Origin of the sequence: Leisingera sp. JC1 (genome assembly GCF_001679925.1) — a bacterium.
Taxonomy (GTDB): domain Bacteria; phylum Pseudomonadota; class Alphaproteobacteria; order Rhodobacterales; family Rhodobacteraceae; genus Leisingera.
The window spans coordinates 167312-276947 of sequence record NZ_LYUZ01000001.1; the positions used below are offsets into that span (position 1 = coordinate 167312).

Sequence of the window (109636 nt, forward strand, 5' to 3'; positions counted from 1 at the left end):
AGCGGTGTTCCCACGCTGCCGCCGCCTGCGCTCACAAGCACTTCGCCTGCGCCTGCCTGATCAGGGTGAGAGCCGGCAGCGGTAGGGGCGACATACCCCGTGTAACGCAGCTTGGGTGCCAGTAAATCAGAGACCGGCCAGCTGGCGTTGAGCCGGGTGGCTGCGGGATCGGAGTGAACCAGCACGGCGTCAAAGTACTTAGCGATCACCGCGTCGGCCTTTTCTGCTTTCTCCGGTTTGGAAGGAGGGGCGAGGATGTCGCGGATGGAGGACAGGACCACAGGCCGCAGAGGCAATGTTCTGGCAGTTTCAAGCAGAGCCAGAAATTCCTTCCGTAGGGAACGGCGGCCGAATGGGTAAAGCTCAGTAATCAACACATCAGGTTGCAAATTACGCAGTGCAGCGCAAATGGCTGTCTGGCGTCGTGCAAAATATGCCTCATCAGAAGGCGTACTGTTTTCTGCCAGGAGGCGAGTGAAGTTTACCCCGTCGGAGCGCAACGGAGGCAGCTGAAGCAAATCAATCCCGTTGGTGTTGAGCTGCGGTGCCGGGAAACCGCCAGAAACGACTTGCACCCTGTGGCCTGCTTTGATGAAAGCCCGGGCCAACGTGAGAGCCCTGGACAAGTGGCCAGTACCCAGCAGATGCGTGACGGCAATCAGAACTTTCATGAGCCCCCCTTGCGGAGCAGCCGAACCGGGTCCGGCCAGGGACGAAGGCCTCGACCATCAACCTCGACTACAAACAGACGGTTCCGTTTTATGCGGAATGGTGCGGGGCCTTCGAAACCCCAACCGTGCGCCCGCGCCAGGATCATCCGCATGATACCGATATGGCAAACAGCAACAGAATCCTGTTTCAGCGCATAAAGCCAAGGTTCAATACGGGACCAGACTTCCGCCGGGCTCTCCCCGCCTGGCGGACGGTAATTCCAGCCCCATTCTTCAATATCGCGAAAGCCGCTGCCCGGAACAGCTTTCAGATCCAAACCGCGGAGCCCTTCCCAATCTCCCCAGTTCATTTCGATGAGTTCAGATGCTGTTCTTGGCTTGTGTCCGGTGATGAGCAGGGCGGTTTCCGCTGCACGCGTCAGCGGACTGGACCAAAGCTCTGCCTGCCGCCAATCCTCTGGCAGGGTGTAGCTGCTCAGCTCTGCCCGGGCTGCATTGTCCAGGGGTATGTCACTGCGGCCTTGGATGCGGCCGGCACGGTTCCAGGCAGTATGCCCGTGGCGCAATAGAGCAAGCCGGATCATGCGGAGAGGTCCATCATCGGCAAAACAGTCTTCCAAAAAATCCGGGCGGCGGAGGGAGCAAGGTGATTGGTTGAAACATAGTGGCGGGCATCCTTGGCAGTTTCTGCACGCAGCTCAGGGTTTGCAAGCAGCCGGGCGGTAAAGAATGCGAGTGCCTGGGCGCCTGCTTCCGGCGCCGGGTATGCCTTGGGCAGCAATACATCCCGCACTCCGGGGCGGTCCTGAGCCGCAACTGGCAGCCCATGGGCCTGGGCTTCCAGATAAACCATGCCAAAGGCTTCATTCACTCCGGGCCACAGAAACAAGCTGGCATTTGTATAGGCCGCCGCCAATTCCGCGCGAGTGAGTTGGCCCAGAAAGCGGACCCTCTCCGCAAAGGGGGCCATCAAAGCCTCGACCTCAGCCCGAGCCGGGCCGTCGCCTGCGATATTCAGGCGCCATTCCCCGGGCAGGTAGGCGAGCGTTTCTGCTATGATGCTATATGAAGCCAGTTTGTCGCCCTGGCGCATCATGCCTGCTGCCAGGATGGGGCCGTTCAGGGAAGAGAGAACCGGCAGCCCGTCACGCGGAAGGAAGGGCGGCAGGCAAGTGATGATCTGGCACCCGTGCCGGTCACGATCCAGCGCAAACCGGTCCTGTTCTGTGAAATGGAAAATTGCATCTGCAGCATCAGCGGCCGCATGGGCCGCCTTGGCGAATTCGGCCCAGGGGCCGGTCAAGCGCTTTTGGGCGCGGGTGGATTCGATCTGCACATAGGGGATGCCACGGGCTCGTGCCACAGCGGGGCCAATCAGGTCCGGGGCCTTGTAGTAGTTGTGATACGTGACCCAGAGGTCCGCTTTAGGCATTTCTGCAATCAAACGGCGGATCTCGCCGTCCGCTTTGGCGCGCAGGTCGGATTGCTGCTCTCTGTCGCCGTGCTTGTCATAGATCCTAAGATCCGAAGCAAGCTGCACCTCTGCGCGGCTGGACTTGAATAGCGCTATAAGGTTGCGTGCTATCTCGCGGTCGCCGGAAGGTACAGGGTGGTGCGGCGGTTTCATCGGCGCGTAGAAGATAACCCGCTTTCCGGCTCCCGGCAGCATTGAGTTCAGCCGTTCTTCAGCATGGAATTCAGCCGTTTCGAAAGTTGGGCAATTCCAGGATCCATCCCGAAATCGCTGCGCAAACGGACCAAAGCGGACTGGGCCATTTCTGACAGTTTCTGAGGGTGCCGGGCAGCAGAGAGCAGACTCTCCGCCAGCTCCTCAGGGCTGTCTTCGCTCAAAAGTCCATGAATTCCGTGGTCTATGAACTCCGGGATCGCTGAGACAGGGGTCGACAGGATCGGCAAAGCTTGAGAGGCCGCCTCCATCAGCACATTCGGCAGCCCGTCCCGATCACCATCGGCTGCCACCCGGCTAGGCAGCACTAACAGGTCTGATGAGCGCATTGCCTCAATCACCTCCGGCTGGTCGCAGGCACCGCGCCAGGTGATGCGATCCGCTATGCCTGCATCTTCTGCCATACCTTGCAAAAGGTCACCCAGCCCGCCACCGCCGATGTGAGTCCAGTGCCAGTCAAGTCCTGCAGGCAGCAAAGCCAGTGCTGATATCAGGCGGTCGAACCCCTTCTTTTCGACCAAGCGGCCGACAGACATGAAGCGAACAGGGTCGTGAGGCAGGCGCGGCCGGCGTTCAGGCGGCGCAGGAAAACGGGTCAGGTCCAGCCCGTGATAGACCAGATCAACACGTTCTGGTGTATCCGCCATTTCCTGAAGATGCTTGGCACCAAAGCCAGTGCACGTGGCACCAAATGCTGCGCCGTAATGGGCAGCGGAGAGCTTCTCCTGAATTTCCCACTCGGGTGAGGTCCAGATGTCCTTGGCGTGGGCGGAAAAGCTCCACGGCAGCCCCCGCATGATTGCTGCATAACGAGCCACAGATGACGGAGTGTGCAGGAAATGCGCGTAGAGGCCCAGAATCTCGCCCGGCATTTCTGCCGCCAGAACACAAGCCTGGCCGAAGCGGCGTATTCGGTTCTGTGTCGCGTCACGGCGCAAGTCAGCGCGCCAAATGCGGTAGGCCTCGCCGTATCCAGGAAATTGCTGAGCAATTTCGCGCGCGCGCCAGACCCGGACCGGTTCTTCATGCAGATACTCAGGCAGGTAATTTACTCGCGCCCTCAGCTGTGAATGCAACGGATGACGCTTGACGTCCGTAGGGTGGCGCAACGACCAGATCTCAAAGGTATGGCCAGCGGCCTCGAGGGCAACCAGTTCCTGAGCGATGAAGGTTTCGGACAGGCGCGGCCAGCCCTTTACCACTACCGCAAGGGGCGGGCGGGCAGTGTTCATTCAGCGGCCTCTTTGTGTGTGTCCTGAAGCAGCGCGGTGACGCGCCGGGTCACATAGTCGAGACCGTCCAGCAGCCCCTCGGAACCAGCGGCTGAGGGCGGGGGCTGGGTTGCCAGTGCACGGATCGCCTTGGCCAGTGCTGGCGCGGTCCAGCCATCCCGAACCTCATCCAACATGGTTGTCAGACCGATCTCTTCAGCCCGGCTGGCGCGTATCCACTGCTCCAGCCGAGGGGTGGTGCGAGGCACGATAACGGCAGGCTTGTCAAAAGAAAGAACCTCGCAAAACGTGTTGTAACCGCCCATGCAGACCACTCCCTGAGCGCCGGCAAACAAAGTCTCAATCTGAGATTCGAAGCCGACGGCGGTGACGCGGCCATTCAGCTGTGCAACCCGCTCCTCAAAATCCTGACGGGTTTCGCCGGACAGAAAGGGGCCATAGACCAGTACCGCACGCGGGGAGAGGCTCGGGTCGGCTTCATATGCCGACAGCACAAGATCCACCATCATCTCGCCATCGCCACCACCGCCGGGGGTAACCAGCAGATACGGCTGCTCGGGCGGTTCTCCAACCTGGCCAAGATCGCGGCGCAGGTAGCCGGTCCAATGCATGCGGGCTTGCATCTCTGCAGTGAAGGGCAGTCCTGCGGTCGGGTCATACACGGACCGGGGGCCATAGACCCAGATCTCATCGTAGAAATCACGGGTGGCCTCGACCGCGTGCTTGCGTTCCCATTCCGCGGCCAGCACCTCCGGCTCATCAAGCACATCCCGCAAGCCCAGCACCATCCTGCAGCGGCCGCGGGATTTCAGAAGGTCCAGCGCTGGCATCAGCTCGCCGCGAAATCCGGTGGGTTCCTTGTCGGCGACGAGCACGTCAGGATCGTATTGCTCGACGGTGGAGCGGATCAGGGCCGCGCGCAGCTCGGCGGTTTCCTCGATGCTCATGCCCATGGTGCGCGACGCGTAGGATCCGTCAGAACGCTTGATCACACCAGGCAGCCGCACATGGTCGACGCGGGACGGGAATGAGAACCTGCCTGCTACCGGAGACCCGGTAAGGATCAGCGCCGAAGCTTCGGGGTTTGCGGCCGTTATTGCTCCGGCCAGCGCGCGTGAACGCCGCAGATGACCCAGCCCGAAAGTGTCGTGGCTGTAGAACATGATCCGGGGACCACGCTTTCCCGCGTCCGAATTGGGTTGGGTGAAGCCCGCGTCTGTCATTTGACTACCTTAAGGGAGTTCTGGGCTGCTTCCATCAAAGGGTATGCCTCGGCGGCTGAGGAGGCACGCCAGCTCATGCTGCTGGCCGTCTCCGGGCGCGTGCTTTCATGCTCGGCCATCTTTCGCCTCAGTTTGCGCGTCCTATGTCCATTTGCGGCAGGGCGCGGTCAGTATTTGCTTTAGCCGCCTGAGGTCCTTGCAGATTGCCGGCCGGGACCGCGGCATTGTGGTGCTAAGCCCGATGGGCAGATATTTGAATTTGTATAGCCCGGAGCCGGGGTGCATGCAATCATGCGGCATTGTTGCAAGGCGCACGGTAATTTGCGCGCGCGCCATTTGCGCAACGCTCCGGCAGATGGTTAATTTGACACGAGTTTCCATAAGGATAGCCGGTCATGCAGCTTTTTTTCTTTCGGTTTTTGCTCTGTCTGCTGCTGGCGGGCGGGCTGACAGCTCACACCAGCGCGCAAGAAAGTGACGCTGGGAGTGCAGAGGCACTGTCCCGAGCAATTGAGCAAGCGGCCGAAAGCGGTGTGAACGTACTGGTTGTTGACAGCAGCGGGAGGTTGCTGAATGTGCCGCCTGAAGGCGGGCAGCCGACTGATCATTCTGCATCGGGAGCGATGGAGCAGCCGTCGGCCTTGATGAAGGCGCAGTCCAAAGTTGCAGCGTTCCGGGCAGAACTGAACAGCCGGCTGGAAGCACTGCCCTATTCAGTCTTTGAAATGCAATACATCCTGCGCCAGACCAGCCCTGACGGGCGCATTATGACTTATGTGGAAGTGCTGGGCTGGAGTGTGCTGTTCCTTCTGATCGGACGTTGGCTGTCGGTGGAGATATACGGCAAGCGGTTTGCCAAGAAGTTCGTGGTCTCACGGATCCGTGAAACTCCGGAAGGGTATCAGGAAAAGATGCCGTTTCTTGTTTTCCGTTTCCTCATGGGACTTGGGGCCACGGTTTTTGCAATGATCTTTGCGGCGCTGACCTCGTATCTGATATTTGGCGCTTCAGGTGATCCGTCCGTCGAGTTTACCGTTACAGCGATATACACAGCATATTTCCTCGCACGCACCGTGTCGGACTTGTGGCGAATGGTTTTGTCGCCATTTCTGGCGCAGTACCGTATCCCGGTGTTTTCCGACCGGGATGCCAAGCGGCTTTATATTTGGGCCTCTTTGCTGGCAACCTACGACATTTCGTCAACACTGTTTGCAACCTGGGTTGGCGATTTCGGTCTTAATTACAACGTTTATGCACTGGTCTACGGCGTTCTGGCATTGGTGGCGACGCTGGGTAATTTGCTGATGGTGCTGGTCAATGGCAGTGCCATTTCCAATGCCATCCGCGCTGGCCGCCTGCCGGAGGACTGCTCATGGCTGGTGCGAATTCTGGCATTGGCCTGGGCTCCAGTACTGATGACTTACATGGTCTTCGGCTGGCTAAAGCTGGCGTTTGACCTCGTTCTTGAGCATGAAGTCTCCATACCGCTGATGGCTGGCAGTTATTTCGTTCTGACTACGATCCTGGTGGTTTATGGGGCGATCAACTATGTCATCGAAAGGTACTTCCGCCGCAGCCTTGCCTTTCAATCCGCAGCAGCGCCATCAGCTGAGGAAAGTGCCGCGCCGGTCGCAGGCGGAGATTCTTCTAAGAATGGAAATGCACAGGCGGGCGATGCGGCTGCGGAGTTGGAAGACGAAGCGGAATTCCCCCTGAAGCCAAAGCATCCAATCGCCACTTACGAAGACCTCGCTCGCAGAGTTGCAGGCATTCTCGCCTTTGTTGTTGGGGCTTATTCGCTGGTAATTGTCTGGAACCCGGACGCCAGCTGGCTCAGGACCACTGCTGCAGAGCGGGTGGTGGATGTGACTGTCATCCTGTTTATCGGCTACATCGTCTATCATCTTTTCCGGATTTGGATCGACAGCAAGATTGACGAGGAAGTGGGCGATGTTCCGGAGGCTGAGCTGGGCGATGAAGGCGGAGCTGGCGGCGCCAGCCGGCTGGCGACCCTGCTGCCCCTGTTCCGCGGCGCAATTCTGGCGGTGGTTCTGGTGTCGATTGTTCTGATCCTGCTCTTGGAGCTGGGGATCAATGTCAGTCCGCTGTTCGCTGGCGCCGGCGTAGTAGGCTTGGCTGTGGGCTTTGGCTCGCAGACACTTGTACGGGATATTTTTTCCGGCGCATTCTTCTTGATCGACGACGCTTTCCGGAAGGGTGAGTATATCGACATCGGGGACGTGAAGGGCACAGTCGAAAAGATATCTGTCCGCTCCTTTCAGCTGCGCCATCACTTGGGCGCGCTGCACACCATTCCTTTTGGGGAGATCAAAGTCCTGACCAACTATTCCCGGGATTGGGTGATGATGAAGCTGCCCCTGCGAGTGACCTACGACACCGACGTGGAAAAGGTCAGGAAGCTGATCAAGAAACTTGGGCAAAAACTGATGGACGACCCCGTTGTTGGCCATACCTTCATACAGCCTCTTAAGTCGCAGGGGGTGATCGAGATGCAGGACTCTGCAATGATCATCCGGGTGAAGTTCATGACCAAGCCGGGGGACCAGTGGATTGTACGCAAACGGGTTTACCAGGAGATCCGTGAATTGTTTGCAATTGAAGGCGTCAAGTTTGCGCATCGTGAAGTGACGGTACGCCTTGCCCCGGATCAGGCGGATGAGGTGACACCAAAACAAAAAGAGGCTGCTCTGGGGGCCGTTCAGGCCGCTATAGACGAAGACTTGCTTGAGGACATGGGAGGTTCCGGCGGCGATGACCGTTGACTCTCTTCTCCAGTTTGCGGCTGCATGCTCGCCTCATACCAAGTTCAGCTTCTTTGGCGTGATTTTTAAGTCCAGGCAGGGGAAGCACTGCCGCAGCTGGTTGCGGCCGTCTCCCAGCGCATAGCAATACCGCTCAAGCGGAGCGGTGCTGCAAGCCGGCGGCCAGGCCCCCAGCTGGTTGCTTCGATATCCGGTGCGTAGTCGCTGTCAACGGGTCCGGTGATTTCCGGACCTTCGGCAGATTTTTCCATCCCGGCCAGCAGTTCCGCCGTGCGCGCCAGCGATAGGCGGGCCTGTGGAACTGCCTCACCTTGTGCTGCTGCGGTTAATGCCGAAAGGACTGCGGCGGCCATTAGGTATCCCGTTGCATGATCGAGCGCTTGCACTGGCAATGGGTGCGGCTTTTCCGTTCCAGCCCAGTCCCGGCCTGCGTCTGCAATTCCTGCGCTCATCTGCACCAGGCTGTCGAACCCGCGCCGCGCGGCCCAGGGGCCTGTCCAGCCATAGGCGTTCAACTGCACCTCGACGGTGTTTGGCGCAAACTGCCTGCGGGTCTCTGCGCCGTATCCTAGTCCATCCAAGGCTCCGGGCCGGTAGCCGTGCACCAGTACATCGGCCTGGGTGAGCAAGGCTTCAAAGACCTGCCTGTCGCTACTCTTGGTCAGATTGAGTGCTGCCATGCTCTTGCCCAGAGAGATGTCAGTAATCACACCGGGTTCGTCCCAGCCAGGCGGGTCGATGCGCAGTACATCGGCCCCGAAACCAGCTAGCGTTCGGGTCGAGACTGGGCCTGCAAGAACACGGGTCAGATCCAGCACCCGCAATCCCGCCAGAGGCCGTGCTACCGTTGCTTCCACCCTGTCCCGCAGCTTGACAGGAGCGGGGCTTGTCCAGTGGATCAAGGGTTCTTTTGCCACTGAACGGCCCTGAGGGTGCATCTTCCAGTCAGCACGGCTGCGCATGGCGGCAGCTACTCCGCCACTCGCCGCAATTTCGCTTTCGAGCCCGTCTGCCTTCCAGTGATTTACCGCATCAGCTACAGCTTCCCTAGTTCCAGGACAACCGATCACACGCAGCGCAGCCTTACGGTGATGCGGCAAGTTGGTGTGCAGGCGGATCCAGCCTTCCTTAGCTTCGTATACGCCTGCTATGTCATCCCACAGGTCCGGGAGCTCCCAGCCCTCGGGCCGGAAGCTGTAACCGAACCAGAGTGAGGCAAGCCGCTGATCCACAGTAATTTCTGGCGCAGAAGGGGTCAGGTTCATCGCTTCGACCAGCCTTGCCAATTCCTGACCCACAGCGCCGATCGAAGCATTGGCCAGTTCGGTGACTGCGAAGGCGCTGTGTAAATGGCCGTTGCCGGTCAGATGGTATCGATCAGTATCCGGCAGGGCGGTGAGAAGGGTCATTGCTGATAGGGGTCGAGACTGTCGCGCAGCCCGTCTCCAAGGAAATTGAAGGCAAGCACAACGATGACAATCGGCAACATCGGTATGGCCAGCCAAGGGTATATTTCCACTGACGTGAGGTTTTGTGCGTCGTTCAGCATCACGCCCCAGCTAACAGCTGGTGCACGCAGGCCAAGGCCGAGAAATGACAACGCAGTTTCACCAAGGATCATCGCCGGGATCGACAGGGTGGCTGATGCTATCAGATGCGACATGAAGTTCGGCAGCAGATGCTTGCGGATCACCCGCCCGGAGGAGGCCCCCATCATTTCCGCGGCACGGACATATTCTTCTTCCCGCAAGGACAAGAATTTGGCGCGCACGGAACGGGCAAGACCGGGCCAGTCGAGAATGCCAAGAATGATTGATATGATGAAAAACACCGCAACAGGCGACCAGTTTGACGGCACCGCAGCAGACAGGGCGAGCCATAAGGGCAGTTCCGGCAGTGAACGCAAGATCTCAATCACCCGGTTCACCGTCCAATCGACGCGGCCGCCGAAATAGCCAGCGACGCTGCCGAAAAAGATACCAAGCACAAAAGAGACCGTGATCCCGATCAGGCCAACCGTCAGCGACAGCTGTGCGCCGTAGGACACGCGGCTGAAGATGTCCCGGCCCAGGCGGTCGGACCCCATGATGAAGATCGTCGCTTCTTCGCTGGCGCAGAACAGGTGTCGGTTGCTTTCGATGAAGCCAGCCAGATTGTAGGTGCTGCCTTCGCAGAAAAACTTGAGCTTGAGCGGCCGCGAGGTATCCGGTTTGAACTCCCACTGAAAGGTTTCCAGGTTCGCTTCCGATGTCATTGGATAAACGAATGGACCGACAAACTCACCCTCGTGAAACAGTTTGATGGATTGCGGGGGTGAGTAGAGATGTTCCGAAAAACGCTGGTTGGGGCCATAAGGGGCGATGAAGCCGGCGAACGGTATCAGGAAATAGGCAATGAAAAGGAAGATGCCGGAAATCAAACCTAGCTTATGGGTCTTGAACTTGCGCCAGACCAGCAGCCAGTTGGGGGCGTCGAGGTCCTTGCGTTCCAGCTCCAGCAGAGAGGCCTGCGGGTCGAAAGGTTCATCATCGACATATCGTCCGTCGGGCAGATGAGTCATGCGTCGCGCCCCTCATAGCGGATTCTGGGGTCAAGAAGCACCAGCAGCACATCTGAGATCATGGTGCCGATCAGGGTAAGCAGGGCTACGAACATCAGCACGAACCCCGAGAGGAACATGTCCTGAGTCTTGAGCGCCGTCAGCAGGGTCGGGCCAATTGTTTGCAGGCCTAGCACCACCGAAACCAGGACTGAGCCGGAAATCATCGAGGGCAGAAGATTGCCGATATCTGCAACAAAGGGGTTGAAGGCTACACGCAGCGGGTACTTTGCGAGCATCCGGGAAGGTGCCATGCCTTTGGCAATAGCTGTTTCAACATAGGGCTTGCCCAGTTCGTCCAGCATATTGGCGCGCAGACGCTGCATCATGGCAGAGGCGCCGGCGGTCCCGATCACAAAGGTTGGCACAATCAGGTGAACCAGAATGGATTTCACCTTGTCCCAGTTCATTGGCGTCCCCTCGAATTCAGGTGCCATCAGCCCGCCGATCGGCAAGTCAAACCAGCGGTGGCCGTAGTAGAACAGTATCAGTGCCAACAGAAAGTTTGGGGTGGCAAGGCCGAGATAGCCGACAAAGGCGGTGGTATAATCGACCCAGCTGCGCGCGCGGGCAGCAGCCAGGACACCCAGGGGCAGGGCGACTGCATAGACAAAGACTACAGCAGCAAGGTTCACCAGTACGGTCAGCCACAAGCTGTCACCGACAATATCGGCCACGGGGCTGTCAAATTCGAACGACCAGCCGAAATTTCCTTGGATCATGCCAGAAAATCCGTGCGGTCCCGGCATGAAGCCCATCCAGATCATGTACTGCTGCCACAGCGGCTTATCGAGCGCATATTCCTTTCGCAGGAATTCGGCCTTGGCCACCCCCGCGGACTGCCCGGTTGCCTGCAGTTCGGCAATCTGGTTCGACAGGTAATCTCCGGGCGGCAGGTTGATAATCACAAAGATCAGCACTGAAACCACCAGAAGTGTCATCAGCATAGTGCCAAAACGGTAGATGGCGTATCGCAGTATCTCCATCAGTCCAGGCCATCCTCGAAAAAGAACTCATCCGGCCGGTAGACGCCGAAATGCGCACCGGGATCCCAGGCCCAAATTGCCTGTTCAGGCACATTGCGCAGCCGTTTGCTGACGACCACGGGTTGCGGTGCCGCTGCAACCACGCCGATGGCATAGACCTGTTCGGCGTGGATTTTCAGCATGGCGTGCCAGGCTGCGAGGCGCTCATCCTTTGTCGTGGCCATGTCCCAGTCCTGCAAAAGGGAGAGCAATTGCTGGGCCGGTTCCATGTCAGGCGGCTCGCCCGCGCTGCCGCCGGTCTGATAATACTGACCCCATTTCGGCCAGGACAGAAAGACCTGATCAGTCGGCGCCAAGTATACGGGGGATGTATAGGTCTGGGGCAGGCCGTTGTCCCAGCCGAACCAAGCAGATGCCATTGAACTTCCTGAGAACACACGGTTTCTGAGAATGTCGCGGTCCAGAGGCCGCATAATCAATTTGACCCCGACATCGCGCCAGTCATCGGCGATGATCTGCAGGGCGTTTTCCACTTCCTGCCGTTCACCGGCGGTCTCCACGATCAGTTCCATCAGGCGGCCGTCAGGCAAATAGCGGATGCCATAGCCGTCCTTTTCCGTAAGCCCGGCTTCGTCCAGCAATTGGTTGGCGCGCTCTGGGTCAAACTGTGCCCATGCATCCCTAAAAGCGGGATCAAAGAGCTCGCTTTGCTCCAAAACGGTCATCGCGCCGGGTTTGGCAAGGTTGAAATAAAGCGCCCTGTTGATTGCGCGCCGGTTGATTGCCAGCGATAGCGCTCGCCGCACCCGCACATCGCGCAGAATGTTCCGCCACACCGGGTCCTTGGTGTTCAAGTTCGGGTAGATGGCGATTTGCGAGGCCGCACCGTTGCCCCAAAGATAGGTTTTGTACCCGGAGTTGTCCTTTTCCCCCTTGCGCAGGATAGGAATATCGCGGAAGTCCAGCCCGCGGGCCTGTAAATCGGCTTCCCCCGCATTTGATTTGGCAGCCACCAGACCTGCAGTCACGATCTCCATCTCGACGGTATCAATATAGGGAAGCTGGACACCCCGGCTGTCGATCCGGTGATAGTAAGGGTTGCGAACAAATTGGTGGCGGATCTTCTTGCCGGGCGAGGCGTTGATCCATGGCTGCAGCGTCGGAAGCTCGTGATTGTCGAACTTGTACATATTGTCGTACTTGTTGTGCAGCGCAGCCCAGCTTTTCACGCGGGCATAGTCGACTTCTTCCTCCAGAATTTCAGGATCGGCATAGTCCGCATGAAACTGTTTCAGGTACTTGGCCGGGCGGTAGATAAAGGGCGGGCGCGCCTGGGCCAGCATGTGCAAGAAGCTGGGGTTCGGATCATCCCATTCATATATCACGGTGGTTTCGTCAGGGAAGCTGACCCTGGGCAGCTTACCCATCACCCGCAGGAAATCCGGCGGGCCAGCAGGACTCAGCAGTTCGTTGTTGGCGACGTCGTGCCACCAGTAGCGGAAATCGTCCGATGTGAAGGCGTCGCCATTGGACCAGCGGTGCCCGGGCCGCAGTTTCAGCGTGTAGCGGCGGTTACCCTCGTTTTCATACCCCAGAAGGATATCCGGCTTTAACTGGTACTTCTCATCATAGCCTGCCAGCCGCGCGTATCCATAGACCACCATCTGCCGGATGTCCTTGGAGCGGGTGACCATCGTATTGAGGGTGCCGCCCTGGATGCCAAAGTCGCGGCCCTTGGTTGCCAGATCGACCACCAGCGGCACCTCGGGCAGGCGTTTCTCAGCAGGGGGCAGGTACCCTGCCTCAACTTCTGACTTCCAGAAATTGCTTTCTTGAACTGTGATGTCTGCAAGAGCCCCCAAAGGCGCAAGGCAGAAGGCTGCGGCCAGCAGAGGTTTCAGGGCATCAAGCATGGCAGCGCACCTTGTGGCCAGGTTCCAGATGTTTCAACCCGACCAGTGGTGGAGCATCGGTACCGTTGAACCTGAACGCCTCAGGCCAGCGCTCAGGGGCGCCGGCACCTTGGGCCACCAGTTTCAGGTCGATTGGCCGGTCGATGTCAGGCTCCGGCTGGGCAGCGATCAAAGCCCTGGTATAGGGATGCTGCGGATTGTAGAACAATGTTTCCGGCGGTGCCTGCTCGACGATCAGCCCGCGCCGCATCACCGCCACTTCATCTGCAATCCGGGCCACCACGGCCAGGTCGTGGCTGATGAACAGGTAGGACAGGTTGTGCTGGTCGCGGATCTCCTCCAGCAGCCGCAGGATTTGTTCCTGAACCGAGACATCCAGCGCTGAAGTCGGTTCATCGCAGACAATAAGAGCAGGTTCCAGCATGAGAGCACGCGCGATTGACAGGCGCTGGCGCTGACCGCCGGAAAAGGCGTGGGGATAGCGTTTCAGCATGTCAGGCGACAGGCCCACGAGGCGCAGCATTTCCGCAGCCTTGTCACGCCGTTCGGTGCGGGTGCCGATGCGATGGATGTCCAGAGGTTCCATCAGCGTGTCCTGAATGCGCATTCGGGGAGAAAGTGACGAGTACGGATCCTGAAACACCATCTGAGCTTGTTTCTGAAAGGACGTACGTGTTTCCCGGTCCATGTCATGCACTGCGACTGGGGGGTGGCTGGGATCAGGCCGGAACAACACCTCGCCACCTGGATCAGGCGGCTCTGCCCCCAATGCAATTCGGGCTGCTGTTGTTTTGCCTGAGCCGCTCTCTCCCACAATTGCCAGCGTCTCGCCGCGGGTCACCCGCAAGTCGATTTCCCGGCAGGCATGGATCAGGGTCGGGGCCTGCCAGCCTTTGCCTGCCCGCAGAGTGTAAGTTTTGGAGACATTTTTCATCTCCAGGATCAAGTCATCGCGCGAAGGCGGGATCGCGACAACTTCCGCATCCGGAATCTCCGGTGCGGCGTCGAACAATGCCTTAGTGTAGGGGTGTGCCGGCGCGCGCAGCATCGGTTCGGCAGGCCCTGCTTCCATGACCCTGCCTTTGTGCATCACCACCACTTGCTCGGCCATGTTGGCAACCACGCCAAGATCATGAGTGACCAGAATCATCGCCATGCCGGTTTCGCGCTGCAGGTCCTTCATCAGCCCCAGCACCTGGGCCTGTGTGGTTACATCCAGTGCCGTGGTCGGCTCGTCCGCAATCAGGAGGTCAGGCTTCGCAACCATTGCCATGGCAATCATCGCCCGCTGGCGCATTCCCCCTGAAAGCTCGAACGGGTAGGAGCGGTAGGTGCGTTCTGGTTCAGGAAACCCGACCCGTTCAAAACACTCCAGGACCACATTGCGTGCTTCACGTTCAGATTTGCGCCCGTGCAGCCACAGGACTTCGGATACTTGATTTCCGATCCGGTGCAGCGGTGACAGGGACCGCATCGGCTCCTGAAATATCATAGAGACCGTATTGCCGCGCACGTCGCGCATCAAGCGTTCGTCAAGCGTGGCAAGGTCCAGCTTCTTGCCCCGGGTCTCCAGAACTATCCGTCCAGAACGCAGCTGAGCCACCTTTGGCAGAATGCGCAGAACCGCTCGGCAGGAAATCGTCTTGCCCGAGCCGCTTTCCCCAACCAAGGCAAGTGTTTCGCCGGGCTGGACGGCAAAGCTGACGTCCTTGACAACGGAGTCTCCTTTGCCAAACCCGATGCTGAGGTTTTCGACAGACAGCAGCGGACGCATTCAGAATTGCCCGCCCAGCTGGTTCAAGGCGCTCATGAGATTGTGTTTTCCCCTGTTTTTTTCAACACCTTCGCGCGCCGAAGGCCTTTTAGTCAAACCCCATTTGGCCAGTTACCGGATTTGCAAGAGGTAATTGTCTAAGCTAGTGAGGCTGTTGCGAACCCGGAATTGCTTTGCAATGAGTATGTAGGCCGGCTGAAAAGGAGGCTGGAGGACTGCGCCAGCGTTCAGTTGCGAGTGACCATGACCTCGTGCAGGCGTCCGCCTGCGGCTAGAAGTTTCCGAAAACCGGATCAGCAGAAGAGTGTGTCGCTAAGGCCACTCAAACCTTATAGCAATTCGGCACAGACATGAGTGCTGTGTTGGTGCTGGCTGCAGGCCCGGCGTAGGCTAACGCAAAAGCAAATTATCTGAAAGGCCGCTCATGGCGCAAAAACCTGTCCTGCACCGGGATGACCCTGAGGCTGAGCCATTGATCGGCAACATCAAGGTCACCCGCAACGACTGGCTTAACGTTGCTATGGACGTGCTTATCTCTGACGGGGTTGAGCAGGTTAAAGTGCTGGCGCTGGCTGAGCGGATGCAGGTTTCCAGGTCGTCGTTCTACTGGTACTTCAAGTCGCGCCAGGATCTGCTGGACGCGCTCCTGAAAACCTGGGAACAGACGAACACAGCGGGCATGGTGCGCCAGGCGGAAGCGCCGGCCAAGACTATCACAGGTGCCGTGTTGAACGTCTTCCACTGCATCACCAACCCCAACCTATTCAACACTGCCCTGGATTTTGCGGTGCGGGACTGGTCGCGCCGCTCTGGCAAGGTGCGCAGCCTGCTGGACCGCTCTGACCGGCGCCGGGTTGAGGCTCTGACTGCGATGTTTGCGCGCTATGGATACCCCGAGCGGGAGGCCATGACCCGCGCCAAAGTGCTGTATTACATGCAGCTGGGCTATGACATGGCGGACCCGAATGAAAGCCACGCCCACCGGCTGGAAGTCACGCCCGAGTACCTCAAGGTGTTCACCGGGCGCGAGCCGCTGGCTGAGGAGATCGAGGCCTTTACCGCGTTCACGCGCCAGCACTGGGACATCTGATACCCCAGTGCCGGTTTGTGAAGGCCTGTTTTACAGGCTGAGCAGCGCTTCATCCGCCGTATTCCGGACTGTCCTGGCGGCTTCCAGGCGCACTGGCCCGTAACCGCGGATTTCCATCGGCGCTTGCAGGATATCTATGCAGGTTTCATGGGTGCCGGGAGCGTAGCGCTGGGCAACCTTGTTGAGCGCGGCTTCGTACCACGTCAGGAGATCCCGGTGCAGGCGGGCTTCCTCGTGGTAACCAAACACGTTGAAGGCGGTGCCGCGCAGGCGGCGTGCTTTGACCAGCAGGTTCAGAGCCGGGCGCAGCCAAGGGCCAAACGAGCGTTTCAGCGGCCGGCCGCGGCTGTCCTTTCTACGGCTCAGCACCGGCGGAGCGAGGTGGTATTTTACCGTGAAATCACCCTCGAATTCGTCCTCGATCTGGTGGCGGAATTTTTCACTGGTCAGCAGCCGGGCAACCTCGAATTCGTCCTTGTAGGCCATCAGCTTGAACAGCGACCGGGCCGCTGCAGCAGTGAGCTGCTCCTGTGCGTCAGCAGGCAGGGCGTCGCGGAACCGTGCCAGCGTTTCATGATACCGCGATGCATATTCGGAATCCTGGTATCCGGTCAGGAAAGTTGCTCGCCGCTGAACCAGCTCATGCAATGTTTCGCCCTCGTCGGGAGTTTCCTTGTAAATGTCCTCGACCAGCCTCGGGTCTGCTGCCATGGCGCGGCCGATGGCAAAGGCAAGCCGGTTCTTTTCGATCGCAACACCGTTCAGTACGACCGCTTGGTCCAATGCACCGGCGCTGACCGGCACAAGCCCCTTTTGCCATGCAAAGCCCAGCATCATGACATTAGCAAGGACCGCGTCGCCCAGCATCGTTTCCGCGGCCTCGTTGGCGTTGAAGCCGGACAGGTTGGCCGGTCCAACAGCGTCAGCGATGGTCCGTTCGCGCACCCCGGCCATCAAGTCGGCATCGCGGCGCAGAACCAGATCGCCGGTGGGCATCTCCGCCCGGTTCAGCACCACCTTGGTGCCGGGGCGGTAGTGAACCGATGCCTTGGGCGCTGAGCTGACGACAACATCGCAGCCGATGACAGCATCCGCGCCGCCCTGGTCGATCCGCACCTGGTTCAGCGTTTCCGGGGCGTTGGACAGCCGGATGTAGCTCAGCACGGTGCCGAATTTCTGGGCGAAGCCGGTGAAGTCCAGCACGCTAGACCCCTTGCCCTCCAGGTGCGCTGCCATGGTGATCAGCGCACCTACTGTTACAACGCCGGTGCCGCCCACCCCGGTTACGAGCAGATCAAACGGTTCTGCCAGGGAGGGAAGGTCCGGGGCGGGCAGCTGGGCTGCCAGTTCGGCGGCGTCCAGACCGGCAGGCTTCTTCTTGCGCCGGGTTGCCCCCTCGACAGTGACGAAGCTGGGGCAGAAGCCGTTGAGGCAGGAGAAGTCCTTGTTGCAGGTGGAGAGGTTGATCTTGCGTTTGCGACCGAACGGCGTTTCCTTCGGCTCCACGCTCAGACAGTTGGATTCAATCGAGCAATCGCCGCAGCCCTCGCAGACCAGATCATTGATGAAGGCAAACCGCTTAGGGTCCTCCATCTTGCCGCGCTTGCGGCGGCGGCGTTTTTCGGTGGCGCAGGTCTGCTCGTAGATCAGCACAGTGACGCCGGGGATCTCGCGCAGTTCACGCTGGATCGTGTCCAGTTCTGCACGGTCATGGAATGTTGTGCCGCTCGGGAAGTCGCCATGGCTAAACTTGCCGATGTTGTCCGAAATCAGGGCAATACGCTGCACGCCTTCGGCGCGGCAGGTCTGTGCGATGCCATGGACTGAGACCGGTCCGTCCACCGGCTGGCCGCCGGTCATTGCCACCGCGTCGTTATACAAGATCTTGTATGTAATGTTGGTGCCAGCCGCGACCGCCTGGCGGATGGCCAGCGAACCCGAGTGATACCAGGTGCCTTCGCCGAGGTTCTGAAACACATGCTTGTTTCCATTGAACTGAGACGCCACGGTCCACGGCACGCCTTCACCGCCCATCTGGGCATAGCCTGCGGTTTCGCGGTCCATCCAGCTTGCCATCACATGGCAGCCAATGCCCGAGAAAGCCTTGGATCCTTCCGGCAACTTGGTCGAGGTGTTGTGCGGGCAGCCGGAACAGAAGTAGGGGGTGCGGGTGGCTCCGGGCACGTTCAGCACTTTCGGCGGTTCAGCAGTCAGCGCAGCGGCTTTGGCCGGCAGGTTCTCTTCCGGGAAAAACTTGTCCAGCCGGTCCGCCACTATCGGTGCCAGAAGCAGCGGGCTCAGTTCACCGGTCCAGGGGATCAGCGGCTCGCCCTGGCTGTCGTATTTGCCAACCATCTTCTCTGGCTTGCTGCCGGGCCAGTCATAGAAGTTCTCTTTGAACTGGCTTTCGATGATGCCGCGTTTTTCTTCGACAACCAGCACTTCCTGCTTGCCCTTCACGAATTTCAGCGCATCGGTGCGGTCCAGCGGCCAGACCATGCCGACCTTGTAGATGTCGATGCCCAGACGGCGGCAGGCGGCCTCGTCAAGCCCTAGCAGCCGCAGCGCTTCCATCAGGTCCAGATGGCCTTTGCCGGTGGAGACAAAGCCGAAACGGGCGTCCTTGATGTCATAGATCCGCTTGTCGATCGGGTTTGCCTCGGCAAAGGCACGCACCGCGTCCAGCTTGGCGTGGATGCGGGTTTCGATCTCGGGCGAGGGCAGGTCGGCGCGGCGGATATGCAGCCCTCCGGGATATTCCGGCAGTTCCGGGTAAATGAACTCGCGGTCTGGCTGCAGTTCCACCGAGCGCGCGCTCTCCACAGTTTCCGACACCGCCTTGAAGCCGACCCAGGTGCCTGAGTAGCGGGACAGGGCAAAGCCGTATTCGCCGAAGGTCAGGTATTCGGACACATCCGCCGGGTTCAGAACCGGCATAAACCAGGACATGAAAGCCACGTCTGACTGGTGCGGCATCGAGGAGCTGACACAGCCGTGGTCGTCGCCGGCAACAACCAGCACGCCGCCCTTGGCTGACGACCCATAGGCGTTGCCATGTTTCAGCGCATCGCCGGAGCGGTCAACCCCCGGCCCTTTGCCGTACCACATGGAAAATACGCCCTCGACCTCGCAATGTGGGTCCAGGATGGCCTGCTGCGCGCCCAGAACGGCGGTTGCACCCAAGTCTTCATTCACGGCGGGCATGAACTTGATGCGGTTTTCCTGCATCCGCTCCTTGGCGCGCCAGAATTCCAAATCGACCCCGCCCAGCGGCGAGCCACGGTAGCCGGAGACAAAGCCCGCGGTATCCAGCCCTGCGTCCCGGTCGCGGCGGGCTTGATCCAGCATCACCCGGGCCAGCGCCTGGGTCCCGGTCAGGAAGACCCGGCCCTTGGTCATGTCGTATCGGTCGTCCAGTTTATAGCTGCGAAAGTCGTGGCTCAGCTTGGTCATCGCGGCGGAATCCTTGCGCGGAAGTATGGTTTTCGGAAAAGTAATCCACAAAGCCTGAAAAGATTTGCCCGATTAGCTGGTTTTCCGGTGATTTGTGGTTAAGTTTCCCGTTAATCAGCTCTGAAACGGGGGAAGTGACCGGAAAATGGATCTAAGCGACCGCGACCGCCGTATCTTGACGCTGCTTCAGGAGGATTCCCGCATATCCAACGCCGATCTCGCAGAGGCCGTAGGCATGTCGCCGTCCGCCCTTTGGCGCCGGGTCAGGGCTTTCGAGGATGCGGGCATTATTGAACGCTATGGTGCGGTGGTGAATGCGCCAGCAATGGGCCTCGGCTTCCAGGCAATCGTGCATGTCCATCTGACCCGCCATGACCCGGACAAACTGGTGGAATTCATTCGCGCCGTTGAAACAAACCCATTGGTGCAGGAGTGCTATGCCACAACCGGTCAGGCGGATTATCATCTGCGGGTGCTGGCTCCAGACTTGGATGTCTACAACCGCTTTCTTGAAACTTTCCTCTTCCGGCTGCCTGCGGTCGCCAGTGCGCAAACCAATGTAGTTCTGCGCACAATCAAACGGGATATGCCTGTGGTGCCCTGACCGGGCCGTCTTTAACACGGCCTTGCTTGCAACAGAGCCAGAGTACTTACCTGTGATTTCTTGGGGATTTCTTTCCCGGCAGCGTTCCGGGGGGGCTGTTTCAGGATTCGCAGCTCAAGTGGCTGCGTACTTCACCCAGGCCCAAGCCATGGCGATATAGGTCAACTGGTGCAGCGCCTGATCCGATCCCATTGCCTGCCAGAACATTGGCTGCTGAGGGTTAAGTTTGTTGCGTTCGGAAAAGCGGGCTTTGCCGAAATCGATGTGGAAATGCACCACCCACTCCAAAACCGCGAGCACGAAGATAAAGCTCAGCGGAGCACCGAACAGCAGAAAAATTACTGCTGAACCGGCGATATGGACACCTGCATGCTGCGCACGCCCCATGTGCAAATAAGCGCAGCGGCCAGACAGCATCTTCGGGGTCTGCAGGAAAAAGTCGGCAAACAGGTGTTTGACCTGCAAGGCGCAGAGAAGCAGCAGCACGGATCCGACATATTCCGGCAAACCAATAAGTCTCCTGAAAGTATACTTGGCTGGCACCTTACGGATTTTTTGCCGTCTGGCAAATGTTGCAACTGCGGGGTGCCGCAACGGGATTAGGCTGGTTTCTGCCCATTGCCTGCGCCAGCCAAACCGCGCTACCCATAGAGCAGCCTTGCCTGATGCCGCCAATTACGGAGCTTTCCCATAGAGCGCTCTCTGTTCCGCTTCATCTGGAAATACTCGAAACGCGACCAGCTGGTGCTGCTTGTCGTGACCGCGTGCCTGTTTCCGTTGCTCTACCTGACGCTTGAGCTGCCAAAACGGATCATCAACGACGCGATTGGTGCCGAAAGCTCGACCATCACGGTGCTGGGCCAGAGTTTTGATCAGCTTACATTCCTCTGGATTCTCTGCGGTGCCTTTCTGGTATCGGTGCTGTGCCACGGTTTGCTGAAGATGCGGATCAACACCATGAAGGGGGTGCTGGCGGAACGGATGCTGCGCCGCTTCAGGTATCAGCTGATCGCCCGTGTCTTGCGCTTCCCGCAGCCTTATTTCGAGCGCGTAAGCCAAGGTGAGCTGGTGTCGATGGTCACGTCAGAGTCTGAGCCGATGGGCGGGCTGATGGGGGACGCTGTCAGTCAACCGGTGCTGCAAGCCGGGCAGATGCTGACCATCCTGTTTTTTCTGTTCTTGCAGAACTTCTGGTTCGGAATGGCGGCAATTGCATTGATACCGCTGCAGGGATGGCTGATTCCGATGCTGCAGAGGCAGATCAACCTCCTGAACAAGAAACGCATCAAACAGGTGCGGTCGCTGGCTACCGAAATCGGTGAAAGCGCGGCCGGTGCTTCGACACTCAGGATAAACGGCGGCTGGCGATACAGGATGGCGATCATCACGGCCCGGCTCGGGCGGCTTTACGATATCCGCTTCCAGATCTACCAGAAAAAATTCTTTATGAAGTTTCTCAATAACTTCATTACCCAGCTGACCCCGTTCTTCTTCTACGCGGTCGGCGGTTACCTGGTTTTGCAGGGCAAGGTTTCGCTCGGGGCGCTGGTTGCCGCGCTGGCCGCGTACAAGGATCTTGCTTCCCCGTGGAAGGAGCTTCTGGCCTATTACAACCAGACCCAGGACATGAGCTTGCGCTGGGACGTGATCCTGGAACGCTTTGCCCCGCAGGGCATGGTGAACGAAGAGCTGCTCACGGGAGAGCCAGACGAACTGCAGCACCTGTCCGGAGATGTGGTGCTTGATTCCGTCACCGTGCGCGACACTGATGGCAACCTGGTGCTGGAGGAATTGAGTGCGACTTTCCCTGCCGGTCAGGTGGTCGGGATCGCGGCTCCGTCCGAAGAAGACCGCAGAGCGCTGGCAGAACTTCTGACGCGGGAAATTCTGCCGACCTCTGGAACTGTGACCGTGGCAGAGAAGGATCTGAGCGGGCTGCATCAGGCTGTGGTGGCAGCTCGCATAGGCTATGCCACGTCGCGGCCGGTTCTGTTTCAGGGGTCCTTTGGCGACAATGTGATGATGCCGATGCGGATGCGCCCCCAGGGCGAGCCGCGAAACCAGCAGGAACTGGAGATTGCCATCCAGGCGGGGAACAGCCCGGATCCATTCGATGCGCCTTGGCTGGATCCCAAGCTGGCCGGGTTTTCCAGCGAGGCAGAACTGAGGGGTTGGTGGCTGAAAGTAGTGGAGGGCATCGGCTCGGATACAGCCCTGTTCCGGCGCGGCATTGAGCAGCGGTTTGAAGAAGCTGCACACACGGAACTGGCACAGCAGCTGGTCAGGTTGCGCCCATCGGTTCGTGAGGCGATCGAAAGCGCCGGGCTGGACGTGCATGTGCATTTCCTGGACCCAGAGAGCTACAATCCGGCCCTGCCTGTTGCTGAAAACCTGCTGTTCGCGGCCTCTCACGAGCAACTGACCGGTGAAATGCTGCATCAGCAAAGAGATTTTCTGGATCAGCTGAAGCAGCTGGGCCTTGATGAAAGCCTGGTCGCATTGACCCGCGACGTAGTTGAAATGCTGCGGCAGATCTTCGGCGTGGACGGAACCGGCCACCCGCTTTTCCGAAAGCTTGGTCTGGATGTTGCTGCTTATGAGACCGCGCTGACGCTGGTCGACCGTTCCGGCTCTGCTGAGGCATCTTCGCTTAGCCGGGAAGAGCTGGCGCAGCTGCTGATTGTGCCTTTCACCATCTCAGCTGAACAGATCGGGCCGGCGTTTGAAGATAATATGAAGGAGCGAATCCTCGGTTTCCGCCGCAGTCACGGAGACGGCCTGCTGAAGTCCTTGGGCACAGGCTTTGTGCCCTTTCAGCAGAACGCAATTACACCCAGTCTCACGGTTCTTGAGAATGCGCTGTTCGGTAAGATCTCCGATGCAGCCGGCGCCAAGGGCGACGAAGTGCGGAAACTGGTTTCGGACCTGATGGTTCGTGAAGGTTTGCGTGATCAGGTGGTGGAGCTGATCTTCGACATGCCTATAGCCGTTGGTGGGCAAGGGTTGGCAGCCAGTTTTGCAGAACCTCTTGCCTTCTGCCGAGCTACGATCAAGCGCCCCGACATCCTGATCCTAGACTCCGCGATGGCGAGTTATGATCTGGAAACCCGCGTTGCAGTGCACAAGAACCTGCGCAAGCTTCTGCCAGGCACGACGCTGATCTATCTGGCCCCCGGGTTTCAGAGCCCGGACGTCTTTGATGTCTATTTTGAGTTGCGCCAAGGCAGGCTGGTCAGTGATGAGGCTCAGGCCGAGGCTGCCGAAGACGGCGCGGCCAGCCAGGACCTGGCGCGCAAGCTTCGTGCTCTCGAACAGACAGAGCTTTTCTCCGGCTTGAACCGCCGGCAGTTGCGCCTCTTGGCTTTTGGTGCGCGCTGGTACGATGCCAAGGCGGGCGAAGTGGTTTTCCTCAAGGACGATGAGGCCTCAGACGGTGCTTACATGATTCTGTCGGGGGAGGCGGATCTTCTGCTGCCGCAGGAAGGGAGTGAAGACCGGTTGATTGCGCAAGTCGGGCCAGGCCGGCTGGTCGGGGAACTGGGACTGATCCGCCAGGAACCGCGTGCACTCAGCATGGTTGCTGCCAGCGATTTGCGGTGCCTGCGGATCGGTGAAGAGGAGTTCCTAGCAGTTGTCGAAAACGACGCTTCGACGGCCTTCAAGCTTCTGCAGGTGGTGGCTGGTTATGTGTCCAACTGATCCGGTGACCTTACGGGAGAAAGTGAAATGAAACTGCTTCGATACCGCTTGGGCTCAGAGGTGCTCCCGGGTCTGTTGGACAGTTCGGGTGCGATCCGGGACTTGTCCGCCCATGTGCCGGATATTGCAGGAGAGGCTCTAAGCGAAAGCGCGCTGGCCCGGTTGGCCGCCCTGGACCCCATGACTTTGCCCCTGGTGGCGGGAAAACCAGACCTCGCCCCCTGTGTCGGACAGCCTGGAAAGTTTCTCGGCATCGGCTTGAACTACACTGATCATGCCGAAGAAATGGGGATGGCTCTTCCAGAGCACCCGATCCTGTTCCTCAAGGCAACATCGTCGATATGCGGGCCGGACGATGACGTTGTCCTGCCCCGCGGCTCTGTCGCAACTGACTGGGAGGTTGAGCTGGGCGTGGTAATCGGCACCAAGGCGAAATACGTGACCGAGGCTGAAGCGCTCGACCATGTCGCAGGTTATTGCGTGATCAACGACGTGTCGGAAAGAGACTTTCAGACCAAACTGACAGGGCAATGGACCAAGGGTAAAAGCTGCGACACTTTCGGGCCGGCCGGGCCTTGGCTTGTGACAAGGGATGAAGTGCCGGATCCGCAAAACCTTTGGCTGACCTGTGATGTGAATGGCACTCGGCGGCAGACGGGCAATACCAGTAGAATGGTGTTTTCAGTTGCGCAGATCATTTCACATCTGAGCCAGCTGATGACGCTGTACCCCGGTGACGTGATTGCAACCGGAACCCCGCCGGGGGTCGGAATGGGGGCCAAGCCTGAACCGGTTTATCTAGAGGCCGGCGATGTGATGCGCCTGGAAATTGAAGGTCTTGGGGTGCAGACACAGGAAGTCAGGGCAGAAGACGTATAGCCAAGTGTGCGGCTGTTCCCGCCCGCTTCCTTGCGGCAGAAACGTCAAAGGCGGACAGCCTCTGCCGGCGGTAATAGTGTGGTGCAAACCAGGCCCTCATGATGGAACTGTTCTTCAATCCCCTGTCCTGCAGGGCGTCAGTACGACAGGGGCGGGGGCTCTCACCCGCCATCGCAGAACTGTTTGTGCAATAGAGCAATTATCTCTTCCGTGTTGCCGTTGTTCAGAGAATAGAACACGGCTTTGCCATCGCGCCGGGCTACCACGAGCCCATCCTCCCGCAGCCGGGCCAGCATTTGGCTCACCGCTGCTTGGCGCAGGTCCAAAAGTTTTTCCAGTTCGCTGACTGATTTTTCCCCGGCGCTCAGATGGCAAAGGATCATAAGCCTGCCTTCATGCGCGAGAGTTTTCAGGAAAGCTGTTGCGGCTGCAGCACTTTGCTGCATGGTGGCTTCCGGCGGGTTGCCGTCACTCTTTGACGGTGGCACTGCTTCATTTCCTGCTGTTTTCTCACAACTTGCCTTCCAATGGCGACGGGGTCATCCGGCAGTTGAGTTTTACTCCGGTATCGGCGGAGAGCCACCGGTGAAGGGCCGGCCATGAGCGTAGTCGCGCCTGCAAAAGCCAAATCCAATGTGAACGGCAAAGTGGCCATTGGCAGGTGGCGAATAAACGCACACAGTGCGGCCGAGGATTTCTAAGACCTTCCTCGCACCAACTCAGTGTGCTGTACTGCTCCGGTCGAAAACGATGACGTTTCGCTTGGCGCTTCCTGACTTGGTGTCAGCGATGGCCTCGTTGATCTGCTCCAGAGACCAGCGCCCTGAGATCAGCTCATCCAGCTTCAGGCGCCCCTGCTGATACAAATCCACGATCCAGGGAATGTCCCGCTGGATCACGGTGTCGCCCATTTTGGAGCCGGTCAGACCCTGGCCTAGGGCAGCCAGAACAACTGGTTCGTATGCGGCCTTTGCACCCGAATGCGGCATGCCAATCAGGACAGCCTTGCCTCCGCGTGCCAAATAGCGCAGCGCCTGATCATAGGCAGGAATGGCGCCAACTGTAACCAGGACAGCATCAGCGCCGCGTCCGCCAAGTGCCTCCTGGGCGGCTTTCCAGGGTTTCGCATCAGTTGCGAGAACCCCGTGGGTGGCGCCAAACACCTTGGCGATCTCCAGTTTCTCTGGGCTCATGTCAATGGCGACGATGCGGCGGGCGCCAGCAATCCGGGACCCCTGAATGGCATTGAGGCCTATACCGCCCGCGCCGATGACCACCACGTCCTGGCCTGCACGCAGCCGGGCCGCGTTGACTGCCGCCCCCACACCGGTGATCACCCCGCACGAGATCAGCGCCGCCGCGTCCTTGCCGATTTCTGCGGGGATCTTCACGATCTGACGCTGGTCCACCACCACTTTCTCGGCAAAGGCGCCGCAAGCCATCGCTTGGTCCAGCGGTTCGCCGCTGGCCGTCTTCAACGGACCGTTGACTGTGTCATAGGGCGTTTCGCAAATCACCGGCCTGCCGCTCGCGCATGACGGGCAGGTGCCGCAGCTGCGGATCAATGTGACCACTACGGAATCGCCAGCGCTGAAACCTTGCACGCCTGTGCCGACCCCGGTGATCACCCCGGCGGCCTCGTGGCCGTAAACCGCAGGCAGATGCCCGCCCCAGGCGCCTTCGGCAAAGGAAATGTCGCTGTGGCAGATTGCAACCGCGTCCAGCGTGACCTCGACTTCACCCGTGCCGGGCGGCGCCAGCTGCACGTCCTCGATGACCAGCGGGGTGCCGAATTCATGGCAGACAGCGGCTTTGATGGTTTGCATGATTGTTCTCCCCGTTTGCAGTCAGGGTGACGCGCCGGGGTTTTTGCATCAAGCGGGAATGCGCAGGGCGGGACGCGTTGTAACGTCACGGAAGTCGCCCTGCACGCTGCCAGACGCGACCCTGTCAGGGATTGCGCAGGCTGTCCGTTTTCTTGCTGAACTGAAGGGCCTCCCATGGCGCATGGCCCATCTGCCTGGCGAGGTCGAACAAGGCATCCGTATCCAGATCCGGATAGTCCCGCGCCACTAAATCCCGCAGCGGGGTTTGCGAGGCCTGAGCCTCCTGGCACAAGGTTTTGACGGCCGCCTGGGCATCGGGCCGCGGCATTTGCGCAGCCAGGGCAAAACTCAGCGCTTCGGCGTGAATCAGGCCCAGCCCGGCCGACACCGCAGCCGCCATGGCCTCAGTGCGCGGCGAAATGCCCGCGCACAGCTCCTTGCCTGTTTTCGCGGCTGCTGCCGCACCCAGAACGATCTGCGGCAGGCACATCCATTCGGTGAACCAGGCCGCCCCATCACGCTGATGCTGCTGCAGTGAGGCGCCCTGAAGGACAGAGAACAAGCCGCTGCCCTGCCGGGCCAGCGCCGCCAGCACCGAGGGAGACACCGGGTTCTGCTTTTGCGGCATGGTGGAAGAGGCGCCGGCTCCGCCGAGCGAAATCTCTTGGACCCCGCTTTGCGCCAGTGCAGTGCAGTCTTCGCCGATTTTGCCGAAGGCAAGGCTCACGCGGAGCAGCCAGTCCGCGATGCGCAGCACCGGTGTACGATCTGTGTGCCAGCTGCGCCCCGGATCCTGCAAGGCCAGCCCACTTGCCATGGCGGCGCGTACCTCTGCGGCCTGCGGTCCCAGCGCGCTGGATGTGCCCGCCGCACCGGACAGCGACACCATCAGGCAGGATTTCCGCAATCCGGGCAGCTCTTTCAGCAGGTTCAGCAGCGGGGTGCCCCAAGCCGCGGCCACTGCGCCGAAGCTGGTAGGGGTTGCGTGCTGGCCGTAGGTGCGGGCGGCCATCGGCAGCTCTGCATGCGCCTTGGCGAGTTCGCCAAGCGATAGGATTGCGGCCTTCACGTCCGCCTCGACCAGCGCCAGCGCCTGACGCAGCCGGAGCATAAGCGCGCTGTCCATGATGTCCTGCGAGGTAGCCCCCCAATGCACATACTGAGCATGTTCGGGCGCCTTCATTTCCTCGCGGAAGGCCGCCACCAGCCCCGGAACCGGAACACCGTTCTGCTCCGCGGGCCGTTTCAGAACACCCGGGTCGACAGCTATCTCGACCACAGCACGCCCGATCGCGGCGGCACTATCCTGCGGGATCACACCTGCTTCGCCTTGCGCCTTGGCCAGCGCGCCCTCCACCAGCAGCATGGCGCGCACTTCGGCGCTGTCCGAGAACAGGCGGCTGGCCTCGCCGCTGCTGAATAGGCCGCCATAAATTTGGCTGTCAAAGACAGAACCTGCCATCAGAAGTCCTTTGCAATCTGCCCCATCAGCTCTGCCAGACCTTCCGGGTCGGCGAAGAAGGGCGAATGGGATGTGTTCATATCATGTGCCCGCCCTGGCGGCAGGCGGGCCGCCATCTGAGCCTGGTATTCCGGCGGAATGACCCGGTCTTCGGTGCAGCGGATGTAGGCCTTGGGAACGCCCTCGAACCGTTCGCTCAGATGGACCGGCGTGTCCTGCGGCAGGATTGGCTGTGCACAGAGGTTTTCCATGGCAAAGCGCACCGCTTCGGCCGGGCAGTCGTGATAGAACAGGTCCGGCGTGGTCTCCGGTGCTAGGCTGTAGGCAGTGCCTGCCTCGTTCTTCCGGGTTGCGCCTTCCAGGGTCTGCCGGGGCCCTGCCTTGCGCATGCCGATAAGGGACATGCCGCTGACCGGCAGATAGGCGCAAACGTAGATCAGCCCGCGCAATCGCTCTGGATGCGCCTCTGCGGCTGCAGAAATGGGAAAACCGCCCCAGGAATGCCCGACGATCAAGGTGTCTGCGGTGGAAGCCGCGGCAACTGCTTCCGCAGTTTCGGCCAGTGTGACCGCCGCAGGATCACGCCCGTCGGCATGGCCGGGCAGGCTGATGGTGCGGACCGAGTGGCCGCGGGCCTCCAGCGCCGGGATCACATCGCGCCAGCACCATGGACCGTGGCAGGAACCGTGAACAAGAAGAAATTCAGCCAATGTGCCCGGTCTCCCTCAGGAAGTCCGTCACCCGTTCTGCGTATTCCTCCGGCTGCTCGACACAGGGAATGTGGCCTGCACGCCGGATCAGATGGAACTGGCTGCCGGGGATCAGGTCCACCGTCTCGCGCACCAGGTCAGGCGGGGTGGAGCCGTCCTCGGACCCCGCAATGCCCAGGCAAGGCAGCCGCAGCCCGCTGGTGGGCGTATAGAAATCGGTGCCCGCAATTGCCGCGCAGCAGCCTGCGTAACCATCGCGCGACTGCTGCACCAGCATGTTGCGCCAAAGCTGCAGCTCCGGCGTGGTGCGGAAGCCGCGGGCAAACCAGCGCTCCATCACCGCGTCAGCCAGTGCCTCAATGCCGTCGCTTTGAACGGTCCTGACCCGCTCTTTCCACATCTCGGCGGTGCCGATCTTGGCGGCGGTGTTCGACAGCACCAGCGCGCGGACTTGGTCCAACCGCTTAACCGCCAGCCCCTGCGCGATCATGCCGCCGATCGACAGGCCCACGAACATGCAGTCGCGTACCTCCAGATGGTCCAGCAGCCGCTCCGCATCCCGCACCAGCGCGCCCATCGAATAGGGGGCAGGCGGGCAAGAGGACAGCCCGTGACCGCGTTTGTCATAGCGGATGATGCGCAGGCCTGCGGGAAGCCTTTCCACCACGGCATCCCAAACCCTCAGGTCGGTGCCAAGCGAATTTGCAAAGACAATTGGTGCGCCGCCTGGGTCACCGTCAACGCGGTAGTGAAGCTGGACATCGCCCAGGTCTGCGATCTGCATTGGTACCTCTTTTCTGCTCCGCTGCAGTCTACCTGCGCCAGGGCAGGGAGGTAAAGCAATCGGCTTAACTCAACTGTGCAGTTCCATATGCGCCATGATCTGCCCATGGTCCGAGGCCAGCTTGTTGTAAGGCGCCTCCGGGTGGCTTCCATCGGTCAAATGGTCGTTGAATACGCTGTAATAGTGCATCTTGCCCACTGCTTCATGCCAATCCGGGTCGAAATGGCGGGACATGTAGATCTGGTCGATGCTCTCATGCACACCGCCAAAGGCCGTGGTGTAGACCACATCTCGCAAGGATTTTCTCAGGAACATTTTTTCAGCTGAACGCAGCCGCACCCGGTCGATGGCCTCGCGGATTTGCGTGTCCTCGGCCTCGCTGTAGCGGTCGCCCGGGTGCTGTGCATCATGGCGCAGCATCCAGGCGTAGTTCCTGAACGGCACCTCACCGGAGATGATCTCGCTGCTGACCGCATGTTCGCCGTCGTTGAAATCTCCCAGCACCATCACAGGGCGGCCCTGTTCCAGCTCATCCAGCACCGCACGGCGCAGCACCCATGCTTCGCCCATTCGCCTGAGCGCTGCGCGCAAGGCCCCCATCGCGCGGCCTGCCGCGTCATAAGCCGTCAGTACGGTCTCGGGCGGGTAGGGGGCGCCTTGGGGTTTGATGTATTCACCCAGTTTCGACTTAAGATGACAGTTAAAGACGCTGATCACCTGATCGCCAACAGGCACCCGCACCTTAAGGATCGGGCGGGACAGGCGGCGCAGGGTATAGAACCCCGCGTCTTCCTCCTCGCCCAGGCAGGCCATCGGAATATCCAGTGGCTGCGCGAGATCCTGGATCACCTCTGGCTCGCCCTCGAAACCAAAACGCGACAGCACCGCCAGTCCGGGCCGCCGTTTGCCCGGTTCGCCCGTGTCATTGAGGTTCGGGGCAAAGGCCAATTCCGCTTCGGAGTAAGAGCCATAAGCCAGCTTCCGGAAAATTGCCTTGCGGTGATAGCGTTTGGTTGTGTCCGGAATACTGGCCGCATTCGCCTCTTCCCCGCGGCGGTCCGTCTCCGCAATCACCTGCCGCAGCGGCGCTTCCTCAAAAACTTCCTGAAACCCGACGATGTCGGCATTCAGCGTCAGCAGCTGGTCGGCCATCCAATCGGCCTTCCAAGCGTATTCTTCCGGCGTATAGCTTTGAAAGCGGTAATATTCCCGCTCCGGGCCGATCAGGTTTTTGACGTTGAACGAGGCGATGGTGAAACGTGTCATGACGTGTCCCCCTGGCTGCCGCGCGGACAATCACGCGGCCAGGCCTCAAGCATAGCGCGAGAGGGCCTCCCGGAACAGCTCTGCATCCACATTGCCGCCGGTCGCAACTGCAATCACAGTATCGCCTTCGATTTGATCCGCGTGGAACAGGGCCGCCGCCAAGGAAGCCGCGCCTCCGGGTTCCAGCACGATCTTCAGGCGCAGGAAAGCAAGCGCCATGGCCTGCAGCGCTTCGTCCTCAGTGACCACAATTCCCGGCCCGCACAGGCGGCTGAGGATGGGGAAAGTGATCTCGCCTGGTTGCGGCGTAAGGATCGCGTCGCAAATTGAGCCGGACAAACTGGGGTTCTGCCGGATTTCACCTGCCGCCAGCGACCGGGTCACATCGTCGAACCCCTCCGGTTCCACCGGACGCACGCGCAGTCCTGGTGCGCGGGCTTCCAATGCCAGGGTAATGCCGGATGACAGCCCGCCGCCGCCGCAGTTGACCAGCACATCCGCTTTGGCGATGCCCGCAGTTGTTGCTTGCTCTGCAATTTCCAGCCCGCAGGTGCCCTGGCCGGCAATCACCAGCGGTTCGTCATAGGGCTTGATCAGCGTCAGCCCGCGCTCCTCGGCGTATTTTGCGCCCACTGCCTCGCGGCTTTCACCGCCCGCACGGTCATACAGTACCACTTCGGCACCCAGATCACGGGTGTTTTGGATTTTAAGTTGCGGCGCATCTGCCGGCATCACGATCACCGCAGGCGCGCTGTGCGCCTTGGCCGCAGCCGCCACGCCCTGCGCGTGGTTGCCGCTGGAAAATGCAATCACCCCGCGCTTGCGGTCTTGTTCCGGCAGCGCCGAAACCGCCGACCAGCCGCCGCGGAACTTGAAGGACCCGGTGTGCTGCAGGCATTCCGCCTTCACCAGCAGGTGCCGTCCGGCAATCTCGTCCAGGAACGGCGAGGAAAGCAGCGGGGTTATGCGGGCATGGCCCTTCAGCCGTTCCGCCGCGGCTTCGATCATTGCAATTGAGGTCATTCGATTTGATCCAGAACTGATTGAATAAGGGCGAGCGCTTCCGGTTCGTCCAGAAAGGGCACATGGCCCCGGTTGGCAACTTCGACTGCTTGCAGGGCCGTCAGTCGGCGCTGCATCTTCCCGAAGGTCTCAGCGCTCAGGATATCGGAGTTCGCACCGCGGATTATGCCGCAGGGCAGGCCGTCCAGTGCCAGGAAAAGCGGCCACAGGTCCGGCGGAGGGCCTGCCTTGGCCTGCGCCAGCAGCGAGTCGCGCAGACGCGAGTCATAGCGCAGGGAAAGACCGTCTGGGGATTGATCGTAGAACGTTTCAACCTCTTCGCGCCATCTGCTTGCCGGGACGTCCGGAAAAGCAGGTGCCATTAGTGTTTCCAGCGTTTCGGCTGCTTGGTCCCATGTCTTAGCTGCCGGGCGCCGTCCTACATATTCCATGATCCGGGCAATGCCTCCGGGCGGAATTTCCGGGCCGACGTCATTCAAAGTAACCGCCGACAGCCTGTCTTTGGCCATTGCCGCCAGCATCATTGCCACCAGCCCGCCGCGCGAGGTGCCGAGGATGGCAACCTGGGGCAGTCTCAGGTGATCCAACAGCTCCAGCACATCCTGCGCCTCGCGCAGAACGTTGTAGTTCATGCAGTCAGGGTCATGATCCGACTGCCCGCGCCCGCGCGCGTCCAGGGTAATCATCCGGTAGCGCGCGGCATGCGGTGCAAAATAGCGGAAGTCCTGGCTGTCGCGGGTAAGGCCCGCCAAACAGAGCAGAGGCAAACCCTTTCCGGTGTCGGTGAAGTACAGTCGCAGCCCATCGGTTGTTTCGAAGAATGGCATGAAGGAACTCAGCCCTTTGCGAGGTCAGGAATCGTGGTCAAATCTGCCATGATGTGCGCAGGTTTCCAGGGCAGCCGGTCCACGGGGTCTCCCGCCCTGTTTACCCAGGCAGTCACGAAACCATAGCCCGAGGCCCCAGCCGCGTCCCAGCCATTGGAAGAGACGAACAGCACCTCGTTTCTGGCGCAGCCAAACCTCTGCCCGACCAGATCGTAAACCCGGGCGTCCGGCTTGAAGATGCCAACGCTTTCCACTGACAGCACATCGTCGAGCACCCCGCCCAGCCCGGCTGATTGCACCGCTCCATCCAGCATCGCCGGAGATCCGTTCGACAGGATCGCGGTGTTCATGCCCGCATCTTTCAGCGCTTGCAGCATCGCGGGCACTTCCGGATAGGCCTGCAGTTCCCAGTACAGATCCAGCAGCCTCTGGCGCAGCGCCGTATCTCCGCGCAGCCCGGCGGCTTCCATCGCCCAATCGAGCCCGTCCTGGGTCACGTCCCAGAAATCTGCATGAGCATTGGTGATGGCGCGCAGCCAGGTGTACTGCAGCTGTTTCTGCCGCCAGTGATTGGCCAGATCCGCCCAGTTGTCCTGAAGGTGCGGAAACTCAGCTTCACCGGCAGCCTGCCGTGCCGCCGCGGCGACATCGAACAGGGTTCCGTAGGCATCAAAAATACACGTGGTGATTGGCATGGTTTTCTCCCCTGCGGCGAGCCTTGCATGATGTGGCAGGAGGGGCAAAGCAGGAAATTGTACCCATACGGGTTTACATCACGTCCGCGGGCGCTAGGCTGCGCCCCTTTATCAACCCGCAACCGATTGGAGATCTCATGACCGGGGTAAAGAACGGCGACACCGTGCGCATCCACTATACTGGCAAGCTGACGGACGGCACCGTTTTCGACAGTTCCGAAGGGCGCGACCCGCTGGAGTTCACCGTGGGCGCGGGCCATGTGATTGCAGGCATGGATGCAGGTCTTGAAGGCATGAACGCCGGTGACAAGAAGACACTCGAAATCCCATGCACCGAAGCTTACGGGCCGATCAACCCTGCTGCGCGCCAGGAAATCCCGCGTGAGGGCATCCCGGCAGACATTCCGCTGGACCTTGGTACTCAATTGCAGATGCAAAGCCCCGATGGCCAGGTGCTGCCGGTGACGGTGGTGGAAGTCAGCGACGACACCGTAACGCTGGATGCCAACCACTTCCTGGCGGGCAAGGACCTGGTGTTCGATATTGAGCTGGTTTCGGTGAACTGAACCTGGGTCGTCCTTCAAGGCAGCGTTCTTACACTCAAAGGCGGGCTGCTGGATGACCAGAGAACGGACGGTGGCTGTAAAAGCTGGCTGGCACTGAAAAAACAAAGGCGCCCTTACGGGCGCCTTTTCTATTGGTCACGCGGATAGGAGTTTCAAAGGTGATCCGGCTGCGGCATTCCCAGGATGTGGAACCCGCCATCGACCCGGATGATCTCGCCGGTGGTGCAGGCGCCGGCATCCGATGCCAGGTAAACAGCCGTACCGCCGACTGCTTCCAGCGTCGCGTTGTCACGCAGCGGTGCGTTCTGGGCGGTGTGCTTGAAGGTCTTGCGGGCACCGCCGATGGCAGCCCCGGCCAGGGTCTTCATCGGGCCAGGAGAGATCGCGTTCACACGGATGCCTTCCGGGCCCAGGTCGTTGGCCAGGTAGCGGGTCGCCGATTCCAGCGCTGCCTTGGCCACTCCCATCACGTTGTAGTTCGGCACCACCTGGTTCGAACCCTGGTAGGTCAGGGTCAACAGGGTGCCGCCGTTGTCCTTCATCAGCGGGTAGGTGCGGCGCGCCACCTCGATGAAGGAATAGGCGGAAATATCCAGCGAGTTCTTGAAGTTCGCCCGGCTCGTATCCAGGAAACGGCCGGTCAGTTCGTTCTTGTCCGAATAGGCAATTGCATGGACCACGAAGTCGATCGCGGGCCAGCGGCCTGCCAGCTGCTCAAACGCCGCGTCCAGCGAGGCATCGTCAGTCACATCCACATCGACCATGAAGTCAGAGCCGACGCTCTGCGCCAGTGGCTCCAGCCGTTTGCCAAAGGCTTCGCCCTGGTAGGTGAAGGCCAGCTCGGCCCCAGCCTCCGCCATGGCCTTTGCAATGCCCCAGGCGATGGAACGGTCATTGGCCACGCCCATAATCAGGCCGCGTTTGCCTGTCAGCAGTCCCGCCATCGTCTTTTATCCTTTGTACTTGCTTAGAACCATCGAACCGTTGGTGCCGCCAAAGCCGAAGCTGTTAGTCATCACCGAGTCGAGGCCGGCGTTTTCCACCAGGCTGGTGGCAATCTCGCCCGGCTGGATGCCTTCGGCGAGGGTGTCGACATTGATCGACGGCGTAATGAAATCGTTGTCCAGCATCAGGAGGCAGAAGATCGCCTCCAACGCACCGGCCGCACCCTGGGCGTGACCGGTCATCGACTTGGTCGAAGAGATCGGCGGCACTCTGCCCTCGCCAAAGACACGGCGGGCGGCTTCGACTTCGCCAACATCGCCAACCGGAGTCGAGGTGCCGTGCGCGTTGATGTAATCCACCTTGCGGCCTTCCGGCAGGGTCGACAGCGCCAGGCGCATCGCCCGCTCGCCGCCTTCGCCGGACGGCGCCACCATGTCGTGGCCGTCAGAGGTTGCCGCAAAGCCAGTCACCTCAGCATAGATCTTGGCGCCGCGGGCCAGTGCATGCTCCAGGTCTTCCAGAACCACAATGCCGCCGCCGCCGGAGATCACAAACCCGTCGCGGTCCTGATCAAAGGCGCGGGAGGCTTTTTCCGGGTCGTCGTTTTTCTTTGAGGACATCGCACCCATGGCGTCGAACAGGCAACTGAGTGTCCAGTCCAGTTCCTCGCCGCCGCCGGCAAACATCACGTCCTGCTTGCCCATCATGATCTGTTCAGCGGCATTGCCGATGCAGTGCAAGGAGGTCGAGCAGGCCGAGGTGATCGAATAGTTGATGCCCTTGATCTTGAACGCGGTCGCCAGGTTGGCGGAGATGGTCGAGGACATGCACTTCGGCACTGCAAACGGACCGATCCGCTTGGTTGCGCCGGACTTCAGCACGGTCTGATGCGCGGTCAGCATGGCAGAGGTCGACGGGCCGCCGGAGCCAGCCACCAGGCCAGTGCGCTCGTTGACCACCTGATCTTCGGACAAGCCCGCATCGGCAATCGCCTGGCTCATCGCAATATGCGCGTAGGCCGCACCGGGGCCCATGAACCGCAGGGTGCGCTTGTCCACATGCTCAGCCACGTCAATCTTCAGTGTGCCGGCCACCTGGCTGCGGAAGCCGTGCTCAGCCATTTCCGAGCTGGCAACGATGCCGGATTTTCCGGCCTTCAAAGAAGCGGTGACCTCTTCGGCATTGTTCCCGATGGAGGAGACAATCCCCAAACCGGTGACGACGACGCGGCGCATGTGCGTACTCCTGTTTCTGTGACTTATGTCCTGCCAGAAAGCGTATCAGCTTTCGGACAGGGCCACTTTCATATCTTTGACCTGATAGATCACTTCGCCGTCCGCTTCGACGATGCCGTCGGCGACACCCATGGTCAGGCGGCGGGTTTGCACGGCCTTGGTGAAGTTCACACGGTAGGTCAGCATCTTGCGGTCCGGACGGACCATGCCGGTAAGCTTCACTTCGCCTACACCCAGCGCATAGCCGCGGCCCTGCCAGCCGCGCCAGCCCAGGTTGAAGCCGGTCAGCTGCCACAGGCCATCCAGGCCCAGGCAGCCGGGCATGATCGGGTTGCCGGGGAAGTGGCAGTCAAAGAACCACAGGTTCGGGGTGATGTCGAATTCGGCAATCACATGGCCCTTGCCGTGCTCGCCGCCGTCACCGGAAATCTCGGTGATGCGGTCCATCATCAGCATCGGCGGCGCCGGCAATTGGGCGTTGCCGGGACCGAACAGCTCTCCCCGCGCGCATTTCAGCAAATCGTCCTTGTCAAAGCTGCTGGGGTAATCGGCCATTCGGGCGCATCTCCTGCCTGAGGTTCGTGTATATATATCTGGATCCCTGTAACACCCGGCCAAAGGGTCCTGCAAGGGTACCCCGCGTCACTTCCTGCACAGATTGTGCCGCAGGCGCATCGAAGGCGGCCTGCCAGCTGCGAATGAATTTCATTTGAAAACCCCCGGGTGTTGCTCCTATATATACGGTCAGCAACGCGAAGCAGGACCTGCTCATGACGCCGAACAGCGAAGAAGTGGCCACACGCTGGCTGACAGATGCCGGGCTGAGACCGACCCGGCAGCGGGTTGCGCTCGCCGAATTGCTGGTGGGCGACGGCAAGCACCGCCATATCACCGCCGAGAGCCTGTTCGAGTCGGCTAAGAAAAACGGCGCTGCTGTGTCTTTGGCTACCGTCTACAATACCCTGCGCGCCTTCTGCGATGCCGGCGTCCTGCAGGAAATCCCGCTGGACGGCTCCAAAAGCTATTTCGACACCAATACTCACGACCACCCCCATTTCTTCTGGGAGGATGAGGGCCGCGTCAGCGATGCCCCCGCGCAGGAACTTGTGATTCACAAGCTGCCGGAAGCGCCTGAGGGGATGGAGATCGCCTCAGTCGACGTGGTGATCCGTCTGCGCAAGGTCTGACCCGGCGGCGCCCAGTTCCCTTTGCAAGATGCGATAGGCCTGATGGGCTGCAGAGGCCTCTGGCAGCTCTGCATGTGCGGCCAGAATCACCGGCTCTTCAGCTCCCTCATCGGTGACCCGTACTGCGCACAAGGGTTTGCCATCATAACTCATGCTGCCAGGCGGCAGACTGTAGCTGATCCCGGCGCCTTCGCCATTGGCCGCGAGGCTGCGCAACAGCTCCAGCGAATCCGCCCGGTGCGCAATCCGCGGCACCAGTCCATGCGTTTTGAACAGCCCCAGCATATGCTGCACCGACAGGCCCTCCTGCGACAGAACCAGCGGGTGCCCTGCCAGCTCTGCAAGAGAAATACCGTCGCGTGCCGCCAGCGGATGGTCCGGCGGCACCAGCGCATGCGGTGACAGCCGCTGCAATTCCGCCCGGCTGAAACCCGCGTCCAGCCCCAGGTCATAGGTGATCGCCAGATCCGCCTCACCGTCGGACAGGGCAGTAATCAGCGGCTCAAAGCCGCAGGCCCGGTGACTGATTTCCACCTCTGGCATGGCAAGACGCAGCGCCTTCAGGGCAGGTGCCAGCAAGAAAGGGGCAAGATCGGAAAAGCAGACCAGCAGCAGACGCTGTTGCCCGGCGCTTGCTCCCTTGGGATCTTCCAGCAGGGCTGCCTGCTCCAGCAGCGCTTGGGCTTTTTCTGCAAACAGCCTGCCCTGCGGCGTCATCGCCAGCGCCGCCCCGCGGCGGCGCAGGAACAGAGGATGGCCCAGATGCTCCTCGATCCGGCTCAGCGCCGCGGAAAGCGCAGGCTGGCTGACATGCACGGCCTCCGCCGCGGCGGACAGGCTGCCATGGCGGGCCACGGCGCAGATGTATTCGTAGTGGCGCAGAGTTAAATATAACATGGATCGAAGGGTATCTTAGAAAGATATTATTTGAAACTATGCCTGTGCCGCGGCAGGAATGGCGCATCAGAATTGCATCATTCAGCAGCGGAGACAGCAATGGTCCACCCTCTCATCACCCCGGAGCATGTCGAACAATTTCAGCGTGATGGCGTTGTGCTGATCCGCGGACTGTTCGCGGAACAGGTTGACCTGCTGCGCGCAGGCGTCGCTGCAAATATGGAAAACCCCGGGCCTTATGCCTCGAACAACGAAAAGGCGGGCCAGACCGGGCGGTTCTTTGACGACTACTGCAACTGGACCCGCATTCCTGAATTTCAGCAGGCCATCGAACAGTCGCCGGTGGCCGAAGTTGCTGCCGATCTGATGAAATCTACCTCGGTGCAGATGTTCCATGACCATGTGCTGGTCAAGGAACCGGGCACCTCGATGCCGACCCCCTGGCATCAGGATGGCCCTTACTACTTCGTTGAGGGCAGCCAGACAATCAGCTTCTGGTCGCCGCTGGATGAGGTAAAGGACGCGACCCTGCGCTGTGTGGCCGGTTCGCACAAATGGGAGAAGGAAGTGCTGCCGACCCGCTGGGTGTCAGAAGAGGATTTTTTCCCGGATGAGGGCCAGTATATGCCGGTCCCGGATCCGGATGCCGAAGGCATGACCGTGCTGGAATACCCGATGCAGCCCGGTGACGCAGTGGCCTTCAACTACAAGATCCTGCACGGCGCTCGCGGCAATACCTCCACGTCGCGCCGCCGCGCATTCTCGCTGAGGCTGGTGGGCGACGATGCCCGCTATGTGGAGCGCCCGGGCCGCACCTCGCCGCCGTTCCCGGGCCACGAGATGCAGCCAGGCCAGCGCCTGCGCGAGGATTGGTTCCCGATCCTGCTGCAGCGGTAAGGGGAGGGGGCGTTGCCCCCTCAGGCCTTTGGCCTTCACCCCCAGAGTATTTTAAGAAAGTTGATAAACTCGCCGGGGTTACTTTTTCAGATCGCGGCGGATGCCCATGTTCTCGGCGTTCGAAAATGAACAGGTCTTGCAGATGCCGAACTGCTTGAGAAAGCCGCGCTTTCGGGCGCGGGCGGCCTCGTCAGAGCGGTAAGCGGCCAGGAAGCCGTCCTGTCCGACGTTCGGCAGCTGGATCACCTGGTCATAGTCGATGCAGCACAGGCCCAGATCCCCGTTCCAGAACACCACCGACTGGAACAGCGGCACTGTGCACATGGCATGGCTGGTGTGGCGCGGGTGGCGGCGCAACTCCTTCTGGCGCGGCAGGAAGTGGGCAAATTCGCGTTTCTGGTCGGCAGAGGTGTAAGAGCCGATCGAGAAGGTCTTGAACCGGACCCGGTCAAAACCGGCCACCTTGGCCCAGGCCTCCATTTCGTCCATCTGGGGTTCGGAGTAGCTGGTCAGCAACGTCTGCAGCACGGTAACCGGAGATTTGGAGCCGATCTGTTTTTTGATGTTCAGGAATTCCTCAATGCTGGCTTTGACGTCATCAAAGTCGGAATTGACCCGGTAGGTCTCCTGCGCTTCCTTGGAAAACCCGTCCATGCAGAGATTGACGCGCGCCAGTCCGGAACGGATCAGCCGCTCGCTCATTTCCGGAGTAAGCCGGGTGGCGTTGGTCGACAGGTAAGTGTCATGGCCGTTTTCATGCGCATAGGCGATGAAATCGGGCAAATCCTTGTGCAGCGTCGGCTCACCCGAAAAACTGAAATAAATGGCAGGTTTTTCCCGCTGGTCCTTGAAATCGTCGATGATCTTGCGGAACACATGCGGCTTCATCATGCCGCGCTTGCGCTTCATCGCAAAGGTCACCGGGCAGACCGGGCAGCGCAGGTTGCAGCTGTTGGTTGCATCGATGATGATGATCTTGGGCGGACGCCGGAAATAGGCCAGGGGCAGGAACCGGGCCAGGAAATGCAGTGCCCGCTCGTGCAGCCCGGGGGGATTGTCCGGCAGGTCTGGCTGCGCAGAAACCGGCTTGAGGTCCGGGGCGGGAGTGAGGTCTTGCATCTGGCCGTCTCCGAATTGTGCGTGCGGGATCAACCTTAATGGCCGTGGCCCGCGTGGCAAGTGCCTGACTGGTAACGCTGCGTGAGCAAATCGTGTGTCCCGGAGGCAATCGGAGCGGTGGCCCGAGCGCGCCGGTGGGTTACCAGCGGCACGCCTCAGGCAAAACAGGCCGGACGACGGCTTACCCCCCCGGAAAAACCGTCATCCGGCCCCGCGTTATCCAAGGGCTGAAAAAGCCCCGGAACGCAGTGTCAGTATGATATTAAACGGGCGGCTTTCCCTTCATTGCGCGCGCAACCATCGCGACAACGAAGAGGATCAGGAAAATGACGAACAGGATCTTTGCAATGCCGGCAGAGGCGCCCGCGATGCCACCGAACCCGAGCAGCGCTGCGACCAATGCGATCACCAGAAATGTAAGTGCCCAACCAAGCATGTCGTTTCTCCTTTTCAACGGGGCTGCCGGAAGCAGCGGTCAGAATATCAACCCGCAGACACCGGTTTTGTTCCCAGACCGTTCGTCCGGGGGGATCAGATGCCCCATGATCATTCGCGTTGAAACGGGCCTGGAGAGCACCGGCCACCGAAGCATCTGGGATTGCCTTTCCATTTCCCCCTCGGCTGTACTGCCCAACAGGACCAGCCTTCCGCCGCGGCTGCGAACGGTCTGGTCAATCTTCAAGCGGGCTACCATTTCGGAGCCGCACTCCATGAAAGCCACTGCGATTCTGCGATAGCGCGACAGGACCGGCAGCGCCGCTTCCTGGCCCTTGTGCACGCTGATCTCTGCAACAGGATCAAAGTCCAGAATGGCGTCGCAGATATCGCAGGTGACCAGATAATTTCCGGACGCAATCAGGTAGACATGCGCGCATTCGCGGTTCTGCCGCTCCATAGCTTCGCTCCCCCTAAGGCTTGCGATTTTGGAACTTTTGGGCCTCACGCGCATTAAACTGTGACATAGAGCCGAAGGGGAACGACGATGTCTGCGACCGCCTGCCAGAACTGCCCGCTGCGCAAACGTGCCATTTTCACACCAATGTCGCGCGAGGAGGTCACCTTCACTCAATCCTTCAAAACCGGTGAAATGGTGGTGGATGCAGGCACAACCATCCTGCTGGAAGGGTCAAACAGCCCGCAGCTCTTTACTGTCCTCAAGGGCATGGGCACGCGCTACAAAACCTTGGAAAACGGTCGGCGGCAGGTGATCAATTTTTTGTTCCCGGGCGATTTTGCCGGTTTGCAGGCAGGACTGATGGGCGAGATGAAGCATTCCGTCGAAGCCACCACCAGCATGACGCTCTGCGTGTTCCGCCGCTCGGCGCTGTTTGAACTTTTTCAGCTCCATCCAGAACGCGCGTATGACCTGACGTGGATTGCCGCGGTAGAGGAGCACTTCCTTGGCGAGACCATTGCCTCGCTAGGCCAGCGCGATGCACGGCAGCGCATCTCCTGGGCGCTGGTACGGATCTACGAACGGCTGAAGGCCGTCGGGATGGAGATCAAGAATGCGGTGCCGCTTCCCTTCCGCCAGCAGGACCTTGCGGATGCGCTGGGGCTGTCCCTGGTGCACACAAACAAGATGCTGAAAACCCTGCGCGATGCCAAGCTGGCGGAATGGCAGAACGGGATGCTGAAGATCAGAAATATCCCAGCGCTCGCCGAAATGGCGCTGATCGAGGAATCCGCCCCTGATATCCGGCCGCTCATCTGACGAGGCTGCAAACGGTCTGCCTGCTGGCCATTATGATTGAGCAAGTGCATTGCCCGGCGCCCTGCAGGGCCGCCGCAACGATTTTCAGAAAATGTGCGCCCCGCGGAATGGAACAATTCTAATGGCCGCGGGTTGGGTAGGTGAAACCCGCAACAGAAAGGAGATGGCATGCTTTACTGGGCAATTGTCTTCCTGGCCGTTGCAATCATCGCCGGCGTCTTCGGATTTAGCGGCATTGCCACGGCCTCTGCAGGGATCGCACAGATCCTGTTCTACATCTTTCTGCTCCTCTTTGCGGCAGCCTTGATCGTCCGGCTGCTTCGCGGCGCTTCCCGCTGAAGGCCAAGGCGTGTGGTGTTTCGATAGACGCCGGCCTTCTGCCGCTGACCGGGCGGAACAATCAGTACCCGCCTGCGTTTCCACTAACGTGAATACCTTGCAACAGGAAAAGGAGTTTCCCATGACTGGCGCACTAACTGCCGTTCCAAGCCCCGACAAAGTTGAAACCGGTGTCAGGGACACCGGCGCAATCGCTGATGGCTTGGCGGATGTGCTTGCAGACACCTACCGGCTGGTTTTCAAGACCCATGCCTGCCACTGGAATGTGGAAGGTCCGGCCTTTTTTTCGATGCACAAGCTGACCGAAGAGCAATATGAGAACATGTTCACCGCGGCCGATGACCTGGCTGAGCGCATCCGTGCCCTGGGGCATCTGGCGCCATCGCGCATGGATGAAGTGCTGAACCGCTCCAAGATCGAGGATCCCAGCGGAGAGCTCAGCGCCGGTGAAATGGCACAGGATCTGGCAGCAAGCCATGAGCGGATCGCCCAGCGCATGCACGCGCTTGCAGAGCTGGCAGGCCGCCGCCGCGATATCGTGACAGAGGACCTGGCAACTGCGCGGTCTGCCTTTCATGAGCAGGCCGCCTGGATGCTGCGGGCAATCGCCAAGTCGTAGTCTTGAATTTTTCGCTGCCCTGCCTGCGCATTCTGGTCAGGGCATGTCAAAGCCCCCAGCCGAAACCGCGGCTGGGGGCTTTTTTGTCGGTGTCAAATTTCTTGGCAACAAAAAAACCGGACCGCGGTGGCGGTCCGGGTATTTGCGAGGAAACTAAAGAGCAGTCTTCAGACCTTCAGTGTTTCCGTCGAAGAGAAGAACATCGCCTGACTGACGGCCGAGCGGACTTGTTCCTCCGTGTAAGGCTTGGAAATCAGAAAGGCCGGTTCAGGGCCTTCCCCTGTCAGCAGCCGTTCGGGGTAGGCGGTGATGAAAATAACCGGGCGGTCGCCGTGTTTTCCCAGAATGCCGTTCACGGCGTCAATGCCGCTGGAATTGTCGGCCAGCTGGATATCTGAGAGCACAAGATCGGAGGGGGCGCTGGATGCAAGCTCCATTGCCTGAGCCTCTGTACGGGCGATACCGGTGACACTGTGGCCCATACCCGAGACAATCGCTTCCAGGTCCATTGCAATAACGGCCTCGTCCTCGATGATCATCACCCGCCCGGCGGTTGCGCGCGACATTTCCTCGTAAGCGATTGAAATCAGATCGGATGCCTCATCTTCACTGACCCCCATGATAACGCCGGTGCTGGCCGCGCTGAATTCCTCGATTGTATGCAGCAGCAATGCTTCACGGGTGTTCGGCGTAAGCTGGCGCAGGTGCCTTTGCGCCTTGGCAGCAAGCCCGGTGTCGGCCTCATCTTCGCCTGCCGGTGCCCCGGTAGTAGACCAGATTGCATGGAAGACCCGGAACAGGGCTGCCTTGGGTGACAGGCTGCTGTCATACTCGGCTTCCCCCGCCAGAATCGCCTCCAGCGCCGCCAGGGCATATTTGTCGCCGCTGCTCTGGCTGCCGGTCAGCGCGCGCGCATAGCGGCGCAGATAGGGCAGGTTGGCGCCAATCTGGCTGGCGATCAGTTCTCCCGATTGAGCGGTCATTGTGCGACGTTCCTTTTTTTTACAATATATATGGAACTATACGCACCGCCGCGCGTTTGGTTCCAGAAACTGCGCAAAAAATTGATGGATCGCATGACACAGCCACAACGTGCCCGGCCCCGGAATGAGCAGGCCGACCGCGAAATCGACGAAAACCTCAAGCGGGCGTTCGAACAGGTCGCCAGTGAACCGGTGCCGGATCGCTTTACTGACCTGCTGAAGCAGCTGAAGGAAAAAGAGACTCTGGAAAAGGTGAAGCAGTCAGAGGAGAGCACCTCGAATGACTGAGACACAGCCTGATCCCAGGGACGACCTGGTCAACCATCTGGGCGCCCTGCGCGCCTTTGCCATCAGTCTGACCCGCAACAGTGCCACTGCCGATGACCTGGTGCAGGACACGCTGGTCAAGGCCTGGACCAACATCGAGAAATTCGAAGCAGGCTCCAATATGCGCGCCTGGCTCTTCACGATCCTGCGCAACACCTTTTACTCGCTGCGCCGCAAGCGCAAGCGTGAGGTCGAGGACGCCGACGGGGCACTGTCCGGCAGCCTGGCGCAAAAACCCGATCACGACGGGCGGCTTCACTTGCGCGACTTTCAGGCGGCTTTTGCCAAGCTGAACGATGAACAGCGCGAGGCCCTGGTGCTGGTCGGCGCAGGCGGGTTTTCCTACGATGAGGCCGCCGAAATGTGCGGTGTCAAAACCGGCACCATCAAAAGCCGTGTGAACCGCGCCCGTGCCCGTCTGGCTGAGCTGATGGATCTGGACGAAGATGGTCAGATTGAGCTGACCGACACCGTTACAGCGGGGATTGTCGCGCAGCAGAGCGCCGCATGATTTCAATGCCGCGGTTGCAGGCAGGGGGGCTTCTGGTCCGGCTCGCAGCGCTGATGACTTTTGCGCTGCTGCCGCTGGGCATGATCGCTCTCTATCAGACCAATGCTGTTGTCGATGAGGCCACCCGGCTGTCGCATGCGTCACTGCTCGACCAGACCGAACGGGCGGCATCCAAGGAACGCGAGCTGCTGCAGCGTGCTGGCGGCGCTACAGAAGGGGTCGCGGCGGCTATACTTCCGGTTCTGGACGACCGCCGCGCCTGCAGCAGTCTTCTGCAAGCTTTCACGGAAGGCCCGAACCCGTTCACCTTCGCGGCTTTCATCACACCGGATGGCCGGATGATTTGCGCATCTGATGGTAAGTCACGGGACGTGTCTGACCGGTGGATGTACTTGAAAGCCCGGCAGACGTCGCAGTTGTCCTTTGCTTTGGGCCGGGACCTGTTGGGGGAAGGCGGCTCGTTCCTGCTGGCCACCAGCCCGGTGCAGCGCGACGGCATTTTGCTGGGCTATGTGTCCATTGCCATCCCGCACAAGGTCGCTGCAGCCGGTTCCGGCAAAAATTGGTCCGACCGGGGTATTCAGTATGTGACGATTGACGCGCAGGGCGAGATCCTTTCCTCCAGCGTGCCGGAGGCGGAGGCAGTGCAAGTGCTGCCCGTTTCGGTGCCGCGGCGGGACCTGCTGGTGCACACCGGGGAGACCTTTTTTGAGGATGACCGTTCGGGCAACGAACGGTTCTTTGCTGTCAGTGAAATTCTTCCCGGCCAGGTTTCGGTGGTCGGCAGCTGGCCGGTGGAAAACGCCATGACCGCAGCCAGAAACCCGGCCTCCCTGATGACGATCGCATTTCCGGTCCTGATGTGGCTCGCAGGCATTTCTGTGGCCATTCTCGGCCTGCAGCAAATGGTTATCCGCCACCTCAGCGCGCTGCGCCGGGCCATGCGCCGCTATGCTCTGGGGGAGCGTGAAGCCCCCAGGCTGGAACTCCTCAACCCGCCGCGGGAGTTCGAGGAGGCGGAACAGTCCTTCAACAGGATGGTCGCTATCCTGAGCGAGGCAGAACGGCGGCGCGAGCTGGACCTCGAAGAAAAGACGATCCTGCTGCGCGAGGTGCACCACCGGGTCAAGAATAATCTTCAGCTGGTCGCCTCGATCATGAACATGCAGGGCCGCACCGCACAGACGCCAGAGGCCCGACGCATGCTGTCGCAGCTGCAGCGCCGGGTCCGGGGGCTGGCCACCATACACCGCAGCCTGAACACCAACCCGGATATCACAACCGTTGACAGCCGCGATCTGATCCAGGAACTGATCTCGGAAATCGGATCGATGAACGCCGGAACGGGGCAGGAGATTGTGATTGAAACCGACCTCGCGACCGTTCCGCTGAGCCAGGACCAGGGCGTCACGCTTTCGATGCTGGTGTCCGAGGCGATGACCAACGCAGTCAAGTATCTGGGCGTGCCTGATGGCGGACGCCCGCGGATTGATGTCCGCCTGCATGAAACGGCGCCGGATTGGCTGGAGCTTGAAATCACAAACACCAAGGGGCAGCCGCTGGCCGAGGAGGATGAAGTCCTTCAGGGCACCGGGATTGGCGCGCGGCTGATGATGGCTTTTGCGGCACAGCTTGACGGCATTGCAAGTACCGGCGAGACAGAGACGGCCTATACCTACCGGCTTGGCTTTCCCGTTGCCGCCGGAGCGGAGCCGCCAGCCGCAAAAGACAAAGAACAGGATCATGACGCAGAAGAACCCGCAGCATGATGACGTCAGCTGCCCTGAATTTTCAGTTCTGGTCACGGCTGAACAGGCCTGGCCGGCTTTTGAGCGTGCGGTGCTGGAGGCCAAGAATGAAATCAGCGCGAGCTTCCGGCTGTTCGATTTCACCACCAAGCTGCTGAGCGAGGACGCCAGGAAGACAGGAGAAACCTGGGCAGAACTGATCTCGGACGCCCTGCGTCGCGGCGTCCGCGTCCGCCTGATGGTCAGCGACTTTGACCCGGTAATGGCGGCTCCGCTGCATGCGGCTGCGCAAAACACCCTTGCCCAGGCCAGGGAGATCGCCAGCGGGCTTGCGCCGGAAGCGGCCGCGCGCCTGTCGGTGACCGCGGCGCTGCATCCGGCGCGGGCAGGCTTGCTGCCGCGGCTGGCTTTTTCGCCTTTCGTGATCCGCAAGCTTCGCAAGCTGCCGCGGCGTCTCAGGCCTTCCGCCGCGAACCGCAGTCTGCCGCAGCTCTATCCTGTCTCTCATCATCAGAAGGTTGCTGTGATCGACCGCCAGGTTCTCTACATCGGCGGGCTGGATCAGAACCACCGCCGTTGGGACACCACAGCCCACGACCAGCCTGCGTTCAAAACATGGGCGGATGTGCAATTGCTGTTGCGTGGCCCCGAAGCAGAGGAAGCCGCTGATCATCTCGACAGCTTTCTGGATGACATTGCCGGGCGCAGACTGCCGCCTGCACGCAAGCACATCCGCCGAACCTTGTCGGTTCCGCGCCGTGCAGGCTTCTGGGCGCTATCGCCAAAGACGGTTCTGCGAGAAATCGAAGAAGACCACTTGGCCGCGTTTGCTGCTGCCCGCCGCCTGATTTATCTGGAAACCCAGTTCCTGCGTTCCAGTGTCATTGCCCGCGGGCTGGCAGATGCCGCCCGCCGCAATCCGGAATTGTCGCTGATCCTCATTCTTCCCGGTCTGCCGGAAGATGTTGCCTTCGACGGCAATCAGGAACTTGATGCCCGCTACGGCATGGCTCTGCAGGCTGAGGCGCTTGAGACGGTGAGCTCAGCCTTCGGGTCCCGCGCCTGTATCGCCAGCCCGGTGCAGCGCCGGATGGCTGCGCGGGATGCGCCTTCGACCCTGGCGGGCTCGCCGCTGATTTACGTGCACAGCAAGGCGCTTATCACTGACCGGGATTTTGCCCTGGTGGGGTCGGCCAATCTCAACGGGCGCTCTATGCGCTGGGATACCGAGGCTGCATTGCGGATCACCCGGCAGGACCGGATCGGGCAGCTCTGGCAGGCGCTGTCCCGGCACTGGTGGCAGGAAGACCTGCCGGAGGAGGCACTGGATCCGTCCAGCGCCGCCGCCTGGTGGACGCAGGAAATCCGCCGCAACCAGGTGCGCCGCCCCGAGGCCCGGCGCGGGTTGCTGGTGCCGCATGAGCCGGACAGGATGGCGGAGCTGCAGCAGCCTTTGCCGGGTGCGACCGAGGACATTGTCTGACCCTGATCGCCTGTTTTGCGGCTGCCGGAGAGCCTGCCCCCTCAAAAGCAAAAAAGGCCCGGTGCAGGTCTGCACCGGGCCTTTGGGACGGAAGGGATTTCTGCAAGATTTTATTGGGCCTCCTGCGATTCCTCGGTGATTTCATTGCCAAGGTTCGACACATCCCTGCCGAAGCCTTCCGCTGTCTCGCAGGCCGCCAGGCCTGCCAGTGCCAGCAAAGCTATCAGGATACGCATGCCGGCCTCCTTATTGCAGTTTGGAGGCCACATTGCCGGCAAAGGCGTCAATGACGGCATTGTAGAACAGGTCGCTGTCAACGGTCACGGCCGCAGGGTCAGTGCCTTCGGGGTAATAGGCGTTCAGCTGGTCGGCGGACACGGTCAGGTCATAGCGCAGATCCTTGGAGGCGTCGGCCATATCGATGTCCACATCGCCCTTCAGCACCCATTCGCCGACACCCAGTGCCTGCTCGAAATTGCTGGCAAGGGCCACCGAGTCGATCTCCACATGGATTTCTGCCGTGTCCTCAGCGCCGGCTTCCGCGATCTGGCCCACCAGCTTCTCGGCCAGCGCGGTTTCCAGGTCGGTCTCGAGGCTGGTCCAGGCTTTTGCAGCCGGATAGTTCTCAACCGCGCTCAGATCGGCGGTCACGTCGATTTCGGAAACCATGGAGCCAGCAGTAGCGGCGGTAGCCATGGCAGCAACAAGAGCAGTGGTGCGGATCAGATGTTTCATCGTCGATGTTCCTTTCCAGTTGTGTCCCTCTTGGGGATGCACCGAGAGAACGCACCGGGCAGACGAATGGTTCCTGCAAAAAACCGGCAGGCGGTCCGGCTCCACTTGCATAGGCGGATTTCCGCGGAAATCAGGCGCTTGGAACTTCAGACCGGCAGTCGCGTTGCCCCTGTAAACCGGAGCAGCCAGGGAAAGGGGCAAAATGACATCAGCGAAACAGCCTGTTGAACATGTGCTGAAGGAAACCAGCATCCTTGCGCGCAGAAACCGCGGCGGCATCACCGTCCGCCGGTTTGCAGAGGAACTGGGGCAGAGCTCGCTTCCGGCGGTGCTGGCCGTCCCGGCCATGGCTGTGGTTACACCGCTCAGCGGAGTGCCGCTGTTCTCCTCTGCCTGCGGTGCCCTGATCTGCCTGATCTCGGCACAAATGCTGATGGGACGGCAGCACCTGTGGATCCCCGGCTGGCTGGGCCGCCGCAGGATCAAGGCTGATACCGTGCGCAAGGGGGCGGCGGCATTACGCGGAAGCGTGCGCTGGCTGGACCGGCATTCCGGCAAGCGGCTGCCGGTACTGACCCGCCAGCCCTTTCTTATGGTCATCCAGGCCGTATGCCTGATCTGCGGTGCCCTGATGCCTCTGCTGGAAATTGTCCCGTTTTCCTCGTCGGTGCTGGGCGGCATCGTCAGCCTCCTGGCCGTGGCCATGCTGACCCGCGACGGGCTGATTGCTTTGCTCACGCTTTCCGCGCTATTTGCCGCAGCCGCCGCGTTCGCGGCGGGACTTGTTTGATTGCCATGCGCTGCAGCCGGACGCCAAAAGACCGGGCTCCATCGGGAACCCGGTCTTGCAGGCCGCTTGGCAGTGACATTCCCCGGGACGCCGGTACGAGGCAGGAAACCGGAACCAGGGAAGACAAACAAACGGCAGTGATCATGGCGGCCAGCAGGCCGCCACGAATTCCAGATCTTATCCCGGCTGGTAGTCAGGCAGGGATTCCAGTTGCTCGCGTGTCAAATGGGTAATGACACGCACATCGCTTGCTGTTTGCACGATCTCGATATCCCCCATCGAAAGCTCAACCGGCTTTTCGCCGATACCCAGAAACCCGCCCACATCGATGATCACCGCTTCGACGCCACCGTTGGTGTTCACCACAACCTGCGAGAGCTCGCCGATATGCTCGTCCTTGGCGTCATAGGCCGGGGCTCCGGTCAGCTCAGACGCAGTGACCTCATTCATGCCCAGTGGCTCCATCGCAGGCCCGTCTGCGTCGGGGATCAGGGCCGAAAGGCCGCCCTCCGAAGCAGTGCCGCCGCCGAGCGGGCTGCTTGCAGCTTCAGTACCTGTTTGCAGCGGCGCAAACTCCGCCTTGGCTTCGCCCATCGCGCTGCTTTCGGCAGCGGCGCCGGCTGCCGGCGTCTCAACCTGGGCACCAACCCCTGCATTGCCGGAAACGCCGCTGCCGGTGCCGGCAAAACCGGGAACCGCAGCAGCGGTGATCAGTGAAGCCGAAAGCATAAGGTATTTCATAAGTTGATCTCCTGGGTGTTCCGCACTTCAGCGCGTGCAATACAGCCACCCAACCCGCGCCAACCGGAAAGGTTCCCGGAAAACCGGAATTTTTCCAAAAATACTGCAGGCATGAACCGCGCAGGAAACCGCTCCACCACTGCCTTTCCGGTCTCTGCGGCAACTTGCCTCTGGCAGCACAGCAGGCACCGGCATAGGTGGCGGAGTGCCGCTCCCGGGCGCAAAATCGGGCCGGAAAACATGATTGTGTGATGCGCTTTTTGATCCACGTCAAAGTTCTGGCACTTTGCTTCTGTGACAAGGGCGGCAGCACTGCCACAAAACGGAGAGAGTCCGTGAGCGATTCCAACCCGGCCCCCAGCCTGTATGCCGCCAGAGAGCCGATCTTCCCGCGGCGCGTGTCCGGCAAGTTCCGCAACCTGAAATGGTACATCATGGCGGTGACGCTGGGGATCTACTATCTGACTCCCTGGATCCGCTGGGACCGGGGGTCCTCACTGCCGGACCAGGCGGTGCTTCTGGACCTGGCCAACCGCCGGTTTTATTTCTTCTGGATTGAAATCTGGCCGCATGAATTTTACTTCGTGGCGGGCCTATTGATTATGGCCGGGCTTGGACTTTTYCTGTTCACCTCGGCGCTGGGCCGGGTCTGGTGCGGTTACGCCTGCCCGCAGACGGTCTGGACCGACCTGTTCATCCTGGTGGAGCGATGGATCGAGGGCGACCGCAACGCCCGCCTGCGCCTGCACCGGCAGAAGAAAATGGATTTCCGCAAGGCACGCCTGCGGGTGACTAAATGGGTGGCCTGGTTCCTGATCGGACTCGCCACTGGCGGCGCCTGGGTCTTCTATTTCGCCGATGCGCCGACGCTGGCCTATGACCTGGTGACGCTGAACGCGCACCCCATCGCTTATTCCACCATGCTGATCCTGACCGCGACCACCTTCCTGTTTGGCGGCTTCGCGCGCGAGCAGATCTGCATTTACGCCTGCCCCTGGCCGCGCATCCAGGCGGCAATGATGGACGAGGACACGCTGACAGTTGGCTACCGTGACTGGCGGGGTGAACCGCGCGGCAAGCTGAAGAAGGGACAGGTGGCCGAAGGGCAGGGCGACTGCATTGATTGCATGGCCTGCGTCAACGTCTGCCCGATGGGTATCGACATCCGCGACGGCCAGCAAATGGAGTGCATCACCTGTGCGCTTTGTATCGACGCCTGCGATGATGTGATGGCCAAAATCGGTAAGCCGCGCGGCCTGATCGACTATATGGCGCTGTCGGACGAAACGCTGGAGCGCAGCGGCCAGCCGCCCAAGAATATCTGGAAGCACATCCTGCGCCCGCGCACCATCATGTATACCAGCCTGTGGTCGCTGGTGGGGGTAGGGCTTCTGTTTGCCCTCTTCATCCGCTCCGATATCGAGCTGACCGTCGCACCGGAACGCAACCCGACCTTTGTGACGCTGTCGGACGGCTCGATCCGCAACACCTATGACGTGCGCCTGCGCAACAAGCATGGCGAGGACCGGGTGTTCAAACTGTCGATCAAGGGCGACCCGGCGATGCGTCTGCAACTGGAAGGCACGGTCTATCATTCGGTGAATGTGCCAGCTGATACAGCGCTGCTGCAGCGGGTCTATATTGTCTCCGCCAAGGGCTCTGCACCTTCGCAGGCCTCCAGCACTCCGGTTCGCATCTGGGTCGAGGATCTGATAAACGGGGAACGGGCCCATAAGGACACCAGCTTTAACGGCAAGGGGAACTGAGCCATGGCCAAGCGCGAACGCGAATTTACCGGCAAACACGCCATCCTGCTGTTCGGCGGTGCCTTTGCAGTGATTATCGGGGTGAACATCATTCTGGCGGTCAACGCGGTGAAAACCTTTCCGGGGCTGGAGGTGAAGAACTCCTATGTCGCCAGCCAGGAATTCGACCAGCGCCGGTCTGCACAGGAGGCACTGGGCTGGTCGGTCTATGCGTCCTCGCAGGGCGATCAGGTCAAGCTGGAGATCACCGACGCTGGCGGTACTCCGGTGGAGGTTGCCAAACTTAGCGCAACACTGGGCCGGGCAACCCATGTGCAGGATGACCAGAAACCGGAGTTCACCTTTGACGGCCAGGCCTATGTGGCACCGGCTGATCTGGGCCCGGGCAACTGGAACATCCGGATGGTGGCAAGGGCCAAGGATGGCACCGAATTCACCCAGCGGGTGATCCTGCATGTGAAAGGCTGACCGCGATGACCGCGCAGCTCCGCCCCTCGCTGGCCGCCTGTCCCGCCTGTGTTGCAGCCCCGCATGACGGGGCAGAGCAGGCGCCAACCGAGGCACGGCTGGCACTGTCCCTGCCGGGCATCCACTGCCAGGCCTGCATTTCGACGGTGGAGCGGGAGCTGAACGCCCACCCGGGCATCCATTCAGCACGGGTGAACCTGACCCTGAAACGGGCACTGATCGAGGCGGAGCCGGACGTGCGCGCGGCGGACCTGATCCCGGTGCTGGAAAAGGCCGGCTTTGAGGCGCATGAACTGGATCTCGCGGTGCTGGCGTCCACCCAGAACGACAAGGCCGGGCGGGATCTTCTGATGCGGCTGGCGGTGGCCTTCTTCGCGTCGATGAACGTGATGCTGCTGTCGATCTCGGTCTGGTCCGGGGCGTCTGACGCGACGCGGGACATGTTCCACTGGATTTCTGCTGCAATCACATTCCCTGCCATCATCTTCTCGGCCCAGCCCTTCTTTGCCAATGCCTGGAGCGCCCTGCGCGTCAAGCGGCTGAACATGGATGTGCCGATTGTGCTGGCGCTGGTGCTCGCGCTTGTCACATCCCTATGGGAGACCTTCCTCTCGGGCGAGCACGCCTATTTCGACGCGGCGCTCACGCTCACGTTTTTCCTGCTGGCGGGCCGCTACCTGGACTACCGGACCCGCGCAGTTGCGCGCTCGGCAGCAGAGGAGTTGGCGGCGCTGGAAGTGCCCCGTGCCATCCGGCTGCTGGACGGCGACGAATTCGAGGTGCCGGTTGCGGATCTGGCCATCGGCGACCTGATCCTGGTGCGCCCGGGCGGGCGGATGCCGGTAGATGGTGAAATCGTTTCCGGCCAGTCGGAGCTCGACCGCTCCTTGCTGACCGGGGAAACCCTGCCGGTCTTCGCGGAACCCGGCCTCGCGGTTTCCGCAGGTGAAGTGAACCTGACCGGCCCGCTGACCATCCGCGCAACCGCAGTGGGCGAGGATACTTCGCTGCACCGGATGGCCGATCTGGTCGCCATCGCGGAATCCGGCCGGTCCCGCTACACTTCACTCGCCGACAGTGCCGCGAAACTCTACGCGCCCGGCGTGCATATCCTCTCGGCGCTCGCCTTTGCCGGCTGGTATCTCTACACCTTCGACGTCCGCACGGCGCTGAACATTGCCGCCGCAGTGCTGATCATCACCTGCCCCTGTGCGCTGGGCCTTGCGGTGCCTGCGGTAACCACCGCGGCCTCGGGCCGTCTGTTCAAAAAGGGCATGCTGATCAAACACGCCACCGCGCTGGAGCGGCTGGCAGAGGTGGATACCGTGGTCTTTGACAAGACCGGCACGCTGACCGCCGGCACCCCGGAAGTCACCAACCTGGGCGACCATGCCCGGGCGGACCTTGAGATTGCCCTGGCACTGGCCGAAGGCTCCTCGCATCCGCTGTCGGTGGCGCTGTCCCGCGCCGCGCGGGCGGCCGGGATCAAGCCCGCCAGTGTACAGGACATCACCGAGGTGCCCGGCTATGGCGCCGAAGGCCTGTTCCGCGGCACCCGTGTCCGGCTGGGCCGTGCGGCCTGGGTCGGGGCCGCGCAGGGCAGCCAGACGGCCGCCTGGCTCGATACCGGGGCAGGGGCGGCAAAACCGTTCCTGTTCACCGACGCCCTGCGTCCCGGCGCGGCGGAAGCGGTGGCGGCGCTGAAGGCGGCCGGCAAGGATGTGCTGCTGATCTCCGGCGACACCACCGGCGCGGTGGAGGATCTGGCCGGGCGGCTGAACATTTCCAAATGGGTGGCTGAAGCGCTGCCTGCGGAAAAGTCCGCCCGCGTTCAGTTGCTCTCCGATCAGGGTAAGAAGGTGCTGATGGTCGGTGACGGCCTCAACGACACCGCAGCACTGGCGGCGGCGCATGTCTCCATCTCTCCGGCCTCAGCCCTGGACGCGGCGCGTGTCGCCTCCGACATCGTGCTGCTGGGCCAGGATCTTGAGCCCATAGCCGAGGCCTGCGGCGTGGCGCAAAAGGCCMCCCGCCGCATCCGCGAGAACTTCCGCATTGCCACGCTCTACAACGTGATTGCCGTGCCGCTGGCGATCGCCGGACTGGCAACACCCTTGATTGCAGCGCTGGCGATGTCTACTTCCTCCATAACCGTTTCCCTCAACGCGCTGCGCCTGCGCTGAGCCCGCGCCCGCAATACTGGTACAAAACTTATGAGTGTCCTTGCCTACCTGATCCCGATTTCCCTGATCCTCGGTTCAGTAGGGCTGGCCGCTTTCTTCTACACGGTGCGCAGCAACCAGTATGACGATCCCGAAGGCGACGCCCGCCGTATCCTGAATGACGAGTGGGACGACAAGCCCAAGCCCTGACGGGTTCTGCAACCAATCCCTCCCGCCCCCCGGAGGTGCCCTGGCTGGAGCCAGAACACCTTTACCACGCCCAACGGGAGTATGGGTTTTCGAATGAAAAGCCTGACGACGGGCGGGAGAGCCCGCTGGAAAGAGACGGCAGGGCAAGAAAAAAGACGCCTCCGGGGGCGCCTTTTCTGATTTGAGGTGTCACCGCACTCAGGACGGGCCGATCGGTGCGCAGGTCACGTTGCGGGCATTCAGCCGGCGGCAGGCCAGTTCTGCCTGCTCCTGGCTCATGCCCAGGAAATTGGCCTCGAACCCGCGGCGGGTCTTGGCCACTTTACGCAGGGTGCCGTCCAGTGTTTCCAGCTCCGACAGTGCCGTGCGCAACAGCACCTTCTCGGCCTGGTAGCGGCTGGTATAGAGCCCCACATTGACCCCCCAGTAGCGCCCGCCGGAAGTGGACAGGCGGGTCACGACAACGGGCTCCGGCTCAGGKGCGGCTCCGGTCAGGCTGGCGGGGCGGGCCACAGGGCGCAGTCCGGTAAAGGGCACCTTCTGCACAGCAGCGATGATGACCGGCTCCGCTGTCTCTTCAGCAGGCTGTGGTTCGGCTTCCGCTTCGGCGAGGGCCACAGCAATGCTCTCCCGCACTGCGTCACCCTGAACTATGCTGTCAGCACTGACGGTTTGAACATTCTCAATCTGTTCCTGCTGGCTGTCTTCCGCCGGGCTTCCTGCCGTTTCAGAAACTGTGCCCTCATCTGACTCGCCGGAGGCAGCTGTTGCGGCAGGGGCGGCATCCTCTTCCGGTTCGCTGACCGGTGTCTGGAGCGCTTCCTCAAGGGCGGCAACCAGTACCGGCGATTCGCTGGCGCCCGGGCGCGATTTGGGGCGGAGGCTCGTGTTCACCTGGCCGCTTACACGGAGAGTTTTGCCTGCCACCCCATGCGAGGGACCGTCATCTGCGTCGGCAACCACCACATTGCCCGCGCCCTGATAGGCCGGCCGCTGCGGTTTGCGCAGGGCCGCGCGTGAGGGCGCCCGGCGGAAGCCGAGGTCCAGCAGTTCCGCCACCTTGGCATTGCGCGAGGCGGTTGATTTGCCGCCGAACACAGTGGCGATGATCCGTTCGTTGCCGCGCTTGGCTGAGGCCACCAGGTTGAAACCGGCGGCGCGGGTGTAGCCGGTCTTGATCCCGTCGGCGCCGCGGTAGGCGGCCAGCAGACGGCGGTTGGTGTTGGGAACCTCGCGAATGCCGGCATGGGTCGAGCGGCGCGAGAACAGGTTGTAATACTCCGGATAGTCATACAGCAGGTGCCGCCCCAGCGTGGTCATGTCGCTGGCGGTCGACAGATGCCCGCTGGCAGTCAGCCCGTGGGCGTTCTTAAAGGTCGTGCGGCTCATCCCCAGCGCCTTGGCGGTGCGGTTCATCCGGCGGGCAAAGGCGGCTTCGGAGCCGGACAGGGTTTCGCCGATGGCAGTGGCGGCGTCGTTGGCGGACTTCACCGCCGCGGCGCGGATCAAATAGCGGAAGGCAATTTTCTGGCCGGATTTCAGCCCCAGCTTCGACGGCGGCTCAGCGGCGGCATTGCGGCTGATCCGGACTTTGGTGTCCAAGGTGATTTCGCCGTTCCGCACCGCCTCAAACGCGATGTAGAGCGTCATCATCTTGGTCAGCGATGCCGGGTGCAGCCGGGTGTCGGCATTGCGTGAATGCAATACCTCGCCGGTGCGGGCATCGATGACCATCGCTGCATAGGGCGCAGCTGCGGCCCTCTGCGGCTGAAACGCCGCCGTAAGAACTGCCAAAAGAAAAACCGCGGCTGCCCATAGGAACCGGGTACGGGAATACCGGCTGGACGCCGGACTTACCTGCGTGATCACTGCCATGTTTGCCTCGTGCCGCCGGTTTTCCGGCTGACGTTTTTGCCTGTGCTGAAAAGCGTAACACAGGGTTTACGAGGAATAAACAGGCGCGGCAGCGCCCTGTTGAGCACTTCGGCTCAATTGCGCCGGCATCTTGTGTGCAGGGCGTAGCTAACCGCTAGATGCGGCAAGTCCTAACGGAATGTTACCAAAAAAAATTGCCTCTGCGGCCAGGGGCAGCGGCTGGAGGCGCCTGCTGGGAGGGCTTTGGCCCGTTTTTCCGGTCATCCGCCGTGGAAATTGGTCACATAGAACGGGGTGGAATAGCTGAGACCGAGAGAGAATTCGCATGGCTGATGCAGCCGCGCCTTGATGCGGGATTCGAGGTCCGCCAGCAATGCCCTGGAAAAGGTTTCATCCCGGTGCGGCTTGGTCAGCAATGCGACGCTGACGGTGATATGGGTGTGGTGATACCGGTCCGTGGAGTAGGCACGGCCCTTGCAGGCACCCGCACCGCAGTCGTGCTCCAGAATCACAGTTTCGATTTCGGCAAGAATGGCCTCGGCATCGACGTCCAGGTTGCTGGAGTACTTCAATTCTGCATGCGGCATGTGTCCGGGGCTCCTCTGGCGTTTGCCGAAGGAATAGCGCCGCTCAGCCCAGGCTGTCCACCAGATCCGCCAGCCGGCCCAGATCGGCGATCTCCGCATACCGCGGGCTGTGTTCCGGCGCCTCGGCGTGCTCGACCTCCCAGACCAGCCCGTGCGGCACATAGGTGCCCCAGCCGCCGGCCTCGATCACCGGCACCACGTCGGAACGCATCGAGTTGCCGACCATCATCGCGCGGTCCGGGCCGTCGCCATGGCGGTTGAAAATGTCCACATAGACGTCTGGTGTCTTTTCCGAGACCACTTCGACCCCGTCAAACAGCTCCCCCAGGCCGGACTGCGCCAGCTTGCGTTCCTGATCCAGCAGGTCCCCCTTGGTGATCAGCACCACCTTGTAGCGGCCCGCAACGGCCTCCACCGCCTCCCGCGCATGGGGCAGCAGCTCGATCGGATAGGACAGCATCATCTGGCCCGCGGTGATCAGTTCCTTGATGACTGCTGCAGGCACCCGCTCGCCGGTCACTTCGATCGCGGTCTCGATCATCGACAGGGTGAACCCCTTCACCCCGTACCCGTAACGCCCGAGATTGCGCTTCTCGGCGTCCAGCAGCTGGCGCTCCAGCTGCTCCGGGCCGATGTCCGCGGGGGTATGATCCTGCAGCAATTCGGCGAACCGTTCCTGCGTCACGCGGAAGAACCGTTCGTTGTGCCAGAGCGTATCATCGGCATCAAAACCGATTGTTGTCAAATTAGGTGTCAATCTGCCGGTCTCAGTCTCTTTTCCTCTACGCCATAGACGCTATATAAGCGTCACAGTTAATTCCACGTATCACTGGATCAAATTGCCCATGCCGCTGCTGCCGACAATGATGACCGATCATTCTGACGACGACACGGAATCCGGCGTTCTGACCAAGACGCGGCCCAAGACCAAGCGCCCGCCGCGCTACAAGGTGCTGCTGCTGAATGACGACTACACCCCGATGGAATTCGTGGTGATGGTGCTGGAACGCTTCTTCGGCATGACCCACGCACAGGCGTTTGAGATCATGCTGACAGTGCACAAGAAGGGCGTTGCCGTGGTCGGCGTGTTCAGCCATGAGGTGGCGGAAACCAAGGTGGGCCAGGTGATGGATTTCGCCCGCCGCCACCAGCATCCGCTCCAGTGCACCATGGAAAAAGAAGAATAAAGAGGCCCTTAGATGTCTGTCCGCTTGTCCCTGGCCGCCCAATCGGGCGGCTTTGCTGTGCCTGCCGAGGGCCGCATCGCCGTATTCCACCCGCGCAGCGAACACGATCTGTCGGTGCTGCCCAAGGACCAGGTTCTGATCATCCAGCCGCTCCGCCCGGACCATGACCATTTCGCGGGGCAGGGCTACGCCTGCGCACCCGCGCTGGAAGCCGGGGCAGAATATGCCGCCGCCGTTGTCTTCCTGCCGCGGGCCAAGGCACTGGCCCGGATGCTGGTGGCACAGGCCGCTGCCGTCACCGCGGGGCAGGTGCTGATCGACGGGGCCAAGACCGAAGGCATTGATTCGGTGCTGAAGGACCTGCGCAAGCGCTGCGCCCCCTCCGCGCCGGTCTCCAAGGCGCATGGCAAGGTGTTCTGGATCGAGGGGGGCACCGATTTGTCCGATTGGCTGCCCGACGGCCCGCAGCAGGTCGAGGGCTTCATCACCGCCCCGGGCGTGTTCTCGGCGGATGGCATCGATCCCGCCTCCCGGATGCTGACGGCGGCACTGCCGCAAAAGCTGGGCCGCTGCGTCGCGGATCTTGGCGCCGGCTGGGGCTATCTCTCGGCGCAGGTGCTGCAGCGCGAGGGCGTCGAAGAGCTGCACCTGGTTGAGGCCGACCATGCCGCGCTGGCTTGTGCCCGCCTGAATGCAGCGGATCCGCGGTCGCATTTCCACTGGGCGGATGCCCGGACTTGGAAGGCGCCGGGCTTGGTGAACACCGTGGTGATGAACCCGCCATTCCACAGCGGCCGCGCGGCGGAACCGTCGCTGGGGCAGGCCTTCATCGCTTCGGCAGCCTCCATGTTGGCCGCCAGCGGCAGCCTGTGGATGGTGGCCAACCGGCACCTGCCGTATGAGACCGCGCTGGCGGAAAAATTCGCCCAGGTGCGCGAAGAGGGCGGAGACAACCGCTTCAAGATCCTGCATGCGGCCAAGCCGAAGCGCGGGCGCAAGTAACCGCGCGCGGGGCGCAATGGCGGTTTCCAAACCGGCAGGCGCGGTCTAACGTGCGGGCCAAATGCCATAGGGGAGCACCCTTTCATGTCCTTTTCCATTTCCGGAAAAACTGCCATCGTGACCGGCGCCGCCAGCGGCATCGGACTGGCGATCGGCAAGCAGTTCGCTGATGCCGGCGCCAATGTAATGTTTGCCGATACGCACGAGGCTCAGCTGGTTGATGAGCTGGGAGAGCAGGCCGACGAAAGCAATATCCGCTATTTCGCAGGCGACCTGCGCGAGCGGCTGACCATTGCCAACCTGTTGTCGGCCACCATCGACGCCTTTGATGATATCGACATTCTGGTCAACGGCGCACGGCAGGTGGTGGCAACCGACGCGCTGGACCCCCAGGACGAGACACTGGACCAGCTCCTGAACCAAAGCCTGCTGCCGTCGGTGCGCCTGTCCCAGCAGGTTGCCAAGCGGATGATAAAGCAGGGCGAAGAGCGTGAGGACAGCGACGGCCCGCTCGGCGCCATCATCAACCTGTCATCGATTGCGGCCCGCCGCACCCATCCGGACCTGATGGCCTATTCAGTGGCGTCTGCCGCGCTGGACCAGGTCACGCGCTCCTTGGCAGTTTCACTTGCGCCGCACCGCATCCGGGTCAACTCGATTGCCTTCGGCTCGGTGATGAGCGCCTCGATGCAGGAGACGCTCAAGGAAAACCGCAGCTTCCGCCAGGATATCGAGGCACACACGCCGCTGGGCCGGGTGGCCTCTCCGACGGAACTGACCGAGACGGCCCAGTTTTTGGCGTCTGACGCCTCCGGGTTCATGACCGGGCAGGTTCTCACGCTGGATGGCGGCCGCACTCTTCTGGATCCGGTTTCCGCACCGATGCACTGATTGGACTGACCATTGACTGCTGAAATGAAAGAAGAAAAGGCCCGGGCTGCGGCCTGGTTCCGGGAATTGCGCGACCAGATCGTCGCGGCCTTCGAAGGGCTGGAGGACAGCCACGCTGAGGGCCCCTTCTCGGAAATGGACGCGGGCCGGTTTGAAGTGACCGAAACCAAACGCACCTCGGACGACGGTTCCGACGCGGGCGGCGGGCTGATGAGCGTGATGCGCGGCGGCCGGGTTTTTGAGAAGGTGGGTGTCAATATCTCAGAGGTCTACGGCACTCTGGGCGAACGCGCGCAGGCCGCGATGGCGGCGCGCAAGGGGATTCCGGGAATGAAGGATGATCCCCGGTTCTGGGCCTCCGGGATCTCGCTGGTCGCCCACATGCGCAACCCGCATGTGCCTGCCGTGCACATGAACACCCGCATGTTCTGGACCCCGCACGCCTGGTGGTTCGGCGGCGGTTCGGACCTCAATCCCTGCATCGAATACGCAGAGGATACCGCGCATTTCCACGGGCAGCAGAAACAGCACTTGGACCTCCACGGGATAGGGCATTACCCGCGGCTCAAGGCATGGGCGGACGAGTATTTCTACATCCCCCACCGCAAACGCGCCCGCGGCGTCGGTGGCATCTTCATGGATGACCGGAACTCCGGCGACTGGGCCACGGATTTCGCGCTGACCCAGGACATCGGCCGTGCCTTCCTGCCGGCCTTTGTGCCGCTGGTCGAAAAACGCAGGGTGCAGGACTATTCCGAGGCCGACAAGGACGCTCAGCTGATTCACCGGGGCCTCTATGCCGAATACAACCTCGTTTACGACCGCGGCACTAAGTTCGGGCTGGAAACCGGCCACGACGCCAACGCAGTGCTGATGAGCCTGCCGCCGCTGGCCAAATGGGTCTGAACCGCGGGCACCCCTGGAACTGACAACGCGCCGCTGCTCAGCGGCGCGTTTTTCTTGCGGCGGATTTACGCTGATCTGCGTCCTTAGGGGCGCGACTTTGCGCCGCCCTGCGCTAAGATGAAACTCAACAGGCAAAGAAAAGAGCAGTTGTAACGAAGCGAGGCAGGGAGCACATCACATGCGCAGACTGGTTCTTGGGGCATTGGCACTGGCGTTGACGGCGGGCTGCGGCAGGCCGCCGGAAAGGGATGCCGGCGCGCCGGCGGTCACGCGCACCGAACCTGCCAACGCCCGGCTGGCCGGGCTTTCCACCTATCCCCGCTTCGGCGACCGCGACCCGCATGACTGGGAAGGGCGCAAGCCCTGGTCATACCCAGTCCACGGCATTGACGTCTCGCGCTATCAGGGAGACATCGACTGGCGCAGGGTGCGCCGCTCCGGCGTATCCTTCGCCTATATCAAGGCAACCGAAGGCGGCGACCACACCGACGCCAAATTCCGCGACAACTGGCGCGGCGCGCGTGCGGCAGGGCTGAAACACGGTGCCTACCACTACTATTATTTCTGCCGCCCCGCCGCAGAACAGGCGCGCTGGTTCATCAAGCATGTGCCCAAGGACGCAAACGCGCTGCCGCCGGTGCTGGACATGGAATGGAACCACCGCTCCCGCACCTGCCGCACCCGGCCCGACGGCGCCACGGTACGGGCCGAGGCGCGCAAGTTCCTGAACATCCTGGAACGCCACTACGGCAAGCGCCCGGTGATCTATACGACAGTGGATTTCTACCGCGACACCGGCATCGGGAAGCTCACCGGCACCGAGTTCTGGCTGCGCTCCGTCGCGGGCCACCCGCAAAAGGTCTACCCGGGCAAGAACTGGAGCTTCTGGCAGTACTCCGGCACCGGCGAGGTGCCGGGGGTGGCGGGCGACGTCGACCTCAACACCTTCCGCGGCAGCCCGGAGAGCTGGCTCAGGTGGTCCGGTCAGATCTGATGCCGGGCAGGGGAGGCATTGCCCCCTCACGCCCTTGGCACTGACCTCCAGGATATTTTCAGCCGGATGAAGAGCGGATCTTCTTTTTATCTGGCTTCAAATATCCGGGAGCGCGAGGCAGGGCCTCGCTCAGGCTTTCCAGTCGAAGAAACCCTTGCCCGCTTGTTCCAGCAGCTTGGCCGCCATTTCGCGGCCCAGCTCCGCGCCGTCCGCAACAGCGCAGGTCTGGTCGTCATTGATCGCCTCCGACCCGTCCGGGCGCAGCACTTCGCCACGCAGGCGCAGGGTGGAGCCGTCCAGTTCAGCCAGCCCTGCAATCGGCGTTTCGCAGGAGCCGTCGAGCGCCGCCAGGAAGGCGCGTTCCGCCGCCAGCCGCTTGCCCGTCTCATGGTCGTGGATCGCCGCCAGCATATCGCCCGCGCGGCTGTCATCTGCGCGCCTTTCGATGCCGATCGCACCCTGCGCCACCGCGGGCAGCATGTCGCCGGTCTCAATCGCGTTGGCGGGCACATCTTCCATTGCCAGCCGGTTCAGGCCCGCCATCGCCAGGAAGGTGCATTCCGCCACGCCCTCGGACAGCTTGCGCAGCCGGGTCTGAACATTGCCGCGGAATTCGACCACGTTCAGATCGGGGCGGCGGTTCAGCAGCTGCGCCCGGCGGCGCAAGGATGAAGTGCCGACCACGGCGCCCTCTGCCAGATCGTGCAGCGATTTCAGCGCAGGAGAAATAAACGCATCCCGCACGTCCTCGCGCGGCAGGTAGGTGTCCAGCGCCAGCCCCTCCGGCTGCGCGACCGGCATGTCCTTCATCGAATGCACCGCGATGTCGATAGCGCCGGACAAGAGGTCCTCTTCGATCTCCTTGGTGAACAGCCCCTTGCCGCCCAATTCCTTCAGCGGCTTGTCCGCGGCGATCAGCGCCTGATTGTCGCCGGTGGTCTTGATCACCACGATCTCGAACGCCTCCTGCGGCAGATCAAAGGCTGCGGCCAGGCGCGCGCGGGTCTCATACGCCTGGGCCAGCGCCAGCGGCGATCCGCGGGTGCCGATTTTCAGGGGCGAAGCGGGGGAGGGCAGGGTCAGTGTCATGCTGAAAGCCATAAATCAGTTTGCATCCCGGAGGAAACCGGTTTTTGCGCATCTCCCACAGGCCGGGCGCGCGGGCTTTGACATAAGACAAGGCGCAACCGCGCGGGGCGCGGCACATCGCCCCTGCTCTTGACATTCCGCCCTTCAGGCGTGACCTCAGGAGCCAGCTGACAAAGAGGATGACCATGGCCAGACAAAAGAAGCTGCTGCGCGCATTGGCGGGTGAAAAACAGGATGTGCCGCCGATCTGGATGATGCGCCAGGCGGGCCGCTACCTGCCGGAATACCGCGCCACGCGGGCCGAAGCCGGGGATTTCCTGTCGCTCTGCTACAACTCCGAACTGGCGGCTGAGGTGACGCTGCAGCCGATCCGGCGCTACGGCTTTGACGCCGCGATCCTGTTTGCCGATATCCTGCTGATCCCGCAGGCACTGGGCGCTGACCTGTGGTTCGTGACCGGCGAAGGCCCGCGGCTCTCGACCATCACGACGGAGGCCGACTTCGCCAAGCTGGGTCCGGCATCTGATATCCACGAGACGCTGAACCCGATCTATGAAACGGTCCGCATCCTGTCGCGTGAGCTGCCCGCGGAAACCACGCTGATCGGTTTCGCCGGCGCGCCCTGGACTGTGGCCACCTATATGATCGCAGGCCGCGGCACTCCGGATCAGGGGCCGGCCCACGCCCTGCGCGAGGAAAACACCGCCCTGTTCGAGGCGCTGCTGGCACGGATCACCGAGGCGACCATCGACTACCTCTCCAAGCAGATCGAGGCCGGCGCCGAAGTCGTCAAAATCTTCGACAGTTGGGCCGGCTCGCTGAAGGGCGAAGCGTTCCGGAAATACGCGCTGGAGCCCTGCCGCCAGATCACCGCGGCGCTCAAAGAACGCCACCCGGGCATCCCCGTTATCGGCTTCCCGCGCGAGGCGGGCGAGAAATACGTGGGCTTTGCCAAGGCAACCGGTGTGGACTGTGTGGCGCTGGACAACTCCGTGGACCCGGCCTGGGCCGCAGCAAATGTGCAGGTTGACGGCTGCGTGCAGGGCAACCTGGCGTCGCGCCATATGGTGACCGGCGGGCAGGAACTGGTGGAGGAGACCCGCCGCATTGTCGAGGCGTTCAGGAACGGCCCGCATATCTTCAATCTCGGCCACGGCATTACCCCGGATGCCAACCCGGACAATGTGCAGCTGATGATCGACACCGTCCGCAACGGCTGATCTTGTGTTATCCATGAAGATGCGGCAATAGCCGCATCTTCGGACACATCCAGAGGTCTAACGATGGACTACAGCAGAATGGGCGGTGCCCGCATGGGCAGCAACAAGCCCCGTCATTCGGAACATAATGCCAAGGGCACCAAGAAGAACCCCTTTGGCAAGCAGGCGGACAAGACCGAACTGCTCAAGCGGATGAAAGCCGCGGCTGAAAAGGCCAAGAAAGAAGACTGACACTACTTCCGGGCCAGTTCTGCCAGGATGTCCTCCGTGTGCTGGCCGCGCCGGGGGATCTCCGGCGGCGTCCAACCCGGCTGGCCAGAAAACCGCGGCGCAGGGGCGGCTTGCAGCACACCGTCTGCCTCCACCCAGGCGCCGCGCGCATTCATCGGATGCGCCATTGCCTCCTCCGGGTTCAGCACCGGGGCCACGCAGGAATCTGATCCTTCGAACAGCGCCGCCCAATGATCGCGCGGCTGGCCGGCAAAGATCCCGGCAAGACGGCCGGTCAGTGCAGGCCAAAGCGCCTTGTCGAACTGCCGCTGGAACTCAGAATCTTCCGCCAGCCCCAGCTTCTCCAGAAACAGCGCATAGAATTTCGGCTCCAAGCATTGCACTGAGACATAGCCGCCACCAGCGCAGGCATAGGTGCGGCACCAATGCGGCCCGTCGAGCAGGTTTGCTCCACGCGTGACGCCAAAACTCCCGGCCTGGCGGATGCTCATCAGCAGGTTCATCATATGGGCCGATCCGTCATAGATCGCAGCATCCACCACACAGCCCTGTCCGGTGGTCCTGGCATTCAGGATGCCTGTCAGTATCCCGGCCACCAGATACATCGCCCCGCCGCCGATATCGCCCACCAGCGTGGCTGGTGTCAGCGGTGCATCTCCGGCGTTCGAGGCATACCACAACGCCCCCGACAGCGAGATGTAATTGAGGTCATGCCCCGCCGCATGGGCCAGCGGGCTGTCCTGTCCCCAGCCGGTCATCCGGCCATAGACCAGGCCTGGGTTCACCGCGTGGCAGTGCTCGGGCCCCAGCCCCAGCCGCTCCATCACTCCGGGGCGGAAACCCTCGATCAGCCCATGTGCGGTTTCGGCAAGTTTCAGGAAGGTCGCGGCATCGTCCGGGGCCTTCAGGTCCAGCGTGATGGATCGTTTGCCACGGTCCAGAAGTGAGCGCTCCGGCATTCCTGGTGCACGGGCCGGTGTACGGGTGGTGTACGGCCGGTGCACGCAGATCACCTCCGCCCCTAGGTCCGCCAGCGTCATCGCGGCAAAGGGGCCGGGACCGAGCCCTTCAACTTCCAGAATGCGGATCCCCTGCAGCATTTGGCCTCTCCCTTTCGCTGTCCGGCAAGAACAGTCTGCGGCGGCTCAGGCGGATCCGGCAAGCTGCCGGCGGAATTTCCGTGGCGGCATTCCCGTGCCTTTGGCAAAGACGCGGCTGAAATGGGCCGGATCGTAGAACCCCAGCTCATAGGCAATCTGGGCGGCCGTCAGATTTGTGTAGATCAGCAGCCGCCGCGCCTCCCGCAGCACCCGGGCGCTGACCAGCGCAGAGGCCGGCTGCCCGGTGGCCTGGTGGGCAATGCGGTTCAGGTGTGTTGTTGAAACAGCCAGCTCCGCCGCATATTCCGCCAGCGGGCGGCGCAGACGGAAATCGCGTTCCACAAGGGCCTCAAACCGGGTAAATAAAGGGCTGGCAGAGGATTGCGAAGCTGCGTTCCGGTCAGCCGCGATGGCGCGCGCGGCCCCTGCGGTGAGCGCAAGCGCCAGCCCCCGCAGCATCTGCGCCCGTCCGAATGCCTTGGCCCGGTACTCGCGGAACAGTTTTTCTGCCAGGTCCTGCATGCCATCGGGCAGCGTCAGGACGGCGGGCTGATCCAGCGGCGCCCGCATGCCTCCACCTGGTGCCAGGTTCTGGTCCAGCAGGTCGGAGGCCAGGGTAATCACCCAGCCGCCGGTCCCGCTGCCAAAGCGGAAGCCATGCACCACACCGCGGGGCACATTGATCAGGCAGGGCGGGGCGAGGCGATGTCCCTTTCCGTCAAGATCAGCCGCTCCGTCCCCGCTGATCAGTACCAAAATCTGATGCAGCCTGGCGTGCCGATGGGGCCGCAATTCCCAATCATGCAGCTCGGAACGGGCGCGGATTGTCTCGACGTGAAGCACATCGGCGAGCTCGGCGGTTTCGCCAAATAGGTTGTAGCTGTCGATGCGTGCTGACGGAGGCATGTACGAAATTTACAAAAAATGGCGCGCTTGGTCCATTCGCAACAGGGCGCTTGCGGCGCATAATCCCCTTCGCACGAATAATCCGAACGGTCAGGGAAACACGCATGTCCACACATCAGACGCAGGTTGTCATAATCGGCGGCGGACCCTCGGGGCTGCTGCTGTCGCAGCTTTTGCACCGCAAGGGGATCAGCTCGATTGTGCTTGAAAAGCACAGCCGTGCCCATGTGCTGGGCCGGATCCGCGCAGGAGTGCTGGAGCACGGCTTCGTCAACTTGATGCGCGAGGCTGGCTGCGGCGGGCGTATGGACCGCGAAGGCGAGATTCACGAAGGCTTCCACATTGCGCATCAAGGACAGTTGGACCGGATCGACCTGGCAGGCCGCACCGGCGGTGAGACGGTGATGGTTTACGGCCAGACTGAAGTGACACGTGACCTGTATGAAGCGCGGGATGCGATGGGTGGTATGGTCATTCACGAGGCGCAGAATGTGCAGTTGCAGGGGCTGACTGACTCGCGCCCGTATGTGACCTGGGAGCAGGCTGGAGAGGCCCAGCGCGCCGAATGCGATTTCGTAGTTGGCGCCGACGGGTTCCACGGGGTCAGCCGCAAGTCGATTCCGTCTGATGTGCTGAAGGAATATGAGAAGGTCTATCCCTTTGGCTGGCTTGGGGTTCTGTCAGAAACGCCTCCGGTGGCGGAAGAGCTGATCTATGCCCGGCATGAGCGGGGCTTTGCCCTATGCTCGCTGCGCAGCCGGGTGCTGAGCCGCTATTACATCCAGGTGCCGCTGACCGACCGCGTGGAGGACTGGAGCGATGCGGCGTTCTGGGAGGAGCTGAAACGGCGGCTGCCGGAGGATGTGGCGGCAGACCTGAAGACCGGTCCGTCGATCGAGAAATCCATCGCCCCCCTGCGCAGCTTCGTGGCCGAGCCGATGCGCTATGGCAATCTGTTCCTCGCAGGCGATGCCGCCCACATCGTGCCGCCGACGGGGGCCAAGGGGCTGAACCTGGCGGCGTCAGATATCAACTATCTCTACCATGGTTTCCTGGATCACTACCTCCAGAGGGACAGTGCGGGGCTGGATGCCTATTCTGAAAAAGCGCTGGCGCGGGTCTGGAAGGCGGAGCGGTTCAGCTGGTGGATGACCAACCTGTTGCACAGGGCGCCGGAGGGATCGGAGACAGACCTGCGGCTGCAAAGGGCGGAACTGGACTACCTGTTTTCCTCAGATGCGGCGCAAGTCTCGCTGGCGGAGAATTATGTGGGGTTGCCCTACTGAGGCCTAGGCATTCGCCGGCGGCTGACGTCCGGCAATCAGTGGCTCCCGCGCCTTTGCAGAGCATCACAGATGCCCGGCAAAGCCTTGGGTCCGGCGCCGCGCTGAAGCGCGGCGCGGCAGCGCGCAGGGCGCGCTGCCTGGCCCAACGCCGCCCAAGGCCCGGCGTCAGCCGACCGCCAGGGCGGGGGCGGGAGCGCCCCAGGCAACCGTCAGTTTCCGGTGGCTGCCGCGCGGTGCCTCAGCCAGCTCCAGCAGGGCTGTACCGAAATCTGCAAAGGAAATCTTAGAGTTGCCCTCTGCGTCGGTAACCAGCGTGTCAGTTCCAAAGCGGTAACTGCCGGTTTGGGGCCCTTCTGACAGGATCGCGGGCGGGCGCAGGCAGGTCCATTGTGCCTCAGTCTCCGCGTCCAGCAGCGCGTCCTGTGCGGCGCAGGCCTCGGCAATCGGGCGGACGCTGTCGGGCAGGAAGCCTGGTGCGTTCAGCACCGTGTGGCCGCTGCCGTCTGCCAGTTTCAGGGTTGCGGCGCCGCCGGTGACGAGCGCCGGAATGCCGGCCAGCCGCGCGGCCGTCAGCGCATTGCGGGTCAGCGGCACCAGATCCGCCTCCCGGCCTGCGGGTGGCCTCAGGGCGCTGATGACCAGATCGTGACCCCTGGCGGCTTCTGACGCGGCCTGTGGCTGGTCCAGCAGGTCCAGTGCCAGCAGTGTTACATTCGGGCCAACGGCGCCAAGGGCCTCCGGTTTGCGCGCCACGGCTGTCACGTGGTGGCCGCGGGAAATTGCTGCCTGCAGTGCCGCGCCGCCGACATCGCCGGTGGCACCGAAAAGAATTATCTTCATGCTGTTCTCCTTTTTATCTTGATGTCGAGATACAAACTTTTAAATCTCGACGTCAAGATAAAATTTTCCGGCGAAGGCTTAATGCGCCCAGTCAGGGGCTGCAGCAGGCTTGGCAGCGCCGGGCTGGGCGGCTAGGTCTGAAAGGAACCGCAACGAAGCGCCAGGGAGGGCCCGCCCATGCAGATGAGTGACCAGAAGGATATCGCCGCCGATCCGGCAACCGTCTATGCAGCGCTGCTGACGCCGGAGGTTCTGAAAGCTTGCGTGCCCGGGGCGCAAGAGGTGACCGGCACGCCTCAGGACGGGTTCGAAGCCACGGTCACCCAGAAGGTCGGGCCCGTCAAAGCAACCTTCAAAGGGCAGGTGACGCTGTCGGATCTGGTCGAAAACGAAAAGCTGACTATCTCCGGTGAGGGCAAGGGCGGCGCGGCCGGCTTCGCCAAGGGCGGGGCTGTTGTGACGCTGGCGCCGTCTGAAACCGGCACATTGCTGTCCTACAACGTGGAAGCCAAGGTCGGCGGCAAGCTGGCCCAGCTGGGCAGCCGGATCATTGATGGTTTTGCCAAGAAGATGGCGGATCAGTTCTTTGTCAATCTGCAGTCCCACCTGGCGCCGGAAGAAGAGGGCGGCGATGGTGCTGCACCGGATGAGGGTGAAGAAAAGAAAGGCTGGTTCAGCAAGGTGACAGGCCGCGGCTGATCCCTGCGCTGGCGCACAGGCCATTCTGCGGCCTGATACGATGCGCAGGGCTGGCAGGCGCGGCAAACCGCCGCTAGGGTGGCCGGGATTTGAGACCATCCCGGAGGCACCATGGCGGCAATCCTGTCAATCCGCGATCTGCGCAAAACATATGATGGCGGTTTTCAGGCGCTGAAAGGCGTCTCGCTGGATATAGCTGAAGGGGAAATCCTGGCGCTGCTCGGGCCTAACGGCGCGGGCAAGACCACGCTGATTTCAACCATCTGCGGCATTACCACGGCAACGTCTGGCAGTGTCAGCGTTGGCGGGTTCGACAACGTCAGCCAATTCCGGCAAGCGCGTGCCCTGATCGGGCTGGTGCCGCAGGAGATTACGCTGGAGCCTTTCACCAAAGTTCTGGACACGGTCACCTTCTCCCGCGGTCTGTTCGGCAAGCCTGCCAGCCCGGCGCTGGTGGAGGACGTCTTGCGCAAGCTGTCGCTGTGGGAGAAGCGGGACAGCCGGATAATGGACCTGTCTGGCGGAATGAAGCGGCGGGTGCTGATTGCCAAGGCGCTGGCGCATGAGCCGCGCATCCTGTTCCTGGATGAACCGACGGCGGGCGTAGACGTCGAACTGCGCAAGGACATGTGGGAGATCGTCCGGGAGCTGAAGGCGGACGGTGTCACCATCATCCTGACCACCCACTACATCGAAGAGGCCGAAGCGATTGCCGACCGTGTCGGGGTGATCACCGGCGGCGAGCTGCTGCTGGTTGAGGAAAAAGAGCAGCTGATGGCGCGGATGGGGCAAAAGCAGCTGGAAGTGCAACTGACCGCGCCGGTCGAGGCAATCCCTGAGGCGCTGTCGCAGCACAATTTGCAAATCGTCAATGGCGGCGGGGCGCTTCTCTATACCTATGACGCTCGGGCGGAGCGGACTGGCATCACCACACTGCTGAACGATGTGGCCCAGGCCGGACTGGTGCTGGCGGATGTGCAGACCCGGGAGTCCAGTTTGGAGGATATTTTTGTCGGTCTTGTCTCTGGCGGACCGGCAGCAAAAGACGCAGCCGCAGGAGATGCAGCATGAACTGGACCGCAGTTGCCACAATCTACAAGGCGGAAATGGCGCGCTTCTGGCGCACCTTTCTGCAAAGCTTCATCTCGCCGGTCCTGTCCACTTCGCTCTATTTCGTGGTGTTTGGAAGTGCCATCGGCAGCCGCATTCAGGAGGTCGACGGGGTCGAATACGGCGCCTTTATTGTGCCTGGGCTGGTGATGTTGTCGGTGATCACCCAGAGCATCAGCAATGCGTCCTTCGGGATCTACTTCCCGAAGTTTATCGGCAATATCTATGAGATCCTGTCGGCGCCAATCAACTTCCTGGAGGTTGTGGCGGGCTTTGTCGGTGCGGCAGCGACCAAATCGCTGTTCATTGGCACGGTGATCCTGTGCACCGCCTCACTGTTTGTGGATCTTTCAGTGCAGCACCCGCTGGCGATGGTGGCATTTCTGGTGCTGACCTGCCTCAGCTTCTCCCTGATGGGCTTCATCATCGGTATCTGGGCCGGGAATTTCGAACAGCTGCAGCTGGTGCCGTTGCTGGTGGTGACGCCGCTGGTGTTCCTGGGCGGGTCTTTCTATTCGATTTCGATGCTGCCCCCGGTCTGGCAGACGATTACCCTGTTCAACCCGGTCGTCTATCTGGTGTCGGGTTTCCGCTGGGCCTTCTTTGGTCAGGCCGATGTGCCGGTGCTCCTTAGTCTGTGTGCGATTGGCGGGTTCACGCTCGCTTGCGTGGGCGTCATCTGGTGGATCTTCAAAACAGGCTGGCGCATCCGGGCCTGATCCGGGCGATGCCTTCCTTCAAGGCGGCAGCCGCAGGCTGCTGCCCATTAAGGCGGGCTGGGAGCAATTCGGCGGGGGCAAACCAGCGTTGCATTTATGCCCGCGGCTGTGCGGTTTTTGCATTTCACGGAAATTCCCAAGTCCGCGCACCTTGTTTCACCCCGGACGGCCCTCTACATCGGCGCCATGAGATTTCACCTGCCTTTCCTGAAAAGACAGCCGCTGGTGGCAGTGGTGCGCCTGAATGGCGCCATTGGCATGCCCGGCCGCGGCTCCCTCAGCGACGCAGGGCTGGCACCGGTGCTGGAGCGCGCGTTCCGCAAGGGCAAACCTGCTGCCGTCGCACTGGAGATCAACTCTCCTGGCGGTTCGCCGGTGCAAAGCTCGCTTATCGGCGCCCGCATCCGGCGGCTTTCAGAAGAGCTGGATGTGCCGGTCTATGCATTTGTCGAGGATGTGGCAGCTTCGGGCGGCTATTGGCTGGCGGCGGCTGCAGATGAGATTTGGGCCGATGCCAGCTCGGTTCTCGGCTCGGTCGGGGTGATCTCAGCAGGTTTTGGCGCCCATGTCCTGCTGGCGCGCCAGGGGGTGGAACGGCGCGTCTATACCGCGGGCGAAAGCAAATCGATGCTGGACCCGTTCCGCCCGGAAAACCCGGAGGATGTGAAGCGCCTAAAGGTCATCCTGAACGACATCCACGCCAATTTCATCGACCATGTCACCGAACGCCGCGGGTCCAAGCTGCACAGTGAGGAAAACCTGTTCACCGGCGAGGTCTGGCTGGCGCGCCGGGCAGAAGAACTGGGGCTGATCGACGGTATCGGCCATCTGAAGCCCAAGATGCAGGAACGGTTTGGTGAGAAGGTCCGCTTCCGCCGCTATGGCCTGAAGAAACCGCTGCTGAGCCGCTTCGGTATTCAGGTCGCGCAGGATGCGCTGGCCGGGATCGAGGAGCGCGCCGAATACGCGCGTTTCGGTCTCTGACGTGCTGTTCAAGATCGTTGCAACCTTTCTGGCGGTGATGGCTGTGCTGGCGATGTTCGGCAAGTTGCGGTTTCCCGGCCAGAAGCAAATAAATTCCAGGCGCTGCCCGTCCTGCGGCCGCTTCAAGATCGGCAAGGGGCCGTGCGCCTGTAATAAGGGGGATCGTGGCAAATGATGCCATGGCTGTATTCGGCGCTTGGTCTGGTCATCCTGCTGCTGGCGGGGGACGCGCTGGTGCGTGGTGCGGTGAATCTCAGCCTGCGGCTGGGGGTGCCCGCGCTGATCGTCAGCCTGACCATCGTCGCCTTTGGTACCTCGGCACCGGAACTGCTGATCGCGATCAGCGCCGTGCATGAGGGCGCCGATGGCATCGCAATGGGCAATGTCGTTGGTTCGAACACGGCCAATATTCTGCTGGTGCTGGGCATACCTGCCCTGATGCGGGCCTTGCACACCAGCGAGTGCAGCACCCGCAGAAATTATATCTTTATGCTGGGTGCCTCGGTTCTGTTCATCGGCCTTGCCTTTGGCGGCACCTTCACCGTCTGGTCGGGGCTGATCCTTCTGGCGGCGCTGGCAGGGGTGCTGGCGGTGGCCTTCCGCGACGCTCGCAACCACCGGCGCAACGGAAATGGCAAGGGCTGCGCTGCGGATGCAGACTTGGAAGAGATCGAGGAAGCCGACCCGGACATGCCTTACTGGCGCGTTGGCCTCTACCTGCTGCTGGGCCTGATCGGCCTGCCGCTGGGCGCCGACCTGCTGGTCGATAACGCTACAATCATTGCCCGCCTCTACGGCGTCAGCGAAACCGTGATCGGCCTGACGCTGGTGGCAGTCGGCACCTCGCTGCCGGAACTGGCCACCACTGTGATGGCAGCGCTTCGCCGCCAAGCGGATGTGGCGCTGGGCAATGTGATCGGCTCCAACATGTTCAACTTGCTGGCCATCATAGGTATTGCAACTTTCATCGGCCCGATCAGCGTGGATCCGGAATTCCTGCAGTTCGACCTGTGGGTGATGCTGGCCGCCTCATTGCTGCTGATCCCCTTTGTCTTCTTCAAGCAGGACATCACCCGCATCTGGGGTGTCATTCTGACGGCGCTCTATCTGGCCTATCTCTTCGTCCTGTTCTAACTCTGTTTCCAAGGCAGCAGCAGGGAGGCACAGATGCGTGCATTGGTGACCGGGGCGGGCAGGCGGCTGGGGCGCGCCATGGCTTTGGAGCTTGCAGCGCAAGGGTATGACGTCGCTGTCCACTATGCGTCTTCCGCAACTGAGGCAGAGGCGACGGCGGCGCAGATCCGCAGCATGGGCCGGCAGGCCGCGGCAGTACAAGCAGACCTGCTGCAGGAGGATCAGGCCCAGGCTCTGCTTCCGCGCGCAGCTGATAGCCTGGGCGGCGCCATTAATTGCCTGGTCAACAATGCGTCCGTGTTTGAGCATGATACGCTTTCCACTGCCTCCCGGAGCAGCTGGGACCGGCATCTGGACAGCAATCTGCGGGCGCCGTTTGTACTGTTGCAGGCCATGGCCGCGCAGGAGATCCCGGTAGAGCTGGATGCAGGCGGCGAGCCGAGGGCATGGGGGCTGGCGGTCAACATGATCGACCAGCGGGTGCGCAAGCTTACGCCTGACTTCATGAGCTACACACTGGCCAAATCAGCGCTGTGGACATTGACGCAGACGGCTGCACAGGCGCTGGCTCCGCGGATCCGCGTCAACGCCATCGGCCCGGGCCCGACCCTGCAAGGGCCGAGGCAAAGCGCGGAGCAATTCGCCCGCCAGCGAAAGGCCACAATTTTGCAGCGCGGCGCGGATACCGAGGATGTCACCGCGGCTCTCAGCTATCTGCTGCAGGCAAAAGCAGTGACGGGTCAGATGATCTGCGTGGACGGCGGCCAGCACCTGGGCTGGCAGACTCCTGACAGCGACGGCCTTGAGTGACGCAAACAGGGAAGAAACCGGCCCTTTCGCTGCAAGTTTTGCACCGTCTAACATGCCGTCACGGAAGCGTTACAAAAGTGCCTTTCTTTTCAAAACCTTGACAGATGGCGTGAAAAGTTTTTCTTTAAATCAGCACCTTATCAGGTTGCCTAAAAAATAAGCATCCGTCCAAAACCGCTCTGAAATAAGAGAAAAGGCGGGATAGCCCAAAGATATCTCCGTAGTTATCCACAGCTTCCGTGGATTTCCCGGCTCTTGATCCTGACGGGTAAACATTGCAGCCAAGGACAGGGAATCATATGTCTGGGCGCATGACTGACCAGCCTTCCGAAACAGCCCCGGATTCGCCCGTCCGCACCGGTTACGCGGTAATCCAGGATTATGTGAAAACGCTGGACGCATCGCCCGGCGTTTACCGGATGCTGGATGCGGACAGCCGCGTGCTGTACGTGGGGAAGGCCCGCAACCTCAAGGCCCGGGTGTCGAATTACACGCGCCCCGGAAATAGCCCGCGGATCGAGCGTATGATCGCGCTCACCGCGTCGATGATGTTCCTGACCACCCGGACGGAAACCGAGGCACTGCTGCTCGAGCAGAACCTGATCAAGCAGCTGAAGCCCAAGTACAACGTGCTGCTGCGTGATGACAAAAGCTTTCCCAACATTCTGGTCGCCAAGGATCACGCCTTCCCGCAGATCAAGAAGCACCGCGGCGCCCGCAAGCAGAAGGGCAGCTATTTCGGCCCCTTCGCTAGCGCCGGTGCGGTGAACCGGACGCTGAACCAGCTTCAAAAGGCGTTCCTCCTGCGCAACTGCTCGGATTCGATGTTTGAGACCCGCACGCGACCCTGCCTGCAGTATCAGATCAAACGCTGCACAGCACCCTGCACCGGGCTCATCAGCGAAGAGGATTACGCCGCCAGCGTGCGCGACGCAGAACGTTTCCTGTCCGGCCGCTCCACCAAGATCCAGGAGGAACTGGCAGAGCAAATGATGGCCGCCTCGGAGGCGATGGAGTTCGAGCGCGCCGCCGCGTTGCGCGACCGGATCAAGGCGCTGACCCAGGTGCAGACAAGCCAGGGCATCAACCCGCGCGGCGTGGCAGAGGCGGATGTGATCGGCCTGCATATGGATGGCGGCCAGGCTTGCGTGCAAGTCTTCTTCATCCGTGCCAACCAGAACTGGGGCAACCAGGATTTCTACCCCAGGGTCGACGCCGACAACAGCCCGGCAGAGATCATGGAAGCCTTCCTGGGCCAGTTCTACAGCAACAAGGAGCCGCCGCGGCAGCTGATCCTGTCCGACGGCATCGAAAACGCCGACCTTATGGAGGCCGCGCTGAGCGAGAAAGCCGAGCGCAAGGTCGAACTGCTTGTTCCCCAGCGCGGAGAAAAGACGGAACTGGTGGCCTTTGCGGTGCGCAACGCCCGCGAAAGCCTAGCCCGCCGCATGGCCGAAAGCGCCACGCAGGCCAAGCTCCTGCGCGGGCTGGCCGAAGCCTTTGGACTGGATGGCCCGCCGCAGCGGATCGAGGTCTACGACAACTCGCACATCCAGGGCACCAATGCCGTGGGCGGCATGATCGTGATGGGGCCGGATGGCTTCATGAAAAACGCCTACCGCAAGTTCAACATCAGGGGTGACGACCTAGTCCCCGGCGATGACTTCGGCATGATGAAGGAAGTGCTGAACCGCCGCTTCTCGCGCTTGCTGAAGGAGGACCCGGCCAGGGAGAAGGGCCTGTGGCCGGACCTCTTGCTGATCGACGGCGGTGCCGGGCAGGTCTCTGCTGTGGCAGAGATCATGGAAGCGCACGGTGTGCAGGACATCCCCATGGTCGGAGTCGCCAAGGGCGTGGACCGTGATCACGGCAAGGAAGAATTCTACCGCCCCGGGGAGAGCGTCTTTGCGCTGCAGCGTAATGATCCGGTGCTCTATTTCATCCAGCGGATGAGGGATGAGGCGCACCGGTTTGCGATCGGCACCCACCGCGCCAAAAGGGCCAAGGCCGTCAGCGCCACCCCGCTGGACGAGGTGCCGGGGGTAGGAGCTTCACGTAAGCGGGCGCTGCTGGCGCATTTCGGCAGCGCCAAGGCCGTCAGCCGCGCCAATCTGGCCGACCTGAAGGCCGTGGATGGAATATCCGAAGCGCTGGCCGAACGGATCTATGACCACTTCCATACGCAGGGTTAGGCCGCTCAATTTGGGCTGAGAGGCAATCGTGCTAAGTCTGAAGGGCAGCCGTTAACTGCCCGGAGGAATTATGCCTGTCTCCCTGACCGTGAAAACTGTTGTCTATGACACCTATTCGGTGTCCGGAAAAACGCTGCCGGACATTGCCAAAAGCATCAAGAAGAGCGGCCCGAAAGACCCGAATGACAACAAGAAGGTGGCCTTTCTGACCACCACGGAACTGGAATGCCTGACCGCCAAGGGAAAATACGTTGCCGACGGCAAACCCAAGATCGACAAGAAAACAGGCTGGTTCGAGGTGACGGCCAAGGTCTCGGCGCTGAAACTGAACCTGCATACGACGGTGAAATGCCCGAAGCGCTCTGTCAGCGGGCTGTCGCCGCGGGCGCTGATCGAATGGTACCGCTTCTATGCCTGCTGCCTGGCGCATGAAGCGCAGCACTTGGATAAGGCCAAGAAGGAATGCGACAAGATCGCCAAGGAACTGGACAAGCTGAAGGGAAAAGGGCTGGCGGACACCGAAGCAGATGCTCTGAAGATGGCCAGGGAAGACCTGATGCGGGAGATCAACAACCACATCTTTGTGGACCGGGACCGGCTGAACGAGGTGCACCGGAAATTTGACCGCTCAAGCCATCATGGCGAAAAGAAGGGGGCGTTGCTGGATACTTCCGTAGGATGAGACCAACACGTCCCGCGTGCTCACGGACCTGATTGCAGCCGGCCCCCACTGTTTAATGATGCCAGCCATTGCCGAATTTTAATCAACGCCGCTTTCCACTTTTGAAACAGCCGGATAATGTGCGCGGCATGAAGTGGACTCTGCCTAATATCCTCACCCTGCTGCGGCTGGTCGCAGCACCCGGCCTGGCCGTGATGTTCCTGTATTTCACCCGGCCTTACGCGGACTGGTTTGCCTTGCTGCTGTTTGTTACCGCAGCTGTCACTGACTGGTTCGACGGCTACCTGGCGCGGGCGTGGAAGCAGGAAACCAAGATGGGCGCGATGCTGGACCCGATTGCCGACAAGGCGATGGTGGTGATCGCTCTGATGATCCTGGTGGGCTATTCCGCCGAGCATTGGACGCCCTGGCTGGTGCTGCCTGCCACGGTGATCCTGTTCCGCGAGGTGTTTGTATCTGGCTTGCGCGAATACCTGGGAGACACCGCTGGAACGCTGAAAGTCACCAAGCTTGCCAAGTGGAAAACCACGGCCCAGATGATCGCAATTGCCACACTGTTCTCGCAGGGTATCTTTGAGCATTACCTGGTGATGTCCTCGTTTGGCATGGACCAGGCACTGATCGAACAGATCATGACGGGGCAGATTTCCGACGAAATGGGCCTGCGCTGGAAATTTGACGGCATGGTCTGGACTGGCCGCGTTGGGCTGTGGCTGTTGTGGATTGCCGCAGCGCTGACCGCTATCACCGGGATCGACTACCTGCGCAAGGCAATGCCGCACCTGAAGGAGGCGCACTGATGGATGTCCTGTATTTCGCCTGGGTGCGCGAACGCATTGGCCTGCCGCGCGAGCGTGTGGAGACCAATGCCGCTACGGTCGCGGATCTGGTCGAAGAACTGCGCGGGCGCGAAGATCGCTACGCCGCTGCCTTTGCCGATCTGTCGGCGTTGCGGGTGGCGCTGGACCAGGAACTGTCTGATTTTGACTCACCCCTGGATGGCGTGCGTGAGGTCGCATTCTTCCCGCCGATGACCGGGGGCTGAGGCAATGCGGATCTCGGTTCAGGAAGACTCGTTTGAGCTGGGGGCAGAGAGCGATGCTTTTGCGGCCGGGATTGAAAACGCAGGCGCGGTAGTGACCTTCACAGGCGTGGTGCGGGATGCAGATCAGGGCGGTCTCCAGGCGATGGAGATTGAGCATTATCCGGGCATGACCGAGAAGGCGCTCACCGCGATTGCTGAGGAGGCCGTGAAGCGCTGGTCGCTGGCAGATGCGCTGGTGATCCACCGCCATGGCCGCCTGGCACCCGGGGAGCGCATCATGATGGTTGCCACCGCTGCGCGCCACCGCAAGGATGCCTTTGAAGCTGCGGAGTACCTCATGGATTACCTGAAATCCCGCGCGCCGTTCTGGAAAAAGGAAATCCTCGCAGGCGGAAGCGCGGACTGGGTTGCGGCCAAGGACGCCGACGAGGACGCGCTCAAGCGCTGGTGAGGCCCGGCGGGCAGGGGGCCTCCCGTCAAGCGTTCAATCATCAAAAGTTGATTTCCGCCTGTTGGACCGGGGGCGCTGGCACAGCCAGCGCATTCTGCAGGCGCGGGAGTGTCCCGCTGGACCAAGCTAATCAGTGCGGGAGCTGGCTGCGCATTTCCTCAGCCTCGCGGCGGGCTTCGCGCAGGCCTTCCATTGCCGCCCGCAGTTCCGCCTCGGTTTGGGTCAGCTGGTTGGTCAGTTCCGCCTCACGCTGCTGCAGGTAAGTGATCGCCTGGTCGCGCGTCTCCTCGGCCTCATGCAGCTCCTGGCTCATCCGGTCCAGGTCGGCCACATCACTCTGGCGCACCCGGGTGAACCGGTGCACCAGCCAGTTGGCAAACCAGCCCATGGCAAAGGCCGCAAACAGGATGATCGCGGTGGTGATGATGAACTCTGTCCTGTTCATTCCTCTGTTGTCTCCTGTGCGCCGTCTGCGCTTTCGGCGGTCTCGCCGCTATCGTCGTCATTTGTTTCCGCCTGCTCCGCCGGGCGGACCAGCTTGAACTCGATGCGGCGGTTGGCCTCGCGGCCCTCTTCGGTGCCGTTGTCGGCAATCGGATCGCTCTCGCCATAACCCTTGGCTGCGAAGGTCGAGGTCACCACCCGGCGCGCGCGCAGTTCGTTCAGGACCGATTGCGCCCGCGCCTGGCTCAGGTTCTGGTTCATCACCTCGCGGCCCTGGCTGTCGGTATGGCCCTGGATCTCCAGCCGCACGGGTCCGCAGCGGCTCAGCACCTCTGCGATCCGGTCCATGGTGCTCGCGCTTTCGGCAGCAATGGTGGCTGAGCCGGGTTCAAAGGCGATTTTGGCTTCGGCCTGCGCACCGGCAAGCTGTGCCTCGCAGAGTTCCGGCGGGATCGGCTGATCCTTGGGAGCCGGCGGTTTCTCGTAGGTGATGTCGAGGCCATAGGTCTCTGCCTCGCCCAGTTTGGCGGACAGGAAGCGTGCGATCTCGGAGAGCGCATCCTTGCGATAGCTCATACCGCGCAGTTCCAGGTTTTCCGGTGTAACCGTGACTGATCCGCGCTGCAGATATGAGAGTGCCTCCAGCCCGGCCAGCACGCGCACCGGCCAGTCGGCGGGCAGATCGGCAACAATCCGGGTGGCGGTGTGCACATTCCCAGAGCCGAAGCGCGCCTTGGCATAGCTGTCGGCCACTGTGCGCAGGGCCGCGTCGCTGAGACGTCCGCGCAGCTGCACCTGGCCTTCCGGGCTGAGGGTTGCGGTGAACTCGGGCGGACCTGCAGTGGCGCTGGCCTCTGGCACCGGCAGCACGGCGTGCAGTGCAAATACCCGGGGCAGGGCGCTTTCCAGCTCGCCCACCACGTGGTCAAAGGTACCGCTGGAGGTGCCTTCTGCTGCAACCAGTGTGATATCGGCATTGGCAATGGTCACGGAACCGCCGCCCAGCTCGGCGAGACTGGCGATACTCAGTTCTGTCGCACGGGCCCAGTTGGGGGAGGGCACGCCCATGCCGATCACGCAATCGGCGTCGCCCTTAAGCCCCGCCTTGCGGGCGGCTTCCAGGATGCGATTGCGGCTTTCCTCGCTTTCGGCAGAGCAGGCGTCGAACTGAGCGCCATCTTTGTCCAGCAGGAACCGCAGGGTGAAGGGAGTGATCACCGGACGCGGCGCCGCAATGTCCATCGCCAGCCGCAACCCCGGAGGCGCCAGACGGCCAAGCTGCTCTTCCAGCTGGTGCTTGGCCTCTTCGCTTCCGGAAATTGCGGTGATGGACACTTCGCCCGCTTCCACCGAAATCTTGGCGCGGGGCAGCAGCTTCAGCGCGTCGACGGCGAAATCCAGGGCCTGCTGCCAGCCGTCGGGCTTGGCATATTTGGCGGTTTCCAAGAGGTCCGCCACATTGCCTTCGCCAGCCAGGGCGTTCAGCTGTTTGACCATCGCCGCGCGGCCGGAGCCCGCGGGGATCAGCCCGATGATGGAGATGCCGCTGTCATTGCGCAGGATTTCCGCGGAAAACCGAGGCGGCGCCAAGCCCTTTGCCGGAGGAACCTCCATCCCGTCGATGATCCGGGCGGCGTCAACCACGCCGCCGATCAGCGAAATCACCGAAAACCGGGTTGCCTCGTCAGGTGCGGTTCCTTCCAGCAGCACTTGAAGCCCGTCCGCGGTTACCTCGGCCCAAGTGAAACCCGCGCGGTCCAGCGCCTGCCGCACCCCGGTTTCGGTGCTGCGTTCCACCGCGGTGACGGAAAACCCGGCGGCCACAAGGCTCAGCCCTGCAGCGGCGGTAAAGGCCAGGCCTGGGATCAGCAGAGTGGACAAGCGCATATGGCGGCAGTTTCCCTTGGTCAGTTAGTGGCTCTTACCGCGCGCGGCGCTGGGGTTCAATCATGCGAACATGGCCAAGGCGAAGAAGATCAGCGGGATCAGGCCGGTATCGCGGTTCAGCCGGAACAGCTGCAGCAGCCGGGCATTGTTTTCCGCGTCAAAGGCGCGCAGCTGCCAGGTCATGTGCCAGCCCATTGCCCAAGGGGCTGCGAGTGCCAGCACCAGCGCCAGAACCGAAGCGTCTTCCAGCATCGCGCCGATGACCGCCATCGCCATCAGGCAGACAAAGGCCACGATGAAACGGCGCAGCCACATCGGGGATTGCGTGCCGAACAGCCGGGCGGTGGATTTCACGCCAATCAGCGCGTCGTCTTCGGTGTCCTGATGGGCATAGATGGTGTCATAGAACAGCGTCCAGGCGATGCCGGCCAAGTACAGTAAAACCGGCGGCCAGCTCATGGAGCCGGTGTGCGCAACCCAGGCCAGCATGGCTCCCCAGTTGAAGGCAAGGCCCAGAAACACCTGCGGCCACCATGTGAAGCGCTTGGCAAAAGGGTAAACCGCCACGGGCAGCAGCGACAGGATGCCCATCGCTATGGCGGCCTGGGTGAAGGTGAGAAGGATCATCAGCCCCAAGAGGCACTGCAGCCCCATCCAGGCCAGTGCACCCTTCACTGTGACCTGGCCGGAGGGGATCGGGCGGGAGCGGGTGCGCTCCACCTGGCCGTCGAAGTTGCGGTCGGTGATGTCGTTCCAGGTGCAGCCCGCCCCGCGCATCAGCCAGGCGCCGCCCGCGCAGCCGATGGCAATCCACAGGTCGCTCCAGCGCGGGCTTTGATCTGCAAGGATTGCCAGGGCAAGCCCCCACCAGCACGGGATCAGCAGCAGCCAGGTGCCGATCGGCCGGTCGGCGCGGCTGAGGCGCAGATAGGGACGTGTCCATTCCGGGGCGTAGGTGTCGACCCAGTTCCCCTTGACCGCATCCGCGACCTGACCCTCTGGTGCTGGTGTCTCGCCTTGCATATGTAGGACCCCATGAGTGCAAAAATCAGACTGTATGTAGAGCACCCTTTGGGCGCAGGGCAATCACTTCCCTTGGATCGTGATCAGGCGCATTACCTGTTCGGAGTGATGCGGCTGGCGGCGGGCGCCCATGTGGCGCTGTTTAACGGCAAGGACGGCGAGTGGCTCGCCGAGGTGGCAGAGGCCGGAAAGCGCGGCGGCACTCTTGTTTGCCAGGAACAGACCAAACCGTTGCAGCTGCCGCCGGACCTGTGGCTGATGTTTGCGCCGATAAAGAAAGCGCGGACCGATTTCATCGTCGAGAAGGCGGCGGAAATGGGCGCGGCGCGCATCCTGCCGATACAGACGGAATTCACCAATTCCGAACGTATCCGCCAAGACCGGCTGCAGGCCCATGCGGTCGAGGCTGCTGAGCAATGCGGCGGTACCTATGTGCCGGAGGTGTCGGACCTTCAGAAGCTCTCCCGCCTGCTGGACCAGTGGCCCGTCGGGCGCCAGCTGATGTTCTGCGACGAGGCTGAAGTGGGTAATGCGCTGCAACTGGCAGCAGAGACGCAGAAAGACGCGCCTTGGGCCATTCTGATCGGGCCTGAAGGTGGATTTTCCGAGGCAGAGCGCAAGCGGCTGCACGCGTTGCCGCAATCCCATGTCGTCAGTCTTGGCCCCCGCATCCTGCGTGCTGATACCGCGGCGGTGGCGGCGATGACCCTGTGGCAGCAGGCGCTGGGGGACTGGTAAAGGAATGCTGCGTGGCTTCGGTCACAAACTGGAAACCAATTTTGGTTAACCTTTGAGCATGTCGTGACGTTCGCGGCCATTGTATCCGCCATCCTGGCTGCACAAGTAAGGAGGGCATGGCAGGCCGCACCGCCCGCTGGACGTATAAATGAGGCGAAACACATGAGTTTCATCCGCCCCGAAGCCCGCGAAACCCTGTGGCAATGGCGCGAGGTTCTGGCTGCCGCGCTGATGTTCCTGGTGGGGCTGAAATGGGCGTATTCCGCGGCCGGCTTCACCGCGATCACCGGTTGGGCGCTGGTTGCCACCGGGCTGGTTGCTGCGGTTATCGGTGTCCAGCGGATGCGGTTCCGGCGCGGCAGCGGCGGCCCTGGCGTGGTGCAGGTGGATGAGGGGCAGATTGCCTATTTCGGGCCGCTCAACGGCGGTGCGGTTGCCGCTTCGGAACTGGAACGGCTGGCGCTGGATCACACGTCCAAACCGCCGCACTGGCTGCTGGAGCAGCCCGGCCAGCCACCGCTGGCAATCCCGGTCAATGCGGAGGGCTATGAGGCGCTGTTTGACGTCTTTGCCGCCCTCCCGGGCCTCAAGACGGAGCGGATGCTGGCAGAGCTGCGCCGCCGCGGCCCTCACCAGGTCGTGATCTGGGAGCGCGCCGCCAGCCGCCCGGAACATCAGCGCCTGCATTGACACTGGCGGCGATTCCGCCCACGACTGACCGTTCAAGACAGATCTAACAGGACGGAGTGCCAGGCATGTCCATTCCCCAGTCCGGCGGCGGGCCGATCGAACGCCACGAGCAGCTTGCCCAGTATCTTGCCGACGGCTGTAAACCCAAGGAAGACTGGCGCATCGGTACCGAGCATGAGAAGTTCGGCTTCTGCAAGGACACGCTGAAGCCGCTGCCCTATGCAGGTGAGCGCTCCATCCTGGCGGTCCTTGAGGGCCTGCGCGACGGCCATGGATGGGCGCCGCTGACCGAAGGCGACAACCTCATCGGCCTGACCAAGGACGGCGCCAACATCAGCCTGGAGCCAGGCGGCCAGCTGGAGCTTTCCGGCGCGCCGCTGGAAACCATCCACGAGACCTGCGACGAGGTGAACGCCCACCTGCGCGACGTCAAGGACATCGCCGACAAGATCGGCGTCGGCTTCATCGGCTTGGGTGCTGCACCGGTCTGGAAGCATGAAGACATGCCGCTGATGCCCAAGGGCCGCTACAAGCTGATGGACGGCTACATGCAGGAAGTCGGCACCATGGGCACCACCATGATGCGCCGCACTTGCACCGTGCAGGTGAACCTCGACTTTTCGTCTGAGGCTGACATGGTGCAGAAACTGCGGGTGGCGCTGGCGCTGCAGCCGGTGGCCACTGCGCTGTTTGCCAACTCCCCGTTCCTGGAGGGCCAGCCCAACGGCCACAAGTCCTGGCGCGCCCGCGTCTGGCGCTCGCTGGACGCCGACCGCACCGGCATGCTGCCGTTTGTGTTCGAGGAAGGCTTCGGCTTTGAGGCCTGGGTGCAATACGCACTCGATGTGCCGATGTACTTTGTCTACCGCAATGGCGAATATATCAATGCGCTGGGCATGTCCTTCCGCGACTTCCTGAAGGGGCAACTGCCCGCGCTGCCAGGCGAAACCCCGACGCTCAGCGATTGGGCCGACCACCTGACCACCATCTTCCCCGAGGCTCGCATCAAGAAATTCATCGAGATGCGCGGCGCTGACGGCGGCCCCTGGCGCCGCCTGTGCGCGCTGCCCGCCTTCTGGGTGGGGCTCACCTATGACCAAAGCGCGCTTGATGCCGCCTGGGATCTGGTCAAGGCCTGGGACGCAGAAACCCGCGACGCCCTGCGCGTGGCTGCTTCTGAACAGGGGCTTCAGGCCAATGTAAACGGCATCAGCATGCACGAGCTGGCCCGCGAGGCGGTTGCAATCTCCGAAAGCGGCCTCAAGGCCCGCGCACGCCCCGGCGCTGGCGGTCTGGTGCCGGATGAAACCCACTTCCTGAACGCGCTGAAGGACAGCCTGGAAACCGGCAAGGTGCCCGCGGACGAGTTGCTGGAGCGCTACAATGGTGCCTGGGAGGGTGACCTCAGCCGGATCTACGGCGAGTTCGCCTACTGACAGCCTGCAGCTTTGCACCTGCAAACCCAGCTTTTCCGCAATGGAAGGGCTGGGTTTTTCTGTTCTGCGGCCCCGGCAGGTCCTGTGGTTTTAGCGGGAGCAGGGCGGTGCCTGATAAGGGTTGATTTGCGGCTTGCCGGCAAAATTGCACACGGATATTCAGCCGCTGTTCATTAAAGCAAAGGTTTGAACTATGCGCGATTTTTTCATCTCGGCCTTCGAGAAACTTGTTGGCCTGATTGTCATTCTGATGGTCGTCGGCGTACTCGGCGGTGCCGCTGCTATTTACGCCGACCCCTTCCAGGGCGGCACTATTCCTGCCCTTTTGGTGCTGCTGGGCGGACTGCTCTATGTGATCATGCTGGGCGGAATGCTGTACCTGTTCCTTGGCATCTACCACAACACCAAGCGAACGGCTGAGGCAGTGGACCGTCAGGCGCAACTGACTCTGCTGCAAAGAAAACCGGCGGCAGGGTGCCCCGCCGCCGGCTGTTTGCTCGTGAGCGGCAGCTTCAGGCCTTATTGCGCCTGAAGTTCTTCCGGGGTCTTATCAGAAATATCAGTCCAGTTGACGCTGGCCTTCTCGATGAAGCCCGGGATGTCGCCTTCCCAGCGTTCCTGAATGTCCTGCGACAGGTTCAAATACAGTGTGTTGTCGACGATTTTCCAGTGGTTCGGGTCACCGTCGAACTTGAAGCCCATCGCGGTGCCAAAGGCGCAGTAGCCGCCATAGGCCGGCACATAGGCCTCGGGATTCTTTTCAAAGGCCGCTTTGTGCTCTTCCGAAGCAAAGCGGTAGGTTGCGTCATTGTAAATGGAAGTGATTTTGTAGCTGCCCTTGGTGGGGGCACCGTCCGTGAAATATGCGACCGGATCATAGCCCTGCATGGCCAGGCCGGTGGAGGATGCGTTGATCTCAACGCCCGCCGCCAGTGCCGAGGTTGCCATTGCAACCGACAGAGCCACACCGCTGATCAGTGCTTTTACTTTGTTCATGGTCCCGTCCTTTCAAATCCCGGCCGCGGCGTTCCCAAATGCTTGCCCGGCCGGCGTTTCACCATGTGTGCCGCGGTATGCTGCGGGTCACGGCACCGATGTGGAGAGCCGGGCGATCACATTCAAAACAACTCAATTTGACTGTGCGCGTGGTGGATGCTCGCTGTGCAACGATGCGCAGAACGGGTGACAGCATGCCCGGATGCATGCAGACTGTGGGCAGGAAAACCGGAGGACAGGATGACACGCGCATTCCCCACCCGCCGCGCCTTGCTGGCTGGTTTTTTGTCAGCCTCAGCGCTGGCAGGAACAGCCGCAGCTCAAAGCATCAGCGGCAGCTACCGCGCCGAGGGCCGCAACCCCGACGGCAGCACCTATACCGGCACGGTGCAAATCCAGGACAATGGCGGCGCTATCGAGATGAACTGGCAGGTTGGCGCCCAGGCCTATGCCGGCACCGGCACCCGCAACGGCGATGTGGTCTGGGTCGATTGGGGCGATACCTACCCGGTGGTCTACGTGCGGATGCCCAGCGGTGAGCTGCACGGCACCTGGTCCAACGGCCGCGCTTTGGAGCGGCTCATTCCATAACCTGGAGCGACAGCACAAAGCGGATCACTTTTTCCGCAGGCATCTCGCAGGGTTTGAGGCGGGCGCCGGACGTGAGCCGGTAAAGGTTGAGGCTGATGTAATCCGTGCCGCCCAGTTCCCGCGCCACCAGCTTCTGCGATTTGCCGCCGGCCAGGTCTTCGCGGGACACCATGTACTTGCACCCTTCCGCAGTCCCGGTGAAGGCGCCCAGCGGCAGGGCGTCGAAAGCTGCAAGAAAGGCCTGCAGCTCCTCCGGCGTCACTTCTGGCCTATCCGCGGCTCAGTGCCCGCCCGCAGGCGGGCGATATTGGCCGAGTGCCTGATGAACACCACTGCCGCCAGCAGCGCGGCCAGCAGGGCAACCGGATGGTAACCCAGCAGCAAGGCCCAGACCGCGCCCGACGCGGCCGAAACCAGCGCGCCCATCGAGGAAATCCGGGTCATTGCCGCTGCCGCCAGCCAGGTCAGGCAGCAGGCGATGCCCACCGGCCAGGCCAGTGCCAGCATCAGGCCGAGGAAGGTTGCCACCCCCTTGCCGCCCTTGAAGCCCAACCAGACCGGAAAGCAATGGCCGAGGAAGGCCATCAGCCCTGCCATCTGCGACGCATCCTCGCCGGCCAGAAAGCGGGCCAGAAGCACCGCCGCCGCACCCTTGCCGCCGTCCAGAAGCAGCGTCAGTGCCGCGGCGGGTTTGCTGCCGGTGCGCAGCACGTTGGTGGTGCCGATATTGCCCGATCCGATTTCCCGCAGGTTGCCGAGGCCGAAAGCCTTGGTCACCACCAGCCCGAACGGCACTGAGCCGAGGCCGTAGCCGATTGCCGCCCACAGGATCAGAACCGCCGCAGAGCTTTCGAGTACTGGCATCAATCCCTCCGGTAGACGGGCTCGCCCGCCACATATGTCGCTTCGACCCGGCCCTGCATCCGCTGGCCGTCATAAGGCGTGTTCTGTGATTTCGAGCGCAGCTTGAAGCGGTCCAGCACAAACGGCACATCCGCATCGAACAGCACCAGATCCGCGGGCGCCTCCGCGGCCAGGCGGCCGCTCTCCAAGCCCAGCCGCCTGGCCGGGTTCAGCGACATGGCGCGGAACAGGGTTGGCAGGTCCAAAAGCTCGGCGTGGTAAAGCCGCAGCGCAGCGGGCAGCAGCGTCTCCAGCGCCACTGCGCCGGCCGCGGCTTCCTCGAACGGCAGGCGCTTGCTTTCCTCGTCCTGCGGCGTGTGCATCGAGGAGATGATGTCAATCAGTCCGGTCCGCACCGCCTCAACCACTGCCAGCCGGTCATCCTCGGAACGCAACGGCGGCTTCACCTTGAAGAAACTGCGGTAGCCTGCCACGTCCAATTCATTGAGCGTCAGATGGTGGACCGAGGTGCCGGCGGTGATGTCCAGCCCGTTGGCCTTGGCGCGCTCCAATGCGGGCAGGGCGCGGGCGGTGGTGATCTGGTCGGCGTGGTATTTCGCGCCGGTCATTTCCAAGAGCGCAATATCGCGGTCCAGCCCCATCCGCTCTGCCATCGGGGAGACCGCAGGCAGGCCGTACAAGGCTGCGAACTTGCCGCTGGTGGCGGCCGCGCCCTTGCTCAGGCCCGGCTCCTGCGGGTGGGCGATCACCAGGGCGCCGCAGGAGCGGGCATAGGTCAGCGCCCGCTGGAACACCTTGGTGTTGCTGACCACATGGTCGCAGTCGGAAAACGCCACCGCGCCGGCATCCATCAGGAAGCCGATCTCAGTCATTTCGCGCCCGTCTCGCCCCTTGGTCAGTGCCGCCATCGGCAGCACGTTCACCGGCGTATCCGCCTGCGCGCGGCGAGTGACGAATTCCAGCGTTTCCGGGCTGTCGATTGCCGGGGTTGTGTCGGGCCGGGTGACGATGGTGGTCACGCCGCCTGCCGCAGCCGCCAGACCCGCGGATTTATAGCTCTCCTTGTGCCGCTCACCCGGCTCGCAGACCTTGACGCCCATATCGACGATCCCCGGTGCCAGGCATTTGCCGCCGCAGTCCACCCGGGTGACGTCGTCCGGCGTGAGGCCTTGCGTGTGAAGCATCTGTGCAGGGTCGGCTGCCTTTTTTTCAACCGCCGCGATCCGTCCATTCCATACCAGAACCGAGCCGGGCGTGTCGGTGCCTGCCTCGGGATCGATCAGGCGGGCGTTGAAGAAGAGAGTGCTCATGCCTTGGCTCTTTCAATTGCGTTGAGAGTCGCGGCCGGGTCGGCCTGGTATTTGATCAGGTGCTTGTCACCGGACTTGGTGATCACCTGCACATAGCCGCCCATGGTTTTGACAGCTTCGATCTGGGAAACCGGCACCGAACGTCCGGCGGGGCCTGAGAGGCTCTCCCGGGTCAGGGTCCAGACCACTGCCAGTTCCTCGCTTGCCATGTACCAGCCGCGCAAGGCAATGGCCGCCAGCCCGCCCACAGCTCCGGTCCAGATATGCGGGCTGTCCATGAACCAGAGCACTGCCATCGCGCCGCCCATGCCAATCGCCGCCATCCAGGCGTGCGCGCGGATGTAAGCGCCGCGGTCCGGCTTGAACTCGATCTCCGCCATCAGAAAAGAAGTCCCCAGACTAAGAGCGCAATCAGCAGCATAACTGCTGTGAACAGGGTGGCCCCGATGCGGCGGGCTTGACTGCGGGCTGCGCGCGGTGACAGCTTGGGGGCGGAGTATGGCTTGGCGCTCTCGGCGGAGGCAGGGACTGCGCTCCAATTGGTTTGCCGCTCGCCATAGGTGCCCGTGAGCACGATTTGTTCTGCCGGGGTCAGCCGCGTTTCTTCGCCGCCAAAGGCGCGGGAGCGGATCAGCAGCACATGGCCTTCCATCGCCTGCAGCATCTCCCGGTCCTCTTCGACCTGCGCCCGCGGCACCCCGCAGCCCTCGGTCAGGTAGCCGGTCAGGCCGATATCCTCCAGATCGGAGACCGGAAAGATCTCCACCTGATCCATGTCCAGCGCTTCGATCCCCAGCACCTGCGCCAGTGCGCCGGGCTCCTTCAGAAACGCTGCCTGCTCGGGCCGCATATTGAGCGCAAACAGGCGGATCACGCCACGCTCACCCGCCGGGATATGGATCACACCCTCCAAGCGGCTCAGCCTGCCTTGGACTGGCGTTCGGCACGCAGGTTGCGGGCCAGCAGGTCCATCGCCGCCATTCGCACCGCGACGCCCATTTCGACCTGCTCCTGAATAACCGAGCGGTTGATGTCGTCGGCAAGCGTCCCGTCGATCTCAACGCCGCGGTTCATCGGCCCGGGGTGCATGACGATGGCGTCAGGCTTGGCCAGCGCCAGTTTTTCGGCGTCCAGGCCATAGCGGTGGTAATATTCGCGCTCCGAGGGGATGAAACCGCCGTCCATGCGCTCCTTCTGCAGGCGTAGCATCATCACAACGTCGACGTCCTTCAGGCCCTCGCGCATATCGTCGTAAATCTCGGCGCCGAACTCAGCGAACTGGCCGGGCACCAGGGTCGGCGGGCCGATCAGCCGGATGCGGTTTTCCATCTTGCCCAAAAGGATCAGGTTCGAGCGCGCCACACGGGAATGCGCGATGTCGCCGCAGATCGCGATGTTCAGCCGGTGCAGCCGGCCCTTGGAGCGGCGGATGGTCAGCGCATCCAGTAGCGCCTGGGTCGGGTGCTCATGCTTGCCGTCGCCCGCGTTCAGCACCGCGCAGTTCACTTTCTGCGCCAGCAGGTCCACCGCACCAGAATGCGGGTGGCGCACGACCAGCAGGTCCGGGTGCATCGCATTCAGCGTCATCGCGGTGTCAATCAGGGTTTCCCCCTTTTTGATCGAGGACGCCTGCATCGCCATGTTCATCACATCGGCGCCCAGCCGCTTGCCCGCCAGCTCGAACGAGGCTTGGGTTCGGGTGGAGTTCTCAAAGAACATGTTGATCTGGGTAAGCCCCGCCAGCACATCAGAATGCTTTTCAGGGCGGCGGTTCAATTCCACGTACTCGTCAGCCAGGTCGAGGATCGCGGTGATCTCATGCGGCTTCAGCGGTTCGATGCCAAGCAAGTGGCGGTGTTCGAAGGACATAGATGGCAGCTCCGCTTGATTTGCCGGTTCTTATAGGCGGAGGGGGCGGAACGGGCAACGGCTGCGTGCGGGGTGCGGTCAGAGAATTTGAGTATTTGCAGCAAGATGACAGGGAGGTGTTCCGCTTGTCCGGCGGGCGGAGTAGCTTGGGCGCATGGAATCGGCATTGGATTACTGGAGCGCCCGGGCGCTGTTGGAGTGGCAGGCGGAGCTTGGCGCCACCGAGGCGCTGTGCGACGACCCCGTCGACCGCTATGCGCTTGAGCAGGCCGCACCCAAGCCGAAACCGGGTGCCGCCCCCGCGCCGCCGCCCAAGCCCAAGGAAGTGGACCCGGTCGAGGTGGCTCAAAAGGCGGCCAAAGGCGCAGCCTCCCTGCCTGCGCTGCGTGACGCGATGGATGAATTCGGTCATTGCGACCTGAAGCGCGGCGCCCGCAATCTGGTGTTCTGCGACGGCCAGGCCGGCGCGCGGGTGATGATCATCGGCGAGGCGCCGGGCCGGGATGAGGACCTGCAGGGCAAGCCCTTTGTGGGCCGCGCCGGGCAGCTTCTGGACAAGATGCTGGAGGCGATCGGCCTCAGCCGCGACGAAAATGTCTATATAACCAACGTGCTGCCTTGGCGGCCGCCGCAGAACCGCGACCCGCTGCCTGCCGAAATTGCCATGCTGACACCCTTTCTGGAGCGGCATGTGGCACTGGCTAAGCCGGAGGTGCTGGTGCTGATGGGCAATATCAGCTGCCAGGCGGTACTGGGCAAACGCGGTATCACCCGGCTGCGCGGGCAGTGGGACCAGGCCTGGGGCAAGCCGGTCATTCCGATGTTCCACCCCGCCTACCTGCTGCGCCAGCCTGCGCACAAACGGCTGGCCTGGGCGGATCTGCTGGAGCTGAAGGCGCGGCTGGGGAGCTTGACCTGAGGTAGTCCCATGAAAATTCTGGCGTTCTCCGACTTGCATCTCTCAGCATCCCATGCTGCGGATATCGTTGCCGCCAGCGCCGGTGCGGATCTGGTGATCGGGGCCGGTGATTATTGCAACATGCGGATGGGGCTGGACAGTGCTGTCGCCATGCTTGCGGGCCTGAAGGCACCGATGGTGGCAGTGCCGGGCAACGGCGAAAGCGCGGATGAACTGCGTGCGGCAGGATTTGCAAACACCACCGTGCTGCATGGAAACGGCAAGGATGTCGAAGGGCTGCGCCTGTTTGGGCTGGGGTATGGCGTGCCGGAAACGCCCTTTGGCGGCTGGTCCTGCGACCTGAGCGAAGTGCAGGCAGCCGCGATGCTGGCAGCCTGCGTTCACGCGGACATCCTGATCTCCCATTCGCCGCCCAAGGGACTGGGGGATGTGACTTCAGGCGGGCTTTCCGTTGGTTCCACCTCGGTACGCGCAGCTGCGGAACGGATTCAGCCGCAACTCTTGCTGTGCGGACATGTGCATGATTGCTGGGGTTTTCGCGGCAACCTGGGCAAAACGCAGGTGGCCAATCTTGGTCCCGGAGTAAGCTGGTTCGAGGTGGAGCCGTGATTGATCCCGTGACCTTGCTGGCCTTCATCCCGGCTGCGCTGGCACTGAACCTGACGCCGGGTGCGGACATGATGTTCTGCCTGGGTCAGGGCCTGCGGTCGGGACGCCGGGCCGCCGTGGCAGCCAGTGCCGGGATATCGGCTGGCGGCATGGTGCATGTCACTCTAGCGGGGCTGGGCCTTGGCGCTGCGGTTGCAGCATTGCCTGCGCTGTTCGGCGTGATCCGCTGGCTCGGCGTGGCGTATCTTCTGTATCTCGCTTGGAGCGCCCTGCGCAGCGGCCCGGTCAAGGCAGGGAGTCCTGCAGTGCCTGCCCGGCAAGCTTTCCGTTCCGGTTTCCTGGTCAACCTGACCAACCCTAAGGTGATCCTGTTTGTTCTGGCCTTCGTACCGCAATTCGTGCGGCCTGAGGCCGGACCAGTGCTGGCACAGTTTCTAGTTTTCGGGCTGATCCTGGCCGCGGGCGGATTTGTCATAAACGGGCTGGTGGGCATTTTCGCAGGCCAGGCCGGACGGCGGCTGACAGACTCGCCGGTGTTTGCGCGCTGGCTGGGCAGGGTTTCGGCCGGAATTTTCACAGGGCTGGCCGTGCGGCTGGCGATTATGGAGAGGGCATAGATGTCCCGTATCGACGAAAGCATGGAGTTCATACCAGTCCGCATTGCGGTACTGACCGTGTCGGATACCCGAAAGATGGAAGACGACCGCTCCGGCCAGGTGCTGGTCGACCGGCTGCGGGAGGCGGGCCATACCTTGGCAGACCGCAAGATCATCCCCGATGAGAGGGGCGAGATCGCCGCTCAGTTGCGAGCCTGGATTGCCAACCCGCAAGTGGACGTGGTGATCTCCACCGGCGGCACCGGTCTGACCGGTCGCGACGTGACGGTGGAAGCGCACCGCGACGTCTATGAAAAGGAAATCGAAGCTTTCGGCACTGTCTTCACTTGGGTCTCGATGCAGAAGATCGGCACCAGCGCTGTGCAATCGCGGGCCACTGGCGGCGTGGCAGGCGGCACTTATCTGTTCGCGCTGCCCGGCAGCCCTGGCGCCTGCAAGGATGGTTGGGATGAAATCCTGTCAAAACAGCTCGATTACCGGCACCGGCCCTGCAATTTCGTGGAAATCATGCCCAGATTAGAGGAGCATCTGCGACGGAAGTAACCGTGCGCGGCGTGTAACCTCGCAAACCTGCGCGGAAAATCCTATATTTCCAAGCGGGCACAAGGCTTTTGCGCTTTGGCTGGCCGTGCGCGGCCCCGGCAGCAGCCGCCACCGGAAGGGAGAGACATGCGCTTTTTGCGTCAAAGTTTGATGGGGCTTTTCCTGGCGTCGCTGACGGCGGCCCTGCTGCTCTATGCCGGGCAGCTGATCTTTGGTGCAATTGAGGCGCAGCTCAACGCCGAGCGTAAGGCGCCACCGGTGCGCGAGCGGGTCTTTGCGGTCAATGTGGTGACTGCGGATCTGCAGACGGTGGCACCGGAACTCACGGCCTTTGGCCGCGTGGAAAGCCGCCGCACGCTGGAATTGCGCACAGCCGCAGGCGGCCGGGTGGTGCAACTGTCGGAGGATTTCGAAGAAGGCGGTGCGGTCCGGGCGGGCGAGGTGCTTGTGCAGGTCGACCCGGCGGATGCCCAGGCAGCGCTGGACCGGGCCGAGGCAGACATGATGGACGCCCGGGCTGAGGAGCGCGATGCGGGCCGGGCGCTGATCCTGGCGCAGGATGAGCTGCAGGCGACCCAGGACCAGGCGCAGCTGCGCGAACGCGCCTTCCAGCGGCAGGTGGACTTGCAGGACCGCGGCGTCGGTACTGCCGCCACCGTGGAAACCGCGGAACTTGCGGCGGTTCAAGCCCGCCAGACCGTGATCTCGCGCCGCCAGGCGGTCAGCCAGGCAGAGGCGCGCGCGGATCAGGCCGCTACCCGGGTGGCCCGGGCGCAAATCGCGCTGGATGAGGCGCGGCGTGACCTGGAGGACACCACCATCAGAGCGGGATTTGACGGTACCCTGCAATCGGTCAGCCTGGTGCAGGGACGGCTTGTCTCCGCCAATGAAAAACTTGCTGATCTGGTCGATCCGGACCTGCTGGAGGTGGCGTTCCGGGTCTCCACCGCGCAATACGCCCGGCTGCTGGACGGTGACGGCCGTTTGCTCAAGGCTCCAGTACGGGTGACGCTGGATGCGGCCGGAGCCGGCCTCAGCGCAACCGGACGGATATCACGCGCCAGCGGTGCGGCGGGGGACGGGCAGACCGGGCGGCTGGTCTATGCCAGCCTGAACGCGGCCCCCGGTTTCAAACCCGAAGACTTCGTGACGGTTCACGTGACAGAGCCTGAAGTCCGCGCGGTCGCGCGGGTTCCGGCCTCCGCGCTGGGCGCGGACGGCACTGTGCTTCTGCTGGGCGAAGAGGACCGGCTGGAGGCGCTGCCCGTTGAGCTGGTGCGGCGCCAGGGCGACGACGTGCTGATCCGCGGCTCCGGGCTGGAGGGACGTGAAGTTGTCACCGGCCGCACGCCCTTGCTGGGGGCAGGCATCAAGGTGCGCCCGCTGCGCCAGGGCGCAGAAGTGCAGGCGCTGCCGGAGCTGATCGAACTCACAGACGAACGCCGCGCCCGGCTGGTGGCGCTGGTTGAGGGCAACAGCAGGATGCCCTCTGAGATAAAGGCGAAGATGCTACAGCAGCTGGCTGAGGCCAAGGTGCCCGCACAGCTGATCAGCCGGATTGAATCCCGGATGGGAGGCTGATCCCGATGGCGCGCAGGCTCCCCCGGCAGGCCCGCGGGCTGTTCAGCTATTTCACCCGCCACCGCACCGCGGCCAACCTTTTGCTGGTGATCATGCTGGTGCTGGGCGCCGCTGCGATGCCCAACATGCGGGCGCAGTTCTTTCCGGATGTGATTGTCGAACGCGTCACGGTTTCTGTTGAATGGGAGGGTGCTGGCCCCGAGGATGTGGACAGTGCCATTGTCCAAGTGCTCGAACCTGCTTTGCTGGCCGTGGATGGCGTAGAGGAGACCTCTTCCATCTCCCGCGAAGGGCTGGCCACACTGACACTGGAATTTGAACCGGGCTCCGACATGGGCCAGGCCACCGACGATGTGCAGACTGCGGTGGACGGCATCACCACCCTGCCGGAAGAGGCTGAGGAGCCGGAGGTGCGCCGCGGCGCCTGGCGCGACCGGGTGACGGATGTCGTGATCACCGGGCCGGTCGGGGCAGGGCAGCTGGGTCTTTTTGCTGACGAACTGGTGGTGCGCCTCTTTGAGGCGGGCGTCACCCGTACGACAATCCGCGGTGTGGCAGCGCCGGAAACCATCGTCGAGGTGCCGACCGCCAAGCTGATCACCCACGACATCACCATGCGCGAGATTGCGGAGGCAATTGCGGCAGAGGTCGATGCCGAACCTGCAGGCGACGTATCCGGCGCCAACGCCCGCGTGCGCACCGGCAGCGAGAAGCGCAAACCGGATGAGCTTGCAGCCATCGTGCTGCGCACCAATGCCGACGGTTCGGTGCTGACCATCGCTGATGTGGGGCAGATCCGGGTCGAAGGCGTGGACCGCAACCGCTCCTACTTCGTGGATGATAACCCGGCGATGTCGATCCGGGTGGACCGCTCCGATCAGGGCAACGCCATCCGCCTGCAGGCACAGGTGCAGGAGGTTGTGGATGAAATGCAGGCAAGCCTGCCGCAGGGAGTGACGGCTGAGCTGATCCGCACCCGGGCGCAGTCCATCACCGACCGCTTGGATATTCTGGTCGACAACGGCCTGATGGGGCTTGGCCTGGTGCTGTGCCTCTTGTTCCTGTTTCTCAACACCCGCATCGCCTTTTGGGTCGCAATGGGCATCCCGGCCTCGATGTTTGCTGCTGTCGCGCTGATGTATGCCGCCGGGATCACCATCAACATGGTCAGTCTGTTTGGCCTGATCATCACCCTGGGCATTGTGGTAGATGACGCTATCGTCGTAGGGGAACACGCTGATTTCCGGGTCCGCCGGCTGGGCGAAAGCCCGATGCAGGCAGCGGAAAACGCTGCCCGCCGCATGGCGATGCCGGTCTTTGCTGCGACACTCACCACAATCATTGCCTTCTTCGGGCTGACCCTGGTGGGCGGCCGGTTCGGCGAGCTGATCCGGGATATCCCCTTTACTGTGATTGCGGTGCTGGCAGCCTCGCTGGTGGAATGTTTCCTGATCCTGCCCAACCACCTGGCCCATGCGCTGACCCACGCTCAGGCGCGCCATTGGTATGACTGGCCGAACCGGATGGTGAACCGCGGCTTCCGCTGGCTGCGCGACCATGCCTTCCGCCCGCTGATGGGCTATGTGGTCACCGCCCGTTACGCGGTAATGGCGGGCGCTCTGGCAATCCTGGCCAGCCAGGCGGCGCTGTTCATCAACGGCGATGTGCAGTGGCGTTTCTTCAACGCGCCGGAGCGCGGCTCGGTCACCGGAAACTTCGCCATGGTAGAGGGCGCCAGCCGCGCCGACACAATGGCGATGATGCAGGAGATGCAGCGCGCAACGGAGGCACTCGGCGCTGAGTACGAAGACCGCTATGGCCGCAACCCGCTGGATTTCGTGATGGCGGAGGTGGGCGGCAATGCCGGCCGCGGCCTCAGCGGGGTGGAGGCCAAGGACACCGACCTTCTGGGCGGTATCTCGATTGAGCTGATCGACGCCGACCTGCGCCCCTATTCCAGCTTTGCCTTTGTGGCGGAACTGCAGGAGCGGGTGGTGCGCCATCCGATGGTCGAGACCGTCTCCTTCCGCAGCTGGCGCTCGGGGCCGGGCGGCGATGCGCTGGACGTGCAGTTCTCCGGCCCCAGTGTGCAAGTGCTGAAAGATGCCTCCGAAGATCTGAAAACCGCACTTCTGCGCTTCCCGGAGGTCTCGGCGGTTGAGGACAATCTCGCCTATGACAAGGAGGAGGTGATCCTCGATCTTACCCCGCAGGGGCAGGCGCTGAACTTCACCATCGGCAGCCTGGGCCAGGCACTCCGGGCGCGGCTCAACGGGATCGAGGCGGCGACCTATCCCGACGGCCCGCGCAGCGCCACCATCCGGGTGGAGTTGCCGGAGAATGAGCTGACCGCCGATTTCCTGGAGCGCACCCTGATGCGGGCGCCCAGCGGCATCTATGTGCCGCTTGCCGATATCGTCTCCGTTAACCAGCGCACCGGTTTCTCCACCGTGCGCCGCGAAAACGGCATCCGTGTGATCAGCGTGACGGGTGATATCTCCGAAGATGATCCGGCGCGCGCTGAGGCGGTGACCCAGGCACTTCAGGACGAGATCCTGCCAAAGATCGCCAGCGAGCGGCAGGTGGAGTGGCGCCTGTCCGGTCTGGCAGAGCAAGAACAGACCTTCCTGCAGGAGGCCGGCACCGGTCTGATCCTCTGCCTCACCGGAATCTACCTGGTGCTGTCCTGGATTTTTGCCAGCTGGACCCGGCCGCTGGTGGTGATGGCGATCATTCCCTTTGGCCTCGTCGGCACCATCTGGGGCCACTACGTATGGGAAGTGCCGCTGTCCATGTTCACTGTGGTGGGACTGTTGGGGATGACCGGGATCATCATCAACGATTCCATCGTGCTGGTAACCTCCATTGACCAATACGCGAAGGATCGCGGCTTGATCCCTTCGATCATCGACGCGGCGGCAGACCGGCTGCGCCCGGTGATGCTGACCACGATGACCACAGTGCTGGGTCTCGCGCCGCTGCTTTTCGAGCGCTCACAGCAGGCTCAGTTCCTCAAACCCACGGTGATCACACTGGTTTATGGCTTGGGGTTCGGGATGTTCCTTGTCCTGCTGGTGGTCCCGGCGCTGGTTGCAATGCAGCGGGACCTGTCGCGGCCGATGGCATCGCTGCGCCGCGCGTTGCGGCAGGGGGCAGGGCGCCTGCGCTGGCTGGTTCTGGGCACCGCGCTGGCGCAACTGGGCTGGCTGGTGCTGACGCTGGGCTGGGCGATGGCAACCGGAGCCTTGCATCCTGCGCTGCGGATGATCCCGGCGCTGGCGGCAATGGAGCCGGTGCGGGCCGGATTGCTGGCTTTCCTTCTGGGGGCCCTGGCATTGGTACTGCTTGCCTATGCGGCGGGCGGAATTGCCTACCGGCTCAACGCCCGCCAGCGGGTCTGAGCCAGCCGCGCCACGTCGCCGACCTGATCCAGCAGTTGCAGGCCGCGGGACTCGATTTCTGCGATGGGAATCCATTCGGCCTGTTCGGCGTCATCATCCGGCACCGGTTCACCGCTCAAGTATTCGCACAGCACCACGGTCAGCAGATACTGCCGCTGCGCCATACCGGATGAATCGCGCGAGATCACATCCACATTGGTGAGATATTCCAGCGGCCGGGCAGTCACACTGGTCTCTTCCATCAGCTCACGCGCCGCGGCCTGCAGGGCGGTCTCGCCCATCTCCACGTGGCCGCCGGGGAAGCCCCACCAGCCTGCGTTCGGCTCTTTGCCGCGCTGCACCAGGATCACCTGGTCCTGCCCGCCGGAATGGCGGCAGACCACGGCAATGGTGCCCAGAACCGGGCGGGCAGGGCTGCTGGCTGCGCTCATCCGGCGCTGCAGCCCTGGATATCAACTGCGTGGTTCTTTCCCAGCACGGTGATCCGCAGCTGCGAGCGGTCGATGGCGTAGGCATTGCCGTCCGCTGGCAGAAACTCGGTCTCCGCTACCAGCTGCCCGCCCTCGCGCCGCGTCTTGGTTTCGCCGGCATAAAGCTTGGGGTTGCCCGGTTCGATCACCGCAACCTCCTCGCCGCCGGCAGAGGGCATCGAGATGCGGGCGGTTACCGTCATGCCGTACTGCGACGGGCGCAAGCTGCAGGATGCCTTGCGCACTCCGGCTTCCTTAGCCGACCAGGGGCGGCTCGCCATGGCTGCGGCAATTGCCGGGTGGCGGCCTGCACCGCTGTCCAGTTCACGGTCAAATTTCAGCTCTGCTGGGACGCAGACATCCTTGCATACTCCCAGCTGCATCCGCCCCTTCAGGCGCACCGGCTTGCCGGGGGTTTCAGGCGTGATCTCCACCGGCAGCACCAACTGGTCATGATAACCTATGGTGCGGTAACCGGAGGTCAGGAACACTTCGGGAGAGGGCCAGGTGATCGACAGCCCGCCGACATTGCGTGCCCCGCGCCAGGAAAAACTGGGCGGGATGCCCGCATCGCCGGGTGCGCGCCAATAGGTCTTCCACCCTGGCTGCAGGGTGATCCGCAGCGCACCCAGATGAGTGCCGCGGGAGGTCATGCCGCCATCCAGCACCTCGACCTGAACGATATCGCCGTCCGCGGCGCCGGCAAGAGCAGGCGTGACAGGAGCCACAGCCAGCAGAGCTGCCGCGGCGGCAGCGGTTTTGATCAATGTCCGTTTCATACTTGAATAATTGCGCCTGCCAGCCAGGTTTGCCAAGTCACGATCCGGTCATGCTTCCCTCATCCTACTGTGTTTGCGGCAAATTTGCCGGAGCCTGCGCGGAGTTGCGCCGATGCGCCCCTTGCGCGGCAAGCGGGTGCGCGTCATGGTGGGGGGAGGCAGCAGAAAGACGGAAATTCATGGATCTGACTGGCAAGCTCTTGATTGCAATGCCTGGTATCGGCGACCCGAGGTTCGAGCATTCGGTGATCTTCCTGTGCTCGCACGGCGAGGAGGGCGCAATGGGGCTGATCGTCAACAAGCCCGCGGACGGCGTGGCGCTGGGCGATCTGCTGGAGCAGCTGGACCTGGGCGGCGATGGCAATGCGGCAGCGGCGCTGCCGGTGCGCTTTGGCGGCCCGGTAGAGACCCAGCGCGGTTTTGTGCTGCACACGCCGGATTACGAATCGGATGTGAGTTCGCTGAAGGTGCCGGGCGGCTTCTCGATGACCGCGACGCTGGATATTCTTGAGGACATCGCCCAGGGACAGGGGCCGCAGGACCTGCTGGTGCTTCTGGGCTATGCCGGCTGGGGGCCGGGGCAGCTGGAATCGGAAATCACCATGAATGGCTGGCTGACGGCCGAGGCCAGCCCTGAACTGGTGTTCGGGCTTGCGGATGACAGCAAATGGGGCGCGGCGCTGAAGACCCTGGGGGTTGATCCGCTCACGTTGTCGTCCAGTGCGGGCCACGCCTGAATACGCATTTCCGGACGGCACAGCGGGACGGCTCCCGCGCGTTTTCTGATTATCGGAGATAATCCCAAAACCCTTGGGCCGGGCGCCCATCTTTGATGGGCGCGGGTGCGCTGCGGCTTGCGGTGTTCAGTCCCGCGGCGCGGCGGCGCGGCGCAGACGGTCGTTGATGGCCTCGCCCAGCCCGCGCATCGGCACCGTCGCGACAGCGATCGGTTTGCCAAACGCATCGAGCTGGTGGAGATGGCCGAAGAGATTGGCCGCAGCTTCTGCCAGGTCGCCATTTTCAGACAGGTTCAGATCGCAGGGACCAGGGCCAAAGCCAAGAAAAAGCTCACCGCCGCGCGGCGCTTCTGCGTTGAGCCGCACCGGCGCGCCGGGCGCGTAATGCGACAGCAGCTGGCCGGGCGCTGTCAGCGGATCATGCACGTCGCGCAGCATCAGCTTGCGGCCCAGCACGGCCTCAACTTCCTCTGCCGCCAGTCCGCCGGGCCGCAGCAGCACCGGTTCCGGCCCCGCCAGACCAATGATGGTGGACTCCAGTCCGACACCGCAGGCGCCGTCGTCCAGGATAGCGGCAATACGGCCGTCCAGCCCGGCCTTCACATGGGCTGCCGTTGTCGGGCTGATCTTGCCAGAGGGGTTGGCGGAAGGTGCCGCCACCGGCCCGTCCAGCTCCCGCAGCAGCGCTTGTGCCGCCGGATGCGCGGGCACCCTCACGCCAAGCGTCGCGAGGCCCGCCGTGACCAGCGGTGAGATCCCGTGCCCTTCGCGCAGCGGCAGCACCAGGGTCAGCGGCCCGGGCCAGAAGGCTGCGGCCAGCTGTTCCGCAACGTCATTCCATTCCACGTAGCGCCGCGCAGCCTCCGCCGAATGCACATGGGCAATCAGCGGGTTGAACGAGGGCCGCCCTTTGGCCTCGTAAATAGCCGCAACCGCTTCGCCCTGCCGGGCATCAGCGCCAAGGCCATAAACCGTTTCGGTCGGGAAGGAGACCAGCTGCCCGGCCTGCAAAAGCCGAGCGGCGCGGGCGATGCCGCTTGCCGTCGCGGCAAGGATTTCTGTGCTCTGCTGGGGCATTCCGGGTGACGCGGCGTTTTGGTTGATTGAAATAAGCGCCCGGTTAGGTAATCGGACAAGCCACAGACCATAATGGGCCAGCGCCGGGAAGCCAAGACTGCCCGCGCCGCAGGCCCAAGAAACCCCCGCCAGAGGACGCCCATGACCTTCCGCGCCCCCGTTTCCGAGTATGAATTTCTGCTGAACCACGTCGTTGGGTATGACAGCATCCCGGCCACAGACCGCTTTGCCGAGGCAACCACCGACACCGTAAGCGCGATCCTGACAGAAGCAGGCAAGCTGTGCGACGAGGTGATGGCGCCCCTGCAGCGCAACGGCGATCTGCATCCTGCGCGTCTGGAAAACGGCGTGCTGCGCACATCGCCCGGGTTTGCCGATGGATACCAGGCCATTCGCGAAGGCGGCTGGGTCGGCATCAGCGCTGCGGAGGAATTCGGCGGCATGGGGCTGCCGCAGACACTCGCTGTCGCGGTCTATGAGATGATGGCCGGCGCCTGCCTGTCGCTGCAGCTGGCACCGCTGCTGAGCCAGGGCCAGATCGAGGCGCTGGAGCATCATGCTTCCGACGCCATCAAGGAGCTGTACCTGCCCAAGCTGATCTCTGGCGAATGGTCCGGCACCATGAACCTGACCGAGCCGCAGGCCGGTTCCGATGTCGGTGCGCTCAGTTCAAAGGCGGAACCGAACGGCGACGGCACCTACGCCATCTCGGGGCAGAAGATCTTTATCTCTTGGGGTGACACAGATTTCTGCGGCAACGTCTGCCACCTGGTACTGGCGCGGCTGCCCGATGGCATTCCGGGGACCAAGGGAATCTCGCTGTTCCTGGTGCCCAAATACCTGCCGGATGCGGACGGTAATCCGGGCAAGGCGAATGATCTGAAGGTCGTGAGCCTGGAGCACAAGATGGGTCTGCACGGCTCCCCCACCTGCGTGATGCAGTTCGACGGTGCCACCGGCTGGCTGGTCGGGCCGGAACACGGCGGCATGGCAGCGATGTTCACCATGATGAACAACGCCCGCCTCGGCGTCGGCGGCCAGGGTGTCGGCGCGGGCGAGGGCGCCTACCAGCACGCGCTGGCCTATGCGCTGGAGCGCAAGCAGGGCAAGACCGCCAGCGGCTTCATCGCCGACCACGCCGACGTGCGCCGGATGCTGATGGAAATGAAGGCGGATCTCTTTGCCTCCCGCGCGATCCTGATGGCCTGTGCCCGTGCTATCGACATGCACACCGCCACCGGCGGCAGCGACTGGGCCGCCCGCGCGGCCTTCCTGACACCGATTGCCAAGGCATTCGGCACGGACACCGGCATGCGCGTTTCGGAAACCGGGGTGCAGGTCTTTGGCGGCATGGGTTTCATCGAGGAGAGCGGCGCCGCGCAGTATTACCGCGACGTGCGGGTGACGGCCATTTACGAGGGCACCAATGGCATCCAGTCAATGGACCTGGTAGCGCGCAAGATGATGGACGGCGGCGAGATGGCCTTTGCCCTGATCGACGAGATCGAGGAGCAGGCTGAACGCGCCCGCGCCACCCACCCGAACATGGCCGAATCTGTCTGGCAGGCCTGCGAATCCCTGCGCGAAGCCACCGAATGGCTGGTGTCGCAGCAGGATATGCAGGACCGTTTTGCAGGCTCGGTGCCGTACCTGCGCGCCTTTGCCCGGGTGCTGGGCGGCCATTATCACCTGGCGGCCGCGATGGCGGATCAGGGCGGCCCGCGCGAGAAGCTGGCCCGCTTCTACATCACCCGGATGCTGCCGGAGCACAGCGCGCTGCTGGCCCATGCGCAGGCCGGTGCAGAAGGCACCTTCGCCCTCAGCCTTGACGAACTGGCGGGCTGACAGCCGTGACTGACATCCCCGACGTCTCCCCCCGCACACCCTGGGAAGAACCGCCTGCTCCGGGCGAAGCGTTCGAGGTGGCGGAGGGCGTCCTTTGGATGCGCCAGCCGCTGCCGATGAAGCTGGATCACGTCAACATCTACGCGCTGGATGAGGGCGACGGCTGGACGGTGATCGACACCGGTTTCAACTCCCGCAAAAGCCGTGGCATCTGGGAGAGCCTGATGGCCGGCCCCCTGAAGGGTAAGCCGGTGACCCGCGTGGTCGTTACCCATCATCACCCCGATCACATCGGGCTGGCAGGCTGGTTTCAGTCGCAGTACGGCGCCGAACTGGTCACTACCCGCACCGCCTGGCTGTTCGCCCGGATGCTGACGCTGGACGTGCAGGAGACATGGCCGGAGGAAACGCTGGCCTATTACCGCAGCGCGGGGATGGCGCCGGAGGTATATGACAAACGTGTCAATGACCGGCCCTTCAACTTCGCCGACACCGTGCATCCGATGCCGCTGGGCTTTACCCGCATCAAGCAGGGCGACGTGATCCGCATGGGCGGGCGCGACTGGGATGTGCACACCGGCAACGGCCACGCGCCGGAGCACGCGACCTTCTGGAGCCGCGACGACAACCTGGTGATTACCGGCGACCAGATCCTGTCGACCATCAGCCCCAACATCGGCGTCTACGCGACCGAACCAATGGCCGACCCGCTGGGCGAATGGCTGGAGGCTTGTGAACGGCTGGCGCAATTGGCACGCCCCGAACACCTTGCCTTGGGCGGCCACAAGCTGCCGTTCTCACGCCTGCCGCTCCGGATGCAGCAGCTGATCGGCAATCACCACGGCGCGCTGGAGCGGCTGATGGATCACCTTTCCGTGCCGCGGACAGCTGCCGATTGCTTTGCGCCGCTGTTCAAGCGCACAATCGGCGAAGGTGAGTACGGGCTTGCGCTGGTCGAAGCGGTGGCCCATGTAAATCATCTGTACCACACCGGCCAGGTGACCCGCTGGAAACGCGAAGACGGCGCCTGGCTCTATCAAAGCAAGGGGTGAGCCGCACCCCGGAAAGGGGAGGCACCATGAGCGACGAGATTTCCACCAGCGCCGAGGCGGCAGAGGCGGCGGTGCTTCCCTGTGTTCATGAGGTCCACTCCGACCCTGACGCTTGCGCAGGCCTCCGGAAGGTGCCGGAAAAGCTGCAGAAACCGGATGCCGCCAAAAGCCCGGCCCGCTGGGCCTATGAGCGGCTGATCCTGTATATCCAAAACTTCGAACAGCAGCTGGATGCCGAACACGAAGTCGCCATGGGTTTCACCGGCGGCAATGCCGGAGTGCTCAGGATTGAGGGCATGGGCTATTTCGACCCCGACATCATCACCTACTACGGCAGCGAGCCGGACGGCTCCCGGACCCAGCTGGTGCAGCACGTCAGCCAGCTCAATGTGATGCTGCGCGCAGTGCCAAAGGCGCGCGAGGAAGAACCCGCCAACCGCATCGGCTTCCGTCTCGCCTCGGATCTGCAGCAGGAGTGAGCTGCACGATTCGCCGCCCGGGCCGCAGCCGCAGGATCCGCAGCGGTTTTCTGTGGTTTTCGGGCGGCATTTCCCTGGGATGCGCCCGAATGACGTGGTGACAGGGCCCGGCAAATCCGGTAATCACCGGGAAAACGCACGTGAATTTTGAGGGATAACTCACATGGCTGATCATCAGCACGGCACCATGGACATCACCGTTCAGGAGAAGATGTTCTCGAGCTTCATGACCTTCGTGACCCGTTTCTGCATCGCGATGGTTTTCCTGGCGCTGTTCCTGGCCGTTTTCGCCACCTGATCCCGGGGCCAAACTTATGCGCAATCTGCTCTGCCTCGGCGCGGTGATGCTGGCGCTTGCGGGTTGCGCGGCGCCGCAGCAGCCCAACGCGGATGCCGAGACCCTGGCCAAGGTGGCCTACCGCCACCCCGGCCCTGCGACGCTCACCCTGTACACGATGATCAACAACCGCACCGGCAAGGGCGGCCACGCGTCGCTGATGATCAACGCGTCTGAACGGGTGATCTTCGATCCCGCAGGCTCTTTCTACGCCTCAGTCGTGCCGGAGCGGAACGACGTCCTCTATGGTATCACCCCGGCAGTGGAAAAGGCCTACCGCGGCGCCCATGCGCGCAGCACTTTCCATGTGGTGGTGCAGCGGGTTGAGGTGACGCCTGAACAGGCCCAGAAGGCCTATCAGCTGGCAGTTACCAACGGCCGCGTGCCGGGTGCCTACTGCGCTCAGGCCACCATCGGCATCCTGCAGCAGATCCCTGGCTTCGAAAGCCTAGACCGCACTTTCTATCCGGAAAAGCTCTCTGCCCAGTTCGGGAAGCTGCCGGGGGTGGTGACGGAACGCTACTACGAAAACGACAGCGCCGATCTGCAGGCAGGCATCACCAAGAGCGGTGCTGCGCTGAACGCGGCAGAATAACTCTTCCCCAGGTGCAGCGCGCTCAGGCGGCGAGATACAAAAGCAGCAGGCACAGCCCGCCGGTTCCGAGCCCGATCAAGACGTTGCGGGTCAGATAACCCGCGACAAAAGTCGCCGCAGCGGCAGCAAAATGCATCAGGCTTGGGTCGCCGCCTGTGGGTGCAGGCCAAACCACCAGCGGCGCCACCAGCGCCGGGATGATCGCCACCGCGGTATAGCGCAGATGCCGCATCAGCCATTCGGGGATGGGTTTGCCGCCCATGAAACCGATGAAGGCAAAGCGCAGGGCATAACTGCCAAGCGCCAGCCCGATGATCACGGTCCATAAGATGGGTGTGGGGATACTGCTCATTTCGCGCCCTCCGCTTTGGCCTTCTGCCGCTCCAGCCACAGTTCCGCCTGTGCGCCCGCAATCATGCCGGCAATCCCCGCCACGATCAGGCCGAGGTTATAGGGCAGGGCGGAGGCGGGCAGCGAGGCCGCCACCGCCACAAAACAGGCCGCCACATGGGCAGGGGTCCGCAGCATCGGGCCGATCATCGCCAGAAACGCCAGCGGCAGCACGAAGTCCACACCCCAGCTCTCCGGGATCCGGGTGCCCACCAGAGCTCCCAGAGCGGTGGCAATGACCCAGGCCGGGGTGATCAGCCCGTTGGTGCCAAAGAAATAGGCCATCCGCTGCGCCAGCGGCATTTCCGGCTCCTGTTCGAACTGCACAACCGACAGGGCATAGGACTGATCGACGATGAAGTAAGCGGCAATCGCCCGCTGCCACATCGGGGCGTCGCCGAGGTAGGGCGTGAGCGAGGCCGAATACATCGCCATCCGCAGGTTCACCGCCAGTGCTGAGATCAGGATGATGATCAGCGGCGCGTTCTCCTGCATCAGCTGCAGCGCGGTGAACTGGGCAGCTCCGGCAAAGACTGTCAGTGAGAAAGCAAAGGCCTCCGGCACGATCAGCCCGGCCTCCGCGGCCAGCACTCCGAACAGGAAGCCGAAGGGCGAGGCCATGAACAGAAACGGCGCGCTGTCGCGAAACCCCTTCCAGAAGGCCGATTTGGTGGTGGTGATTGCCATCTGCGCGTCCTAGATTGCCTTGAACCGCCCTACGGCGGACGCAGAAGGAATGCAATTGGTGAGTATGGATATCACGTCAGAATATCTGATCGCCCCCGGCGTCGCAGACCCGCGGCTCACGCGCGCCGTCACCGGCGTTGACCAGAACGGCGAGCAAAGCGAGATCGCCGTAGTCGAGGAGCGCCCGCTGACCATCTTCCTGAATTCCCAGGAAATTGTCACCGCGATGACCATCGGCGACTACCCGGAATACTTGGCGCTCGGCTTCCTGCGCAACCAGCGGATGCTGCGTGACGAGGATGAGGTCACCCGTGTTGATTATGACGAGGATCTGGAAACCGTGGTGGTGCGCACCGCCGTGGAAACCAGCCACGAGGAAAAGCTGAAGAAGAAGACCCGCACCTCCGGCTGCGCGGTCGGCACCGTCTTTGGTGATATGATGGAGGGGCTGGAGGACGTGCGGCTGCCGCAGGCCGAGGTCCGCACCTCCTGGCTCTATGCGCTGGCGCACAAAATCAACCGCACGCCCTCGCTGTACCTGGAAGCTGGCGCCATCCACGGTACCGTGCTCTGCCGGCGGGACCGCCCACTGGTCTACATGGAGGATGTGGGCCGCCACAACGCGGTGGACAAGATCGCCGGCTGGATGCTGTCGGAGCAAGCCGAGGCCGCGGACAAGATCCTCTATACCACCGGGCGGCTGACCTCCGAAATGGTGATCAAGACCGCGATGATGGGCATCCCGGTGCTGGCCTCACGCTCTGGCTTCACAGCCTGGGGCGTGGAGATTGCCCGCGAAGTCGGCCTCACTCTGATCGGCCGGATGCGCGGTCAGCGGTTCATCTGCCTGTCGGGCGAGGAGCGGCTGGTGCGAGATATGGATCCGAAGGACGCGCCGGTGGAGGAGAAGAAACATCGGCGGAAGAGTGCGGAATGAAAACATGATTTCCAAAGGTGAGGGCAGCGTCCGGCCTGGCGGGGAGGGCGTGAAGCGCCCGCCCGTTTTGCCGAAGGCAAACCTTCGGTTTGACGGGGGGCGGGACGGGCGCTGCCCGGCCTGTAGGTCGGGCGAGTCAATCGAGATCGGAGTGCGTGCAACATGACCAAACCCCTTGGCGTAATCCTCGCAGGCGGTCTCGCCACCCGGATGGGCGGCGGCGACAAGGGGCGGCTGGAGGTCGGCGGCCAAAGCCTGCTCTCCCGTGTTGTTGACCGCCTGTCGCCGCAGGTCTCAGGCCTTGCGCTCAACGCCAATGGCGATCCGGAGCGGTTCGCCGATCTCGGCCTGCCGGTCATTGCCGACTCAATCGAGGGTTTCGCCGGTCCGCTGGCTGGCGTTCTGGCTGGTCTCGACTGGGCGGCAGGGCAGGGGGCGGAAACCATCGTCACCGCTGCCGCTGACACCCCCTTCTTCCCGCAGGATCTGGTGGCCCGGCTGGCCGCCGCCGCGGAAGGCATGGAGCATCCGCTGGTGTTGGCGACCACGCCGCGCACCGGAGATGAGGCGTTGAAATCCGGCGGCGGCAAACGCATCAACCGGCACCCGGCCTTCGGCCTCTGGCCCGTTGCCCTACGCGATGATCTGCGCGCGGCGCTGCAGGGTGGCCTGCGCAAGGTGGTCTTGTGGACTGACCAGCACGGCGGCCGCGAGGCGATGTTTGGGGCCGATCCCTTTGACCCCTTCTTCAACATCAACACGCCGGATGATCTGGCCCGCGCCGAGGCGCTGCTGAAATGAAGATCTACGGCGTCACTGGCTGGAAGAACAACGGCAAGACCGGGCTGATGGAGCGGTTGGTGGCCGAGTTCTGCGCCCGCGGATTTTCTGTCTCCACCATCAAGCACGCTCACCATGCAACGGATGTGGACCAGCCCGGCACCGACAGCCACCGCCACCGCCAGGCCGGTGCATCCGAGGTGGTGCTGGCCTCAGCCGGCCGCGTTGCGATCATGCAGGAACTGCGCGGCGCTCCGGAGCCACCTTTGGCAGAGCTGCTGGCCCGCCTGAACCCCGTCGATCTGGTGCTGGTGGAGGGCTACAAGCGCGAACCGCACCCCAAGATCGAGGCCTTCCGGCAAGAAGCAGGCACCGAACTGATCGCGCCGCGGGATCCCAGCATCCGGGCCGTCGCCAGCGACACCCCGCTGGACCTGGACCGCCCGGTATTTGATCTGAATGGCACCGCTGAGATTGCGGATTTCATTCAGGTTGAAGTGGGGCTGTGACCCCCTTTGACACCATTCTGGCCGTCGACTGGTCTGCGGCCAAGCGCAGGCCCGCGCGGCCCAGCAAGGACGCGATCTGGCTGGGTATTGCACGCGGCGGCACCCCAGAGCAGCAAATCTACTGCCGCAGCCGGATAGAAGCAGAAGAGTGGATCAGCAGCTTCCTTGCCGCGGAGCAGGCTGCCGGGCGGCGGGTGCTGGCGGCCTTTGATTTCCCCTTCGGCTATCCGCGCGGATTTGCGCGCCGGATCACCGGATCGGATGATCCCTTTGCCTTATGGGCATGGCTGGAAGAACGGATCGAAGACGCTGAGGACGGCAGCAACAACCGGTTCGGCGTCGCCTCCGAAATGAACCGGCAGTTTGCCGGCGCCGGTCCGTTCTGGGGCAAGCCGGACAAGAAGGCCTGGCCGGACATCCCCTACCGCAAAGCCGCTATAAGCTATGGCGAAGTGGCCGAACGGCGCAGCGCGGATCTGGCGGCCAGGGCAGCTTCCTCCTGTTTCCAGCTGTTTTTCAATCCGACGGTTGGCAGCCAGGTTCTGATGGGCCTGCCGGTCCTGCAGCGGTTGCGGCTCCGGCACCAGGCTGCCGTCTGGCCTTTCGAAAACATTGCGAACGCGCAAATTGTGTTCGCGGAAATTTGGCCAGGATTGATCGAATCCGCAGTCAAAGCCGCAATGGCTGTTGCAGGTGAGGGCGAAATACGCGACCGGGTGCAGATGCGGCTGTTGTCGCAAGCGCTCAGCCGCCTGCCGGCAGAGGAGCTGGCGGCAATGCTGGCTGCAGCGCCTGACGTAGCACAAGAGGAGGCCTGGATTTTGGGCACGGGGTATGAGGACCGCTTGAATGCGCTGGCCGCAGAAGATCCGGGCG

The 109636-nt window shown here is 62.3% G+C and carries 114 protein-coding genes and 1 pseudogene (2 of these 115 cut by a window edge); 61 read left to right on the forward strand and 54 right to left on the reverse strand.

Going from position 1 to position 109636, the window contains the following annotated elements; translation table 11 throughout:
• The 5 genes in view from A9D60_RS00815 to A9D60_RS00835 are tightly spaced (at most 5 nt apart) and all read right to left on the reverse strand, a layout consistent with a single transcriptional unit that may run on beyond the window.
• Positions 1-671, reverse strand: partial view of a glycosyltransferase family protein gene (locus A9D60_RS00815; RefSeq protein ID WP_065265840.1) — the 5' portion only. It extends 466 nt beyond the left edge of the window; the window shows 671 of its 1137 coding nt (coding positions 1-671); the start codon lies at positions 669-671; its stop codon lies beyond the left edge, outside the window.
• Entirely contained in the window at positions 668-1255 is a 588-nt protein-coding gene (locus tag A9D60_RS00820) for a histidine phosphatase family protein (RefSeq protein ID WP_065265841.1), read from the reverse strand. Before A9D60_RS00820 ends, A9D60_RS00815 begins: the two co-directional genes overlap by 4 nt.
• A complete protein-coding gene (locus A9D60_RS00825; protein ID WP_065265842.1) occupies positions 1252-2340 on the reverse strand; it encodes a glycosyltransferase family 4 protein in 1089 nt (362 codons plus the stop codon). Before A9D60_RS00825 ends, A9D60_RS00820 begins: the two co-directional genes overlap by 4 nt.
• 5 nt (positions 2341-2345) lie before the next feature.
• Positions 2346-3590 (reverse strand): glycosyltransferase, encoded by a 1245-nt coding sequence (locus tag A9D60_RS00830; RefSeq protein ID WP_065265843.1) that lies wholly within the window; start codon positions 3588-3590, stop codon positions 2346-2348.
• Positions 3587-4813 (reverse strand): glycosyltransferase family protein, encoded by a 1227-nt coding sequence (locus A9D60_RS00835; protein ID WP_254656600.1) that lies wholly within the window; start codon positions 4811-4813, stop codon positions 3587-3589. Before A9D60_RS00835 ends, A9D60_RS00830 begins: the two co-directional genes overlap by 4 nt.
• A gap of 395 nt (positions 4814-5208) precedes the next feature.
• Here A9D60_RS00835 and A9D60_RS00840 point away from each other — a divergent pair, with 395 nt between their 5' ends.
• Positions 5209-7596 (forward strand): mechanosensitive ion channel family protein, encoded by a 2388-nt coding sequence (locus A9D60_RS00840; protein ID WP_065265845.1) that lies wholly within the window; start codon positions 5209-5211, stop codon positions 7594-7596.
• A gap of 65 nt (positions 7597-7661) precedes the next feature.
• On the opposite strand, the gene A9D60_RS00845 is transcribed toward A9D60_RS00840, so the two are convergent.
• Genes A9D60_RS00845 through A9D60_RS00865 form a run of 5 tightly spaced genes read right to left on the reverse strand, consistent with a single transcriptional unit; the run spans position 7662 to position 14868 of the window.
• Positions 7662-9005, reverse strand: coding sequence for a CoA transferase (locus tag A9D60_RS00845; protein WP_065265846.1), 1344 nt, complete (start codon positions 9003-9005; stop codon positions 7662-7664).
• A complete protein-coding gene (locus A9D60_RS00850) occupies positions 9002-10156 on the reverse strand; it encodes an ABC transporter permease (protein ID WP_065265847.1) in 1155 nt (384 codons plus the stop codon). The genes A9D60_RS00845 and A9D60_RS00850 overlap by 4 nt, the downstream gene beginning before the upstream one ends.
• Positions 10153-11181 carry an ABC transporter permease gene (locus A9D60_RS00855; protein ID WP_065265848.1) on the reverse strand — a complete coding sequence of 343 codons (1029 nt, stop codon included), beginning with the start codon at positions 11179-11181 and terminating at the stop codon, positions 10153-10155. The genes A9D60_RS00850 and A9D60_RS00855 overlap by 4 nt, the downstream gene beginning before the upstream one ends.
• On the reverse strand, positions 11181-13094 hold the full coding sequence (locus A9D60_RS00860) for an ABC transporter substrate-binding protein (RefSeq protein ID WP_065265849.1): 1914 nt from the start codon (positions 13092-13094) through the stop codon (positions 11181-11183). The genes A9D60_RS00855 and A9D60_RS00860 overlap by 1 nt, the downstream gene beginning before the upstream one ends.
• Entirely contained in the window at positions 13087-14868 is a 1782-nt protein-coding gene (locus tag A9D60_RS00865) for an ABC transporter ATP-binding protein (protein ID WP_065265850.1), read from the reverse strand. Before A9D60_RS00865 ends, A9D60_RS00860 begins: the two co-directional genes overlap by 8 nt.
• A gap of 424 nt (positions 14869-15292) precedes the next feature.
• Here A9D60_RS00865 and A9D60_RS00870 point away from each other — a divergent pair, with 424 nt between their 5' ends.
• A complete protein-coding gene (locus tag A9D60_RS00870) occupies positions 15293-15958 on the forward strand; it encodes a TetR/AcrR family transcriptional regulator (protein WP_065265851.1) in 666 nt (221 codons plus the stop codon).
• Between the two features lie 30 nt (positions 15959-15988).
• Here A9D60_RS00870 and A9D60_RS00875 read toward each other — a convergent pair whose 3' ends face one another.
• Positions 15989-19411 (reverse strand): indolepyruvate ferredoxin oxidoreductase family protein, encoded by a 3423-nt coding sequence (locus A9D60_RS00875; RefSeq protein WP_065266054.1) that lies wholly within the window; start codon positions 19409-19411, stop codon positions 15989-15991.
• Between the two features lie 145 nt (positions 19412-19556).
• On the opposite strand from A9D60_RS00875, the gene A9D60_RS00880 reads away from it, so the two are divergent.
• Positions 19557-20015 carry an Lrp/AsnC family transcriptional regulator gene (locus tag A9D60_RS00880; RefSeq protein WP_065265852.1) on the forward strand — a complete coding sequence of 153 codons (459 nt, stop codon included), beginning with the start codon at positions 19557-19559 and terminating at the stop codon, positions 20013-20015.
• A gap of 114 nt (positions 20016-20129) precedes the next feature.
• Here A9D60_RS00880 and A9D60_RS00885 read toward each other — a convergent pair whose 3' ends face one another.
• Entirely contained in the window at positions 20130-20522 is a 393-nt protein-coding gene (locus A9D60_RS00885) for a DUF3307 domain-containing protein (RefSeq protein ID WP_065265853.1), read from the reverse strand.
• Positions 20523-20756: 234 nt separating this feature from the next.
• Between A9D60_RS00885 and A9D60_RS00890 the strand changes: the two genes are divergently transcribed.
• Positions 20757-23714, forward strand: a complete 2958-nt coding sequence (locus tag A9D60_RS00890) for an ABC transporter transmembrane domain-containing protein (protein ID WP_065265854.1) — start codon at positions 20757-20759, stop codon at positions 23712-23714.
• A 27-nt stretch (positions 23715-23741) separates the two neighbouring features.
• A complete protein-coding gene (locus tag A9D60_RS00895; protein WP_065265855.1) occupies positions 23742-24593 on the forward strand; it encodes a fumarylacetoacetate hydrolase family protein in 852 nt (283 codons plus the stop codon).
• Positions 24594-24754: 161 nt separating this feature from the next.
• On the opposite strand, the gene A9D60_RS00900 is transcribed toward A9D60_RS00895, so the two are convergent.
• The 9 genes from A9D60_RS00900 to A9D60_RS00940 all read right to left on the reverse strand — a co-directional run bounded on the left by A9D60_RS00900 (position 24755) and on the right by A9D60_RS00940 (position 33186).
• Entirely contained in the window at positions 24755-25039 is a 285-nt protein-coding gene (locus A9D60_RS00900) for an ArsR/SmtB family transcription factor (RefSeq protein WP_065265856.1), read from the reverse strand.
• Between the two features lie 273 nt (positions 25040-25312).
• A complete protein-coding gene (locus A9D60_RS00905; protein ID WP_065265857.1) occupies positions 25313-26419 on the reverse strand; it encodes a Zn-dependent alcohol dehydrogenase in 1107 nt (368 codons plus the stop codon).
• A 124-nt stretch (positions 26420-26543) separates the two neighbouring features.
• Positions 26544-27881, reverse strand: coding sequence for a class-II fumarase/aspartase family protein (locus A9D60_RS00910; RefSeq protein ID WP_065265858.1), 1338 nt, complete (start codon positions 27879-27881; stop codon positions 26544-26546).
• The gene (locus tag A9D60_RS00915; protein WP_065265859.1) at positions 27881-28591 is read right to left on the reverse strand and encodes an alpha/beta fold hydrolase; all 711 of its coding nucleotides are present in this window, start codon (positions 28589-28591) and stop codon (positions 27881-27883) included. Before A9D60_RS00915 ends, A9D60_RS00910 begins: the two co-directional genes overlap by 1 nt.
• A complete protein-coding gene (gene pcaD / locus A9D60_RS00920) occupies positions 28584-29375 on the reverse strand; it encodes a 3-oxoadipate enol-lactonase (protein WP_065265860.1) in 792 nt (263 codons plus the stop codon). Before pcaD ends, A9D60_RS00915 begins: the two co-directional genes overlap by 8 nt.
• Before the next feature lie 69 nt (positions 29376-29444).
• Positions 29445-30641, reverse strand: a complete 1197-nt coding sequence (locus A9D60_RS00925) for an endonuclease/exonuclease/phosphatase family protein (protein ID WP_065265861.1) — start codon at positions 30639-30641, stop codon at positions 29445-29447.
• A 45-nt stretch (positions 30642-30686) separates the two neighbouring features.
• Positions 30687-31664, reverse strand: coding sequence for a threonine ammonia-lyase (locus tag A9D60_RS00930; protein ID WP_065265862.1), 978 nt, complete (start codon positions 31662-31664; stop codon positions 30687-30689).
• Positions 31661-32491, reverse strand: coding sequence for an alpha/beta fold hydrolase (locus tag A9D60_RS00935; RefSeq protein WP_065265863.1), 831 nt, complete (start codon positions 32489-32491; stop codon positions 31661-31663). Before A9D60_RS00935 ends, A9D60_RS00930 begins: the two co-directional genes overlap by 4 nt.
• A gap of 8 nt (positions 32492-32499) precedes the next feature.
• On the reverse strand, positions 32500-33186 hold the full coding sequence (locus A9D60_RS00940; protein WP_065265864.1) for a haloacid dehalogenase type II: 687 nt from the start codon (positions 33184-33186) through the stop codon (positions 32500-32502).
• A 137-nt stretch (positions 33187-33323) separates the two neighbouring features.
• Between A9D60_RS00940 and A9D60_RS00945 the strand changes: the two genes are divergently transcribed.
• Entirely contained in the window at positions 33324-33752 is a 429-nt protein-coding gene (locus A9D60_RS00945) for an FKBP-type peptidyl-prolyl cis-trans isomerase (protein WP_065265865.1), read from the forward strand.
• 152 nt (positions 33753-33904) lie between these two features.
• Here A9D60_RS00945 and A9D60_RS00950 read toward each other — a convergent pair whose 3' ends face one another.
• Genes A9D60_RS00950 through fabA form a run of 3 tightly spaced genes read right to left on the reverse strand, consistent with a single transcriptional unit; the run spans position 33905 to position 36487 of the window.
• Entirely contained in the window at positions 33905-34696 is a 792-nt protein-coding gene (locus A9D60_RS00950; protein ID WP_065265866.1) for an enoyl-ACP reductase FabI, read from the reverse strand.
• Between the two features lie 6 nt (positions 34697-34702).
• Positions 34703-35932: a beta-ketoacyl-ACP synthase I gene (gene fabB / locus A9D60_RS00955; RefSeq protein WP_065265867.1), complete on the reverse strand. Its 1230-nt coding sequence runs from the start codon at positions 35930-35932 to the stop codon at positions 34703-34705.
• Between the two features lie 45 nt (positions 35933-35977).
• Entirely contained in the window at positions 35978-36487 is a 510-nt protein-coding gene (gene fabA, locus A9D60_RS00960) for a bifunctional 3-hydroxydecanoyl-ACP dehydratase/trans-2-decenoyl-ACP isomerase (protein ID WP_065265868.1), read from the reverse strand.
• Between the two features lie 215 nt (positions 36488-36702).
• Here fabA and irrA point away from each other — a divergent pair, with 215 nt between their 5' ends.
• Positions 36703-37119 carry an iron response transcriptional regulator IrrA gene (gene irrA, locus A9D60_RS00965; protein ID WP_065265869.1) on the forward strand — a complete coding sequence of 139 codons (417 nt, stop codon included), beginning with the start codon at positions 36703-36705 and terminating at the stop codon, positions 37117-37119.
• Here the strand turns inward: irrA and A9D60_RS00970 are convergent.
• Positions 37084-38016 (reverse strand): LysR family transcriptional regulator, encoded by a 933-nt coding sequence (locus tag A9D60_RS00970; protein WP_065265870.1) that lies wholly within the window; start codon positions 38014-38016, stop codon positions 37084-37086. The genes irrA and A9D60_RS00970 overlap by 36 nt on opposite strands.
• A gap of 99 nt (positions 38017-38115) precedes the next feature.
• Here A9D60_RS00970 and A9D60_RS00975 point away from each other — a divergent pair, with 99 nt between their 5' ends.
• Positions 38116-38913 carry a phytanoyl-CoA dioxygenase family protein gene (locus tag A9D60_RS00975; protein WP_065265871.1) on the forward strand — a complete coding sequence of 266 codons (798 nt, stop codon included), beginning with the start codon at positions 38116-38118 and terminating at the stop codon, positions 38911-38913.
• Between the two features lie 78 nt (positions 38914-38991).
• Here the strand turns inward: A9D60_RS00975 and A9D60_RS00980 are convergent, their stop codons facing one another.
• From A9D60_RS00980 to A9D60_RS00990, 3 genes are all read right to left on the reverse strand, one after another.
• Positions 38992-40032 (reverse strand): radical SAM/SPASM domain-containing protein, encoded by a 1041-nt coding sequence (locus tag A9D60_RS00980; protein ID WP_065265872.1) that lies wholly within the window; start codon positions 40030-40032, stop codon positions 38992-38994.
• 262 nt (positions 40033-40294) lie between these two features.
• Positions 40295-40468, reverse strand: coding sequence for a DUF1328 domain-containing protein (locus A9D60_RS00985; RefSeq protein WP_039181521.1), 174 nt, complete (start codon positions 40466-40468; stop codon positions 40295-40297).
• 39 nt (positions 40469-40507) lie between these two features.
• Positions 40508-40927: a hypothetical protein gene (locus A9D60_RS00990; RefSeq protein ID WP_065265873.1), complete on the reverse strand. Its 420-nt coding sequence runs from the start codon at positions 40925-40927 to the stop codon at positions 40508-40510.
• An 87-nt stretch (positions 40928-41014) separates the two neighbouring features.
• Between A9D60_RS00990 and A9D60_RS00995 the strand changes: the two genes are divergently transcribed.
• From A9D60_RS00995 to A9D60_RS01000, 3 genes are all read left to right on the forward strand, one after another.
• Positions 41015-41746 (forward strand): Crp/Fnr family transcriptional regulator, encoded by a 732-nt coding sequence (locus A9D60_RS00995; protein WP_065265874.1) that lies wholly within the window; start codon positions 41015-41017, stop codon positions 41744-41746.
• Positions 41747-41914: 168 nt separating this feature from the next.
• Positions 41915-42085 carry a DUF1328 domain-containing protein gene (locus A9D60_RS25330; RefSeq protein ID WP_083194056.1) on the forward strand — a complete coding sequence of 57 codons (171 nt, stop codon included), beginning with the start codon at positions 41915-41917 and terminating at the stop codon, positions 42083-42085.
• A 121-nt stretch (positions 42086-42206) separates the two neighbouring features.
• The gene (locus A9D60_RS01000; RefSeq protein WP_065265875.1) at positions 42207-42704 is read left to right on the forward strand and encodes a Dps family protein; all 498 of its coding nucleotides are present in this window, start codon (positions 42207-42209) and stop codon (positions 42702-42704) included.
• 167 nt (positions 42705-42871) lie between these two features.
• Here A9D60_RS01000 and A9D60_RS01005 read toward each other — a convergent pair whose 3' ends face one another.
• The gene (locus A9D60_RS01005) at positions 42872-43687 is read right to left on the reverse strand and encodes a response regulator (RefSeq protein ID WP_065265876.1); all 816 of its coding nucleotides are present in this window, start codon (positions 43685-43687) and stop codon (positions 42872-42874) included.
• A 93-nt stretch (positions 43688-43780) separates the two neighbouring features.
• Between A9D60_RS01005 and A9D60_RS01010 the strand changes: the two genes are divergently transcribed.
• Genes A9D60_RS01010 through A9D60_RS01025 form a run of 4 tightly spaced genes read left to right on the forward strand, consistent with a single transcriptional unit; the run spans position 43781 to position 47756 of the window.
• Positions 43781-43975: a NepR family anti-sigma factor gene (locus A9D60_RS01010; protein WP_039182062.1), complete on the forward strand. Its 195-nt coding sequence runs from the start codon at positions 43781-43783 to the stop codon at positions 43973-43975.
• The gene (locus A9D60_RS01015) at positions 43968-44525 is read left to right on the forward strand and encodes an RNA polymerase sigma factor (RefSeq protein WP_065265877.1); all 558 of its coding nucleotides are present in this window, start codon (positions 43968-43970) and stop codon (positions 44523-44525) included. Before A9D60_RS01010 ends, A9D60_RS01015 begins: the two co-directional genes overlap by 8 nt.
• Entirely contained in the window at positions 44522-46294 is a 1773-nt protein-coding gene (locus tag A9D60_RS01020) for a sensor histidine kinase (protein ID WP_065265878.1), read from the forward strand. The genes A9D60_RS01015 and A9D60_RS01020 overlap by 4 nt, the downstream gene beginning before the upstream one ends.
• Positions 46269-47756 (forward strand): phospholipase D family protein, encoded by a 1488-nt coding sequence (locus A9D60_RS01025; protein ID WP_065265879.1) that lies wholly within the window; start codon positions 46269-46271, stop codon positions 47754-47756. Before A9D60_RS01020 ends, A9D60_RS01025 begins: the two co-directional genes overlap by 26 nt.
• Before the next feature lie 110 nt (positions 47757-47866).
• Here the strand turns inward: A9D60_RS01025 and A9D60_RS01030 are convergent, their stop codons facing one another.
• Both A9D60_RS01030 and A9D60_RS01035 read right to left on the reverse strand, forming a co-directional pair.
• Positions 47867-47992 (reverse strand): entericidin A/B family lipoprotein, encoded by a 126-nt coding sequence (locus A9D60_RS01030; RefSeq protein WP_065265880.1) that lies wholly within the window; start codon positions 47990-47992, stop codon positions 47867-47869.
• A gap of 10 nt (positions 47993-48002) precedes the next feature.
• Positions 48003-48491 (reverse strand): hypothetical protein, encoded by a 489-nt coding sequence (locus tag A9D60_RS01035; protein ID WP_065265881.1) that lies wholly within the window; start codon positions 48489-48491, stop codon positions 48003-48005.
• Positions 48492-48693: 202 nt separating this feature from the next.
• On the opposite strand from A9D60_RS01035, the gene A9D60_RS01040 reads away from it, so the two are divergent.
• Positions 48694-49281, forward strand: coding sequence for an exopolysaccharide biosynthesis protein (locus tag A9D60_RS01040; RefSeq protein WP_065265882.1), 588 nt, complete (start codon positions 48694-48696; stop codon positions 49279-49281).
• Positions 49282-49458: 177 nt separating this feature from the next.
• On the opposite strand, the gene A9D60_RS01045 is transcribed toward A9D60_RS01040, so the two are convergent.
• A complete protein-coding gene (locus A9D60_RS01045) occupies positions 49459-50022 on the reverse strand; it encodes a PRC-barrel domain-containing protein (RefSeq protein WP_065265883.1) in 564 nt (187 codons plus the stop codon).
• 335 nt (positions 50023-50357) lie between these two features.
• Between A9D60_RS01045 and ccoG the strand changes: the two genes are divergently transcribed.
• The 4 genes from ccoG to ccoS are packed head-to-tail and all read left to right on the forward strand — an operon-like array spanning position 50358 to position 54628.
• The gene (gene ccoG, locus A9D60_RS01050) at positions 50358-51788 is read left to right on the forward strand and encodes a cytochrome c oxidase accessory protein CcoG (RefSeq protein WP_065266055.1); all 1431 of its coding nucleotides are present in this window, start codon (positions 50358-50360) and stop codon (positions 51786-51788) included.
• Positions 51789-51791: 3 nt separating this feature from the next.
• Positions 51792-52256: a FixH family protein gene (locus A9D60_RS01055; RefSeq protein ID WP_065265884.1), complete on the forward strand. Its 465-nt coding sequence runs from the start codon at positions 51792-51794 to the stop codon at positions 52254-52256.
• Positions 52257-52261: 5 nt separating this feature from the next.
• Complete coding sequence (locus A9D60_RS01060) at positions 52262-54439, forward strand: heavy metal translocating P-type ATPase (RefSeq protein WP_065265885.1); 2178 nt, start codon at positions 52262-52264, stop codon at positions 54437-54439.
• A gap of 30 nt (positions 54440-54469) precedes the next feature.
• On the forward strand, positions 54470-54628 hold the full coding sequence (gene ccoS, locus A9D60_RS01065) for a cbb3-type cytochrome oxidase assembly protein CcoS (protein WP_019297180.1): 159 nt from the start codon (positions 54470-54472) through the stop codon (positions 54626-54628).
• A 198-nt stretch (positions 54629-54826) separates the two neighbouring features.
• Here ccoS and A9D60_RS01070 read toward each other — a convergent pair whose 3' ends face one another.
• The 3 genes from A9D60_RS01070 to A9D60_RS01080 all read right to left on the reverse strand — a co-directional run bounded on the left by A9D60_RS01070 (position 54827) and on the right by A9D60_RS01080 (position 57847).
• The gene (locus A9D60_RS01070) at positions 54827-56503 is read right to left on the reverse strand and encodes a D-alanyl-D-alanine carboxypeptidase family protein (RefSeq protein WP_065265886.1); all 1677 of its coding nucleotides are present in this window, start codon (positions 56501-56503) and stop codon (positions 54827-54829) included.
• 260 nt (positions 56504-56763) lie between these two features.
• A complete protein-coding gene (locus A9D60_RS01075; RefSeq protein ID WP_065265887.1) occupies positions 56764-57090 on the reverse strand; it encodes a hypothetical protein in 327 nt (108 codons plus the stop codon).
• 43 nt (positions 57091-57133) lie between these two features.
• A complete protein-coding gene (locus A9D60_RS01080) occupies positions 57134-57847 on the reverse strand; it encodes an HAD family hydrolase (RefSeq protein WP_065265888.1) in 714 nt (237 codons plus the stop codon).
• Positions 57848-57953: 106 nt separating this feature from the next.
• Here A9D60_RS01080 and clpS point away from each other — a divergent pair, with 106 nt between their 5' ends.
• From clpS to A9D60_RS01105, 5 genes are all read left to right on the forward strand, one after another.
• On the forward strand, positions 57954-58277 hold the full coding sequence (gene clpS, locus A9D60_RS01085; protein WP_036762377.1) for an ATP-dependent Clp protease adapter ClpS: 324 nt from the start codon (positions 57954-57956) through the stop codon (positions 58275-58277).
• Positions 58278-58289: 12 nt separating this feature from the next.
• The gene (locus tag A9D60_RS01090) at positions 58290-59279 is read left to right on the forward strand and encodes a methyltransferase (RefSeq protein WP_065265889.1); all 990 of its coding nucleotides are present in this window, start codon (positions 58290-58292) and stop codon (positions 59277-59279) included.
• An 84-nt stretch (positions 59280-59363) separates the two neighbouring features.
• Positions 59364-60170 carry an SDR family NAD(P)-dependent oxidoreductase gene (locus A9D60_RS01095; protein WP_065265890.1) on the forward strand — a complete coding sequence of 269 codons (807 nt, stop codon included), beginning with the start codon at positions 59364-59366 and terminating at the stop codon, positions 60168-60170.
• A gap of 24 nt (positions 60171-60194) precedes the next feature.
• Positions 60195-61076: an oxygen-dependent coproporphyrinogen oxidase gene (hemF, locus tag A9D60_RS01100; protein WP_175392859.1), complete on the forward strand. Its 882-nt coding sequence runs from the start codon at positions 60195-60197 to the stop codon at positions 61074-61076.
• A 178-nt stretch (positions 61077-61254) separates the two neighbouring features.
• Positions 61255-62070: a glycoside hydrolase family 25 protein gene (locus A9D60_RS01105; protein ID WP_065265892.1), complete on the forward strand. Its 816-nt coding sequence runs from the start codon at positions 61255-61257 to the stop codon at positions 62068-62070.
• A gap of 129 nt (positions 62071-62199) precedes the next feature.
• Here A9D60_RS01105 and hemC read toward each other — a convergent pair whose 3' ends face one another.
• A complete protein-coding gene (gene hemC, locus A9D60_RS01110) occupies positions 62200-63159 on the reverse strand; it encodes a hydroxymethylbilane synthase (RefSeq protein WP_065266056.1) in 960 nt (319 codons plus the stop codon).
• Between the two features lie 185 nt (positions 63160-63344).
• On the opposite strand from hemC, the gene hemE reads away from it, so the two are divergent.
• Together hemE and A9D60_RS26430 are read left to right on the forward strand one after the other, a co-directional pair.
• Positions 63345-64379 carry a uroporphyrinogen decarboxylase gene (gene hemE / locus A9D60_RS01115; protein WP_065266057.1) on the forward strand — a complete coding sequence of 345 codons (1035 nt, stop codon included), beginning with the start codon at positions 63345-63347 and terminating at the stop codon, positions 64377-64379.
• Between the two features lie 63 nt (positions 64380-64442).
• A complete protein-coding gene (locus A9D60_RS26430; RefSeq protein WP_039159975.1) occupies positions 64443-64610 on the forward strand; it encodes a hypothetical protein in 168 nt (55 codons plus the stop codon).
• Positions 64611-64612: 2 nt separating this feature from the next.
• Here A9D60_RS26430 and A9D60_RS01120 read toward each other — a convergent pair whose 3' ends face one another.
• Complete coding sequence (locus A9D60_RS01120; protein WP_065265893.1) at positions 64613-65710, reverse strand: CaiB/BaiF CoA transferase family protein; 1098 nt, start codon at positions 65708-65710, stop codon at positions 64613-64615.
• Positions 65711-65755: 45 nt separating this feature from the next.
• Positions 65756-66616 carry a helix-turn-helix domain-containing protein gene (locus A9D60_RS01125; protein ID WP_065265894.1) on the reverse strand — a complete coding sequence of 287 codons (861 nt, stop codon included), beginning with the start codon at positions 66614-66616 and terminating at the stop codon, positions 65756-65758.
• A gap of 104 nt (positions 66617-66720) precedes the next feature.
• On the opposite strand from A9D60_RS01125, the gene pobA reads away from it, so the two are divergent.
• On the forward strand, positions 66721-67902 hold the full coding sequence (pobA, locus tag A9D60_RS01130; RefSeq protein ID WP_065265895.1) for a 4-hydroxybenzoate 3-monooxygenase: 1182 nt from the start codon (positions 66721-66723) through the stop codon (positions 67900-67902).
• Between the two features lie 165 nt (positions 67903-68067).
• Here pobA and A9D60_RS01135 read toward each other — a convergent pair whose 3' ends face one another.
• On the reverse strand, positions 68068-68742 hold the full coding sequence (locus A9D60_RS01135; RefSeq protein ID WP_065265896.1) for an NAD(P)-dependent oxidoreductase: 675 nt from the start codon (positions 68740-68742) through the stop codon (positions 68068-68070).
• 177 nt (positions 68743-68919) lie between these two features.
• On the opposite strand from A9D60_RS01135, the gene A9D60_RS01140 reads away from it, so the two are divergent.
• From A9D60_RS01140 to A9D60_RS01190, 12 genes and pseudogenes are all read left to right on the forward strand, one after another.
• Positions 68920-69441, forward strand: coding sequence for a CoxG family protein (locus A9D60_RS01140; protein ID WP_065265897.1), 522 nt, complete (start codon positions 68920-68922; stop codon positions 69439-69441).
• 111 nt (positions 69442-69552) lie between these two features.
• The gene (locus tag A9D60_RS01145; RefSeq protein WP_065265898.1) at positions 69553-70512 is read left to right on the forward strand and encodes an ABC transporter ATP-binding protein; all 960 of its coding nucleotides are present in this window, start codon (positions 69553-69555) and stop codon (positions 70510-70512) included.
• Positions 70509-71270: an ABC transporter permease gene (locus A9D60_RS01150; protein WP_019297162.1), complete on the forward strand. Its 762-nt coding sequence runs from the start codon at positions 70509-70511 to the stop codon at positions 71268-71270. Before A9D60_RS01145 ends, A9D60_RS01150 begins: the two co-directional genes overlap by 4 nt.
• A gap of 186 nt (positions 71271-71456) precedes the next feature.
• Positions 71457-72254, forward strand: coding sequence for a S49 family peptidase (locus A9D60_RS01155; protein WP_065266058.1), 798 nt, complete (start codon positions 71457-71459; stop codon positions 72252-72254).
• 1 nt (position 72255) lies between these two features.
• Entirely contained in the window at positions 72256-72429 is a 174-nt protein-coding gene (locus tag A9D60_RS26435; RefSeq protein ID WP_175392860.1) for a hypothetical protein, read from the forward strand.
• Positions 72426-73388 (forward strand): calcium/sodium antiporter, encoded by a 963-nt coding sequence (locus tag A9D60_RS01160; RefSeq protein ID WP_065265899.1) that lies wholly within the window; start codon positions 72426-72428, stop codon positions 73386-73388. The genes A9D60_RS26435 and A9D60_RS01160 overlap by 4 nt, the downstream gene beginning before the upstream one ends.
• Positions 73389-73412: 24 nt before the next feature.
• Positions 73413-74198 (forward strand): annotated as a pseudogene (locus A9D60_RS01165) (SDR family oxidoreductase); the annotation flags it as partial.
• A gap of 299 nt (positions 74199-74497) precedes the next feature.
• Positions 74498-76390 (forward strand): excinuclease ABC subunit UvrC, encoded by a 1893-nt coding sequence (uvrC, locus tag A9D60_RS01170; RefSeq protein WP_175392861.1) that lies wholly within the window; start codon positions 74498-74500, stop codon positions 76388-76390.
• Between the two features lie 70 nt (positions 76391-76460).
• Positions 76461-77072 (forward strand): DUF922 domain-containing protein, encoded by a 612-nt coding sequence (locus tag A9D60_RS01175; protein ID WP_065265902.1) that lies wholly within the window; start codon positions 76461-76463, stop codon positions 77070-77072.
• A 128-nt stretch (positions 77073-77200) separates the two neighbouring features.
• The gene (gene pgsA, locus A9D60_RS01180) at positions 77201-77872 is read left to right on the forward strand and encodes a CDP-diacylglycerol--glycerol-3-phosphate 3-phosphatidyltransferase (protein ID WP_065265903.1); all 672 of its coding nucleotides are present in this window, start codon (positions 77201-77203) and stop codon (positions 77870-77872) included.
• On the forward strand, positions 77872-78117 hold the full coding sequence (gene moaD, locus A9D60_RS01185; protein WP_065265904.1) for a molybdopterin converting factor subunit 1: 246 nt from the start codon (positions 77872-77874) through the stop codon (positions 78115-78117). The genes pgsA and moaD overlap by 1 nt, the downstream gene beginning before the upstream one ends.
• Before the next feature lie 4 nt (positions 78118-78121).
• On the forward strand, positions 78122-78568 hold the full coding sequence (locus A9D60_RS01190) for a molybdenum cofactor biosynthesis protein MoaE (RefSeq protein ID WP_065265905.1): 447 nt from the start codon (positions 78122-78124) through the stop codon (positions 78566-78568).
• A 130-nt stretch (positions 78569-78698) separates the two neighbouring features.
• Here the strand turns inward: A9D60_RS01190 and A9D60_RS01195 are convergent, their stop codons facing one another.
• From A9D60_RS01195 to ubiA, 3 genes are read right to left on the reverse strand one after another with little or no spacing between them, the layout of a single operon-like run.
• Entirely contained in the window at positions 78699-79013 is a 315-nt protein-coding gene (locus A9D60_RS01195; RefSeq protein WP_065265906.1) for a hypothetical protein, read from the reverse strand.
• Positions 79010-80899, reverse strand: a complete 1890-nt coding sequence (locus A9D60_RS01200; RefSeq protein ID WP_065265907.1) for an OmpA family protein — start codon at positions 80897-80899, stop codon at positions 79010-79012. The genes A9D60_RS01195 and A9D60_RS01200 overlap by 4 nt, the downstream gene beginning before the upstream one ends.
• Positions 80900-80959: 60 nt before the next feature.
• Positions 80960-81922, reverse strand: coding sequence for a 4-hydroxybenzoate octaprenyltransferase (gene ubiA, locus A9D60_RS01205; protein WP_065265908.1), 963 nt, complete (start codon positions 81920-81922; stop codon positions 80960-80962).
• A 12-nt stretch (positions 81923-81934) separates the two neighbouring features.
• Here ubiA and A9D60_RS01210 point away from each other — a divergent pair, with 12 nt between their 5' ends.
• The 4 genes from A9D60_RS01210 (at position 81935) to A9D60_RS01225 (ending at position 85318) form a co-directional block, all read left to right on the forward strand.
• Positions 81935-82660: a 16S rRNA (uracil(1498)-N(3))-methyltransferase gene (locus A9D60_RS01210; RefSeq protein ID WP_065265909.1), complete on the forward strand. Its 726-nt coding sequence runs from the start codon at positions 81935-81937 to the stop codon at positions 82658-82660.
• Positions 82661-82822: 162 nt separating this feature from the next.
• Positions 82823-83350 carry a hypothetical protein gene (locus A9D60_RS01215; RefSeq protein WP_065265910.1) on the forward strand — a complete coding sequence of 176 codons (528 nt, stop codon included), beginning with the start codon at positions 82823-82825 and terminating at the stop codon, positions 83348-83350.
• Between the two features lie 65 nt (positions 83351-83415).
• Positions 83416-84786, forward strand: a complete 1371-nt coding sequence (locus tag A9D60_RS01220) for a glutamate--cysteine ligase (RefSeq protein ID WP_065265911.1) — start codon at positions 83416-83418, stop codon at positions 84784-84786.
• A gap of 193 nt (positions 84787-84979) precedes the next feature.
• Positions 84980-85318: a hypothetical protein gene (locus A9D60_RS01225; RefSeq protein WP_254656601.1), complete on the forward strand. Its 339-nt coding sequence runs from the start codon at positions 84980-84982 to the stop codon at positions 85316-85318.
• Here A9D60_RS01225 and A9D60_RS01230 read toward each other — a convergent pair.
• A complete protein-coding gene (locus tag A9D60_RS01230) occupies positions 85306-85782 on the reverse strand; it encodes a YHS domain-containing (seleno)protein (protein ID WP_065265912.1) in 477 nt (158 codons plus the stop codon). The genes A9D60_RS01225 and A9D60_RS01230 overlap by 13 nt on opposite strands.
• Before the next feature lie 240 nt (positions 85783-86022).
• Here A9D60_RS01230 and lfb1 point away from each other — a divergent pair, with 240 nt between their 5' ends.
• Entirely contained in the window at positions 86023-86373 is a 351-nt protein-coding gene (lfb1, locus tag A9D60_RS01235; protein ID WP_065265913.1) for an LIC10280 family protein, read from the forward strand.
• On the opposite strand, the gene A9D60_RS01240 is transcribed toward lfb1, so the two are convergent.
• From A9D60_RS01240 to A9D60_RS01265, 6 genes are read right to left on the reverse strand one after another with little or no spacing between them, the layout of a single operon-like run.
• Complete coding sequence (locus A9D60_RS01240) at positions 86363-86635, reverse strand: hypothetical protein (RefSeq protein WP_083194057.1); 273 nt, start codon at positions 86633-86635, stop codon at positions 86363-86365. The genes lfb1 and A9D60_RS01240 overlap by 11 nt on opposite strands.
• Positions 86632-87237 carry a glycerol-3-phosphate 1-O-acyltransferase PlsY gene (plsY, locus tag A9D60_RS01245; RefSeq protein ID WP_065265914.1) on the reverse strand — a complete coding sequence of 202 codons (606 nt, stop codon included), beginning with the start codon at positions 87235-87237 and terminating at the stop codon, positions 86632-86634. Before plsY ends, A9D60_RS01240 begins: the two co-directional genes overlap by 4 nt.
• Complete coding sequence (gene pyrC, locus A9D60_RS01250) at positions 87237-88547, reverse strand: dihydroorotase (RefSeq protein ID WP_065265915.1); 1311 nt, start codon at positions 88545-88547, stop codon at positions 87237-87239. The genes plsY and pyrC overlap by 1 nt, the downstream gene beginning before the upstream one ends.
• Positions 88544-88927 carry a hypothetical protein gene (locus tag A9D60_RS01255; protein ID WP_065265916.1) on the reverse strand — a complete coding sequence of 128 codons (384 nt, stop codon included), beginning with the start codon at positions 88925-88927 and terminating at the stop codon, positions 88544-88546. Before A9D60_RS01255 ends, pyrC begins: the two co-directional genes overlap by 4 nt.
• Positions 88927-89460, reverse strand: coding sequence for a hypothetical protein (locus A9D60_RS01260; RefSeq protein WP_065265917.1), 534 nt, complete (start codon positions 89458-89460; stop codon positions 88927-88929). Before A9D60_RS01260 ends, A9D60_RS01255 begins: the two co-directional genes overlap by 1 nt.
• Before the next feature lie 5 nt (positions 89461-89465).
• Positions 89466-90416, reverse strand: coding sequence for an aspartate carbamoyltransferase catalytic subunit (locus A9D60_RS01265; protein ID WP_065265918.1), 951 nt, complete (start codon positions 90414-90416; stop codon positions 89466-89468).
• 154 nt (positions 90417-90570) lie between these two features.
• On the opposite strand from A9D60_RS01265, the gene A9D60_RS01270 reads away from it, so the two are divergent.
• From A9D60_RS01270 to A9D60_RS01295, 6 genes are all read left to right on the forward strand, one after another.
• Positions 90571-91335: a uracil-DNA glycosylase gene (locus A9D60_RS01270; RefSeq protein WP_065265919.1), complete on the forward strand. Its 765-nt coding sequence runs from the start codon at positions 90571-90573 to the stop codon at positions 91333-91335.
• 9 nt (positions 91336-91344) lie between these two features.
• Entirely contained in the window at positions 91345-91944 is a 600-nt protein-coding gene (locus A9D60_RS01275; RefSeq protein WP_065265920.1) for a metallophosphoesterase family protein, read from the forward strand.
• Positions 91941-92561, forward strand: coding sequence for a LysE family translocator (locus A9D60_RS01280; RefSeq protein WP_065265921.1), 621 nt, complete (start codon positions 91941-91943; stop codon positions 92559-92561). Before A9D60_RS01275 ends, A9D60_RS01280 begins: the two co-directional genes overlap by 4 nt.
• Positions 92562-93104, forward strand: coding sequence for a molybdenum cofactor biosynthesis protein B (gene moaB, locus A9D60_RS01285; RefSeq protein ID WP_065265922.1), 543 nt, complete (start codon positions 92562-92564; stop codon positions 93102-93104).
• A 126-nt stretch (positions 93105-93230) separates the two neighbouring features.
• On the forward strand, positions 93231-94685 hold the full coding sequence (locus A9D60_RS01290; protein ID WP_065265923.1) for an efflux RND transporter periplasmic adaptor subunit: 1455 nt from the start codon (positions 93231-93233) through the stop codon (positions 94683-94685).
• Positions 94686-94690: 5 nt separating this feature from the next.
• Positions 94691-98086 carry an efflux RND transporter permease subunit gene (locus A9D60_RS01295; protein WP_065265924.1) on the forward strand — a complete coding sequence of 1132 codons (3396 nt, stop codon included), beginning with the start codon at positions 94691-94693 and terminating at the stop codon, positions 98084-98086.
• On the opposite strand, the gene A9D60_RS01300 is transcribed toward A9D60_RS01295, so the two are convergent.
• Positions 98056-98517, reverse strand: a complete 462-nt coding sequence (locus A9D60_RS01300) for an NUDIX hydrolase (protein ID WP_065265925.1) — start codon at positions 98515-98517, stop codon at positions 98056-98058. The genes A9D60_RS01295 and A9D60_RS01300 overlap by 31 nt on opposite strands.
• A complete protein-coding gene (locus A9D60_RS01305; protein WP_065265926.1) occupies positions 98514-99335 on the reverse strand; it encodes a protein-disulfide reductase DsbD domain-containing protein in 822 nt (273 codons plus the stop codon). The genes A9D60_RS01300 and A9D60_RS01305 overlap by 4 nt, the downstream gene beginning before the upstream one ends.
• 179 nt (positions 99336-99514) lie before the next feature.
• On the opposite strand from A9D60_RS01305, the gene A9D60_RS01310 reads away from it, so the two are divergent.
• A complete protein-coding gene (locus A9D60_RS01310; RefSeq protein WP_065265927.1) occupies positions 99515-100072 on the forward strand; it encodes a YqgE/AlgH family protein in 558 nt (185 codons plus the stop codon).
• Between the two features lie 126 nt (positions 100073-100198).
• On the opposite strand, the gene A9D60_RS01315 is transcribed toward A9D60_RS01310, so the two are convergent.
• The gene (locus A9D60_RS01315; protein ID WP_065265928.1) at positions 100199-101149 is read right to left on the reverse strand and encodes an L-threonylcarbamoyladenylate synthase; all 951 of its coding nucleotides are present in this window, start codon (positions 101147-101149) and stop codon (positions 100199-100201) included.
• Positions 101150-101290: 141 nt separating this feature from the next.
• On the opposite strand from A9D60_RS01315, the gene A9D60_RS01320 reads away from it, so the two are divergent.
• The 5 genes from A9D60_RS01320 to A9D60_RS01340 all read left to right on the forward strand — a co-directional run bounded on the left by A9D60_RS01320 (position 101291) and on the right by A9D60_RS01340 (position 105457).
• A complete protein-coding gene (locus A9D60_RS01320) occupies positions 101291-102994 on the forward strand; it encodes an acyl-CoA dehydrogenase (RefSeq protein WP_065265929.1) in 1704 nt (567 codons plus the stop codon).
• Positions 102995-102999: 5 nt separating this feature from the next.
• Positions 103000-104046 carry an MBL fold metallo-hydrolase gene (locus A9D60_RS01325; protein ID WP_083194058.1) on the forward strand — a complete coding sequence of 349 codons (1047 nt, stop codon included), beginning with the start codon at positions 103000-103002 and terminating at the stop codon, positions 104044-104046.
• A gap of 26 nt (positions 104047-104072) precedes the next feature.
• Complete coding sequence (locus tag A9D60_RS01330) at positions 104073-104525, forward strand: DUF6173 family protein (RefSeq protein ID WP_065265930.1); 453 nt, start codon at positions 104073-104075, stop codon at positions 104523-104525.
• A 163-nt stretch (positions 104526-104688) separates the two neighbouring features.
• Positions 104689-104823 (forward strand): aa3-type cytochrome c oxidase subunit IV, encoded by a 135-nt coding sequence (locus A9D60_RS01335; RefSeq protein WP_039173840.1) that lies wholly within the window; start codon positions 104689-104691, stop codon positions 104821-104823.
• A 16-nt stretch (positions 104824-104839) separates the two neighbouring features.
• Positions 104840-105457 carry a hypothetical protein gene (locus A9D60_RS01340; RefSeq protein ID WP_065265931.1) on the forward strand — a complete coding sequence of 206 codons (618 nt, stop codon included), beginning with the start codon at positions 104840-104842 and terminating at the stop codon, positions 105455-105457.
• Between the two features lie 22 nt (positions 105458-105479).
• Here A9D60_RS01340 and A9D60_RS01345 read toward each other — a convergent pair whose 3' ends face one another.
• Entirely contained in the window at positions 105480-105809 is a 330-nt protein-coding gene (locus tag A9D60_RS01345; protein WP_065265932.1) for an AzlD domain-containing protein, read from the reverse strand.
• The gene (locus tag A9D60_RS01350) at positions 105806-106534 is read right to left on the reverse strand and encodes an AzlC family ABC transporter permease (RefSeq protein ID WP_019297121.1); all 729 of its coding nucleotides are present in this window, start codon (positions 106532-106534) and stop codon (positions 105806-105808) included. Before A9D60_RS01350 ends, A9D60_RS01345 begins: the two co-directional genes overlap by 4 nt.
• Before the next feature lie 64 nt (positions 106535-106598).
• Between A9D60_RS01350 and A9D60_RS01355 the strand changes: the two genes are divergently transcribed.
• The 4 genes from A9D60_RS01355 to A9D60_RS01370 form a co-directional block, all read left to right on the forward strand.
• Positions 106599-107471, forward strand: coding sequence for a formate dehydrogenase accessory sulfurtransferase FdhD (locus A9D60_RS01355; protein ID WP_254656604.1), 873 nt, complete (start codon positions 106599-106601; stop codon positions 107469-107471).
• Between the two features lie 162 nt (positions 107472-107633).
• Complete coding sequence (mobA, locus tag A9D60_RS01360) at positions 107634-108272, forward strand: molybdenum cofactor guanylyltransferase MobA (protein ID WP_065265934.1); 639 nt, start codon at positions 107634-107636, stop codon at positions 108270-108272.
• The gene (gene mobB / locus A9D60_RS01365) at positions 108269-108760 is read left to right on the forward strand and encodes a molybdopterin-guanine dinucleotide biosynthesis protein B (protein ID WP_065265935.1); all 492 of its coding nucleotides are present in this window, start codon (positions 108269-108271) and stop codon (positions 108758-108760) included. Before mobA ends, mobB begins: the two co-directional genes overlap by 4 nt.
• Positions 108757-109636 carry the 5' end (the start) of a molybdopterin-binding protein gene (locus A9D60_RS01370; protein ID WP_065265936.1) on the forward strand. 1253 nt of this gene lie beyond the right edge of the window, so the window shows 880 of its 2133 coding nt (coding positions 1-880); it begins with the start codon at positions 108757-108759; its stop codon lies beyond the right edge, outside the window. The genes mobB and A9D60_RS01370 overlap by 4 nt, the downstream gene beginning before the upstream one ends.

Excerpts from the sequence above, each read along its gene's own strand:
- A9D60_RS00820 (WP_065265841.1), bottom strand. The coding sequence starts at position 1,255 with ATGATCCGGCTTGCTCTATTGCGCCACGGGCATACTGCCTGGAACCGT.
- A9D60_RS00825 (WP_065265842.1), bottom strand. The coding sequence starts at position 2,340 with ATGCTGCCGGGAGCCGGAAAGCGGGTTATCTTCTACGCGCCGATGAAA.
- A9D60_RS00830 (WP_065265843.1), bottom strand. The coding sequence starts at position 3,590 with ATGAACACTGCCCGCCCGCCCCTTGCGGTAGTGGTAAAGGGCTGGCCG.
- A9D60_RS00835 (WP_254656600.1), bottom strand. The coding sequence starts at position 4,813 with ATGACAGACGCGGGCTTCACCCAACCCAATTCGGACGCGGGAAAGCGT.
- A9D60_RS00840 (WP_065265845.1), top strand. The coding sequence starts at position 5,209 with ATGCAGCTTTTTTTCTTTCGGTTTTTGCTCTGTCTGCTGCTGGCGGGC.
- A9D60_RS00845 (WP_065265846.1), bottom strand. The coding sequence starts at position 9,005 with ATGACCCTTCTCACCGCCCTGCCGGATACTGATCGATACCATCTGACC.
- A9D60_RS00850 (WP_065265847.1), bottom strand. The coding sequence starts at position 10,156 with ATGACTCATCTGCCCGACGGACGATATGTCGATGATGAACCTTTCGAC.
- A9D60_RS00855 (WP_065265848.1), bottom strand. The coding sequence starts at position 11,181 with ATGGAGATACTGCGATACGCCATCTACCGTTTTGGCACTATGCTGATG.
- A9D60_RS00860 (WP_065265849.1), bottom strand. The coding sequence starts at position 13,094 with ATGCTTGATGCCCTGAAACCTCTGCTGGCCGCAGCCTTCTGCCTTGCG.
- A9D60_RS00865 (WP_065265850.1), bottom strand. The coding sequence starts at position 14,868 with ATGCGTCCGCTGCTGTCTGTCGAAAACCTCAGCATCGGGTTTGGCAAA.
- A9D60_RS00870 (WP_065265851.1), top strand. The coding sequence starts at position 15,293 with ATGGCGCAAAAACCTGTCCTGCACCGGGATGACCCTGAGGCTGAGCCA.
- A9D60_RS00875 (WP_065266054.1), bottom strand. The coding sequence starts at position 19,411 with ATGACCAAGCTGAGCCACGACTTTCGCAGCTATAAACTGGACGACCGA.
- A9D60_RS00880 (WP_065265852.1), top strand. The coding sequence starts at position 19,557 with ATGGATCTAAGCGACCGCGACCGCCGTATCTTGACGCTGCTTCAGGAG.
- A9D60_RS00895 (WP_065265855.1), top strand. The coding sequence starts at position 23,742 with ATGAAACTGCTTCGATACCGCTTGGGCTCAGAGGTGCTCCCGGGTCTG.
- A9D60_RS00900 (WP_065265856.1), bottom strand. The coding sequence starts at position 25,039 with ATGCAGCAAAGTGCTGCAGCCGCAACAGCTTTCCTGAAAACTCTCGCG.
- A9D60_RS00905 (WP_065265857.1), bottom strand. The coding sequence starts at position 26,419 with ATGCAAACCATCAAAGCCGCTGTCTGCCATGAATTCGGCACCCCGCTG.
- A9D60_RS00910 (WP_065265858.1), bottom strand. The coding sequence starts at position 27,881 with ATGGCAGGTTCTGTCTTTGACAGCCAAATTTATGGCGGCCTATTCAGC.
- pcaD (WP_065265860.1), bottom strand. The coding sequence starts at position 29,375 with ATGCAGATCGCAGACCTGGGCGATGTCCAGCTTCACTACCGCGTTGAC.
- A9D60_RS00925 (WP_065265861.1), bottom strand. The coding sequence starts at position 30,641 with ATGACACGTTTCACCATCGCCTCGTTCAACGTCAAAAACCTGATCGGC.
- A9D60_RS00930 (WP_065265862.1), bottom strand. The coding sequence starts at position 31,664 with ATGACCTCAATTGCAATGATCGAAGCCGCGGCGGAACGGCTGAAGGGC.
- A9D60_RS00935 (WP_065265863.1), bottom strand. The coding sequence starts at position 32,491 with ATGCCATTCTTCGAAACAACCGATGGGCTGCGACTGTACTTCACCGAC.
- A9D60_RS00940 (WP_065265864.1), bottom strand. The coding sequence starts at position 33,186 with ATGCCAATCACCACGTGTATTTTTGATGCCTACGGAACCCTGTTCGAT.
- A9D60_RS00945 (WP_065265865.1), top strand. The coding sequence starts at position 33,324 with ATGACCGGGGTAAAGAACGGCGACACCGTGCGCATCCACTATACTGGC.
- A9D60_RS00950 (WP_065265866.1), bottom strand. The coding sequence starts at position 34,696 with ATGGCGGGACTGCTGACAGGCAAACGCGGCCTGATTATGGGCGTGGCC.
- fabB (WP_065265867.1), bottom strand. The coding sequence starts at position 35,932 with ATGCGCCGCGTCGTCGTCACCGGTTTGGGGATTGTCTCCTCCATCGGG.
- fabA (WP_065265868.1), bottom strand. The coding sequence starts at position 36,487 with ATGGCCGATTACCCCAGCAGCTTTGACAAGGACGATTTGCTGAAATGC.
- irrA (WP_065265869.1), top strand. The coding sequence starts at position 36,703 with ATGACGCCGAACAGCGAAGAAGTGGCCACACGCTGGCTGACAGATGCC.
- A9D60_RS00970 (WP_065265870.1), bottom strand. The coding sequence starts at position 38,016 with ATGTTATATTTAACTCTGCGCCACTACGAATACATCTGCGCCGTGGCC.
- A9D60_RS00975 (WP_065265871.1), top strand. The coding sequence starts at position 38,116 with ATGGTCCACCCTCTCATCACCCCGGAGCATGTCGAACAATTTCAGCGT.
- A9D60_RS00980 (WP_065265872.1), bottom strand. The coding sequence starts at position 40,032 with ATGCAAGACCTCACTCCCGCCCCGGACCTCAAGCCGGTTTCTGCGCAG.
- A9D60_RS00985 (WP_039181521.1), bottom strand. The coding sequence starts at position 40,468 with ATGCTTGGTTGGGCACTTACATTTCTGGTGATCGCATTGGTCGCAGCG.
- A9D60_RS00990 (WP_065265873.1), bottom strand. The coding sequence starts at position 40,927 with ATGGAGCGGCAGAACCGCGAATGCGCGCATGTCTACCTGATTGCGTCC.
- A9D60_RS00995 (WP_065265874.1), top strand. The coding sequence starts at position 41,015 with ATGTCTGCGACCGCCTGCCAGAACTGCCCGCTGCGCAAACGTGCCATT.
- A9D60_RS25330 (WP_083194056.1), top strand. The coding sequence starts at position 41,915 with ATGCTTTACTGGGCAATTGTCTTCCTGGCCGTTGCAATCATCGCCGGC.
- A9D60_RS01000 (WP_065265875.1), top strand. The coding sequence starts at position 42,207 with ATGACTGGCGCACTAACTGCCGTTCCAAGCCCCGACAAAGTTGAAACC.
- A9D60_RS01005 (WP_065265876.1), bottom strand. The coding sequence starts at position 43,687 with ATGACCGCTCAATCGGGAGAACTGATCGCCAGCCAGATTGGCGCCAAC.
- A9D60_RS01010 (WP_039182062.1), top strand. The coding sequence starts at position 43,781 with ATGACACAGCCACAACGTGCCCGGCCCCGGAATGAGCAGGCCGACCGC.
- A9D60_RS01015 (WP_065265877.1), top strand. The coding sequence starts at position 43,968 with ATGACTGAGACACAGCCTGATCCCAGGGACGACCTGGTCAACCATCTG.
- A9D60_RS01020 (WP_065265878.1), top strand. The coding sequence starts at position 44,522 with ATGATTTCAATGCCGCGGTTGCAGGCAGGGGGGCTTCTGGTCCGGCTC.
- A9D60_RS01025 (WP_065265879.1), top strand. The coding sequence starts at position 46,269 with ATGACGCAGAAGAACCCGCAGCATGATGACGTCAGCTGCCCTGAATTT.
- A9D60_RS01030 (WP_065265880.1), bottom strand. The coding sequence starts at position 47,992 with ATGCGTATCCTGATAGCTTTGCTGGCACTGGCAGGCCTGGCGGCCTGC.
- A9D60_RS01035 (WP_065265881.1), bottom strand. The coding sequence starts at position 48,491 with ATGAAACATCTGATCCGCACCACTGCTCTTGTTGCTGCCATGGCTACC.
- A9D60_RS01040 (WP_065265882.1), top strand. The coding sequence starts at position 48,694 with ATGACATCAGCGAAACAGCCTGTTGAACATGTGCTGAAGGAAACCAGC.
- A9D60_RS01045 (WP_065265883.1), bottom strand. The coding sequence starts at position 50,022 with ATGAAATACCTTATGCTTTCGGCTTCACTGATCACCGCTGCTGCGGTT.
- A9D60_RS01055 (WP_065265884.1), top strand. The coding sequence starts at position 51,792 with ATGGCCAAGCGCGAACGCGAATTTACCGGCAAACACGCCATCCTGCTG.
- ccoS (WP_019297180.1), top strand. The coding sequence starts at position 54,470 with ATGAGTGTCCTTGCCTACCTGATCCCGATTTCCCTGATCCTCGGTTCA.
- A9D60_RS01075 (WP_065265887.1), bottom strand. The coding sequence starts at position 57,090 with ATGCCGCATGCAGAATTGAAGTACTCCAGCAACCTGGACGTCGATGCC.
- clpS (WP_036762377.1), top strand. The coding sequence starts at position 57,954 with ATGATGACCGATCATTCTGACGACGACACGGAATCCGGCGTTCTGACC.
- A9D60_RS01090 (WP_065265889.1), top strand. The coding sequence starts at position 58,290 with ATGTCTGTCCGCTTGTCCCTGGCCGCCCAATCGGGCGGCTTTGCTGTG.
- A9D60_RS01095 (WP_065265890.1), top strand. The coding sequence starts at position 59,364 with ATGTCCTTTTCCATTTCCGGAAAAACTGCCATCGTGACCGGCGCCGCC.
- hemF (WP_175392859.1), top strand. The coding sequence starts at position 60,195 with ATGAAAGAAGAAAAGGCCCGGGCTGCGGCCTGGTTCCGGGAATTGCGC.
- A9D60_RS01105 (WP_065265892.1), top strand. The coding sequence starts at position 61,255 with ATGCGCAGACTGGTTCTTGGGGCATTGGCACTGGCGTTGACGGCGGGC.
- hemC (WP_065266056.1), bottom strand. The coding sequence starts at position 63,159 with ATGACACTGACCCTGCCCTCCCCCGCTTCGCCCCTGAAAATCGGCACC.
- hemE (WP_065266057.1), top strand. The coding sequence starts at position 63,345 with ATGGCCAGACAAAAGAAGCTGCTGCGCGCATTGGCGGGTGAAAAACAG.
- A9D60_RS26430 (WP_039159975.1), top strand. The coding sequence starts at position 64,443 with ATGGACTACAGCAGAATGGGCGGTGCCCGCATGGGCAGCAACAAGCCC.
- A9D60_RS01120 (WP_065265893.1), bottom strand. The coding sequence starts at position 65,710 with ATGCTGCAGGGGATCCGCATTCTGGAAGTTGAAGGGCTCGGTCCCGGC.
- A9D60_RS01125 (WP_065265894.1), bottom strand. The coding sequence starts at position 66,616 with ATGCCTCCGTCAGCACGCATCGACAGCTACAACCTATTTGGCGAAACC.
- pobA (WP_065265895.1), top strand. The coding sequence starts at position 66,721 with ATGTCCACACATCAGACGCAGGTTGTCATAATCGGCGGCGGACCCTCG.
- A9D60_RS01135 (WP_065265896.1), bottom strand. The coding sequence starts at position 68,742 with ATGAAGATAATTCTTTTCGGTGCCACCGGCGATGTCGGCGGCGCGGCA.
- A9D60_RS01140 (WP_065265897.1), top strand. The coding sequence starts at position 68,920 with ATGCAGATGAGTGACCAGAAGGATATCGCCGCCGATCCGGCAACCGTC.
- A9D60_RS01145 (WP_065265898.1), top strand. The coding sequence starts at position 69,553 with ATGGCGGCAATCCTGTCAATCCGCGATCTGCGCAAAACATATGATGGC.
- A9D60_RS01150 (WP_019297162.1), top strand. The coding sequence starts at position 70,509 with ATGAACTGGACCGCAGTTGCCACAATCTACAAGGCGGAAATGGCGCGC.
- A9D60_RS01155 (WP_065266058.1), top strand. The coding sequence starts at position 71,457 with ATGAGATTTCACCTGCCTTTCCTGAAAAGACAGCCGCTGGTGGCAGTG.
- A9D60_RS01160 (WP_065265899.1), top strand. The coding sequence starts at position 72,426 with ATGATGCCATGGCTGTATTCGGCGCTTGGTCTGGTCATCCTGCTGCTG.
- uvrC (WP_175392861.1), top strand. The coding sequence starts at position 74,498 with ATGTCTGGGCGCATGACTGACCAGCCTTCCGAAACAGCCCCGGATTCG.
- A9D60_RS01175 (WP_065265902.1), top strand. The coding sequence starts at position 76,461 with ATGCCTGTCTCCCTGACCGTGAAAACTGTTGTCTATGACACCTATTCG.
- pgsA (WP_065265903.1), top strand. The coding sequence starts at position 77,201 with ATGAAGTGGACTCTGCCTAATATCCTCACCCTGCTGCGGCTGGTCGCA.
- moaD (WP_065265904.1), top strand. The coding sequence starts at position 77,872 with ATGGATGTCCTGTATTTCGCCTGGGTGCGCGAACGCATTGGCCTGCCG.
- A9D60_RS01190 (WP_065265905.1), top strand. The coding sequence starts at position 78,122 with ATGCGGATCTCGGTTCAGGAAGACTCGTTTGAGCTGGGGGCAGAGAGC.
- A9D60_RS01195 (WP_065265906.1), bottom strand. The coding sequence starts at position 79,013 with ATGAACAGGACAGAGTTCATCATCACCACCGCGATCATCCTGTTTGCG.
- A9D60_RS01200 (WP_065265907.1), bottom strand. The coding sequence starts at position 80,899 with ATGCGCTTGTCCACTCTGCTGATCCCAGGCCTGGCCTTTACCGCCGCT.
- ubiA (WP_065265908.1), bottom strand. The coding sequence starts at position 81,922 with ATGCAAGGCGAGACACCAGCACCAGAGGGTCAGGTCGCGGATGCGGTC.
- A9D60_RS01210 (WP_065265909.1), top strand. The coding sequence starts at position 81,935 with ATGAGTGCAAAAATCAGACTGTATGTAGAGCACCCTTTGGGCGCAGGG.
- A9D60_RS01215 (WP_065265910.1), top strand. The coding sequence starts at position 82,823 with ATGAGTTTCATCCGCCCCGAAGCCCGCGAAACCCTGTGGCAATGGCGC.
- A9D60_RS01220 (WP_065265911.1), top strand. The coding sequence starts at position 83,416 with ATGTCCATTCCCCAGTCCGGCGGCGGGCCGATCGAACGCCACGAGCAG.
- A9D60_RS01225 (WP_254656601.1), top strand. The coding sequence starts at position 84,980 with ATGCGCGATTTTTTCATCTCGGCCTTCGAGAAACTTGTTGGCCTGATT.
- A9D60_RS01230 (WP_065265912.1), bottom strand. The coding sequence starts at position 85,782 with ATGAACAAAGTAAAAGCACTGATCAGCGGTGTGGCTCTGTCGGTTGCA.
- lfb1 (WP_065265913.1), top strand. The coding sequence starts at position 86,023 with ATGACACGCGCATTCCCCACCCGCCGCGCCTTGCTGGCTGGTTTTTTG.
- plsY (WP_065265914.1), bottom strand. The coding sequence starts at position 87,237 with ATGCCAGTACTCGAAAGCTCTGCGGCGGTTCTGATCCTGTGGGCGGCA.
- pyrC (WP_065265915.1), bottom strand. The coding sequence starts at position 88,547 with ATGAGCACTCTCTTCTTCAACGCCCGCCTGATCGATCCCGAGGCAGGC.
- A9D60_RS01255 (WP_065265916.1), bottom strand. The coding sequence starts at position 88,927 with ATGGCGGAGATCGAGTTCAAGCCGGACCGCGGCGCTTACATCCGCGCG.
- A9D60_RS01265 (WP_065265918.1), bottom strand. The coding sequence starts at position 90,416 with ATGTCCTTCGAACACCGCCACTTGCTTGGCATCGAACCGCTGAAGCCG.
- A9D60_RS01270 (WP_065265919.1), top strand. The coding sequence starts at position 90,571 with ATGGAATCGGCATTGGATTACTGGAGCGCCCGGGCGCTGTTGGAGTGG.
- A9D60_RS01275 (WP_065265920.1), top strand. The coding sequence starts at position 91,345 with ATGAAAATTCTGGCGTTCTCCGACTTGCATCTCTCAGCATCCCATGCT.
- moaB (WP_065265922.1), top strand. The coding sequence starts at position 92,562 with ATGTCCCGTATCGACGAAAGCATGGAGTTCATACCAGTCCGCATTGCG.
- A9D60_RS01290 (WP_065265923.1), top strand. The coding sequence starts at position 93,231 with ATGCGCTTTTTGCGTCAAAGTTTGATGGGGCTTTTCCTGGCGTCGCTG.
- A9D60_RS01295 (WP_065265924.1), top strand. The coding sequence starts at position 94,691 with ATGGCGCGCAGGCTCCCCCGGCAGGCCCGCGGGCTGTTCAGCTATTTC.
- A9D60_RS01300 (WP_065265925.1), bottom strand. The coding sequence starts at position 98,517 with ATGAGCGCAGCCAGCAGCCCTGCCCGCCCGGTTCTGGGCACCATTGCC.
- A9D60_RS01305 (WP_065265926.1), bottom strand. The coding sequence starts at position 99,335 with ATGAAACGGACATTGATCAAAACCGCTGCCGCCGCGGCAGCTCTGCTG.
- A9D60_RS01310 (WP_065265927.1), top strand. The coding sequence starts at position 99,515 with ATGGATCTGACTGGCAAGCTCTTGATTGCAATGCCTGGTATCGGCGAC.
- A9D60_RS01315 (WP_065265928.1), bottom strand. The coding sequence starts at position 101,149 with ATGCCCCAGCAGAGCACAGAAATCCTTGCCGCGACGGCAAGCGGCATC.
- A9D60_RS01320 (WP_065265929.1), top strand. The coding sequence starts at position 101,291 with ATGACCTTCCGCGCCCCCGTTTCCGAGTATGAATTTCTGCTGAACCAC.
- A9D60_RS01330 (WP_065265930.1), top strand. The coding sequence starts at position 104,073 with ATGAGCGACGAGATTTCCACCAGCGCCGAGGCGGCAGAGGCGGCGGTG.
- A9D60_RS01335 (WP_039173840.1), top strand. The coding sequence starts at position 104,689 with ATGGCTGATCATCAGCACGGCACCATGGACATCACCGTTCAGGAGAAG.
- A9D60_RS01340 (WP_065265931.1), top strand. The coding sequence starts at position 104,840 with ATGCGCAATCTGCTCTGCCTCGGCGCGGTGATGCTGGCGCTTGCGGGT.
- A9D60_RS01345 (WP_065265932.1), bottom strand. The coding sequence starts at position 105,809 with ATGAGCAGTATCCCCACACCCATCTTATGGACCGTGATCATCGGGCTG.
- A9D60_RS01350 (WP_019297121.1), bottom strand. The coding sequence starts at position 106,534 with ATGGCAATCACCACCACCAAATCGGCCTTCTGGAAGGGGTTTCGCGAC.
- A9D60_RS01355 (WP_254656604.1), top strand. The coding sequence starts at position 106,599 with ATGGATATCACGTCAGAATATCTGATCGCCCCCGGCGTCGCAGACCCG.
- mobA (WP_065265934.1), top strand. The coding sequence starts at position 107,634 with ATGACCAAACCCCTTGGCGTAATCCTCGCAGGCGGTCTCGCCACCCGG.
- mobB (WP_065265935.1), top strand. The coding sequence starts at position 108,269 with ATGAAGATCTACGGCGTCACTGGCTGGAAGAACAACGGCAAGACCGGG.